At 70.8% G+C, this 112994-nt stretch carries 102 protein-coding genes (1 of these 102 cut by a window edge); 52 read left to right on the top strand and 50 right to left on the bottom strand.

Annotated elements, in window-relative coordinates:
- Positions 1-158: 158 nt before the first annotated feature.
- Both ACWGI2_RS13005 and hemW read left to right on the top strand, forming a co-directional pair.
- Positions 159-2081 carry a SpoIIE family protein phosphatase gene (locus ACWGI2_RS13005; protein ID WP_453695287.1) on the top strand — a complete coding sequence of 641 codons (1923 nt, stop codon included), beginning with the start codon at positions 159-161 and terminating at the stop codon, positions 2079-2081.
- Positions 2082-2160: 79 nt separating this feature from the next.
- Positions 2161-3393: a radical SAM family heme chaperone HemW gene (gene hemW / locus ACWGI2_RS13000; protein ID WP_453695285.1), complete on the top strand. Its 1233-nt coding sequence runs from the start codon at positions 2161-2163 to the stop codon at positions 3391-3393.
- A gap of 153 nt (positions 3394-3546) precedes the next feature.
- On the opposite strand, the gene ACWGI2_RS12995 is transcribed toward hemW, so the two are convergent.
- Together ACWGI2_RS12995 and ACWGI2_RS12990 are read right to left on the bottom strand one after the other, a co-directional pair.
- Entirely contained in the window at positions 3547-4368 is an 822-nt protein-coding gene (locus ACWGI2_RS12995) for a DUF3097 domain-containing protein (RefSeq protein ID WP_453695283.1), read from the bottom strand.
- Between the two features lie 34 nt (positions 4369-4402).
- Positions 4403-5146, bottom strand: a complete 744-nt coding sequence (locus tag ACWGI2_RS12990; protein WP_453695281.1) for an MBL fold metallo-hydrolase — start codon at positions 5144-5146, stop codon at positions 4403-4405.
- Between the two features lie 201 nt (positions 5147-5347).
- Here ACWGI2_RS12990 and hrcA point away from each other — a divergent pair, with 201 nt between their 5' ends.
- From hrcA to ACWGI2_RS12920, 14 genes are all read left to right on the top strand, one after another.
- A complete protein-coding gene (gene hrcA, locus ACWGI2_RS12985) occupies positions 5348-6364 on the top strand; it encodes a heat-inducible transcriptional repressor HrcA (RefSeq protein ID WP_160504974.1) in 1017 nt (338 codons plus the stop codon).
- Positions 6365-7504: a molecular chaperone DnaJ gene (dnaJ, locus tag ACWGI2_RS12980; RefSeq protein WP_453395497.1), complete on the top strand. Its 1140-nt coding sequence runs from the start codon at positions 6365-6367 to the stop codon at positions 7502-7504.
- A 164-nt stretch (positions 7505-7668) separates the two neighbouring features.
- A complete protein-coding gene (locus tag ACWGI2_RS12975; protein WP_453695280.1) occupies positions 7669-8766 on the top strand; it encodes a nitronate monooxygenase in 1098 nt (365 codons plus the stop codon).
- A complete protein-coding gene (locus tag ACWGI2_RS12970; protein ID WP_453695279.1) occupies positions 8763-9521 on the top strand; it encodes a 16S rRNA (uracil(1498)-N(3))-methyltransferase in 759 nt (252 codons plus the stop codon). Before ACWGI2_RS12975 ends, ACWGI2_RS12970 begins: the two co-directional genes overlap by 4 nt.
- A 79-nt stretch (positions 9522-9600) precedes the next feature.
- The gene (locus ACWGI2_RS12965; protein WP_453695277.1) at positions 9601-10230 is read left to right on the top strand and encodes a hypothetical protein; all 630 of its coding nucleotides are present in this window, start codon (positions 9601-9603) and stop codon (positions 10228-10230) included.
- A 45-nt stretch (positions 10231-10275) separates the two neighbouring features.
- Positions 10276-13500 (top strand): S41 family peptidase, encoded by a 3225-nt coding sequence (locus ACWGI2_RS12960; RefSeq protein WP_453695276.1) that lies wholly within the window; start codon positions 10276-10278, stop codon positions 13498-13500.
- A gap of 186 nt (positions 13501-13686) precedes the next feature.
- The gene (locus ACWGI2_RS12955) at positions 13687-14040 is read left to right on the top strand and encodes a histidine triad nucleotide-binding protein (RefSeq protein WP_453395492.1); all 354 of its coding nucleotides are present in this window, start codon (positions 13687-13689) and stop codon (positions 14038-14040) included.
- Between the two features lie 30 nt (positions 14041-14070).
- Positions 14071-14979, top strand: coding sequence for a ribonuclease Z (locus ACWGI2_RS12950; RefSeq protein WP_453695274.1), 909 nt, complete (start codon positions 14071-14073; stop codon positions 14977-14979).
- A 13-nt stretch (positions 14980-14992) separates the two neighbouring features.
- Positions 14993-15994, top strand: coding sequence for an adenosine deaminase (locus tag ACWGI2_RS12945; RefSeq protein WP_453695273.1), 1002 nt, complete (start codon positions 14993-14995; stop codon positions 15992-15994).
- Positions 15995-16052: 58 nt separating this feature from the next.
- Complete coding sequence (locus ACWGI2_RS12940; protein ID WP_453695271.1) at positions 16053-17156, top strand: carbohydrate kinase family protein; 1104 nt, start codon at positions 16053-16055, stop codon at positions 17154-17156.
- 149 nt (positions 17157-17305) lie between these two features.
- The gene (locus ACWGI2_RS12935) at positions 17306-18340 is read left to right on the top strand and encodes a PhoH family protein (RefSeq protein WP_453395488.1); all 1035 of its coding nucleotides are present in this window, start codon (positions 17306-17308) and stop codon (positions 18338-18340) included.
- A 13-nt stretch (positions 18341-18353) separates the two neighbouring features.
- Complete coding sequence (gene ybeY, locus ACWGI2_RS12930) at positions 18354-18851, top strand: rRNA maturation RNase YbeY (protein ID WP_453395487.1); 498 nt, start codon at positions 18354-18356, stop codon at positions 18849-18851.
- A gap of 4 nt (positions 18852-18855) precedes the next feature.
- A complete protein-coding gene (locus tag ACWGI2_RS12925) occupies positions 18856-20157 on the top strand; it encodes a hemolysin family protein (protein WP_453395486.1) in 1302 nt (433 codons plus the stop codon).
- A complete protein-coding gene (locus ACWGI2_RS12920; RefSeq protein WP_453695270.1) occupies positions 20154-20510 on the top strand; it encodes an MmcQ/YjbR family DNA-binding protein in 357 nt (118 codons plus the stop codon). The genes ACWGI2_RS12925 and ACWGI2_RS12920 overlap by 4 nt, the downstream gene beginning before the upstream one ends.
- A gap of 11 nt (positions 20511-20521) precedes the next feature.
- Here ACWGI2_RS12920 and ACWGI2_RS12915 read toward each other — a convergent pair whose 3' ends face one another.
- Positions 20522-21949, bottom strand: coding sequence for an MFS transporter (locus ACWGI2_RS12915; protein ID WP_453695269.1), 1428 nt, complete (start codon positions 21947-21949; stop codon positions 20522-20524).
- A gap of 85 nt (positions 21950-22034) precedes the next feature.
- Between ACWGI2_RS12915 and ACWGI2_RS12910 the strand changes: the two genes are divergently transcribed.
- A complete protein-coding gene (locus ACWGI2_RS12910; protein WP_453695267.1) occupies positions 22035-22952 on the top strand; it encodes a helix-turn-helix transcriptional regulator in 918 nt (305 codons plus the stop codon).
- Positions 22953-22978: 26 nt separating this feature from the next.
- The gene (locus tag ACWGI2_RS12905) at positions 22979-23344 is read left to right on the top strand and encodes a cytidine deaminase (RefSeq protein ID WP_453395482.1); all 366 of its coding nucleotides are present in this window, start codon (positions 22979-22981) and stop codon (positions 23342-23344) included.
- Positions 23345-23492: 148 nt separating this feature from the next.
- On the opposite strand, the gene ACWGI2_RS12900 is transcribed toward ACWGI2_RS12905, so the two are convergent.
- Both ACWGI2_RS12900 and ACWGI2_RS12895 read right to left on the bottom strand, forming a co-directional pair.
- Entirely contained in the window at positions 23493-23831 is a 339-nt protein-coding gene (locus ACWGI2_RS12900) for a P-II family nitrogen regulator (RefSeq protein ID WP_344527404.1), read from the bottom strand.
- The gene (locus ACWGI2_RS12895) at positions 23828-25114 is read right to left on the bottom strand and encodes an ammonium transporter (protein ID WP_453695744.1); all 1287 of its coding nucleotides are present in this window, start codon (positions 25112-25114) and stop codon (positions 23828-23830) included. The genes ACWGI2_RS12900 and ACWGI2_RS12895 overlap by 4 nt, the downstream gene beginning before the upstream one ends.
- Positions 25115-25303: 189 nt before the next feature.
- Between ACWGI2_RS12895 and era the strand changes: the two genes are divergently transcribed.
- Positions 25304-26263, top strand: coding sequence for a GTPase Era (gene era, locus ACWGI2_RS12890; RefSeq protein ID WP_453395481.1), 960 nt, complete (start codon positions 25304-25306; stop codon positions 26261-26263).
- A 75-nt stretch (positions 26264-26338) separates the two neighbouring features.
- On the opposite strand, the gene ACWGI2_RS12885 is transcribed toward era, so the two are convergent.
- The 4 genes from ACWGI2_RS12885 to ACWGI2_RS12870 all read right to left on the bottom strand — a co-directional run bounded on the left by ACWGI2_RS12885 (position 26339) and on the right by ACWGI2_RS12870 (position 30388).
- Entirely contained in the window at positions 26339-27586 is a 1248-nt protein-coding gene (locus ACWGI2_RS12885; protein WP_453695265.1) for an MFS transporter, read from the bottom strand.
- Entirely contained in the window at positions 27583-28938 is a 1356-nt protein-coding gene (locus tag ACWGI2_RS12880) for a GH1 family beta-glucosidase (protein ID WP_453695263.1), read from the bottom strand. The genes ACWGI2_RS12885 and ACWGI2_RS12880 overlap by 4 nt, the downstream gene beginning before the upstream one ends.
- Positions 28939-29013: 75 nt before the next feature.
- The gene (locus ACWGI2_RS12875; RefSeq protein ID WP_160504955.1) at positions 29014-29280 is read right to left on the bottom strand and encodes a protealysin inhibitor emfourin; all 267 of its coding nucleotides are present in this window, start codon (positions 29278-29280) and stop codon (positions 29014-29016) included.
- 37 nt (positions 29281-29317) lie between these two features.
- Complete coding sequence (locus ACWGI2_RS12870; protein WP_453695262.1) at positions 29318-30388, bottom strand: M4 family metallopeptidase; 1071 nt, start codon at positions 30386-30388, stop codon at positions 29318-29320.
- 298 nt (positions 30389-30686) lie between these two features.
- Here ACWGI2_RS12870 and leuA point away from each other — a divergent pair, with 298 nt between their 5' ends.
- The 5 genes from leuA to ACWGI2_RS12845 all read left to right on the top strand — a co-directional run bounded on the left by leuA (position 30687) and on the right by ACWGI2_RS12845 (position 37557).
- Positions 30687-32414 (top strand): 2-isopropylmalate synthase, encoded by a 1728-nt coding sequence (gene leuA, locus ACWGI2_RS12865; RefSeq protein ID WP_453695260.1) that lies wholly within the window; start codon positions 30687-30689, stop codon positions 32412-32414.
- Between the two features lie 165 nt (positions 32415-32579).
- Complete coding sequence (locus tag ACWGI2_RS12860; RefSeq protein WP_453695259.1) at positions 32580-33314, top strand: TerB family tellurite resistance protein; 735 nt, start codon at positions 32580-32582, stop codon at positions 33312-33314.
- A 159-nt stretch (positions 33315-33473) separates the two neighbouring features.
- The gene (locus ACWGI2_RS12855) at positions 33474-35555 is read left to right on the top strand and encodes an MMPL family transporter (RefSeq protein ID WP_453695257.1); all 2082 of its coding nucleotides are present in this window, start codon (positions 33474-33476) and stop codon (positions 35553-35555) included.
- Between the two features lie 95 nt (positions 35556-35650).
- A complete protein-coding gene (locus ACWGI2_RS12850; protein ID WP_453695255.1) occupies positions 35651-36883 on the top strand; it encodes a sensor histidine kinase in 1233 nt (410 codons plus the stop codon).
- Positions 36880-37557: a response regulator gene (locus tag ACWGI2_RS12845; protein WP_453695254.1), complete on the top strand. Its 678-nt coding sequence runs from the start codon at positions 36880-36882 to the stop codon at positions 37555-37557. Before ACWGI2_RS12850 ends, ACWGI2_RS12845 begins: the two co-directional genes overlap by 4 nt.
- Before the next feature lie 225 nt (positions 37558-37782).
- On the opposite strand, the gene ACWGI2_RS12840 is transcribed toward ACWGI2_RS12845, so the two are convergent.
- From ACWGI2_RS12840 to ACWGI2_RS12820, 5 genes are read right to left on the bottom strand one after another with little or no spacing between them, the layout of a single operon-like run.
- Positions 37783-38718 (bottom strand): dihydrodipicolinate synthase family protein, encoded by a 936-nt coding sequence (locus ACWGI2_RS12840; RefSeq protein WP_453695253.1) that lies wholly within the window; start codon positions 38716-38718, stop codon positions 37783-37785.
- On the bottom strand, positions 38715-39794 hold the full coding sequence (locus ACWGI2_RS12835) for an oligopeptide/dipeptide ABC transporter ATP-binding protein (RefSeq protein ID WP_453695251.1): 1080 nt from the start codon (positions 39792-39794) through the stop codon (positions 38715-38717). Before ACWGI2_RS12835 ends, ACWGI2_RS12840 begins: the two co-directional genes overlap by 4 nt.
- Complete coding sequence (locus tag ACWGI2_RS12830; protein WP_453695250.1) at positions 39791-41782, bottom strand: dipeptide/oligopeptide/nickel ABC transporter permease/ATP-binding protein; 1992 nt, start codon at positions 41780-41782, stop codon at positions 39791-39793. The genes ACWGI2_RS12835 and ACWGI2_RS12830 overlap by 4 nt, the downstream gene beginning before the upstream one ends.
- Positions 41782-42741 carry an ABC transporter permease gene (locus tag ACWGI2_RS12825; protein ID WP_453395470.1) on the bottom strand — a complete coding sequence of 320 codons (960 nt, stop codon included), beginning with the start codon at positions 42739-42741 and terminating at the stop codon, positions 41782-41784. The genes ACWGI2_RS12830 and ACWGI2_RS12825 overlap by 1 nt, the downstream gene beginning before the upstream one ends.
- Positions 42742-42788: 47 nt before the next feature.
- Complete coding sequence (locus tag ACWGI2_RS12820; protein WP_453395469.1) at positions 42789-44456, bottom strand: ABC transporter substrate-binding protein; 1668 nt, start codon at positions 44454-44456, stop codon at positions 42789-42791.
- A 160-nt stretch (positions 44457-44616) separates the two neighbouring features.
- On the opposite strand from ACWGI2_RS12820, the gene ACWGI2_RS12815 reads away from it, so the two are divergent.
- From ACWGI2_RS12815 to ACWGI2_RS12805, 3 genes are all read left to right on the top strand, one after another.
- Positions 44617-45345 carry a FadR/GntR family transcriptional regulator gene (locus ACWGI2_RS12815; protein WP_453695742.1) on the top strand — a complete coding sequence of 243 codons (729 nt, stop codon included), beginning with the start codon at positions 44617-44619 and terminating at the stop codon, positions 45343-45345.
- A 35-nt stretch (positions 45346-45380) separates the two neighbouring features.
- Positions 45381-47264: a beta-galactosidase gene (locus tag ACWGI2_RS12810; protein ID WP_453695248.1), complete on the top strand. Its 1884-nt coding sequence runs from the start codon at positions 45381-45383 to the stop codon at positions 47262-47264.
- A 240-nt stretch (positions 47265-47504) separates the two neighbouring features.
- Entirely contained in the window at positions 47505-48104 is a 600-nt protein-coding gene (locus tag ACWGI2_RS12805; RefSeq protein WP_453695247.1) for a hypothetical protein, read from the top strand.
- Positions 48105-48113: 9 nt separating this feature from the next.
- Here ACWGI2_RS12805 and ACWGI2_RS12800 read toward each other — a convergent pair whose 3' ends face one another.
- Positions 48114-48716 carry a hypothetical protein gene (locus ACWGI2_RS12800; protein WP_453695246.1) on the bottom strand — a complete coding sequence of 201 codons (603 nt, stop codon included), beginning with the start codon at positions 48714-48716 and terminating at the stop codon, positions 48114-48116.
- Positions 48717-48798: 82 nt separating this feature from the next.
- Between ACWGI2_RS12800 and ACWGI2_RS12795 the strand changes: the two genes are divergently transcribed.
- Positions 48799-49293 carry a GNAT family N-acetyltransferase gene (locus ACWGI2_RS12795; protein ID WP_453695245.1) on the top strand — a complete coding sequence of 165 codons (495 nt, stop codon included), beginning with the start codon at positions 48799-48801 and terminating at the stop codon, positions 49291-49293.
- Between the two features lie 32 nt (positions 49294-49325).
- Positions 49326-50804, top strand: coding sequence for a membrane-associated oxidoreductase (locus tag ACWGI2_RS12790; protein ID WP_453695244.1), 1479 nt, complete (start codon positions 49326-49328; stop codon positions 50802-50804).
- A gap of 90 nt (positions 50805-50894) precedes the next feature.
- On the opposite strand, the gene ACWGI2_RS12785 is transcribed toward ACWGI2_RS12790, so the two are convergent.
- On the bottom strand, positions 50895-51179 hold the full coding sequence (locus tag ACWGI2_RS12785) for a DUF397 domain-containing protein (RefSeq protein WP_453695242.1): 285 nt from the start codon (positions 51177-51179) through the stop codon (positions 50895-50897).
- Positions 51161-51994: a helix-turn-helix domain-containing protein gene (locus ACWGI2_RS12780; RefSeq protein ID WP_453695241.1), complete on the bottom strand. Its 834-nt coding sequence runs from the start codon at positions 51992-51994 to the stop codon at positions 51161-51163. The genes ACWGI2_RS12785 and ACWGI2_RS12780 overlap by 19 nt, the downstream gene beginning before the upstream one ends.
- Before the next feature lie 118 nt (positions 51995-52112).
- Here ACWGI2_RS12780 and ACWGI2_RS12775 point away from each other — a divergent pair, with 118 nt between their 5' ends.
- Genes ACWGI2_RS12775 through ACWGI2_RS12765 form a run of 3 tightly spaced genes read left to right on the top strand, consistent with a single transcriptional unit; the run spans position 52113 to position 53221 of the window.
- On the top strand, positions 52113-52334 hold the full coding sequence (locus ACWGI2_RS12775; RefSeq protein ID WP_453695240.1) for a hypothetical protein: 222 nt from the start codon (positions 52113-52115) through the stop codon (positions 52332-52334).
- On the top strand, positions 52331-52552 hold the full coding sequence (locus tag ACWGI2_RS12770; RefSeq protein ID WP_365817154.1) for a hypothetical protein: 222 nt from the start codon (positions 52331-52333) through the stop codon (positions 52550-52552). The genes ACWGI2_RS12775 and ACWGI2_RS12770 overlap by 4 nt, the downstream gene beginning before the upstream one ends.
- Before the next feature lie 45 nt (positions 52553-52597).
- Entirely contained in the window at positions 52598-53221 is a 624-nt protein-coding gene (locus ACWGI2_RS12765; protein ID WP_453695238.1) for a DUF1266 domain-containing protein, read from the top strand.
- Positions 53222-53224: 3 nt separating this feature from the next.
- Here the strand turns inward: ACWGI2_RS12765 and ACWGI2_RS12760 are convergent, their stop codons facing one another.
- Positions 53225-53902, bottom strand: coding sequence for an AIM24 family protein (locus ACWGI2_RS12760; RefSeq protein ID WP_453695237.1), 678 nt, complete (start codon positions 53900-53902; stop codon positions 53225-53227).
- 109 nt (positions 53903-54011) lie between these two features.
- On the opposite strand from ACWGI2_RS12760, the gene recO reads away from it, so the two are divergent.
- Positions 54012-54764 (top strand): DNA repair protein RecO, encoded by a 753-nt coding sequence (recO, locus tag ACWGI2_RS12755; RefSeq protein WP_160504937.1) that lies wholly within the window; start codon positions 54012-54014, stop codon positions 54762-54764.
- Positions 54765-54796: 32 nt separating this feature from the next.
- On the top strand, positions 54797-55618 hold the full coding sequence (locus ACWGI2_RS12750; RefSeq protein ID WP_453395458.1) for an isoprenyl transferase: 822 nt from the start codon (positions 54797-54799) through the stop codon (positions 55616-55618).
- Between the two features lie 76 nt (positions 55619-55694).
- Here the strand turns inward: ACWGI2_RS12750 and ACWGI2_RS12745 are convergent, their stop codons facing one another.
- From ACWGI2_RS12745 to ACWGI2_RS12730, 4 genes are all read right to left on the bottom strand, one after another.
- A complete protein-coding gene (locus ACWGI2_RS12745) occupies positions 55695-56108 on the bottom strand; it encodes a Fur family transcriptional regulator (RefSeq protein WP_453395457.1) in 414 nt (137 codons plus the stop codon).
- An 80-nt stretch (positions 56109-56188) separates the two neighbouring features.
- Positions 56189-57082: a metal ABC transporter permease gene (locus tag ACWGI2_RS12740; RefSeq protein WP_453395900.1), complete on the bottom strand. Its 894-nt coding sequence runs from the start codon at positions 57080-57082 to the stop codon at positions 56189-56191.
- 5 nt (positions 57083-57087) lie between these two features.
- Entirely contained in the window at positions 57088-57897 is an 810-nt protein-coding gene (locus ACWGI2_RS12735) for a metal ABC transporter ATP-binding protein (protein WP_453695235.1), read from the bottom strand.
- Between the two features lie 35 nt (positions 57898-57932).
- Positions 57933-58925: a metal ABC transporter substrate-binding protein gene (locus ACWGI2_RS12730; protein WP_453695233.1), complete on the bottom strand. Its 993-nt coding sequence runs from the start codon at positions 58923-58925 to the stop codon at positions 57933-57935.
- A gap of 144 nt (positions 58926-59069) precedes the next feature.
- Between ACWGI2_RS12730 and ACWGI2_RS12725 the strand changes: the two genes are divergently transcribed.
- A complete protein-coding gene (locus ACWGI2_RS12725; protein ID WP_453395454.1) occupies positions 59070-60449 on the top strand; it encodes a glycine--tRNA ligase in 1380 nt (459 codons plus the stop codon).
- A gap of 96 nt (positions 60450-60545) precedes the next feature.
- On the top strand, positions 60546-60752 hold the full coding sequence (locus ACWGI2_RS12720; protein ID WP_453695232.1) for a hypothetical protein: 207 nt from the start codon (positions 60546-60548) through the stop codon (positions 60750-60752).
- A gap of 10 nt (positions 60753-60762) precedes the next feature.
- Here the strand turns inward: ACWGI2_RS12720 and ACWGI2_RS12715 are convergent, their stop codons facing one another.
- The 6 genes from ACWGI2_RS12715 to ACWGI2_RS12690 form a co-directional block, all read right to left on the bottom strand.
- Positions 60763-61497 (bottom strand): alpha/beta fold hydrolase, encoded by a 735-nt coding sequence (locus ACWGI2_RS12715; RefSeq protein WP_453695230.1) that lies wholly within the window; start codon positions 61495-61497, stop codon positions 60763-60765.
- Between the two features lie 32 nt (positions 61498-61529).
- Entirely contained in the window at positions 61530-62111 is a 582-nt protein-coding gene (locus tag ACWGI2_RS12710) for a TetR family transcriptional regulator (protein WP_453695228.1), read from the bottom strand.
- A 24-nt stretch (positions 62112-62135) separates the two neighbouring features.
- Positions 62136-63152: an aldo/keto reductase gene (locus tag ACWGI2_RS12705; protein ID WP_453695227.1), complete on the bottom strand. Its 1017-nt coding sequence runs from the start codon at positions 63150-63152 to the stop codon at positions 62136-62138.
- Between the two features lie 85 nt (positions 63153-63237).
- The gene (locus ACWGI2_RS12700; RefSeq protein WP_453695225.1) at positions 63238-63666 is read right to left on the bottom strand and encodes a protein-tyrosine phosphatase family protein; all 429 of its coding nucleotides are present in this window, start codon (positions 63664-63666) and stop codon (positions 63238-63240) included.
- A 93-nt stretch (positions 63667-63759) separates the two neighbouring features.
- Complete coding sequence (locus tag ACWGI2_RS12695; protein WP_453695223.1) at positions 63760-65253, bottom strand: MFS transporter; 1494 nt, start codon at positions 65251-65253, stop codon at positions 63760-63762.
- A gap of 79 nt (positions 65254-65332) precedes the next feature.
- Entirely contained in the window at positions 65333-66790 is a 1458-nt protein-coding gene (locus ACWGI2_RS12690) for an MFS transporter (protein ID WP_453695222.1), read from the bottom strand.
- A 112-nt stretch (positions 66791-66902) separates the two neighbouring features.
- On the opposite strand from ACWGI2_RS12690, the gene ACWGI2_RS12685 reads away from it, so the two are divergent.
- Together ACWGI2_RS12685 and dusB are read left to right on the top strand one after the other, a co-directional pair.
- Complete coding sequence (locus ACWGI2_RS12685) at positions 66903-67862, top strand: helix-turn-helix transcriptional regulator (protein ID WP_453695220.1); 960 nt, start codon at positions 66903-66905, stop codon at positions 67860-67862.
- A gap of 47 nt (positions 67863-67909) precedes the next feature.
- Entirely contained in the window at positions 67910-69040 is a 1131-nt protein-coding gene (gene dusB / locus ACWGI2_RS12680) for a tRNA dihydrouridine synthase DusB (protein ID WP_453395445.1), read from the top strand.
- Positions 69041-69069: 29 nt separating this feature from the next.
- On the opposite strand, the gene ACWGI2_RS12675 is transcribed toward dusB, so the two are convergent.
- A complete protein-coding gene (locus ACWGI2_RS12675; protein WP_453695218.1) occupies positions 69070-71040 on the bottom strand; it encodes an amylo-alpha-1,6-glucosidase in 1971 nt (656 codons plus the stop codon).
- Entirely contained in the window at positions 71033-72475 is a 1443-nt protein-coding gene (locus ACWGI2_RS12670; RefSeq protein WP_453695741.1) for an MGH1-like glycoside hydrolase domain-containing protein, read from the bottom strand. Before ACWGI2_RS12670 ends, ACWGI2_RS12675 begins: the two co-directional genes overlap by 8 nt.
- Positions 72476-72612: 137 nt before the next feature.
- Between ACWGI2_RS12670 and ACWGI2_RS12665 the strand changes: the two genes are divergently transcribed.
- Together ACWGI2_RS12665 and ppdK are read left to right on the top strand one after the other, a co-directional pair.
- Positions 72613-73920 carry an ROK family protein gene (locus ACWGI2_RS12665; protein ID WP_453695216.1) on the top strand — a complete coding sequence of 436 codons (1308 nt, stop codon included), beginning with the start codon at positions 72613-72615 and terminating at the stop codon, positions 73918-73920.
- A 426-nt stretch (positions 73921-74346) separates the two neighbouring features.
- Positions 74347-77109, top strand: coding sequence for a pyruvate, phosphate dikinase (gene ppdK / locus ACWGI2_RS12660; protein ID WP_453695214.1), 2763 nt, complete (start codon positions 74347-74349; stop codon positions 77107-77109).
- Positions 77110-77246: 137 nt separating this feature from the next.
- On the opposite strand, the gene ACWGI2_RS12655 is transcribed toward ppdK, so the two are convergent.
- From ACWGI2_RS12655 to ACWGI2_RS12610, 10 genes are all read right to left on the bottom strand, one after another.
- Positions 77247-77801, bottom strand: coding sequence for a hypothetical protein (locus tag ACWGI2_RS12655; RefSeq protein WP_453695212.1), 555 nt, complete (start codon positions 77799-77801; stop codon positions 77247-77249).
- A 27-nt stretch (positions 77802-77828) separates the two neighbouring features.
- Positions 77829-78389, bottom strand: a complete 561-nt coding sequence (locus ACWGI2_RS12650; protein WP_453695211.1) for a hypothetical protein — start codon at positions 78387-78389, stop codon at positions 77829-77831.
- 49 nt (positions 78390-78438) lie between these two features.
- Positions 78439-79032 (bottom strand): hypothetical protein, encoded by a 594-nt coding sequence (locus tag ACWGI2_RS12645; RefSeq protein ID WP_453695209.1) that lies wholly within the window; start codon positions 79030-79032, stop codon positions 78439-78441.
- A 10-nt stretch (positions 79033-79042) separates the two neighbouring features.
- Positions 79043-80896 carry an APC family permease gene (locus ACWGI2_RS12640; RefSeq protein WP_453695207.1) on the bottom strand — a complete coding sequence of 618 codons (1854 nt, stop codon included), beginning with the start codon at positions 80894-80896 and terminating at the stop codon, positions 79043-79045.
- A 177-nt stretch (positions 80897-81073) separates the two neighbouring features.
- Positions 81074-82015, bottom strand: a complete 942-nt coding sequence (locus ACWGI2_RS12635) for an oxidoreductase (protein ID WP_453695205.1) — start codon at positions 82013-82015, stop codon at positions 81074-81076.
- Between the two features lie 188 nt (positions 82016-82203).
- Positions 82204-82980: an SDR family NAD(P)-dependent oxidoreductase gene (locus ACWGI2_RS12630; protein WP_453695203.1), complete on the bottom strand. Its 777-nt coding sequence runs from the start codon at positions 82978-82980 to the stop codon at positions 82204-82206.
- Between the two features lie 95 nt (positions 82981-83075).
- Positions 83076-83660, bottom strand: coding sequence for a TetR/AcrR family transcriptional regulator (locus tag ACWGI2_RS12625; RefSeq protein ID WP_453695201.1), 585 nt, complete (start codon positions 83658-83660; stop codon positions 83076-83078).
- 54 nt (positions 83661-83714) lie between these two features.
- Positions 83715-84038, bottom strand: a complete 324-nt coding sequence (nirD, locus tag ACWGI2_RS12620) for a nitrite reductase small subunit NirD (protein ID WP_453395434.1) — start codon at positions 84036-84038, stop codon at positions 83715-83717.
- Positions 84038-86644 carry a nitrite reductase large subunit NirB gene (nirB, locus tag ACWGI2_RS12615; RefSeq protein WP_453695199.1) on the bottom strand — a complete coding sequence of 869 codons (2607 nt, stop codon included), beginning with the start codon at positions 86642-86644 and terminating at the stop codon, positions 84038-84040. Before nirB ends, nirD begins: the two co-directional genes overlap by 1 nt.
- 1 nt (position 86645) lies before the next feature.
- The gene (locus ACWGI2_RS12610; RefSeq protein ID WP_453395432.1) at positions 86646-87899 is read right to left on the bottom strand and encodes an NAD(P)/FAD-dependent oxidoreductase; all 1254 of its coding nucleotides are present in this window, start codon (positions 87897-87899) and stop codon (positions 86646-86648) included.
- Positions 87900-88238: 339 nt separating this feature from the next.
- On the opposite strand from ACWGI2_RS12610, the gene ACWGI2_RS12605 reads away from it, so the two are divergent.
- From ACWGI2_RS12605 to ACWGI2_RS12595, 3 genes are all read left to right on the top strand, one after another.
- Positions 88239-89681: a ferredoxin reductase family protein gene (locus ACWGI2_RS12605; protein WP_453395431.1), complete on the top strand. Its 1443-nt coding sequence runs from the start codon at positions 88239-88241 to the stop codon at positions 89679-89681.
- Between the two features lie 34 nt (positions 89682-89715).
- On the top strand, positions 89716-89907 hold the full coding sequence (locus tag ACWGI2_RS12600) for a hypothetical protein (protein ID WP_453395430.1): 192 nt from the start codon (positions 89716-89718) through the stop codon (positions 89905-89907).
- Positions 89908-90002: 95 nt separating this feature from the next.
- A complete protein-coding gene (locus ACWGI2_RS12595) occupies positions 90003-90785 on the top strand; it encodes a sulfite exporter TauE/SafE family protein (protein ID WP_160504909.1) in 783 nt (260 codons plus the stop codon).
- Positions 90786-90794: 9 nt separating this feature from the next.
- Here ACWGI2_RS12595 and ACWGI2_RS12590 read toward each other — a convergent pair whose 3' ends face one another.
- The 3 genes from ACWGI2_RS12590 to ACWGI2_RS12580 all read right to left on the bottom strand — a co-directional run bounded on the left by ACWGI2_RS12590 (position 90795) and on the right by ACWGI2_RS12580 (position 93247).
- The gene (locus ACWGI2_RS12590; RefSeq protein ID WP_453395898.1) at positions 90795-91412 is read right to left on the bottom strand and encodes a class F sortase; all 618 of its coding nucleotides are present in this window, start codon (positions 91410-91412) and stop codon (positions 90795-90797) included.
- A gap of 183 nt (positions 91413-91595) precedes the next feature.
- Positions 91596-92153 (bottom strand): hypothetical protein, encoded by a 558-nt coding sequence (locus ACWGI2_RS12585; protein WP_453395429.1) that lies wholly within the window; start codon positions 92151-92153, stop codon positions 91596-91598.
- Positions 92154-92461: 308 nt separating this feature from the next.
- Complete coding sequence (locus ACWGI2_RS12580) at positions 92462-93247, bottom strand: aminotransferase class IV family protein (RefSeq protein WP_453395428.1); 786 nt, start codon at positions 93245-93247, stop codon at positions 92462-92464.
- A 120-nt stretch (positions 93248-93367) separates the two neighbouring features.
- On the opposite strand from ACWGI2_RS12580, the gene ACWGI2_RS12575 reads away from it, so the two are divergent.
- Positions 93368-93994: an NADPH-dependent FMN reductase gene (locus tag ACWGI2_RS12575; protein ID WP_453695197.1), complete on the top strand. Its 627-nt coding sequence runs from the start codon at positions 93368-93370 to the stop codon at positions 93992-93994.
- Between the two features lie 37 nt (positions 93995-94031).
- Here ACWGI2_RS12575 and ACWGI2_RS12570 read toward each other — a convergent pair whose 3' ends face one another.
- Complete coding sequence (locus tag ACWGI2_RS12570; protein ID WP_453695195.1) at positions 94032-95357, bottom strand: ATP-binding protein; 1326 nt, start codon at positions 95355-95357, stop codon at positions 94032-94034.
- 5 nt (positions 95358-95362) lie between these two features.
- On the bottom strand, positions 95363-96109 hold the full coding sequence (locus ACWGI2_RS12565) for a hypothetical protein (RefSeq protein ID WP_453695193.1): 747 nt from the start codon (positions 96107-96109) through the stop codon (positions 95363-95365).
- 190 nt (positions 96110-96299) lie between these two features.
- Here ACWGI2_RS12565 and cutA point away from each other — a divergent pair, with 190 nt between their 5' ends.
- The 3 genes from cutA to ACWGI2_RS12550 all read left to right on the top strand — a co-directional run bounded on the left by cutA (position 96300) and on the right by ACWGI2_RS12550 (position 97631).
- A complete protein-coding gene (gene cutA, locus ACWGI2_RS12560; RefSeq protein WP_453395424.1) occupies positions 96300-96665 on the top strand; it encodes a divalent-cation tolerance protein CutA in 366 nt (121 codons plus the stop codon).
- A complete protein-coding gene (locus tag ACWGI2_RS12555) occupies positions 96662-97099 on the top strand; it encodes a gamma-glutamylcyclotransferase family protein (RefSeq protein ID WP_453395423.1) in 438 nt (145 codons plus the stop codon). The genes cutA and ACWGI2_RS12555 overlap by 4 nt, the downstream gene beginning before the upstream one ends.
- 235 nt (positions 97100-97334) lie before the next feature.
- Positions 97335-97631, top strand: a complete 297-nt coding sequence (locus tag ACWGI2_RS12550; RefSeq protein WP_453395422.1) for a DUF6355 family natural product biosynthesis protein — start codon at positions 97335-97337, stop codon at positions 97629-97631.
- A 77-nt stretch (positions 97632-97708) separates the two neighbouring features.
- On the opposite strand, the gene ACWGI2_RS12545 is transcribed toward ACWGI2_RS12550, so the two are convergent.
- Positions 97709-100081: a molybdopterin-dependent oxidoreductase gene (locus ACWGI2_RS12545; RefSeq protein WP_453695191.1), complete on the bottom strand. Its 2373-nt coding sequence runs from the start codon at positions 100079-100081 to the stop codon at positions 97709-97711.
- Positions 100082-100290: 209 nt separating this feature from the next.
- Entirely contained in the window at positions 100291-100986 is a 696-nt protein-coding gene (locus ACWGI2_RS12540) for a SanA/YdcF family protein (protein WP_453695189.1), read from the bottom strand.
- Positions 100987-101149: 163 nt separating this feature from the next.
- Here ACWGI2_RS12540 and ACWGI2_RS12535 point away from each other — a divergent pair, with 163 nt between their 5' ends.
- The 5 genes from ACWGI2_RS12535 (at position 101150) to ACWGI2_RS12515 (ending at position 108289) form a co-directional block, all read left to right on the top strand.
- On the top strand, positions 101150-102055 hold the full coding sequence (locus ACWGI2_RS12535; RefSeq protein ID WP_453695187.1) for a sirohydrochlorin chelatase: 906 nt from the start codon (positions 101150-101152) through the stop codon (positions 102053-102055).
- Between the two features lie 68 nt (positions 102056-102123).
- Positions 102124-103446: a deoxyguanosinetriphosphate triphosphohydrolase gene (locus ACWGI2_RS12530; protein WP_453695185.1), complete on the top strand. Its 1323-nt coding sequence runs from the start codon at positions 102124-102126 to the stop codon at positions 103444-103446.
- Between the two features lie 144 nt (positions 103447-103590).
- A complete protein-coding gene (locus ACWGI2_RS12525; RefSeq protein WP_453695183.1) occupies positions 103591-104853 on the top strand; it encodes an NAD(P)/FAD-dependent oxidoreductase in 1263 nt (420 codons plus the stop codon).
- Positions 104854-104897: 44 nt separating this feature from the next.
- Entirely contained in the window at positions 104898-106805 is a 1908-nt protein-coding gene (dnaG, locus tag ACWGI2_RS12520) for a DNA primase (RefSeq protein ID WP_453695181.1), read from the top strand.
- A gap of 152 nt (positions 106806-106957) precedes the next feature.
- Entirely contained in the window at positions 106958-108289 is a 1332-nt protein-coding gene (locus tag ACWGI2_RS12515; RefSeq protein WP_453395415.1) for a sigma-70 family RNA polymerase sigma factor, read from the top strand.
- Between the two features lie 7 nt (positions 108290-108296).
- Here the strand turns inward: ACWGI2_RS12515 and ACWGI2_RS12510 are convergent, their stop codons facing one another.
- The 3 genes from ACWGI2_RS12510 to ACWGI2_RS12500 all read right to left on the bottom strand — a co-directional run.
- Complete coding sequence (locus tag ACWGI2_RS12510; protein WP_453695179.1) at positions 108297-110219, bottom strand: ABC transporter ATP-binding protein; 1923 nt, start codon at positions 110217-110219, stop codon at positions 108297-108299.
- Positions 110219-111952 (bottom strand): ABC transporter ATP-binding protein, encoded by a 1734-nt coding sequence (locus tag ACWGI2_RS12505; protein WP_453695177.1) that lies wholly within the window; start codon positions 111950-111952, stop codon positions 110219-110221. Before ACWGI2_RS12505 ends, ACWGI2_RS12510 begins: the two co-directional genes overlap by 1 nt.
- A 178-nt stretch (positions 111953-112130) precedes the next feature.
- Positions 112131-112994, bottom strand: partial view of a xylulokinase gene (locus ACWGI2_RS12500; RefSeq protein ID WP_453695175.1) — the 3' portion only. Its footprint extends 573 nt past the window's final position; the window shows 864 of its 1437 coding nt (coding positions 574-1437); its start codon lies off the right edge, out of view — the gene reads right to left on this strand; it ends in the stop codon at positions 112131-112133.

Here is a 112994-nt window from a genome sequence, read left to right as displayed (position 1 = left end):
TTCGGTGCCGGAATCCGACCGTAACCGAGCGCGGGCATAGCACTGTTCTCACTCATAGCGGCCCACTTCAGTAACTCGGTGCTTATGGGCGTGGCCAGTCTGTCACTCTGTCCGTGTCGCCTGAGGCGTATTCGACCGAACTGCTCAGGAGCCGAAACGTGGGGTCCATTCCGATGCAACGGGAGACCACTTTCCGTGCGTCCGCCCAGCCGGGGCACCAGCCCGGCCCGCCGGCGGTGGTGTGCACGTCCCTGCCCGGAAACCCGCTGGCGCCCGCCGCCGCACGCAAGTTCGTACGCGCGGCGCTCGCCGACTGGATAGAGCTCTCGGTGCCCGCGGCCGCGGGTGTCACCGAACGTCTCGCGGACGACGCGGTGCTGCTCGTCAGTGAACTCGTCACGAACGCCGTCGTGCACGCGGGCACGACGGTCGAGCTCCTGTGCCGGCTCGACGAGGCAGGCCTGGGGGAGAGCTCCGACAGCCTGGTCATCGAGGTCTCCGACCACCACCCCGCCCGCGCCGTCCGCAGCGAACCCACGCCCCAACCGCCCGGCACACCCGAGTACGGCCGAGGACTCCAGCTCGTCGCAACTCTGTCCGACTCCTGGGGCATCACCTACCGCACCGGCACCAAGGCCGTCTGGGCCCGCCTCCCGGTCGGCGGCGTCCAGGCCGTCCACGAGATCGAGTCGTACGCGAGTGAGCAGGCCGTGCAGCGAGGACTGCGCACCTCCGAGATCCTCGCGCCGCTGCCCAAGCGGATCACGCACGACACGGAGTGGGTCAACCGCGGCGCGCTCACCTTCCTCGCCGAGGCGTCCGACCTGCTCGCAGGACAGTTCGACGAGGACCTGGTGGCCGCACTCGCCGGGCAGCTGCTCGTGCCGCGGCTCGCGGACTGGTGCGCCGTATGGCTCGACGACGAGTCGGAGGTCGCGCCGCGCGGCGCCGTGAGCGGGGGCGCGGGCTCCCGGCTCGCCCGCGTCTGGCACACCAGCGAACAGCGGATAGAAGAACTGCGCCGCAGCCTGGAGAAGGACCCGCCCCGGCTCCCCGAATCAGTGGGCTCCGGCCCCGTCCCCGTGCCGTGGCCCACCGAGGCGCAGGCGGAAGAGGCGAGCGGCACGGCCCTGGCGTACCGCCTCACGGCGGGCGGCCGCGCCCTTGGCACGCTCATCATCGGGCGGGCCGGGATGATGCGCTTCGCCGACGAAGTCACCGGCCTCATCGAGGACTTCAGCCGCCGCGTCGCGCTGGCCATCAGCGCGGCGCGCCGCTATCAGCGCCAGGCCACCATCAGCCAGGTCCTCCAGCGCGGCCTCCTTCCGAGCTCCGTCGCGGACATCCCCGGCGTGCACAGCGGAGTCGTGTACGAGCCGCGGGACAAGGGCGGCCCCGGCGGCGACTTCTACGACGTGTTCCAGGCGGGCAAGGGCCGCTGGTGCTTCGCGCTCGGCGACGTACAGGGCAAGGGCGTCGAGGCGGCCGTCGTGATCGGCCTCGCCCGGCCGTGGCTCCGGCTGCTCGCCCGCGAGGGCTACGAGGTCGCGGAAGTGCTCGACCGCCTCAACCAGCTCCTCCTCGACGACGCGACGGAGGCGGCGGACGCGGCCGCGGCGGTGGTCGCGGTGGCGGGCGGCCAGGGCGTGCCGCCCGAGGGCGCCACCTCCCGCTTCCTCTCCCTCCTCTACGGCGAGCTGGTGCCCATGGACGACGGCGGCGTCCGCTGCACGGTGGCGAGCGCGGGCCACCCGCTGCCGCTCCTCCTCTCCCCGGACGGGACGGTCCGCGCGGCGGCCACGCCCCAGCTGCTGCTCGGGGTCGTCGACGACGCGACGTATGAGAGCGAGACCTTCGAGCTGCGGACGGGGGACACGCTGCTCTGCGTCACGGACGGCGTGACGGAGCGCCGCACGGGACAACTGATGTTCGACGACGGCGACGGCCTCGCTACGGCGCTCGCGAGCTGCGCGGGGATGGACGCGGCTCTGGTGGCGGAACGGATCAAGAGGCTGGTGCACGAGTTCTCGGAGAGGCCGCCGGACGACGATCTGGCGGTGCTGGTGTTGCAGGCGCAGTAGGCGGGCCCGGGGGCGGGAGTGCATCGCGGGGACTCCGGCGCGGCGTCCGCTTCCTCCGCGGTGCGGGACAATCGAAGGTATGCCTTCCGCACTGCCCGATGGTGAGCCCATGCCCGAGGACGGGGCCCTGCCCGCGTCCGCCCTCGCGGGTGCGGGGACGCGTCCGCTCGGCTTCTACCTCCACGTCCCGTACTGCGCCACGCGCTGCGGCTACTGCGACTTCAACACCTACACCGCCACCGAGCTGCGCGGCTCCGGCGGCGTGCTCGCCTCACGCGACAACTACGCGGACACCTTGATCGACGAGGTACGGCTCGCGCGCAAGACCCTGGGCGACGACCCGCGCCCGGTCCAGACCGTCTTCGTCGGCGGCGGTACGCCGACGCTGCTCGCCGCGGCCGATCTGGTCCGCATGCTGGGGGCCGTACGGGAGGAGTTCGGGCTCGCGGACGACGCGGAGATCACGACGGAGGCGAACCCCGATTCCGTCGACCCGGCGTACTTGAGCGAGCTGCGGGCCGGGGGCTTCAACCGCGTCTCCTTCGGGATGCAGAGCGCCAAGCAGCACGTACTGAAGGTGCTCGACCGCACGCACACCCCCGGGCGGCCCGAGGCGTGCGTGGCGGAGGCGCGGGCGGCGGGCTTCGAGCACGTCAACCTCGACCTCATCTACGGCACGCCGGGGGAGACGGACGACGACTGGCGGGCCACGCTGGACGCGGCGATCGGCGCCGGACCCGACCACGTCAGCGCCTACGCCCTGATCGTCGAGGAGGGTACGCAGCTGGCGCGGCGGATCCGGCGCGGTGAGGTGCCGATGACGGACGACGACGTGCACGCGGACCGGTATCTGATCGCGGACGAGGTGCTGGGGGGTTCCGGGTTCTCCTGGTACGAGGTGTCGAACTGGGCCACGTCCGAGGCGGGGCGGTGCCTGCACAACGAGCTGTACTGGCGTGGGGCCGACTGGTGGGGGGCCGGGCCGGGGGCCCACAGCCACGTGGGGGGTGTGCGGTGGTGGAACGTCAAGCATCCCGGGGCGTATGCGGGGGCGCTGGGGGCTGGGCGCTCGCCTGGGGCTGGGCGGGAGATTCTTGCGGCTGAGGATCGGCGGGTGGAGCGGATTCTGCTGGAGCTGCGGCTCCTTGAGGGGTGTCCGTTGTCTCTTCTCCGCCCTGCGGGGCTTGCGGCTGCGGGGCGGGCCCTTGCCGATGGGCTGCTGGAGGCGGGGCCCTATGGGGAAGGCCGGGCGGTGTTGACGCTGCGGGGGCGGTTGTTGGCGGATGCGGTGGTGCGGGACCTGGTGGACTGAGGTTCGATCGAACCCTGCGGGGCTTTCCCCAATCCCGCCCCTTCCCGAAACTGGGGCTCCGCCCCAGACCCCGGTCCTCAAACGCCGGACGGGCTGGAGATACCTGACCGGCGGCCTAGTACGGGATCAGGGCCCGCGGCCAGTTACGGCGGGCTAGGAATCAGCCGCCGTGACGAAGTCGATCAGTTCCTCCACGCGGCCCAGCAGCGCCGGTTCAAGATCCCGGTAGCTGCGGACCGAACCCAGGATCCGCTGCCAGGCCGCGCCAGTGTTCGGCGGCCAGCCCAACGCGTCGCAGACGCCCGTCTTCCAGTCCTGGCCCCGCGGTACGCGGGGCCACGCAGCGATTCCCACCGAGGACGGTTTTACCGCCTCCCACACGTCGATATAGGGGTGCCCCACCACCAGCGCCGACGGAGAACTCACCGCCGCCGCGATCCGCGACTCCTTGGAGCCCGGCACCAAGTGGTCCACCAGGACGCCCAGCCGCGCGTCAGGGCCGGGGGCGAACTCCTCGACGATCGCCGGGAGGTCGTCGATGCCCTCCAGGTACTCGACGACCACGCCCTCGATCCGCAGGTCGTCACCCCACACCCGCTCGACGAGCTCCGCGTCGTGCCGCCCCTCGACGTAGATCCGCCCGGCACGGGCGACCCGGGCCCGCGCCCCCGGCACGGCCACCGAGCCCGAGGCGGTACGTACGGGTGAGGAAGGGGAAGCAGCAAGCGGGCGGACCAGTGTCACCGTCCGGCCCTCCAGGGCGAAGCCGCCCGGCGTCATCGGGAAGACGCGGTGCTTGCCGAAGCGGTCCTCCAGGGTCACCGTCGGACCCTCCGCCGTCTTCTCGCAGCGGATCACCGCCCCGCAGAAGCCGGTGCTCAGCTCCTCCACCACGAGGTCCGCATCCGCGGCGACCTCCGGCACGGGCTTCGGCTTCTTCCACGGCGGAGTGAGGTCTGCGGAGTACTGGCGCATTCGCACGACGATAAGAGAAGTGGCGTACGACCGGCTACGACACGCCGAAGCGGCCCGCCAGTGTGGCGCGTTGCGCACGGACAAAAGCCGCATCGACCACCGCACCGTGCCCCGGCACGTACAGCGCGTCCTCGCCGCCCAGGGAGAGGAGCCGGTCGAGCGCCGCCGGCCACCGCTTCGGGACCGCGTCCGTCCCCGCCTGCGGTTCGCCCGACTCCTCGACCAGGTCTCCGCAGAAGACGATCTCCGGAGAGCTGTCCGTGCCGGGGACCAGGACCGCCAGGTCGTGGCCCGAGTGCCCCGGGCCGACGTTCGCGAGCAGCACCTGTACCCCGCCGCCCAGATCGAGCGTCCACTCCCCGCACACCAGGTGGTGCGGGTGGACGAGCAGATCGGCGGCCTCCGCCGCCGCGTCCGGGGTGACCCCGTGCCGCACGGCCGAGTCGCGCAGCTCGTCGCGGCCCCTCGCGAGGAGCGTGTCGAGGCCGACCGCGCCGTACACCTGCACGCCCGCGAACGCCGCGGCGCCAAGCACATGATCGAAGTGCGGGTGCGTCAGGGCGAGGTGCGTGACCCGGCGGCCCCCACCGAGGATGTCGCGCGCCTGGGTGCGCAGCTCTGCCCCCTCGCGCAGGGTCGCCCCCGCTTCGATCATCAGCGCCGATTCGCCGCCGACGACAAGGCCCGCCGTACAGTCCCAGACCGGGAGGCGCCGCCGTCCCACATGCGGCGCGAGCCGCTCCCAGCCCGCCTCGTCCCAAGCCAGTGCCACGTCCATGAGTCGACGCTAGCCCCGCGCGGGCGGCTTGGCAGCCGCCGCCTCGCCTGCCGGACCGACATAGGGGGTCCGGCCCTTGCCGGGGTCGTACCTCGCGGCCGTACACTGGGCGCGGTGCAGGCTGGCACTCGCCCGCGGGGAGTGCCAGGCGCAGCCGCAGGACAGACAGGTTTCAGGGCAAAACGGTGGAGGTGTGCGCGGATGCTGAATGAACGCAGGCTCGAGGTGCTGCGCGCCATCGTCCACGACTACGTCGGCACCGAGGAGCCCGTCGGCTCCAAGGCGCTCACCGAGCGGCACAGCCTCGGGGTCTCCCCGGCCACGGTCCGCAACGACATGGCGGCGCTGGAGGAGGAAGGGTTCATCGCCCAGCCTCACACGAGCGCGGGCCGCATCCCGACGGACAAGGGCTACCGCCTCTTCGTCGACAAGCTCGCGGGCGTCAAGCCGATGGCGGCGCCGGAGCGCAGGGCCATCCAGAACTTCCTCGACGGGGCCGTCGACCTCGACGACGTCGTGGCGCGCACGGTGCGGCTGCTCGCGCAGCTGACCCGGCAGGTCGCGGTCGTGCAGTATCCGTCCCTCACGCGCTCGACGGTGCGGCACGTGGAGCTGCTCTCGCTGGCTCCCGCCCGCCTGATGCTCGTGCTGATCACGGACACGGGCCGGGTCGAGCAGCGCATGATCGACTGTCCGGCGCCGTTCGGCGAGACCTCGCTCGCGGATCTGCGGGCGCGGCTCAACAGCCGGGTCGCGGGCCGCCGCTTCGCGGACGTGCCGCAGCTGGTGCAGGACATGACGGAGTCCTTCGACGCGGAGGACCGTGGCACGGTGGCGACGGTGCTCTCCACCCTCCTCGAAACCCTCGTCGAGGAGACCGAGGAGCGGCTGATGATCGGCGGAACGGCCAATCTCACCCGCTTCGGACATGACTTTCCCCTCACCATCAGGCCCGTCCTGGAGGCTCTTGAGGAGCAGGTCGTCCTGCTCAAGTTGCTTGGCGAAGCCACGGATTCGGGCATGACCGTACGGATCGGTCACGAGAACGCCCATGAGGGGCTCAGCTCCACGTCCGTGGTCTCCGTCGGCTACGGTTCGGGCAGCGAGGCAGTAGCCAAACTCGGCGTGGTCGGCCCGACCCGCATGGACTATCCGGGAACGATGGGAGCAGTACGCGCAGTGGCACGTTACGTCGGACAGATCCTGGCGGAGTCGTAAGTGGCCACGGACTACTACGCCGTACTAGGCGTGCGCCGCGACGCTTCCCAGGACGAGATCAAGAAGGCCTTCCGGAGGCTTGCGCGAGAGCTTCACCCGGACGTGAATCCGGATCCGAAGACTCAGGAGCGCTTCAAGGAGATCAACGCCGCGTACGAGGTGTTGTCGGACCCGCAGAAGAAGCAGGTCTACGACCTCGGCGGTGACCCGCTGTCCCAGCAGGGCGGGGGCGGCGGCGCGGGCGGTTTCGGGGCCGGTGGCTTCGGCAACTTCTCGGACATCATGGACGCGTTCTTCGGGACGGCGTCGCAGCGTGGCCCCCGGTCGCGCACGCGCCGTGGCCAGGACGCCATGATCCGGCTCGAGATCGACCTGGACGAGGCGGCCTTCGGGACCACCAAGGACATACAGGTCGACACGGCGGTCGTCTGTACGACCTGTAGCGGTGAAGGTGCCGCGCCGGGGACATCCGCTCAAACGTGTGACATGTGCCGCGGTCGCGGCGAGGTGTCGCAGGTCACGCGGTCCTTCCTCGGCCAGGTCATGACGTCCAGGCCGTGCCCGCAGTGCCAGGGCTTCGGCACGGTCGTGCCCACTCCGTGCCCCGAGTGCGCCGGCGACGGCCGCATCCGGTCGCGGCGGACGCTCACCGTGAAGATCCCGGCCGGTGTCGACAACGGCACGCGGATCCAGCTCGCGGGCGAGGGCGAGGTCGGCCCCGGCGGCGGCCCCGCCGGTGACCTGTACGTGGAGATCCACGAGCTGCCGCACGCCGTGTTCCAGCGGCGCGGCGACGACCTGCACTGCACGGTCACCATTCCGATGACGGCCGCGGCTCTGGGCACGAAGGTGCCCCTGGAGACGCTGGACGGTCTGGAAGAGGTCGACATCCGGCCCGGCACGCAGTCCGGCCAGTCGGTCCCGCTGCACGGCAGGGGCATCACGCACCTGCGGGGCGGCGGACGCGGAGACCTCATCGTGCACGTCGAGGTCCTCACGCCGAGCAAGCTGGACGCGGAGCAGGAGCGGGTCCTGCGGGAGCTCGCGCAGCTGCGGGGCGAGGAGCGGCCCACGGGGCAGTTCCAGCCGGGGCAGCAGGGGTTGTTCTCCCGCCTCAAGGACGCGTTCAACGGGCGGTAGCGCCTATAGCGGTGCTTATTCGGCGCCCCCGGTAGCGGTTCACCCCGTGCCGGGGGCGCTTTGCCGTTTGCCTCCGCGGGCAGTCGTGGGTTGCTCGCGCAGTTCCCCGCGCCCCTTACGGGGCGCGATTCGGTTGCCCACAAAAGGCATGGCACGATGCGTTCATGTCCTCCGCACTGACCGATCTCTGCCGCCTTCCGATCGTGCAGGCCCCCATGGCGGGCGGCGCTTCGTGCCCCCAGCTCGCCGCGGCCGTGTCCGAGGCAGGGGGGCTCGGATATCTCGCCGCCGGGTACAAAACCGCCGACGGGATGTACCAGGAGATCAAACAGCTGCGGGGGCTCACGAGCCGCCCGTTCGGCGTGAATCTGTTCATGCCGCAGCCCGAGTACGCCGACGCCGCCGCCGTCGACGTCTACCGCAACCAGCTCGCCGGTGAGGCCGCCTGGTACGAGACGCAGCTCGGCGATCCGGACAGCGGCCGCGACGACGGCTACGACGCCAAGCTCGCGATCCTCATCGAGGACCCGGTGCCGCTGGTGTCGTTCACCTTCGGCTGCCCCACCCGCGACGTCTTCGACGCCTTCGCGCGCGTCGGCACGATCACCGTCGCCACCGTCACCTCGCCCGAAGAGGCGCAGACCGCCCAGTGGTCCGGCGCCGACGCCGTGTGCGTGCAGGGCATCGAGGCGGGCGGCCACCAGGGCACGCACCGCGACAACCCCGAGACGGACGGCGCCGGGATCGGCCTTCTCTCGCTCATCGCGCAGGTGCGCGACACCGTGCAGATCCCCGTCGTCGCGGCCGGCGGTCTGATGCGCGGCTCGCAGATCGCAGCGGTGCTCGCGGCGGGCGCGGACGCCGCGCAGCTCGGCACGGCCTTCCTGGTCTGCCCCGAGTCGGGCGCGAACGTCCTGCACAAGCAGGCCATGACCAACCCGCTGTTCACCCGCACCGAACTGACCCGCGCCTTCTCGGGACGCCCCGCGCGGGGCCTGGTCAACCGCTTCATGCGCGAGCACGGTCCTTACGCCCCCGCCGCCTACCCCCAGATCCACCACCTCACCAGCGGCCTGCGCAAGGCCGCCGCCAAGGCCGGTGACGCGCAGGGCATGGCGCTGTGGGCGGGGCAGGGCCACCGCATGGCGCGGGAGCTTCCCGCGGGGCAGCTCGTGGAGGTCCTCGCGGCCGAACTGGCCGAGTCGAAGGCCGCGTTGGCGGCCGGGGGGCAGCAGGGGGACCAGCCGGGGGGCCAGGCGTGACCGCGCCCGTCTTCGTCGTCCCGACCTTCGAGCCCATCGAGAAGGCCGCCGCGGGCGGCGACGGACGCTACGTACTCGACGGTCCCGAAGGGCGCCATGCCGTCTCCGTGAAGCGGCTGCACGCCGGTGAGGATGTCGTCCTGACCGACGGGGCCGGGCGCTGGGCCGAGTGCGTGGTCCTGGACACCGAGGGCAAGGACCGGCTGATCCTGCGGATGGACCCCGTACAGGAAGAGGCACTCCAGGAGCCCCGGATCACCGTCGTACAGGCGCTGCCCAAGGGGGATCGTGGTGAACTCGCCGTCGAGACCATGACGGAGACCGGCGTCGACGCGATCGTGCCCTGGTCCGCGTCGCGCTGCATCACGCAGTGGAAGGGCGAGCGCGGCCTCAAGGCGCTCGGCAAGTGGCGTGCCACGGCGCGCGAGGCGGGCAAGCAGTCGCGCCGGGTGCGCTTCCCCGAGGTCGCGGAGGCCGCGTCGACCAAGCAGGTGGCGGCACTGCTCGCCACGGCAGACCTCGCGGCGGTCCTGCACGAGGAGGGCAGCGAGCCGCTGGCCACGGCGGACCTTCCGGCGGCCGGGCACATCGTCCTCGTGGTCGGCCCCGAGGGCGGCGTATCGCCGGACGAACTGGCGGCCTTCGCGGACGCGGGCGCGAAGCCGTACCGCCTGGGGCGCAGCGTGCTGCGTACGTCGACCGCGGGGACGGCGGCGGCCGCACTGCTCCTGGGACGCACGGGCCGCTGGTCCTGAACCCCCGCCGGGCCGCTGCTTCCGGAGTGGACGCAAAGGGGACTATCGTCAGGCGGCTCGCGGTGGCACTCTGCCGCCCATGGGGGCATTGAGGCGCTTACGTGATCGTGCGGCGGACGTACGCGGACGGCGCCGGCGGGTGCTGTACGCCGTCGGGTTCGCGGGGGCGGCGGTGATCGGGGTCGCCGCGTGCGACCCGGTCGACGGAGGCATGAACACCGCGGCCGTCGCGATCACCACCGACGAGATGGCGACCAAGGAGCTGGAGCGGCAGCACCTCGACGTGCTGTGGATCAGCTGCAACGCACGCTTCAAGAACAAGGTGACCCCGAGCAGCGACGCCCCCGATCCCGACGCCCGCGCCACCGTCGACTGCCAGGGGCAGGCGAGGGAGGGGAAGGGGAACGACGACACCAGCGACATCACTGTCAAGGGCACGGTGACGTCCGTCGTCGACGGACACTGCGTACGCGGAGACCTCACCGCCAAGGTCGACGGCAAGGAGTGGTTCCGGGTGGACGTGCTCGGCGACTGCTCCGGCGGCGACGACGGGAACGGCAACGGCGGAGGGAACGGTGGAGACGACGGCGGCGGTGACGACGGCGACAAGCCGACCCACCCGCCCACGGCGACCGTCACCGTGACCGCCACGCCCGACCCGCCGCCGCAGCAGCCCGATCCGACGTGCTCATGCTTCAGGGGCAAGTGATCCAAAACCCTGCCCGGCTCCGCCGAGGCTGCCTAGGCTGGCTGCGTGACACTGACTGGACACCCCGCGTATCTCCGGTTTCCGCATCTGCGCGGCGAGTTGGTCGCCTTCACCGCCGAGGACGACGTCTGGGTCGCGCCCCTCGACGGTGGCCGGGCATGGCGCGTCAGCGCCGACAACATGCCGGTGAACCACCCCCGCATCTCCCAGGACGGGACGACCGTCGCCTGGACGTCCACACGCGACGGCGCCCCCGAGGTGCACGTCGCCCCCGTTGACGGAGGCTCATCCAAACGCCTTACGTACTGGGGCAGTTCACGCACATCCGTGCGGGGCTGGACCCCTGACGGACAGGTCCTCGCGGTCAGCACGTCCGGCCAGGCCTCACTGCGCCGCAGCTGGGCGCGGGCCGTACCGCTGGACGGCGGGCCCGCGGACACGCTGCCGTACGGAGTCGTCGGGGACGTCGCGTACGGCCCAAGGGACGGCCAACTCCTGCTGCTCTCCGCGCCGATGGGGCGCGAGGCCGCCTGGTGGAAGCGGTACCGCGGCGGCACCGCGGGCAAGCTCTGGATCCGGCGCGGCGGTGCGGACGCCGAGGGCGGCTTCGTACGCGTCCATGAAGAGCTCGACGGGAACATCGAGTACCCGTTGTGGGTGGGGGATCGGATCGCCTTCCTCTCCGACCACGAAGGCGTCGGCGCCCTCTACTCCTCGCTGCCGGACGGCTCCGATCTGCGCAGGCACACCGGCATCGACAGCTTCTACGCCCGGCACGCCGCCACCGACGGCTCGCGCGTCGTGTACGCGTCGGCGGGTGAACTCTGGCTCCTCGACGACCTGGTGGATGCCGAGCCGCGCCGCCTCGACGTCCGCCTCGGCGGCCAGCGCACCGACCTCCAGCCGTTCCCCGTGAGCGCCGCGCGCTGGTTCGGCGCCGCCGCTCCCGACCACACGGGACGCGGCAGCGCCGTCTCCGTGCGCGGCGGCGTGCACTGGGTGACCCACCGCGAGGGGCCCGCCCGCGCGCTCGCCGCCGAGCACGGGGTGCGCGCACGGCTGCCGCGCACGTTCCGCGTCGACGGCGAGGAACACGTCGTCTGGGTGACGGACGCGGAGGGCGACGACGCGCTCCAGTTCGCGCCCGCCACGGGCCTCGCGCCCGGCGCCACGCCCCGCAGGATCGCCGCCGGGCAGCTGGGCCGGGTGCTCGGGCTCGCCATGGCACCCGACGGCAGCCGGGCCGCCGTCGCCTCGCACGACGGGCGGGTGCTCCTGGTCGAGCGGGAGAGCGGGGAGGTGCGCGAGGTCGACCGCGGGGAGGACGGGGACGCCACCGGGCTCGTCTTCTCGCCGGACTCGGCCTGGCTGGCGTGGTCGCATCCGGGGCCGCGGCCGCTGCGGCAGCTGAAGCTGGCGAACACGGCGGACCTCTCGGTGTCCGACGCGACCCCGCTGCGGTTCCGTGACTACGCGCCCGCGTTCACGCTGGACGGCAAGCATCTGGCGTTCCTTTCCGCGCGGGCCTTCGACCCCGTCTACGACGAGCACGTCTTCGACCTCGCCTTCGTCGGCGGCTCGCGGCCGTACTTGATCACGCTGGCCGCCACCACTCCCTCACCCTTCGGGCCGCAGCGGCACGGGCGGCCCTTCGAGGCGCCCGACAAGGACGAGACCCCGGACAGCGAGGGCTCGCCCGTCACCCGCATCGACCTCGACGGCCTGGCCGATCGCATCGTGCCGTTCCCGGTCGAGGCCGCTCGCTACTCGACCCTGCGGGCCGCCAAGGACGGCGTCCTGTGGCTGCGGCACCCCGTGCGGGGCGTCCTCGGCGCGTCCCGCGCCACGCCGACGGACCCCGACCCGCAGACCGAGCTCGAACGCTACGACCTCGTACAGCACCGCATCGAGGAACTGGCATCGGACGCCGACCACTTCGCCGTCAGCGGGGACGGCAAGCGGGTGCTGCTGTGGGCCGACGGGAAACTGAAGGTCGTGCCGAGCGACCGACGGGCCTCCGGCGACGAGAGCTCCGACTCGAACATCACCGTCGACCTCACGCGGGTGAGGCAGACCGTCGATCCCGCCGCCGAATGGCGCCAGATGTACGACGAGGCCGGGCGCCTCATGCGGGACAACTTCTGGCGGCCCGACCTGGGCGGGGTCGACTGGGACGGCGTACTCGACCGGTACCGTCCGGTGCTCGACCGCGTGGCCACGCACGACGACCTCGTCGACCTGCTGTGGGAGGTCGCCGGAGAACTCGGCACCTCGCACGCGTACGTCATGGGGGGCGGGGCCTGGGGGAGTTCGGCGGTGCGGCAGGGGCTGCTCGGCGCGGATGTCTCGCGGGGCGAGGACGGGGCGTGGCGGATCGACCGGATCCTCCCCTCCGAGACGTCGGACCCGGCCGCCCAGTCGCCGCTCGCCGCGCCGGGGGTGGCGGTGCGGGCGGGAGACGCGCTGCTCGCGGTGGCGGGCCGGCCGGTCGATCCGGTGGCGGGGCCGGGGCCCTTGCTGGTGGGTACGGCGGGGAAGCCGGTGGAGCTGACGGTGTCGCCAGCGGGCGGGGGCGATCCGCGGCACGCGGTGGTGATCCCGGTCGACGACGAGGAGCCGTTGCGGTACCACGCGTGGGTCGTCGACCGGCGCGCGTACGTCCACGAGCGGTCGGGCGGGCGGCTCGGCTACCTCCACGTGCCGGACATGCAGGCTCCCGGCTGGGCGCAGATCCACCGGGACCTGCGGGTGGAGGTGGCGCGGGACGGGCTCGTGGTGGACGTACGGGAGAACCGTGGCGGGCACACGTCCCAGCTGGTGGTGGAGAAGCTGGCCCGGAAGATCGTGGGCTGGGACCTGCCGCGGGGCACACGGCCGTTCAGCTACCCGGCGGACGCGCCGCGCGGTCCTGTCGTCGCCGTCGCCAACGAATTCTCCGGTTCCGACGGGGACATCGTGAACGCGGCGATCAAGGCGCTGGGGATCGGTCCCGTGGTGGGGACGCGGACGTGGGGTGGCGTGATCGGCATCGACAGCAGGTACCGCCTGGTCGACGGGACGCTGGTGACGCAGCCGAAGTACGCGTTCTGGCTGGAGGGATACGGCTGGGGCGTCGAGAACTACGGGGTGGACCCGGACGTGGAGGTGGTGACGACACCGGAGGACTACGCGGCAGGCAGGGACCCCCAGCTGGACGAGGCGATCCGCCTGGCGTTGGCGGCCCTGGAGACGACCCCGCCGAAGACGGCACCGGAGCTGCCGGGGGTGTGAGGCGTCCTCGCTGTCGTCCGGTGGCTGCGGGGCAATCGGGTGGGTGGGCGGGAAAGCTTGTTCGTTCAGGGGGAGGGCCGCGGGGCGGACCCGGGGCCACCCGGGGCTGAGGGAGGGGGCGAAGCGTGGGCGCAGCCCGGATAGCATGCGGGGGGCCAGTACAACCAGCTAGACCGGAGGCGCCCCATGGCGGGAGAACCGCAGGCTGACTGCCTGTTCTGCAAGATCGTCGCGGGCGAGGTGCCCGCGACCCTAGTGAAGGAGACGGACACGACCGTCGCCTTCCGGGACATCAACCCGCAGGCCCCCAGCCACGTCCTGGTCATCCCCAAGGCGCACTACCCGGACGCCGCAGCCCTCGCCGCCGCCGAACCCACCCTCGCCGCCGACGTCCTCCGCGAAGCCGGAGAGGTCGCCGCCGAGGAGAAGGCGGAGAGCTACCGCATCGTCTTCAACACCGGCACCGGCGCGGGACAGACCGTCTTCCACGCGCACGCCCATGTCCTCGGCGGACGCGGCCTGCAGTGGCCTCCGGGATAACGGGATAACGAGACAACGGGATAACTCGCCTTGTCCGCACGCGAATTGGTGGTCCTCGGCACCGCAAGCCAAGTCCCCACCCGGCACCGCAACCACAACGGCTACGTCCTGCTCTGGGACGGGCAGGGCATCCTCTTCGACCCCGGCGAGGGCACGCAGCGGCAGATGCTGCGTGCCGGGGTCGCCGCGCACGACCTGCACCGGATCTGCGTCACGCATTTTCACGGCGATCACTCGCTCGGCCTGCCCGGCGTCATCCAGCGGATCAACCTGGACCGGGTCCCGCACGACGTGACCGTGCACTTCCCGCGCTCCGGTCAGACCTTCTTCGACCGGCTGCGGTACGCCACCGCCTATCGCGAGACCGTCCCCCTCATCGAGCAACCCGTCGCAGGCGACGGCCAGTTGGCCGTCACCCCCTCGTTCGCGCTCGACGCGGTCAAGCTCTCGCACCCCGTCGAGTCCTTCGGCTACCGCGTCACCGAGCCCGACGGGAGGCGCATACTCCCGGAGCTGCTCGCCGCACGCGGCATCGCGGGACCCGATGTCGGCCGCCTCCAGCGGGAAGGCGCGCTGCACGGCGTCACGCTCGAAGAGGTGAGCTCGGTACGGCGAGGGCAGAAGTTCGCCTTCGTCATGGACACCCGGCTCTGCGACGGCGTCCACGCCCTCGCCGACGGCTGCGACATGCTCGTCATCGAGTCCACCTTCCTGGACGCGGACGAACAACTCGCCCTCGACCACGGCCACTTGACCGTGGGGCAGGCCGCCCGGGTCGCGGTGGACTCCGGCGTGCGGCATCTCGTACTGACCCACTTCAGCCAGCGCTACCCCGACCCCGGCGTATTCGAGCAGCAGGCCCGGGACGCGGGATTCGACGGTGAACTCACCGTCGCACAAGACCTGTTGCGTGTACCTCTGCCCAAACGAACCACCTGAGTGAGCCGCCGTCATGCCCCTTCCCAAAGCCGAACTCCACCTCCACATCGAGGGGACGCTCGAACCCGAGCTGGCCTTCTCCCTCGCCGCCCGCAACGGCGTCACCCTCCCGTACGCGGACACCGAAGAGCTCCGCAAGGCCTATCTCTTCGATGACCTGCAGTCCTTCCTCGACCTGTACTACGGGCTCATGGCCGTGCTGCGCACCGAGGAAGACTTCGAGGAGCTCGCCGACGCCTATCTGGCGAGGGCCGCCCGGCAGGGCGTGCGGCACGCCGAGATCTTCTTCGACCCGCAGGCCCACATGGCACGCGGCGTCGCCATCGGGACGGTGATCGAAGGGCTCGGACGCGCCCTCGACCGCAGCGCCGAGCGGCACGGCATCTCGACCCGGCTCATCATGTGCTTCCTGAGGGACCAGTCCGCCGAATCGGCCCTGGAGACCCTGGAGGCCGCGCGGCCCCATCTCCACCGGATCATCGGCGTCGGACTCGACTCCGCCGAGGTCGGCCACCCGCCCGCCAAGTTCCGCGAGGTGTATGAGGCGGCTGCCGCGCTCGGTCTGCGCCGGGTCGCGCACGCGGGCGAGGAGGGCCCGCCCGCGTACATCACGGAGGCCCTCGACGTCCTGGGCGTCGAGCGCATCGACCACGGGCTGCGGTGCATGGAGGACCTGCAGCTGGTGGAACGCCTGGTGCGCGACCGGGTGCCGCTCACCCTCTGCCCGCTGTCCAACGTCCGGCTGCGCGCCATCGACGTACTCGAAGAGCACCCCCTCGCGCGGATGATGGACGCCGGGCTGCTGTGCACGGTCAACTCCGACGACCCCGCGTACTTCGGCGGCTACGTCGACGACACGTTCCACGCCGTACGGGAAGCCCTGTCCCTCGACCAGGAGCGACTGCGGGAACTCGCGCGGAACTCGTTCGAGGCGTCCTTCCTCGACGGGAGCGCGGAGGAAGAGGCACTGCGGGCGCGGTACATCGCCGAGGTCGCGGATTATTCGTTCGACTGATCGCCGCCGGGACGGCCTTGAACAAGACCGTCCGGCGTCCGTCCGTTACGGTCCCTGCATGGTCGTACCTCTCAAACCCAGCATCGACCCGCTCAAGGCAGCCCGCAGAGCAGGCGATCCGCCCTGTGACGTCTTCCTCACCGGCACAGTCTTCCTCGACATCATCTTCACCGGCCTGGACTCCGCGCCCGTACGCGGCACCGAGTCCTGGGCGCGCGGGATGGGGTCGAGCCCCGGCGGCGTCGCCAACATGGCGACCGCCCTCGCCCGGCTCGGCCTGCGCACCTCGCTCGCGGCGGCCTTCGGGGACGACCACTACGGGGAGTACTGCTGGGACGCGCTCGAACAGGGCGAGGGCATCGACCTCACGACGTCACGCACCGTCCCCGGCTGGCACTCACCGGTGACCGTCTCCATGGCGTACGAGGGCGAGCGGACCATGGTCAGCCACGGCCACGAGCCGCCGCCCGACGCCGATTCCCCGGACGGCGGCGCCCCGACCTGCCCGCCACGCGCGCGTGCCGCCGTCGCCTCCCTGACGCCCGGCACGCGCGCGCCGTGGATCGCCGGGGCCGCGCGCTCGGGCACGCGGATCTTCGCCGACGTCGGCTGGGACGACACCGGGCGCTGGGACCTCGCGGGACTCCCGGACCTGGCGCACTGCGAGGCGTTCCTGCCGAACGCGGAGGAAGCCATGCGGTACACCCGCACGGACTGCCCCCGGGCCGCCGCGCGGGCACTGACCGAGCACGTGCCGCTCGCCGTGGTGACGCTGGGTGCCGAAGGGGCGTACGCGGTGGACGGCAGGACCGGCGAGACCGCCGAGGTCCCGGCCATCGCCGTCGAGGCGCTCGACCCCACGGGCGCCGGTGACGTCTTCGTGGCGGGCTTCGTGACCGGCACCCTCGCCGGGTGGCCCCTCGCCGACCGGCTCGCCTTCGCGGGGCTCACGGCGGCGCTCTCCGTGCAGGAGTTCGGGGGCTCGCTCTCGGCGCCCGGCTGGGCGGAGGTCGCCACGTGGTGGCGGACCGTGCGGGAGGTCGACGACCAGGACCCGGTGGCGCTGCGCAGGTACGGGTTCCTGGAGGGCCTCCTTCCGGAGGCCACACGCCCGTGGCCGCTGCGGCGGGCGGTGCCGACGATCGGGTTCCGGTCCGCGTAGCCGGAGCAGTCGCCGGTCCTGTCGCGCGCGACAGGAGTGGAAAAGCCCTACGGCGGTGACAGTGGTGCGTCGTACCCTTGGGAGTGCAAGGCTGTCGAGCGGCCACCAAGCCCCGCATGAGGAGGATGAGCAGGCCTAAGTGCCGGCCCATGACTCAGACACCCACAGCTCGTACCCCTGCCCAGGGCCAGTCGCGAGCACACTTCACCGTTCCGGCGAACCACCCGATGGTGACGGTGCTCGGCTCCGGAGACGCCCTGTTGCGCGTGATCGAGAAGGCCTTCCCGGCGGCCGACATCCATGTCCGGGGCAATGAGATCAGCGCTGTCGGTGACGCCCATGAAGTCACCCTCATCCAGCGCCTGTTCGACGAGATGATGCTGGTGCTCCGCACCGGTCAGCCGATGACGGAGGACGCAGTGGAACGCTCGATCGCCATGCTCAGGGCGGACGAGGCAGGAGAGGGCGACGGCACGGAGACCCCGGCCGAGGTCCTCACGCAGAACATCCTCTCGTCCCGCGGCCGCACGATCCGCCCCAAGACGCTCAACCAGAAGCGGTACGTCGACGCGATCGACAAGAACACCATCGTCTTCGGCATCGGCCCCGCGGGCACCGGCAAGACGTACCTCGCCATGGCCAAGGCCGTCCAGGCCCTCCAGGCCAAGCAGGTCAACCGCATCATCCTGACCCGCCCCGCCGTCGAGGCCGGTGAACGCCTCGGCTTCCTGCCGGGCACGCTCTACGAAAAGATCGACCCGTACCTGCGCCCGCTGTACGACGCCCTGCACGACATGCTCGACCCGGACTCGATTCCTCGGCTGATGGCGGCGGGGACTATTGAGGTGGCGCCGCTGGCATACATGAGGGGTCGCACCCTGAATGACGCCTTCATCATCCTGGACGAGGCGCAGAACACCAGCGTCGAGCAGATGAAGATGTTCCTCACCCGCCTCGGCTTCGAGTCGAAGATCGTGATCACGGGCGACGTCACCCAGGTCGACCTGCCGAACGGCACCAAGTCCGGTCTGCGGCAGGTCCAGGACATCCTGGAGGGCATCGACGACGTGCACTTCTCGCGGCTCACGTCCCACGATGTCGTACGGCACAAGCTCGTCGGCCGTATCGTCGACGCGTACGAGAAGTACGACGACAGCCAGCAGAACAAGAAACACGGGAAGTAGCGGAAGCCGCACCATGTCGATCGACGTCAACAACGAATCCGGAACCGAGGTCGACGAGCAGGCGATCCTCGACATCGCCCGCTACGCCCTCGCGCGGATGCGCATCCACCCGCTCTCCGAGCTCTCGGTGATCGTCGTGGACGAGGACGCCATGGAGCAGCTCCACATCCAGTGGATGGACCTGCCGGGGCCGACGGACGTCATGTCCTTCCCCATGGACGAGCTGCGCCCGCCGGCCAAGGACGAGGAGGAGCCCCCGCAGGGCCTCCTCGGCGACATCGTGCTCTGCCCCGAGGTCGCCATCAAGCAGGGCAAGGAAGCGCCCACGGAGCACTCCATGGACGAGGAGCTCCAGCTGCTCACCGTCCATGGGGTGCTTCACCTGCTCGGGTACGACCACGAGGAGCCGGACGAGAAGGCCGAGATGTTCGGTCTTCAGGCGGCCATCGTCGACGGCTGGCGCGGCGAGAACGGCCTGACCGGGCCGTCTCCGGCGCCCACCGTCTCGTAGGGCCATGAGCTTCCAGCTGATCGCGGGCGCCGTCGCCCTGGTCGTCGTCGCCTGGCTCGCGGCCTGCGCCGAGGCGGGCATCGCCCGCACCTCCAGCTTCCGCGCCGAGGAGGCGGTCCGCTCCGGGCGGCGCGGCAGCGCCAAGCTCGCGCAGGTCGCCGCCGACCCCACCCGCTATCTGAACGTGGCGCTGCTCGTGCGCGTCGCGTGCGAGATGGCGGCGGCGTCCCTGGTGACGTACGCCTGCCTGAACGAATTCCCCGAGACCTGGGAGGCGCTCGCCGTCGCCATCGCGGTGATGGTCCTCGTCTCGTACGTGGCCGTGGGCGTCTCACCCCGCACCATCGGCCGCCAGCACCCGCTCAACACGGCGACCGCCGCCGCGTACGTCCTGCTGCCGCTGGCCCGCATCATGGGCCCCATCCCGCCGCTCCTGATCCTCATCGGCAACGCCCTCACGCCCGGCAAGGGCTTTAGGCGCGGCCCGTTCGCCTCCGAGGCCGAGCTGCGCGCGATGGTCGACCTGGCCGAGAAGGAATCGCTCATCGAGGACGACGAGCGCCGCATGGTGCACTCCGTCTTCGAGCTCGGCGACACCCTCGTACGCGAAGTCATGGTGCCCCGGACGGACTTGGTCGCCATCGAGCGCTTCAAGACCATCCGGCAGGCCCTCACGCTCGCGCTGCGGTCCGGTTTCTCGCGCATCCCGGTGACGGGCGAGAGCGAGGACGACGTCGTCGGCATGGTCTATCTCAAGGACCTGGCCCGCAAGACGCACATCAACCGCGACAGCGAGTCGGACCTGGTGTCGACGGCGATGCGCCCGGCGACGTTCGTGCCCGACACGAAGAACGCGGGCGACCTGCTGCGCGAGATGCAGCAGGAGCGCAACCACGTCGCCGTCGTCATCGACGAGTACGGCGGCACGGCCGGGATCGTCACCATCGAGGACATCCTGGAAGAGATCGTCGGCGAGATCACCGACGAGTACGACCGTGAACTGCCGCCCGTCGAGGAGCTCGACGACGGCTGCTACCGCGTCACCGCGCGCCTCGACATCGGTGACCTCGGCGAGATCTTCGGGCTCGACGAGTTCGACGACGAGGACGTCGAGACGGTCGGCGGCCTGCTCGCCAAGGCCCTCGGCCGGGTGCCGATCGCCGGTGCGTCGGCGGTCGTGCCGCTGCCCGACGGGCGCGAGCTGCGGCTCACCGCGGAGTCCGCCGCAGGGCGGCGGAACAAGATCGTGACGGTGCTCGTGGAGCCGGTCGCGCCGGCGGGCGCGGAGAAGGAGACCCCGCAGTGACTCCGCAGGAACTGCGTACGTTCTGCCTGTCGTTCAACGACGTGGTCGAGGAGTTTCCGTTCGGGCCCGAGGCCTCGGTGTTCAAGGTCGCGGGCAAGATGTTCGCGCTGAGCTCGCTGGACGCGACGCCGCTGACCGTGAACCTCAAGTGCGAACCCGACCTGGCGGTCCAGCTGCGGGCCGCGCACCCGGAGATCGCGCCCGGCTGGCACATGAACAAGCGGCACTGGAACACCGTGACGGTGGACGCCGAACTCCCGGACGCGATGGTCCGGGAGCTGGTCGAGGACTCGTACGACCTGGTGGTGGCCGGGCTCCCGAAGGCCGTGCGGTTGCGTCTCGACCGGCCCTAGACCGACAGGGCCTAGGCGTTACGCCGGTTTCGCAGGCCCGTCGCCACCAGGGCCGCCGTCACCAGCAGGACGGCCGTGTCGATCAGGAGCACCGTTCGCGTGCCCGCCAGGAGATCCGTGTTCGTGGTCGCGAGGACTCCCAGGAGCGGGATGCCGATCGTGATGCCCACCTGCTGGGTGGACGTCACCAGGCCGGTGGCCAGGCCCTGCTCCTCGTCCGGAACACCCGAGGTGACGGTCACGCCGTACGAGATGATCGCGCCGAGGTGGAACATGCTCGCCAGCGAGACGCCCGCGGTGGCGAGCCAGACCGACCAGGCGCCCTCGTCGATGCCGAGCAGCGTCGCGATCAACAGGCCCTGGCCGAGCAGCGAGACGACGAGGGTACGGCGCGCTCCGAAGCGGCTGATGACCTTCGGCGCGTACATCCCGGCGACCACGGACAGCGCGCCCTGCACGCCGAAGACGAGCCCCGTCCGGAAGGCGGAGAGCCCCAGGACCTCCTGGAGGTACAGGGTGAGGGCGAAGATGACCGCCGACATCATCGAGAACGTGACCAGACCGCCCAGGTTGCCCCACGCCACCGTCCGCCGCCGCAGCATCGGCAGCGAGACGAGCGGGGACGCGGCGCGCGACTCGACGTAGCCGAAGGCCGCGAGCAGCAGCACACCGGCGGCCAGCGTGACGATGACGTCGCCGCCGCCGAAGCCGCGCTCGGCCGCCGTGGAGAGCGCGTAGATCAGGGCGAGCAGACCGCCGGTGACGGTGACAGCGCCGGGGATGTCGAGGCGGGGGCGGTCCGGGGTGCGGGACTCGGGCAGGAGGCGCGGCGCGAGCGGCAGCACGATCAGCGCGAAGAGGGTCAGCAGGCCCATCGTGGAGCGCCAGCCGAGCGTGTCGGTGAGTACGCCGCCGAGGACCATGCCGATGGTGAAGCCGAGCGAGAGCAGCGTGCCGGAGATGCCGAGCGCCCGGTCGCGCTGCGGCCCTTCGGGGAATGTGGTGGTGAGCAGGGACATGCCGGTCGGCACGATGGCGGCAGCGCCCACGCCCTGTAGCGCGCGCCCGGCGAGGAAGGACGCCGGGTCCCAGGCGAACGTCGCCAGGAGCGAGGCGAGGCCGAAGAGCGCCAGGCCGCCGACGAACAGCTTGCGGCGGCCGAACAGGTCCCCGGTGCGGCCGAAGAGCAGCAGGAAGCCACCGGAGGGAAGGGCGAACGCGGTCACCGCCCACTGGAGCGCGGACTGGCTCATGCCCAGGTCGGAGCCGAGCACGGGCAGCGCCACGTTCAGCACGGAGAAGTCGAGCGCGACCATGAACTGGGCGGCGCAGAGCACGAAGAGGACGAGCTTGTCGCGGGGAGAGAGCTTGGGGGCCGCGGGGGTGGGGCCGGGTGTGGGGGTCGTGGTGGACGGGGGAGTGGTGGTGTCGATCGCCATGGCCATGAGCTTCGGGCGTCCGGAATAGGCGTGGGGAGCGGGAACTTATGCTGGTGGTCGTAACACCAGGCAGGGGGAGCTGCGCATGACAGGGACGAGTGGGGCGGCGGCCGTGCGGCCCGGGGACGAGGCCAAGGCACGGCGACTCGGCGAGCTGCGCGAGTTCCTGATGAGCCGCCGGGCCCGGGTCAGCCCCGCGGAGGCGGGCCTTCCGGACGGTGGGGCGCGGCGGCGCACGCCGGGTCTTCGCCGCGAGGAGGTCGCCGTGCTCGCCGGGGTCGGCGCGTCCTGGTACCAGTGGCTGGAGCAGGGCCGCGACATCTCGGTGTCGCCGCAGGTCCTGGACTCCGTGGGGCGCGTCCTGAAGCTGTCGAGCGCGGAGCGGCGGCATCTGTATGTGCTCGCCGGGCTCAACCCGCCCGCGCCCGAGGTCGAGCAGGCCGACCGGGACATGTGCGAGGGGTTGCAGCGGCTGATCGATACGTGGATGCCGTACCCGGCGCACATCATGGACCGCTACTACAACTGCGTCCTCTACAACGACGCGGCCGGAATGGTCTTCGGGATGCGTCCCGAGATCACCCAGAACTGCATCGTGGACTTCTTCACGGACCCCATCTACCGCTCCCGGAGCGTGAGTTGGCGGGAGAACGCGGAGAACATCGTCGCGCAGTTCCGCGCGTCGTGCTCGGAGACCCCGAACGACGAGGGGTTCCAGGCGATCCTCGCCGAGCTGCGGGAGACAGCTGGCGAGGAGTTCACCGAGCTGTGGGAGCGGCGGGACGTGCGGCCTGCCGGGCAGGTCCACAAGGAGCTCACGCATCCGCTGGTGGGGGCGTTGCACGTCGAGTCGACGGCGTTGCGGGTGCCTGCGCGGCCCGACCTGACGATCGTGCTGCACACGCCGCTTCCGGTGGCGGAGACCGCGGCGAAACTGGAGTGGCTCGCGTCGCCGGAGGGGCGGCGGGGGGCGATGTACCCGGTGGCCCCGCTGGCGATGTAGCGCTCTGTGCTCCGTATGCTCGGCTCATGACCGAGAGTGCTGCGTCGCCTGACGCGCTTGACGCTGAGGACCGGAAGATCGTTACGCTGGCTCGTTCGGCGCGGGCGCGGAATGGGGTGGCCGAGGGGGCCGCTGTGCGGGACGAGACGGGGCGGACTTATGTCGCCGGGACCGTTTCCCTCGACTCCCTGAAGCTTTCCGCGCTGCGTACTGCCGTGGCGATGGCTGTCGCCTCCGGCGCGGAGTCCCTGGAGGCGGCGGCGGTTGTCTCCTCCGAGGAGGCGCTTTCGGCGGAGGATCTTTCCGCTGTGCGGGACCTTGGCGGGGCCGGGACGCCGGTTTTCCTTGCGGGGCCTGATGGGGTGGTTCGGGTGCGGGCCGAGGCGGGCTGAGGTCTGGCCTCCGGCGGTTTTTCCCCCATCCCGCCCCTTCCCGAAACTGGGGCTCCGCCCCAGACCCCGACAAGATGGCCTCAAACGCCGGCCGGGCTGGATTTCCAGCCCGTCCGGCGTTTGAGGACGAACTCGGCGGAGCCGGTGATCAAACCGCGTCCGGACCCCGCTCACCCGTCCGTACCCGCACCACCGTCTCCACCGGTACCGCCCACACCTTCCCGTCACCGATCTTCCCCGTGGCCGCCGCGCGGACGATCGCGTCGATGACCGGGTCGAGGTCGGGGTCCTCGACGACGACCTCGATGCGGACCTTCGGGACCAGGTCCACCTGGTACTCCGCGCCCCGGTACACCTCCGTGTGCCCCCGCTGGCGTCCGTACCCGCTCGCCTCCGTGACCGTGAGGCCCTGGACGCCCAGTTCCTGGAGCGCGGTCTTCACCTCGTCCAGGCGGAACGGCTTGATGACCGCGGTAACGAGCTTCATGCGACGGTGCTCCCCTTCATCGGGCTGACCAGGACGCCGTGATCGTAGGCGGTCTCCGCGTGGTGCGTCTGGTCGAGGCCCGTCAGCTCGTCGTCGGCGGACGCGCGGAAGCCCATCGCCTTGTCGATCGCCTTGCCGATGCCGTACGTCACCAAGAACGTGTACGCCGCGACGGCGAGCACCGCCACCGTCTGCTTGCCCAACTGGGCGAGCCCGCCCCCGTAGAAGAGCCCCTCCGCGCCGTCCGTCATCGTGGCCGTCGCGAACAGGCCGATCAGGAGCGTGCCGATCACGCCGCCGACCAGGTGGACGCCCACGACGTCCAGCGAGTCGTCGTAGTCGAAGCGGAACTTCCACGCCACGGCGTACGAGCAGACGACGCCCGCCGCGAGACCGATCACCGCGGCCCCCAGGATGCCGACCACCCCGCACGACGGCGTGATCGCCACCAGGCCCGCCACCGCGCCCGACGCGGCGCCGAAGGTGGTGGGGTGGCCGTCGCGCTTCTGCTCCACGAAGAGCCAGCCGAGCAGGCCGGTGCACCCGGCGAGGAGCGTGTTCAGGAGGGAGGCCGCCGCGAGGCCGTTCGCGCCGAGGGCCGAGCCGCCGTTGAAGCCGAGCCAGCCGAACCAGAGCAGGCCCGCGCCCATCAGGACCATCGGCAGGTTGTGCGGACGCATCGCGTCCTTCTTGAAGCCGAGCCGCGGGCCGAGTACCAGGCACAGGGCGAGGCCCGATGCGCCCGAAGCGATCTCCACGACCAGGCCGCCCGCGAAGTCCAGTGCGCCGAGGGACGAGGAGATCCAGCCGTCCGGGCCCCAGACCCAGTGCGCCACGGGAACGTATACGAGCAGCGCCCAGAGGGGCACGAAGACCAGCCAGGCCGCGAACTTCGCGCGGTCCGCGATCGCGCCGCTGATCAGCGCCGTGGTGAGGATCGCGAAAGTGAGCTGGAAGGTGGTGAAGAGGAGGGTCGGGACCGTGCCCGTGAGGGTCTGCGGGCCGATGCCCGCCATCCCGAAGTGGTCGACGCCGCCGATCAGGCCCGCGAACGCGTCGTCGCCGAACGCGAGCGAGTAGCCGGCGAGCAGCCACACCACCGTGACCAGGGCGATCGACACGAAGGACATCAAGAGCATGTTGAGGACGCTCTTCGTGCGGACCATGCCCCCGTAGAAGAGGGCGAGGCCCGGTGTCATCAGCAGGACGAGGGCGGTGGCCGCGAGCAGCCAGGCTGTGTCGCCGGTGTCGGGTCCCTCGGCCGCGGCCAAGGTGGTGGTCAGGGACTGCACGGGGAATCTCTCCTCCGGGTGGGGGCAGAGGGAGAGCGTCACCGTCGCGCGTTTCGGGACGGACACCCGGGCGTTTCCGCCGTGTTTCGTGTTGCGCGGGGGTTTCCGCGAGCTCACCGATGCCGCATCCGGGCCTCATCGGCGCCTCTGCGTACTGCGGCCCTCCGGCGATCAGGGAGAATGGGCGCCATGAGCGTTCGTACCGAGTCATCCGAGCCGTCCGAGGCCACCCACCGCGCCGGCTTCGCCTGCTTCGTGGGCCGCCCCAATGCGGGCAAGTCCACCCTTACGAATGCTCTGGTCGGCCAGAAGGTGGCGATCACCGCGAACCAGCCGCAGACCACGCGGCACACGGTGCGCGGCATCGTGCACCGGCCCGACGCCCAGCTGATCCTGGTGGACACCCCCGGGCTCCACAAGCCGCGCACGCTCCTGGGCGAGCGGCTGAACGACGTCGTGCGTACGACGTGGGCCGAGGTCGACGTCATCGGGTTCTGTCTGCCCGCGAACGAGAAGCTCGGCCCCGGCGACCGGTTCATCGCCAAGGAACTGGCGACGATCAAGAAGACGCCGAAGATCGCGGTCGTGACGAAGACCGACCTCGTCGACAGCAAGACGCTCGCCGAGCAGCTCATCGCCATCGACCAGCTCGGCAAGGAGCTCGGCTTCGAGTGGGCGCAGATCGTGCCGGTGTCGGCGGTCGGCGACAAGCAGGTCAAGCTGCTCGCGGACCTGATCGTCCCGATGCTCCCCGAGAGCCCGCCGCTCTACCCCGAGGGCGACCTCACGGACGAGCCCGAGCAGGTCATGGTCGCCGAGCTGATCCGCGAGGCCGCGCTCGAGGGCGTACGGGACGAGCTGCCGCACTCCATCGCCGTGGTGGTGGAGGAGATGCTGCCGCGCAAGGACCGCCCCGCGGACAAGCCGATGCTCGACATCCACGCGAACGTATACATCGAGCGCCCCAGCCAGAAGGGCATCATCATCGGCCCGAAGGGCAAGCGCCTCAAGGAGGTCGGGATCAAGTCCCGCCAGCAGATCGAGGCCCTGCTCGGTACGCCCGTCTTCCTGGACCTGCACGTCAAGGTCGCCAAGGACTGGCAGCGCGACCCCAAGCAGTTGCGCAAGCTTGGCTTTTGAGCGGGGTGCACGTGGCTCGGCAGATCACCGGCTCCGCCGAGTTCGTCCTCAATCGCCGGACGGGCTCAACCCGTCTCACTCGACGCCCTTGATCCGGTACACAAGCAGCGCCCCCGCAAGCCCGATCACCGCCGCCACCAGATACAGCACCCGGTAGCCGCCCAAGTGCGTCACGATCGGGGCCGCCAGGGCGGGGGCGGCCACCTGCGGGAGTGAGTTGGCGATGTTGATGACGCCCATGTCCTTGCCGCGGTCCATGGCCTTCGGCAGTACGTCCGTCATCAGCGCGAAGTCCACCGACGTGAAGACGCCGAAGCCCACCCCGAGCACGGCCGCCGCGACGATCGCCCCCGGCCAGGTCTGCCAGCCGGACAGCAGGGCCGTCGCCACCGCCATCAGGACGCCGGACCAGAGCACGAACGGCTTGCGGCGGCCCACGCCGTCCGACCAGACGCCGCCGACGACCACCGTCGCGAGCAGCGTCAGGCCGTTCACCGCCGTGAGGATCAGGACGCCCTCGTCCGGGTCGGCGTAGTCCAGGCGGTCCCGCAGGTAGTAGAGGAGATAGAGCAGGACCAGGGCGTTGCTCAGGTTCATCAGGAAGCGGGTCAGCCAGGCCCAGCCCAGGTCCGGGTAGCGGCGCGGGCTCAGCCAGAAGGCGCGGGCGAACGACCGCCACGCGAACGGCGGCCTGTCCCGTGGCGCGAGGCGCAGGTCCCGGTGGCGCAGGACGTACGGCAGAACCCCCGCCACCGTGAACACCGCGCACGCCGCGTACCCCGCGCCCACACCCCCGGCCACCGTCGCCAGGCCCGTCCCCACCACCACGCCCAGGAGCTGCGCCGCCCCGAGCCAGCCGCCCACCGCGCCCCGCTGGAGCCGCGGCACCCGGTCCGGCACGGCCGCCGTGACCGCTGCGAACGCGGCGTTCAGGGTGAGCTGGACCAGGCACCAGCCCGCCGCCATCCACCACACGGACCCGGCGGCCGAAAGCAGCAGGAGCGCCGCCGCGCCGCCCGCCGTGCCCGCCACGATCCACGGCGTGCGCCGCCCGAAGCGCGACACGGTGCGGTCCGAAAGCGCGCCGAAGAGCGGGTTCGACGCGAGGGACACCACGGCCCCCGCGCCCGCCACCCACGCAAGGACCGTCTCCTTCGACGTACCGGCCGGCGCGAGGTCCTCCGCCTGGAGGGCGAGCAGGATCTGGAGCGGGCCGTACCAGCCCACCCAGATCGCCCCGTTGGCGAGCGAGAGCGCGGTCGTCCAGCTCCGCCCGACCCGCTCGGTCGGCTCCCGCAGCGCCTCAACCTGGCCTGCCGTCATGCCCGTTGCGCCCGCAGCGCCTCACGCAGCCACGCGTACGACGCCTTCGGAGTGCGCTCCAAAGTGGAGTAGTCGACGTGCACGAGACCGAAGCGCTGCCGGTAGCCCTCCGCCCACTCGAAGTTGTCCATCAGCGACCAGACGAAGTAGCCGCGTACGTCCACGCCCTCCTCCAACACCCGGTGCAGCGCCCGGAGATGGCCGTCGAGGTAGTCGATCCGCCGCTGGTCGTCGATTCCCTCGTACGAGCAGCCGTTCTCGGTGATCACCAGCGGCGGCAGCCGGTCGCCGTACCGGTCGCGGAAGCCGGTGAGGAGTTCGGTGAGCGACTCCGGGACCACCGGCCAGCCGAAGTCCGTCACCGGGTGGCCCTCCAATTCGCGTGGTGAGAAAGGGAGTTCCGGCGGGAGCGTCAGGCCCGAGAACTCCGTGGAGTCCGGGAGCGGGGCGCCCACCTTCGTCGGCTGGTAGAAGTTGATCCCGTACCAGTCGACCGGCTCCGCGATGACCTTCAGGTCCGCCTCGATGTCGCCGCCCGGCATCAACTCCCCGATGCCGTCCGGGTATAGGCCAAGGATCAGCGGGTCCGCGAAGAGGCGGTTGAGGAGTACGTCGTAGAAGTCCGCCGCCTCCGTGTCCTCGGCCGAGGGTGACGCGGGCCAGGTGGGGCCGTGCGAGTTGGCGATGCCGATGTCCGTGACGCCCGCCGCGCGCAGCGCCCGTACGGCGAGGCCATGGGCGAGGAGCTGGTGGTGCGCCACCGGCAGCGCGTCGAACATGAGCTGCTCGCCGGGCGCGTGCTGGCCGAGCGCGTGGCCGAGCAGGGTGTGTTCGGCGGGTTCGTTGAGGGTGATCCACTTCTTGGCCCGGTCGCCGATGCGGGCGGCCACCACGCCCGCGTACTCGGCGAAGCGCTCGGCCGTGTCCCGCCGCAGCCAGCCGCCCTCATCGGCGAGCGCGAGGGGCGTGTCCCAGTGGAAGAGCGTCGGGACGGGGCTCACGCCCGCCGAGCACAGCTCGTCGACAAGACGGTCGTAGAAGTCCAGGCCCTTGGCGCTCACCTCGCCCGCCCCGCTCGGCAGCACGCGCGGCCACGACACCGAGAAGCGGTAGGCGCCCACGCCCAACTCCCGGATGAGCGCGACGTCTTCGCGGTAGCGGTGGTAGTGGTCGCAGGCGACGGCGGCCGTCGTGCCGTCCTTCACCCTGCCCGGCACGGCGGTGAACGCGTCCCAGACCGAGGGGCCGCGTTCACCGACGGCGCCCTCGATCTGGTGAGCCGATGTGGACACCCCCCACAGGAAGTCGCGGGGGAACTGAGGTAGTGGTTCGCGCGCATCGCTCGCTGCCATGGGCGCGATCTTCCGTACGGCCGCGTACGGAAGTCAATGGGCGTACCTCAGAAAACGTGAACACCGCTCAGGTTTTTACGAGCCCTCCTTGAGGACACGCGTGATCAGCCTCCGCTGCGAATCCGTCAGGCGTGGATCCGAGCAGTACACCGTGTGGCCGTCCACGGTGAGCTGGTAGCTGAAGCCGTCCGGCACCCCTATGGGCGGCGTGCTCCGGCCCTCGGCCATGGCCTCTTGGGCCAGGGCCTGCCACTCGGGGGCATCGGGCAGACCCGAGGTGTCGACCTCGGCGTGCCGCTCGATGCCCGCGAATCCTCCCGTGCGCTTCACCTGGATACGCATGGAACCTGTCTACTCCATGGGGAGGCCGGTTGGTAGGTCAGGTGGTCGGCACGCCGACCTGGGACCACGCCTTCACGACGGCACCGTGCTCCTCGCCCTCCCCGTACTTGTCGCGCGCCGCGGCCACCGTCAGCTTTGCGAAGTCCACGAAGGACGCGTCCTGCGCGAGCTCGCCGCCGGTCAGGACGGCGTACCAGATCTGTCCGGCCCGCTCCCACGCGTTGCCGCCGAGCGCCTCGGCGAGCAGGTAGAAGGCGTGGTTGGGGATGCCGGAGTTGATGTGCACGCCGCCGTTGTCGCGGCCCGTGCGGACGTAGTGGTCCATGTCGGCGGGCTGCGGGTCCTTGCCGAGCACGTCGTCGTCGTAGGCCGTGCCGGGGGCCTTCATGGAGCGCAGCGCCTTGCCCGTGACGCGCGGGGCGAGCAGCCCGGCGCCGATCAGCCAGTCGGCCTCGGAGGCGGTCTGGCCGAGCGTGTACTGCTTGATCAGCGAGCCGAAGACGTCCGCGAACGACTCGTTCAGGGCGCCCGGCTGGCCGAAGTACGTGAGGTTCGCCGTGTACTGGACGACGCCGTGCGTCAGCTCGTGGCCGATGACGTCCACGGGGATGGTGAAGTCGAGGAAGATCTCGCCGTCACCGTCGCCGAACACCATCTGTTCGCCGTTCCAGAATGCGTTCCCGTACTTCTCGCCGTAGTGGACCGTCGCGTTCATCGGCAGGCCGCTGCCGTCGATGGAGTTGCGCTGGTACGACTTCAGGAACAGCTCGAAGGTCGCGCCGAGGCCCGCGTACGCGCGGTTGACGGTCGCGTCCTTGCCGGGCTTCTCGCCCTCGCCGCGGACCTTGCGGCCCGGCAGCTCGGTCTTGTGCTTCGCGTCGTAGATCGTGCGGTGCGGTTTGCTCTCCGCCGCTTCCTTGGGCAGCGAGACGGCCGGGGCGCCGATGACCGTGGTCAGGCGGCGGTGGGTGCGCTCGATGGAGTCCCGCTCCAGGGTGCGGCGGGCGGGCCCTGCGAGCGCGGCGTCGTCACTCTGGGCCAGAGTGTCGAGCACGTGGGGCGGAATGATGGTGCAGAAGACAGGCTCGAAGCCTGGGTTGGCGGTCATGGCGTGCAATGTGGCACTGGGTCATGCCGCTGTCACTACCTGCAACCATGATTAGTGAAATAGAGGTATTGATCACCTCTTACCCGTTACCTGATGGCGATCCCGCATACTGATACGCACCCGCGCACACAGCGCGGCTCGGCTAGGCTGCGGAGCATCATGCGTTACGGGCTGCTTCTCCTTAGCTGCCGCGGCGAGGGCCTGTAGTCGAGGCCGACCCCCTCCCCGCGGAGTTCGGTGTTGCTCGCGAAGCGACCGTCGGCCGTCCTTAAGGACACTCCCGAGGAGCCCCCGCATCATGGCGATCAAGCCCAATCTGCAGCGCGCGACTTCCATGCCGGTCCACAAGTACGGCCAGTACGACCAGGTCGACATCCCCGACCGTACGTGGCCGGACAACCGCATCACGGTCGCTCCCCGCTGGCTCTCCACGGACCTGCGTGACGGCAACCAAGCACTTATCGACCCGATGTCCCCCGCGCGCAAGCGCGAGATGTTCGACCTGCTGGTCCGCATGGGCTACAAGGAGATCGAGGTCGGCTTCCCCTCCTCGGGCCAGACCGACTTCGACTTCGTACGGTCGATCATCGAGGACGGCGCGATCCCGGACGACGTCACGATCTCCGTCCTGACGCAGGCCCGCGAAGAGCTGATCTCCCGCACCGTCGAGTCGCTGGTCGGCGCCAAGCGCGCCACCGTGCACCTCTACAACGCGACCGCGCCCGTCTGGCGCGAGGTCGTCTTCCGCGGCTCGAAGGACGCGGTCAAGCAGATCGCCGTCGACGGCACCCGCCTGGTCATGGAGTACGCCGAGAAGCTGCTGGGCCCCGAGACGATCTTCGGCTACCAGTACAGCCCCGAGATCTTCACGGACACCGAGCTGGACTTCGCCCTGGAGGTCTGCGAGGCCGTCTGCGACGTGTGGCAGCCCGAAGAGGGCCGCGAGATCATCCTCAACCTGCCCGCCACGGTGGAGCGTTCGACGCCCTCCACCCACGCGGACCGCTTCGAGTGGATGTCCCGCAACCTCACCCGGCGCGAGCACGTCTGCCTGTCCGTCCACCCGCACAACGACCGCGGCACCGCCGTCGCCGCCGCCGAACTGGCCATCATGGCCGGCGCCGACCGCATCGAGGGCTGCCTGTTCGGGCAGGGCGAGCGCACCGGCAACGTCGACCTGGTCACGCTGGGCATGAACCTCTTCTCGCAGGGCGTGGACCCGCAGATCGACTTCTCCGACATCGACGAGATCCGCCGCACCGCCGAGTACTGCAACCAGATGGAGATCCACCCCCGCCACCCGTACGCGGGCGACCTCGTCTACACCGCCTTCTCCGGCTCCCACCAGGACGCCATCAAGAAGGGCTTCGAGGCGATGGGCGTCCGGGCCGAGCAGCAGGGCAAGACGGTCGACGACATCGAGTGGGCCGTCCCGTACCTGCCCATCGACCCCAAGGACGTCGGCCGTTCGTACGAGGCCGTCATCCGCGTCAACTCGCAGTCCGGCAAGGGCGGCATCGCCTACGTCCTGCAGAACGACCACAAGCTGGACCTGCCGCGCCGCATGCAGGTCGAGTTCTCCAAGATCATCCAGACGAAGACCGACACCGAGGGCGGCGAGGTCACGCCGGACGCGATCTGGGGCATCTTCCAGGACGAGTACCTGCCCAACCCCGCCAACCCGTGGGGCCGCATCCAGGTCAAGAACGGCCAGACCACCACCGACAAGGACGGCACCGACACCCTCACCGTCGAGGCGACGGTCGACGGCGCCGACACCGTCCTGACCGGCACCGGCAACGGCCCGATCTCGGCCTTCTTCAACGCGCTGCAGGGCATCGGCATCGACGTACGCCTCCTGGACTACCAGGAGCACACGATGAGCGAAGGAGCCTCCGCGCAGGCCGCCTCGTACATCGAGTGCGCCATCGGCGACAAGGTCCTGTGGGGCATCGGCATCGACGCGAACACGACACGTGCCTCGCTGAAGGCCGCGGTCTCCGCCGTGAACCGCGCGGCGCGCTGACACATCAGCTGACACACCACCCCATCGGCTCCCGAGGTTTTCCTCGGGAGCCGATCAGGGTGCGGTACCGGCCATCTCTCGTACAAGGTGCTGACGTCACATCAACAATGTGGCTAACATCACGCCCAACGCGGCAATGTTGCCGGGGCGTTACGGAGGTGCGTGGTGCTGCCAGATCGGGGACGGAACGGCCGGGAATCCCGCATCATCGCCACGCCCGTTTCGCGTGGACGGGTCCTGCGCAGGCGCCTGATCGGCGTGCACACGGCCTGGACCACCGTCGGGGACGGCGAGTTCTTCTGCCCCGGCTGCGGCGGCGACCGCAACTACTGTCGCCGCACCGGCCGTCGCCGCTTTGTCCTGCTCGGCCTCCCCGTCCTGCCACGCGGCACCGCGGGCCCCATCGTCGAGTGCGCCGCCTGCGGTGACCACTTCGGTACGGACGTTCTCGGCCATCCCACGACCACACGGCTCTCGGCCATGGTGCGCGACGCCGTGCACACCGTCGTCCTCGCGATTCTCGCCGCCGGCGGCACCTCGGCGCGCTCCACGCTCGACGCGGCCGTCGGCGCGCTGCGCGGCGCCGGGTTCGACGACTGCCGCGAGGACCAGCTCGTCGCGCTCGTCGAGGCGCTCGCCGCGGACACCGGCCGCGCGACCGTCCCGGACTGCGGGCCCGGCCTGGCCATAGAACTCCACGAGGCCCTCGGCCCGCTGGCCCCACACCTCGCCCCCGCCGGACGCGAGGCGCTGCTGCTCCAGGGCGCGCGGATCGCCCTCGCCGACGGCCCGTACACCCCCGCCGAGCGCGAAGTGCTCACCACCACGGGCGGCGCCCTGACCATCGGCGCGGACGAAGTGACGCGGCTGATGGTGGCGGCACGCACGACGCACTTCTGACCCCCCGGAGCGCCTCGCTCCGTACTCCCGCGGGAGTAGCGCAGCGCCTTCGCCTCCCTGCGCCGTACGCCCCAACTCGCCCTCACGCCCGACGGATCGCACGACACCCTCCGGAAAGGTTGGCACCGAACCTGCCAACCTGCCGGAAGGAGGCCCGTCATGCGGGCCGAACAGACCACCGCACGACGGCGACGAGCCGTGCCCTGGGCGTTCCTCGGACTGTGGATCGCCGTCATCGCGCTCGCCGGGCCCTTCGCGTCGAAGCTGTCCGACGCCCAGCAGGACCGCGTCGTCGACTACCTCCCCGCCAGCGCCGACTCCACCGAAGTGGCCAAGATCCAGGACCAGTTGCCCGGCGGCGAGGCCACCGAGCTGGTGCTCGTCTACCACCGTGACGGCGGCCTCACCGCCGCCGACCGCGAGACCGCGGCCGCCCAGATCGCCGAGATCGGCCAGGCCCACAAGCTGACGTCCGACCCGCGCGCCGTACCGTCCAAGGACGGCACCACACTGATGTACCCCGTGGCGAGCACCGAGCCCGGACAGGATGAGAAAGCAAGGGACGCGCTCGTCGACGACGTACGCGAAGTCGCCCACGGTCAAGGCGGGTTGAGCGTCGACGTGGGCGGCTCCGGGGCGCTCGTCACCGACGCGGGCAAGGTCTACGACTCGCTCGGCGGGCCACTGCTCTACACCACCGCCGGTGTCGTCGCGCTGCTCCTGATCCTCATCTACCGCAGCCCGTTCCTGTGGCTCGTACCGCTCGCCGTCGCGGGCGTCGCGGACTACCTCGCGATGGGCATCGCGTACGGACTGCACGAAGGCCTAGGGACGTCCGTCACCGGCCAGAGCAGCGGCGTGATGACCATCCTCGTGTTCGGCGCGGGAACCGACTACGCACTGCTCATCGTCGCCCGCTACCGCGAGGAACTGCGCAGGATCGAACGGCCCTACGACGCGATGACCGCCGCCCTCAAGGGGTGCGGGCCCGCCGTGCTCGCCTCCTCGGGGACCGTCGCGGCGGGCCTCCTGTGCCTCCTCGCCGCCGACCTCAACAGCAGCCGCGGCATGGGCCCGCTGGGCACGGTCGGAGTGCTGTGCGCACTCGCCGCGATGCTGACGCTGCTCCCCGCGATCCTCGTCCTCCTGGGGCGGCGCGTGTTCTGGCCGCTCGTGCCCGCCTTCGGCAGCGAGCCCAAGCAGCGGCGCAACCTCTTCTCCATGATGGGGAGTTCGGCCGGCCGCAGGCCCCTCACCGTCCTCGCGGGCGGCGCCGTACTGCTCGGCGCGCTCGCCCTGGGGGCGCTGAACCTGCCGGGCGCGCTGAAGCAGGAGGACTCCTTCACCAAGACGCCCGACTCCGTCACCGCCATGGAGACCCTCGCCAAGGCCTACCCCGAACGCGGCACCCAGCCCATCACCGTGATGGCGCCCGCGGACCGCGCCACCGAGGCCCTCGGAGACATCAAGGACACGAAGGGCGTGGACAGCGCCGAGAAGGGACGCACCGCGAAGGGCTGGACCGAGATCTCCGTGATCGCGACGTCCGCGCCCGAGTCGGCGGGGGAGACCGCCACGATCAAGGCACTGCGGGCCGACCTGGAAGGCTCGTACGTAGGCGGATCCAGCGCCCAGCAACTCGACCTGAAGGACACGAACGACCGTGACCGCCTGATCATCGTGCCGCTGGTCCTCGCCGCGGTCCTGCTGATCCTGGTGGCCTTGCTGCGGTCCATCGTCGCGCCGCTGCTGCTGCTCGTCGCCGTGGTCGCGGTGTGGGGAGCGACCCTGGGCATCGCGGGCCTGGTCTTCGAGCCGCTCTTCGGCTTCGAGGGCACCGACCCCGGGCTCGGCCTGCTGTCCTTCGTCTTCCTCGTCGCACTGGGCGTCGACTACGGCATCTTCCTGATGCACCGCATGCGCGAGGAGGCCATCGCCGGGGCCGAACCGGGTGACGCCGCGCTCACCGCGCTGCGGACCACGGGCGGCGTCATCGCGTCGGCGGGCCTGGTCCTCGCGGCGACGTTCGCGGTGCTCACCAACATGCCGCTGGTGCAACTGGTCGAGCTCGGCTTCGTGATCGCGGTGGGTGTTCTGCTGGACACGTTCCTGGTGCGGACGTATCTCGTCACGAGCGCGAGTGTGGCCCTCGGACGGAAGATGTGGTGGCCGGGGAACCTCTCGCGGCCCACGCCCGCCGCCGGGCCGGTGCCGGAACCCCAACGGGTGCCCGCACCCTGACCGTTGACCGCTTCGGGACGCCCCTTGCCTGCCGGAGGGGCGTCCTCGTACGGGAGGATGCAGCTGTGGGGGACATACCGGGGGTTCAGGAGAGCTTGTCGGCGCGACGTCGTGTCCTGGCGTTCACGGGGGCCGTGCCCGGCACCCGCCGTGCGCTGCGTGACGACGCGGTGTTCGCGGCGGCGCTCGCGTTGCTCGCCGCCGTGCTCGCGGCACTCGTCGCGGACGGGCGGCGGCCGGATCTGCTCGGGTGGGCGCTGCTGCTGGGCGCGCATGTGCCGCTGGCGTGGCGGCGGAGCCGGCCGCTGTCCACTCTGCTGGCCGTGGGGGCCTGCGTCTTTCCGTACCACGCCATCGACTACACGCATGTGGCCGCCGTCCCGGTCGGGCTGATCGCCCTCTACACCGTCGCGGCGACCGGCCGCCCGCGTCGCGCGCTGCTCACGGGCCTCCTCGTCGTCGGGGTGACGCTGGGCGTCAAGGCGGGCATCTCGGCGCACCAGGTGGCCGAGGTGCTCAGGATCTCCGGCTGGCTCGTCGCCGTGCTGCTGCTCGGCGTGTACGTCCGCATCCACCGCCAGTACGTCACCTCCGTACTGGAGCGAGCCGAGCGGGCGGAGCGTACGCGCGAGGAGGAGGCGCGGCGGCGGGTCGCCGAGGAGAGACTGCGGGTCGCCCGTGACCTGCACGATCTGCTCGCGCACAGCATCACCCTGGTCGGCGTCCAGACGTCCGTCGCCGCGCACGTCCTCGCCGCCGATCCCGAGCGCCTCGACCGGGCGGCGGTGGCCAGGGCACTCGACGACATCGCCGACACCTGCCGGTCGGCCCGGGGCGAACTCCGGGCCACCCTTGAGGTGTTGAGGGCGGGCACCTCCGAGGAGACGCGGGGCCCGCTGCCGGGCCTCGACGGCCTCGCCGACCTGGCGGAGGCGGCGCGGACGTCCGGGGCGGCGGTCGACCTGGCGGTACGGGAGGTCGAGGCGCCGCCCGCCGTGGGCGCGGCGGCCTACCGGATCGTGCAGGAGGCGCTGACCAACGCGGTCCGGCACGGCGGCGGTGGCCCCGGGCTCACTATCCGGGTGGGGATACGGGAGGCGGGTGCGGCGCTGCGGGTGACGGTGGTGGACGACGGGGCGGCCGCCGGTGACGGGGTAGTCGCCCAAGGCCCTTCGGACACCCCTGGGTTCGGCCTCGTGGGGATGCGGGAGCGGGCCCGGAGTGTGGGCGGCACGCTGGAGGCGGGGCCTCGGGAGGGTGGGGGATTCGAGGTGTCGGCCGTGCTGCCAATGGTTCCTGTCGGCCTGGGCCTGGGAGGGCTTCGATGACGATTCGTGTGCTGCTTGCCGATGACCAGACGCTGGTACGGGCCGCGTTCGCGATGCTCGTCGAGTCCGCGCCGGACATGGAGGTGGTGGGGCAGGCGGGGACGGGGCGAGCCGCGGTCGAGCTCGCCCGCTCGGAGCGGGCGGATCTCATCGTGATGGACATCCGGATGCCGGACCTGGACGGGATCGAGGCGACGCGGCTTCTCGCGGAGGACGAGGATCTGGCCGGGGTGAAGGTGCTGATGCTGACGACTTATGACACGGACGAGCATGTCGTGGACGCGCTTCGGGCCGGGGCGTCGGGGTTCTTGGTGAAGGACACGAAGCCGGGGGAGTTGCTGGAGGCGATCCGTACGGTGGCCGCGGGGGAGTCCCTGCTTTCGCCGGGCCCGACTTCGCGGCTGATCGCGCGGGTGTTGCGGGCGCCGGTTGAGGTTGCTCTGCCGGATGCGTTGTCCGGTCGGTTGAGCGAGCGGGAGCGGCAGGTTCTCGCGCTGGTTGCGCGGGGGCTGAATAACGGCGAGATCGGTGAACAGTTGGGGCTGAGCCCGCTTACCGCGAAGACTCATGTCAGCCGGATCATGGGGAAGTTGGGGGTGCGGGATCGGGCTCAGCTGGTGATTGTGGCGTATGAGTCGGGGTTGGTGCGGCCGGGGGTGGAGGGGGCGGCGTAGGGGCGGTCCCTGCGGGGCTTTCCCCAATCCCGCCCCTTCCCGAAACCAAGGGGCTCCGCCCCCTGGACCCCCGAAAAGATGGCCTCAAACGCCGGCCGGGCTGATGGTTTCAGCCCGTCCGGCGTTTGAGGACGAACTCGGCGGAGCCGGTGATTGACGGCGCCCAAGGCCCCCGCGCCGAGCGGGTTTTCGGGAAGGGGCGGGGTTGGGGACCGGAAAAGACCGCTACAACAACCCCGCCCCCGCCAAAAACTTCCCCACCCGCTCAACCTCCCCGGAAGACAGCGGAACCTGCGGCTCCGCAGTAGCGGGGCAGGCAATCACCCCCCGCAGATACAGCGCCGCCTTGAACGCCCCCAGCGCGGACGAGCTACCCCCCATCCGCCCCGCATCCCCGACCCGCACCATCCCGAACAGCCCACACAACCGCTCCTGCTCCACCCGAGCCCGCACCCAGTCCCCCTCCCGGCAGTAGCGGTACAGCCGGGCATACCCCCCGGGGTCCACATTCCCCAGCCCCGGAACCACCCCATCCGCCCCCATCGCAAGCGCCGAGTCCACCGTCGTCTCCGACCCCGTCAGGACGCTGAAGCGTGGAGCGTCCCCGCGCCCCCGCGCCCCAAGGACCACCTCCCGGAAGTTCCCCTCATCCCCGCTGGAGTCCTTCAACCCGGCAAGGACCCCCTCCGCCGCCAGCTCCAGAACCAGCTCCGCGCCCAGTTTGGAGTGGACCGAGGCAGGGAGGTCGTACGCGAACACCGGCACCGGCGACTCCGCCGCCACCAGCCGGAAGTGGCGGGCCACCTCCGCCGGGTGCGTGCGCGTGTAGAAGGGTGCCGTCACCACCACACCGTCCGCCCCGGCCGCCGTCACCGCGCGGACGTGGTCGAGGACCCGTGGCGTCGCCATGTCGATCGCCCCCGCCAGGACCGGGAGTTGGCCCCCGATGTGCCCTGCAACCGTCTCGATCACCAACCTCCGCTGGCCATCCGTCAGGTACGCCGCCTCCGACGACGAGCCGAGGACGAACAGACCGTCCACCCCGCCCGACACCAAATGGTCGACCAGCCTCACCAGCGACGCCGTGTCCACCTCGCGGTCCGGTGTCAGGGGCGTGCAGACGGGCGGAATGACACCGGTCAGCGGGGTGGGCATGGTCATGGGCTCTCCCTGGGGCTCGCGTCCGTGGCGGCGGACTGGATCACTAGCTCGTGCGTGGACTGGCCGTCCCGCACAGGGTGGTGGCAGCGGTAGCGGTGTCCGGGTCCCTCCCCGGACCCTTCCCCGGGCCCCTCCCCTGACCCCTCCGTCGACACGGAGAGCGCGAAGTCCGGCATCGTGGCGGCGCAGACCTCGTCCGCCTTCCAGCACCTCGTACGGAACGGGCATCCGCTCGGCGGTCGCGTGGCCGAAGGCACCGGGCCTACGAGCGGGATCGGGTCGATGGGGTCGAGGAGGCCTGGCGTCGCGGAGAACAACGCGCGCGTATAGGGGTGGCGTGCTCTGTCCAGGATCTCCTCCGCCGGTGACTCCTCCACGATTCTGCCCAGATACATGGTGATGACGCGGTCGCTCATCCGCCGCACCGTCTGGATGTCGTGCGACACGAAGACCAGGGCCAGGCCGAGCCGCTCCTTGAGGTCCAGGAGGAGGTTGAGGATCTGGGCGCGTACGGAGACGTCGAGCGCGCTCGTCGGCTCGTCAGCCACCACCAGTTCCGGTTCCAGCGCCAACGCGCGGGCGATCGCGACGCGTTGGCGCTGCCCGCCCGACAGCTGTCCCGGCAGTCCGTCCGCCAGGGCCTTGGGCAGGCCTACCAGAGACATCAACTCACGTACGCGTTCCTCGCGTTGGGCGGGCTTCCCCATCCTGTGGACGTCCAGCGGGTCCCGCAAGATCTGCCGTACCGTCAGCCTGCGGTTCAGTGCCGTCGACGGGTCCTGGAAGATCATGGCGGTGTTCCGGCCGATCGTGGCCCGGCGCTCGGCGGGCTTCATCGTCCACAGGTCGCTTCCACGGAAGGACACCGTGCCCGCCGTGGGCCGCTGCACCCCTACGAGGACCTTCGCGAGCGTCGACTTGCCGCACCCCGACTCGCCCACGACGCCTACCGTCTCGCCGGGTGCGATGGTCAGGTCGGCGCCGGTCAGGGCGTACACACGGTCACGCGAGAACAGCCCGCCCGAGCGGGCCCTGTGCACGACGTGCGCGTCGGACAGCGAGATGAGAGCGGTCACTTGAGGGCCTCGCTTCCCCTGGGGTGCGGCACCGGGGGCGGCTGTTGCGCCGGGTGGTGGCAGGCGATGGAGTGCCGTGCCCCGCCGACGAGTTCGGGCGCCGTCGTGCGGCACACCTCGCTCGCGAGGGGGCAGCGGTCCGCGAACCGGCAGCCCGCGGGGAAGTCGGCGGGCGACGGGACGACGCCCTTGATCTGCGTCAGGCGTTCCGCCGCCGATTCGAGCGAGAGCACCGAGCCGAGCAGGCCGCGCGTGTAGTGGTGCGACGGTGCCTCGACGAGGTCCGCCGTCACGCCCGTCTCGACGATCTGGCCCCCGTACATCACCACCACCCGGTCGGTGACGTCCGCGACCAGGGCCAGGTCGTGCGATACGAGGATCAGCGCGAAGCCCAGCTCTTCGCGCAGGCGTAGCAGGAGCTGGATGACCTGGGCCTGGACGGTGACGTCCAGAGCCGTCGTCGGCTCGTCGGCGACGATCAGTTTCGGGTCGCGGGAGAGCGCCATCGCGATCAGGACGCGCTGGCGCTGGCCGCCGGAGAGTTCGTGCGGGTAGCTGCGCAGGGTGCGGTCCGGGTCCAGGCCGACCAGTTCGAGGAGTTCGACCGCCGTGCGGCGCCCTCCTCTTCGTACGACCTGTTTGAGCTGGGAGCGGACCGTCATCGCGGGGTTGAGGGACGACAGGGCGTCCTGGTAGATCATCGCCATGTCGTGGCCGAGCAGCCGCCTGCGGGCGCGCATCGGCATGCCGGTCAACTGCTCGCCGTTGAAGGTGACTTGGCCTCCGATGCGGGCGCCTTTCGGCTCAAGGCCCATCACGGTCAGCGCGGTCAGGGACTTGCCGCAGCCCGACTCGCCGACCAGGCCGAGGACTTCGCCCGGCCGCACGTGGAAGCTGATGCCGTCGACGATGTCGACGCCGCCGTGGCGGGCGTCGAAGCCGATCGTGAGGTCGGAGACGGTGAGGATCGGGGTCCCCTCAGGTAGCGGCCGTGCGCGTGAGCGCAGGCGTTCGGCCGCCTCCGTCAGGCCCGGCAGTTCGAGGACCTTGCCGCTGCCCGGCTCGGGAGCTTCGAGGCGGTCCTCCTTGCGGGCCGCGCCCGGCACGTCGCGGGTCGCTGGCGCCGCCCACGCGTCCGACACGCCCTCGGAGAGGATGTTCAGGGCAAGGACCGTGATCAGCATCAGGAGGCCGGGGAAGACCGTCGCCCACCAGCCGCCGAGCAGCACCATGTTCTTGCCGTCGGCGATGACGCTGCCCCAGGACGGGTCCGGGGGCCGCACGCCCGCGCCGATGAACGACAGCGAGGCCTCGAAGACGATGGCCTCGGCGACCTGCACCGTGCAGAACACCAGGATCGGCGCCGCGCAGTTGATGGCCACGTGCTTGATGAGGATGTGCGGGGTGCGGGCGCCGACGATGCGTTCGGCGACGACATAGTCCTCGCCGTACTGATCCATCACGTTCGCCCGTACGACCCTTGCGATGGGTGGCGTGAACAGGAACGCGATGGCGCAGATCAGGACGAGGATGCCGCCGCCGAAGACCGCCACGAGGACGGCTGCGAGCGCGATCCCCGGGAACGCCATGACGACGTCCAGGCACCGCATCAGCGTCTCGTCGACCGCCTTGCGCGATGTCGCCGCGATCGCCCCGAGCACCGCGCCGACGATCAGGGCGAGCAGCGTCGCCCCGAGCCCGATCGCCAGGGACCAGCGCGCCCCGTACATCAGCCGGCTGAGGATGTCCCGGCCGAGGCTGTCCTGCCCCATCCAGTGGCCGCCCGAGGGGTGTCCCGTGCCGTCGACCTGCGGCTGCTGGTCGAGCGGGTCGTGCGGGGCGATCAGCGGTGCGAAGAGCGCGACGAGGACGACGACGCCGACGACGGCCACCGCGATCCGGGAGAGGACCGGCAGCCTGCGCAGGGAGCGGATGCGGATGCCGGGCCGCGAGAGCCGCTCGGCCAGAGCCTTGCGCGACATGATCATCAGGCGGTCCCCCTCAGGCGCGGATTGACCAGCAGATGGAGGATGTCGAGGACCAGGTTCACGACCACGAATCCGACGGCCGTCGTGATGACGACGCCCTGCACGACGGCCGGGTCGCCGTTCTTCACGGCGTCGATCATCAGCTTCCCCATGCCGGGCAGCGAGAAGATCGTCTCGATGACGACCGCGCCACCGAGCAGATAGCCGACGCGCAGGCCGAGCACGGTCAGCGGGTTGATGAGGGCGTTGCGCAGGACGTTGCGGCCGACCACCACGACCGGTGGCAGGCCGCTGCCGATCGCCGTCCGTACGTAGTCCTTGTCGAGCTCCTCGACCACGGCCGTACGGATGATGCGGGTGAGTCCGGCGGCCACGGGGAGCGAGAGCGCGAAGGCGGGGAGCGTCATCGTCTTGAGCCAACCGCTCAGTGAATCACCGGGGTTGACGTATCCGCCGGTCGGGAACCAGCCCGCCTCCACCGCCAGGTACTGGATCATCAGCAGCGCGAGCCAGAAGCCGGGCGCCGCAACGCCGGTCAGCGAGATGACGCGGATCAGCTGGTCGGGCAGCCGGTCGCGGTAGATCGCGGCGGTCACGCCGAGCAGCAGCGAGATGACGACCGCGATGCCGAGGCCCATGAAGGTCAGCTGCACGGTGAGCGGAAGCGCGGTGGTGACCTGGTCCACCACCGGTGAGCGGGTGAGCACGCTGATGCCCATGTCGCCCTGGATCAGATCACCGACGAACGCCACATAGCGCACCGGCAGCGGATCGAGCAGCCCGTTCTCCTCGCGGAAGTCGTGCAGTTGCTGCTCGGTGGGGTTGGCGCCCTGGAAGAACGCCGACGCCGGATCGACGTCCGAGAACCGCATGACGAGGAAGACGAAGAGGACGATGCCGAGCAGCAGCGGGACGAGGAGGGCGAGGCGGCGGGCCAGGATTCTGACGATCGCGGTCACGGCGTACGACTCCCAACGGTCTTACGGGCCGACAGCGGGGCCGGTGGCTAGCCGGCCCACTTGGCCTGGAGGAGATTGATGCCCGGATAGGGCTGGGCCTTGATGCCGGTGAGCTTCTTCGGGTCCCAGGCGGTCATCAGCTCGTTGTGGACGACCGGGTAGATCACCGCCTGCTCGGCGACGATGTCGATGTAGTCCTGGACCATGGCCTTCTTCTTGGTCGCGTCGGGTTCGCGCGTCGCCTGGTCCATGTCCTTGAAGAGCTTCTTGGCGGTGGAGTTCTTCGCCCAACGCGCGTAGCCCATCCACAGGTTCTCGGGCCCGTAGTTGTAGTGCATGATCAGGTCGGGGTCGATGCCGAACTGGTTGGGGTTCGATGCGGCCGCCACGATCTGGTAGTCCTTCTTCTGGTCCATCTTGGTGAAGACGGCCGTGGTCTCCTGCGGGTCCAGGGTCGTCTTGACGCCGATCGCGTCCCACGAGGCCTTGATGGTCGGCAGACAGTCGACGATCCAACTCACGTTCACCGCCATGAGGTTGACCGACAGGTCCTTGACCCCGGCCTCCTTCAGGAGCTTCTTCGCCTTCTCGGGGTCGTACGCGTAGACCGTCTTCGCCGGGCGGTAGGCGGGGTTGGACTCGTTCAGGAACGAAGTCGACGCCTTGCCATGGCCCTTGAGCGCGACCTGGATCATCTTCTCGGTGTCGATGGCGTAGTGCAGGGCCTGGCGCACGCGTACGTCGTCGAAGGGCTTGTGCGCGGTGTTGAACATCAGGAACAGGTTGTTCATCCCCGCCCCGCCCTCGACGGTGAGCCCGCCCTTCTTGAGCTGCTCGATGTTGGCGTACGGGATGTTGTCCGCGATCTCCGAGTCCGCGCTGCCGCCGGAGATCTTCGCGACGCGGGGTGCCGCGTCCACGATGGTCAGCCAGTTCATCTTCTTGAAGGCGGCCTTGCGCGGGCCGTTGTAGTCCTCGAAGGCCTCGAAGGTGGTGTTGGACTTCGGGGCGTGCGACGCCTGCTTGTACGGGCCTGAGCCCACCGCCTTGCCCTTGGTCGCGTCGTCCCAGGCGCCCGGCTTGGAGAAGACGTGCTTCGGCATGATCTTGGCGAGGGAGAGACGGGCGATGCCGTCCGGGAACGGGAACTTCAGGACGAGCTCGACGGAGGTCGCGTCGACCTTCTTGACCTCCTTCAGCCAGCTCTCGAAGAAGCCCTTGGCCAGGGTCTGCGTCTTCGGGTCCAGGATGCGGTCGAAGACGAACACCACGTCGTCGGCGGTCACGGGCTTCCCGTCGTGCCACTTGGCGCCGGGCCGCAACGTGAACTTCCAGGTGGTCGCCTTGTCGTCGGTGGGGACCTCCGTGGCGAGCGCGGCGTACGGCTCGCGGGTGATCGGATCGGTGCCCAGGAGACCCTCGTAGATGTGTTCGTTGCCGGCCATCGCGAAGGCGGACGCGGTCTGCGTCGGATCCCAACTGCCGTCGTTTCCATAGCCGATGACGGCGGTGAGGGTGGAGTCCCCGCCCTTGCCGCCGCCACCTCCGGCGTCGTTCGTGGACTCGGGCCCCGACGAGCAGGCGGAGAGCGTGGTGGTGATGGCGGCGGCCGCGCCCAGCGCACCGGTGTACTTGAGGAAGGACCGACGGTCCGGTGCGGGTCCGGTGTCTCCGGTGCCGCCGGTGGAGCCGATGCGGGTCTTGTGGTCGCTCACTGTGTCTCCCTTGAGAGATCCCACGTCCTACGTCATGGTGGCGTGGCGACCATAAGAGCGCCACGAGGGCCGGTCAAGAGATCGCGCACGGATCCGAATCCGGGCCGTGCGGAACGATGTTGGTCCGGAGGTGGGACGTGGGATGTCATCCGTGCCTACGATGTGCCGCATGCCTCAGGAGCCAGTCCGCGAACGGCGCGTGGGCAGCCAAGTCCAGCGCGCGGTCATGCAGTTGATCCTCGACAGAGGGCTACGGCCGGGCGCGCTGCTGCCCACCGAGGCCGAGCTGATGGAAGAGCTGGGGGTCAGCAGGAACTCGGTGCGCGAGGCACTCAAGGCACTCCAGGCCCTGGACATCGTGGAGATAAGACACGGCTACGGGACGTATGTGGGGCAGGCGTCGCTGATGCCGCTGGCCGATGGCCTCACGTTCCGTACGTTGGTGCAGCTGGCGGACGACACCCATGCGCTGGCGGAGATCCTCCAGGTGCGGGAAGTGCTCGAAGAGGGCCTGGTGCGGCGGGTCGCGGTGCTGCTCACGGACGAGGAGTTGTGCCAACTGGAGGCGCTGGTACGCAAGATGGAGGAATCGGCGGACGGCGGCGCGGCCTTCCCGGACCTCGACCGCGAGTTCCACGAGACGCTCTACCGCTCGCTGGGCAACGAGCTGGTGCCGCAGCTGCTCGGCGCGTTCTGGAACGTCTTCAACCGGGTGGCAGGGGTGCGGGGTTGGGCCCGAGATCCGGCGCCGGACGTGACGGTGAGCAGGCACCGGGACATCGTGACGGCCCTGCGGGCACGGGACGTGGAGCGGGCGCAGCGGGCGATGGCGGATCACTTCCGGGGGATCGAGGCGCGGTCGGGCCAGGAGTCGAGGGGCGTGGGATGAGGGGCGCGGGGCGCGGGGTGAGCGAGGGACAAGGGATGAGGCTGAGTCACTTCTATGACCGGGTTACGTCGCTGGGGTACGGGGGTGACTACAACCCCGAGCAGTGGGGCCCGGAAGTCCACGCCGAAGACGCCGAGTTGATGCGCGAGGCGGGCGTGAACCTCGTGACGCTTGGGATCTTCTCGTGGGCGAAGACGGAGCCCGCCCCGGGAGCGTACGACTTCACCTGGCTGGACGGCCACATGGACCGACTGGCGGAGGCGGGCGTAGCGGTCAGCCTCGCGACGATGACGGCGTCCCCGCCACCGTGGCTGACGCGCCTGCACCCGCAGACCCTCCCGGTCCTGGAGGACGGCACCCGGCTGCACCCCGGCTCCCGCCAGCACTGGTGCCCGTCGAGCCCGGTCCACCGCCGCTACTCGGTACGCCTCGCGGAACGCCTGGCCACGCGCTACGGAACACACCCCGCCCTCGCCCTGTGGCACATCGGCAACGAATACGGCTGCCACATCTCACGCCACTGCCACTGCGAGGTGTCGACGGCGGCGTTCCGCAGGTGGCTGCGGGAGCGCTACGGCACGGTGGCGGCCCTGAACGACGCATGGTCGACGGACTTCTGGTCGCAGCGCTACGGCACCTTCGAGGAGATCCACACCCCGCGCAAGGCCCCCTCGTTCCGTAACCCGGCCCAGCAGCTCGACTACTGGCGCTTCTCGTCGGACGAGCTCCTCGCGTGCTACCTGGCGGAGAAGGACGTCCTGACCCGCATCACCCCGCACATCCCCGTGACGACGAACTTCGTCCCGGTGGCGAAGACGCTGGACCTGTTCGCGTGGGCCCCGCACCTGGACGTGGTGGCGTACGACTCGTACCCGGACCCGCACGATCCGGAGTCACTCCACCGGACGGCGTTCTCGTACGACGTCATGCGCGGCTTGAAGGGGGGACAGCCGTGGCTGCTCCTCGAACAGGCGCCGGGTGCGGTGAACTGGCGGGAGCTCAACGGAAGAAAACCGCCGGGCCGGATGCGCCTTGACAGCTGGCAGGCGGTGGCGCACGGCGCGGACTCGGTGCTGTTCTTCCAGTGGCGGCAGTCGCGTGGGGGAGCGGAGAAGTTCCACTCGGCGATGGTGCCGCACGGGGGCCGTGAGACGCGGATCTTTAGGGAGGTACGGGAGCTGGGCGCGGAGCTCGCACGCCACCCCGACCTGCTGGGCTCCCGCCCCGAGCGGGCGGACGCGGCGCTGCTCCTGGACTGGCCCAGCTGGTGGGCCCTGGAACTGGACGCGCACCCCAGCGCGGACGTGACGCTCCTGGAGGCGGCCCTGGCCCACCACAAGCCGCTGTACGACGCGTCGGTGGCTTGTGACGTGGTCCCGGCGGACGGGGATTTCACCGAGTACCGCTTGCTCCTGATCCCCAACCTTTACTCGGTGACGAAGGAGACCGCGGAACGAATCCGCGCGTACGTCCACGGGGGCGGCACGTTGCTCATGTCCTACTTCTCCGGAATCACGGACGAACACGACCGCGTCCACCTCGGCGGCTACCCGGCCCCCTTCCGCGAACTGCTCGGCCTCCGCGTGGAGGAGTTCGATCCCCGCCCCGACGGCACGTGGTCGGAGGAGATCCAGCTGGAAGGAGCGGAGGCGGTGATCTCGTCCCCCGACGGCCGCCCGGCGGTGACCCGCCACGCGTACGGCGAGGGAGTGGCCTGGTACTTGACCACGCGCCCCGCCCCCAAGGAGATGCGGGAACTCCTCGACCGGGTGCGGACGGAATGCGGCGTGAACCCGGTCCTCCCGGACCTCCCGGAAGGGGTACAGGCGCGGACGCGGGTGACGGCGGCGGGGGAGCGGGTGCACGTGGTGCTGGATGAGCGGGACCTGAGCGTGGAGGTACGACGGGGGCGCTGCTGAGCGCCGCGGCGGCGGGTCCGGGCCGGGGGCGACTGCGGAAATTTCCCGGGGCTGGCAGAGAAGAATCCTGCTCACCCCACCTCCGCGTGGGATTTTCCTGCAACCCGCCGTCCCGCGACCCGCCGCCGCGACGGCCGCCGCGGGACGTTAGCGGGACGTTAGTCGGACGGCGCTGGATCATCAGCGGCGGCGGAGAGTCTTGTTCTGTCGAACCGCACCACCGGACAGAACGGGAAGAACATGTCGCACGCCACCCTCCTCCACGCCCGCAAGGCCGCAGCCGCCATGGTGATCACCGTCGCCGCGTTCGGCCTCACCGCCTGCCAGGGCGGCGGAAACGACAGCTCGTCATCCTCAGCCCCCGCTTCCGCTTCCGCGACCAAGTCCGACAATTCCGGCAAGACCGGTGGGGACTCCGCCGGCGGCAGCAAGACGACGGGCACGGCGGACGAGTCCGGGAAGCGCTGTACCGACCAGATGAACTACGCGGGCGACCCGAGGTCGAACGCCGAGATCAACTCCATCGGTACGGACACCGGCACCTGCCCCACGCCGATCAAGGAAGACAAGCCCTCGGGCACGCCCAACAAGTCCGGTACGAGCTGCACGGACCAGCTCGACTACGCGGGTGACTCGCGGTCGAACGCGGAGATCAACAGCATCGGCGCGGACACCGGCACCTGCCCCACCCCGGAGAAGGGCAACAAGCCCTCGGGCACGCCCAACAAGCCCGGCGTCAGCTGCACCGACCAGATCAACTACGCGGGCGACTCCAGGTCGAACGCCGAGATCAACTCCATCGGCGCGGACACCGGCTACTGCCCGCCGGTCAAGAAGTAGCGAGACCGGCTACGCGTCGAGGTTCTCGCGGAGCGCGTCGACGACGTGCTCGGGTGAGAACTCAAGGAGCCAGTCCATGAACAGCACGCCGTACTCGTCCCGCGCCCGACAGACGATGGCGTCGCCATCCTCGGGCGCGGTCAGGCCGAACCTCTCCTCCAGCCAGACGAGATATTCCGCGTGCCCCACGCTGTGCTCCTCGTCCTCGTCCCACTCCCAGTCGGGCAGATACCACTCGTGGTCGATCGCCAGCAGGCGGAACAGCTCCCGCAGGCCGGACGCGACGACGTCGAGGTCACCCTCGTCCCCGAAGAGGACGACGGGCAGCGTCGCGAGATCGGCACGGTCGTCGCAGCGCCACAGCGCGTAGAACGAACCGGAGCCGGTGGCCTGGGCGAAGGGCACGAGACGGTCCAGGCGGGCCCGCAACTCCGGAGAGTCGGTCACGCCCAGCCACTCGACGAGACCGGCGTCGCGCCGCCCGTACTCATACATCTCGAACCCGTCGGCGAATCCCGCCTTCCCGGGCCCGTCGTGGAACTCCTTGAGCAGGTTCAGCTCGGGTATGGGTGAGTAGGCGGTGCCCATGGTGTCGTTCACGGCGTCGTCCACGACATCTCCTCGGCGAGGGGCGGTTCGGGTATCGGACGCTACCGCCCACCACTGACAGCGAGGGCCCGGATAGGTTTCAGCCATGCCCGAACTCCAGCGCCTGCGCGCCGATCACGCTCCTGCCCTGCTCGCCTTCGAGCGCGAGAATCGGACGTACTTCGCGAAGTACGTGCCCGACCGTGGCGACGCCTACTTCGCCGAGTTCGATGCGCGGCACGAGGCCCTGCTCGCCGAACAGGCCGCCGGGGACTGCCACTTCCACGTACTGGTGGATGCTGAGGGTGCGGTCGTCGGACGTGTCAATCTCGTCGACGTGGCGGACGGCGAGGCCGAACTCGGCTATCGCATCGCCGAGCGGGCTGCCGGACGCGGGCTCGCCACCGGTGCCGTACGGCAGGTCTGCGGGGTCGCCGGCGCGGAGTACGGGCTTGCTGCCCTGCGGGCGGCGACGGATGCGGAGAACGCGGCCTCGCGGGCGGTGCTCGTGCGTGCCGGGTTCGTGGTCGTGGGCGAGGTGGACATCGACGGGCACGGGCGCACCGAGGTGCGCTATCGCCGTGCCACGGCCGCTGGTTGACACATGATCCGTCCCACGCAAGAGTCGCGCCGGTGGAGATCACGGATCTGAGCGAGGCCGAGCGACAGGTGTGGGACGCCTTCCCGTTGGGGCGGCTCGTCGACTTCCGGCAACGCACGAGGGAGCCCGCCGATCTCGGCGCCGACTGGGGCCCCGGGCGGACCGTGCGGGCCGAGGTGCTCCGGGCCCTGCTCATCGACGGGCCACGCCAAGAGGGCGAGACCCCCGTCCTGCGGCTCAACGGAGCCCGCATCACCGGCAAGCTCGACCTCCAGTACGCGGAGGTCGCGGGGGCCATCCACCTCTGGGCCTGTTACTTCGACGAAGAACTGGACATCTACGGAGCGCAGTTACGGCAGCTGAACCTCGGCTGGTCCGTGTTCCCCGGCCTGTACGGGGTCGGGCTGCGGGTCGATGGCTCGCTGCGGATGACCGGGGTCCGCGTCCGCGGAAACGTCCGGCTCGGCGGCGCACGCATCTCCGGGGCCCTTTTCCTCGACAGGGCGCAGCTGGGCGAGGAAGGGGCGGCCGCCGACCCCGATCAGCCCATCCTGACCCTCAGCCGCGTCACCATCGACGACGACCTCACCGCCGACAAGGGCTTCACCGCCCACGGGATGGTCCGCCTCGTGGGAGCGGTCGTCGCCGGGACCATCACGTTGGACGACGCGGTGCTCAACAACCCGGGTGGTACCGCCCTGAACGCGTCGAACCTGAGCTGCGGTACGGATCTGCACGCGGAGCGCCTCGTCGCGCACGGCCGGATCAATTTGCGGGGTGCCCGCATACCGGGGCAGGTCAATTTTGAGTACGCACGGCTCTCGAATCCGGGGCGGACGTGCTTGCGGGCCAGCGGGTTGATCGCGGGCACTCTCTGGCTGCGCGGCGCGACCCGATTGGAGGGCACGGTCACGTTGCGCGGCTTGCAGCTCGACCTGCTGCACATCTCTCCGGAGATCTGGCCCGACGAGGTGCGACTCGACGGCCTGACGTACGCCAGGCTCGGCCCGCACGTGCCTGCCGAGCAGTGGCTCCCGGTTCTGGAGCGGGACACCGACGGATACGTTCCGTACGCCTACGAGCAACTCGCCGCTGCGTACCGTCACATCGGCGATGACGCCGCCGCCCGCACCGTCCAGCTCGCCAAGCAACGCCGCCACCGCACCACCCTGCCCTGGTACGCCAAGGCCTGGGGCTACCTCCAGGACATCACCGTCGGCTACGGCTTCCGGCCCACGCGGGCCGCGGTCTGGCTGCTCTCGCTGCTGCTGATCGGCTCCGTCACGTACGCGGTGCGGGAGCCGGCGGCGCTGAAGCCGAAGGAGGCCGCGGAGTTCAACCCCGTCTTCTACACGCTGGACCTGCTGCTCCCGATCATCGACTTCGGCCAGGAGCACGCGTATGCCTCGCGGGGCGCGTACCAGTGGTTCGGGTACGCCTTGGTCATCCTGGGCTGGACCCTCGCCACGACGATCGCGGCGGGCATCACGCGGTCGATCAGCCGCCAGTGAGGTGGCGCGGCGCTTCGGCTGGGCGGTGTGTATGTTCCCTGCGGGCCGGTGGGGGCTGGTCGCGCAGTTCCCCGCGCCCCTTCGGGACGCTCACCTCAGGCGGTCTCCCACGTTCCTCACGAACGCCGCCCACGCTTCGGCGCGGATGAGTAGGGCGGGGCCCTGGGGGTTCTTGCTGTCCCGTACCGGGACGATGCCGGGGACTCCGTCGGCCACCTCGACGCAGTTGTCACTTTCGTCGCCGCTGCTGTAGCTGCTCTTGCGCCAGCGGGCGGCGCCGATGAAGTCGTACGCCACCTCGACGCAGTTGCCGCCCTCGCCGTTGCTGTAACTGCTCTTGCGCCAGCGTGCGTTGCTCAGGTCGTACTCGTGCATCGTCTGTAGTCCTCCGCCGCCGACTCGACCAGGGCGAGGGACGCCTCCGGCGACAGTGCGGCACCCCTGAGCAGATCGTATGCGCGCTGTGCTCTCACCACCACTGCCGGTTCGTCGACGAGGGTTCCCGAAAACGACGTCTCTGTATAGGCAGTTGGCGGCGCGTCCTCGAAGTCCATGAGCCTCAGGTCCCCGACCATCGCGGCGTGCGCTCCCGCCTCGTACGGCAGCACCATCACCAACACCTGCCGCTCCCGCATCAGCGACGCCACGTGGTCCAGCTGCTGCGCCATGGCATCCGGGCCGCCTACCGGGATGTACAGCGCGTTCTCGTGCAGCACCACCCAATACTCAGGCCTTGTGGCGTCCTTGAGGATGCCCGCCCGCTCCAGCCGGGCGCCGACGATCTCGTCCACGTACTCGTCCGTGACGAACGGGTTAGCCGCCAGTGTCACCGCCCGCGCGTACGCGGCGGTCTGCAACAGGCCCGGAACCAGCGTGGGTGCGAACTCACAGATCCGCGTGGCGAGCGTCTCAAGCTCAACGACTGCTGTGAAGTAATCCGCATACCGCTTGTCGTCGATCAGCTTGCGGCACATCCGCTCGAAAATACCGTCGGATTGCAGTACCTCATCGATTCGCTGCGCAACATCCAACTGCGGTTTACGAATAGCCTGTTCGAATTGGCCGATGTACGCGCCGGACACAAAAACCTGAAGCCCCAGCGCCGACTGCGTAAGTCCCGCATCCTCCCGCCGCCGCTTCAGCTCCGCCCCGAAGAACTCCCACGCCGCCTGCCGCGAACCATTGGCCATGGCCAACCACCCTCCGCTGCCCCGCAGTTGTAGGAGACAGACTCCTGTCGAGTCTAGGTGGATTCCGTCACCGTAGGGATGCGAAGAGTGAGATCCGACGGCAAAGGGGAGCCACCCGATGGGTGAGAACAAGGCGCACGCGCCGGTATGCGTCGCAGAGGCGGAGGAGACCATGAAAGAATTGCGCACCGCACTCGCGAAGGCGGGAATTACGTTGCCTTCATTGCGGATCGACCCCACATCTTTGGCCCGAGAGGCGCCCTGCCCGCTCATTGAATTGGGCGGATGCCGCGTCGAGACGGCCGCCCGGCTGGCCGCCGCGCTGGGGGTGGCGCCATGAACCTCTACCTCCCCGTCGGCGCGTACGCCGTGGACACCCGCACCGGACAGGTGGGCCGGGTCATGGGCCACGAAGGGCCCTACGTCCAGCTCCGCCCCTTCGGCGGCGGGCGGGAGTGGGACTGCGCGCCGGACGCGCTGCGGACCGCCACCACGTCGGAGCGGCTACGGGCCGCGACTGCCTATGCGAACGCACGGAGCCGGGGCGAAGTCCCGTGACGTAGGTGAAGCCCCATGGCATCCCGTGGCATAGGGTGCGGCGCCATGGCCATATGGAAGTGGGGCAAGCCCAAGGTCGAGTCCAAGTACCCGACACAGCTCACCATGCACCAGCTCTGGATGGTGTCGCTGAGCGCGCCGGTCAGCCGGGACAAGGACGCCTCCCGGACGACTCTGTACCCGTTCACCCGCGTCGACGACGGCAAGGCGCAGAAGTGGCTGGCCGAGCAGTGGGAGATCACCGCGCCCGAGCAGCTGCTCGGGCGCCTGAGCGGGCTCGCGAGCACCGGCTATCGCGCCATGGCCCGGCAGCGCATCGGCGTCGCACCGCTGGCATGGGACATCGCGCTCTACGTGGACATCTCACGGCGCGGCTTCGCCTGCGGGATGCTGAGCGAGGCTGACACCTGGGCCCGGCTGAAGAATGTGGTGCCGACGGTGGCGGGGACGTACGCGTCGTGGAACGAGTACGCCGACCACTATCTCCTCGGCAGGAGGGTGTGGCGGGACAGCCTCCAGGGGACGCAGGACGCGGACTTCCCCGCGCCCCAGGCCGCCTCCGACGCCCACCTCCGGAGCCTCCTGGACCCCGCGAACCGGACGAGCCCGTGGAACCTCGCCCCTTGGGAGGCAATCAGCCGCCCCGACCAGGCGCGCCGCGGCGGCTAGGCCCTAGTGCTGGGTCGGCTTCGACGGCGTCAGCTCGCTCGGACGCACGATGACGTACCCCTCACCGCGCAGCATCAGCTGCACCGCCTCGCCGGAACCGCCCCTGATCATGGAGCCGATGGACTGCGAGCGGTGCAGCGAGGTGTCCAGGTTCGCGGTCCAGCCGACGACCGCGTCCGTGTCGACGTACACCGGCTGCTGCGGCGACACCGGGATCACCAGGGGGTTGCCGTCGCAGACCAGGCCGAGCTGCCCGGAACCCGTGAAGACGCTGTTGAAGAGGCCGCCGCCCGTGACGCCCGCGCCCTTCACCGTCTTGATCTCGTACGAGAGCGTCGAGTCGAAGCACAGGACGTTGCGGCCGTTGACGGTGAGGACGTCGCCCGGCTCGATGTCGACGATGAAGCAGTTCTGCGCCTCGTGCGCGAACCACGCCTCGCCCTGGCCGCGCACCGCCATCAGCGGGAGACCCTCACCGGTCACCGCCCGCTTGAGCATGCCGCCCACGCCCTGGCCCTTGCGCTCGAACTGAAGGTCGCCGCGGTAGGCGATCATCGCGCCCTGCCGTGCGTGCATCTCGCCGTTGACCGCGTACTTGATGGACTTGGCGTTCTGGAGGGTCATCCCGGGGACGACGGACTGTTGCGCCATGTGCTCCGTGGAGAACAGCTCACTCTTCATGCGGGCATTTTGTCAGGTGTGAGTCAAATGGCCAGAGGTTGAGGCGAAGTGGAACGGGGTTGGAGCGACCCAGGCCACGGCTGTCGGCCCCGTACGCGAGAATGGGCCCATGAGTCTGTTCCGTGATGACGGCATCGTGCTGCGCACCCAGAAGCTGGGTGAGGCGGACCGCATCATCACGCTGCTCACCCGCAGCCACGGCCGGGTCCGCGCCGTCGCCCGCGGCGTGCGGCGGACCAAGTCCAAGTTCGGCGCCAGGCTCGAACCCTTCTCCCACGTCGACGTCCAGTTCTTCGCGCGCGGCAGCGAACTCATCGGGCGCGGCCTGCCGTTGTGCACGCAGAGTGAGACCATTGCTCCGTACGGTGGCGGAATCGTCACCGACTACGCGCGCTACACCGCGGGCACGGCCATGCTGGAGACGGCGGAACGCTTCACCGATCATGAGGGTGAGCCCGCCGTGCAGCAGTATCTGCTGCTCGTGGGCGGCCTTCGCACCCTCGCCAACGGCGAGCACGAGCCGCACCTCATCCTCGACGCGTTCCTCCTCCGCTCCCTCGCCGTGAACGGGTACGCACCCAGCTTCAGTTCCTGCGCCAAGTGCGGAATGCCCGGACCGAACCGGTTCTTCTCCGTCGCCGCCGGCGGCTCCGTCTGCGTCGACTGCCGGGTGCCCGGCAGCGTCGTACCCTCGATGGAAGCCCTCGGCCTGCTCGGCGCGCTGCTCACCGGAGACTGGGAGACGGCGGACGCGTGCGAGGCACGGCATGTCAGGGAGGGCAGCGGGCTTGTTTCCGCCTATCTGCACTGGCACTTGGAGCGCGGGCTCCGCTCATTGCGGTACGTAGAGAAGACCAAGTAACAGAGATACAGCTAGGTAGGAGAGAGCCCCCCATGGCACGACGCGGAATCCTCGGACGGTCCCGCCGTGAGTACAAGGCCCCCGAGCCGCACCCCTCGGGCGCCACACCGCCGAAGATCCCCGGCGAGCTGGTGCCCAAGCACGTGGCGATCGTCATGGACGGCAACGGACGCTGGGCGAAGGATCGCGGCCTGCCGCGCACCGAGGGGCACAAGGTCGGCGCCGAGCGCGTACTCGACGTACTGCAGGGCGGCATCGAGATGGGCGTCGGGGCGATCTCGCTCTACGCCTTCTCCACCGAGAACTGGAAGCGTTCTCCGGACGAGGTGAAGTTCCTGATGAACTTCAACCGCGACTTCATCCGCAAGACCCGCGACCAGCTGGACGAACTCGGCATCCGGGTGCGCTGGGTGGGCCGCATGCCCAAGCTGTGGAAGTCGGTCGCCAGGGAGCTGGAGATCTCCCAGGAGCAGACCAAGGGCAACGACAAGCTCACCCTGTACTTCTGCATGAACTACGGCGGCCGGGCCGAGATCGCGGACGCCGCACAGGCGCTCGCCGAGGACGTGAAGGCGGGGCGGCTCGACCCCTCCAAGGTCAGCGAGAAGACCTTCGCGAAGTACCTGTACTACCCGGACATGCCGGACGTCGACCTCTTCCTGCGCCCGAGCGGCGAACAGCGCACCTCCAACTACCTTCTCTGGCAGAGCGCTTACGCCGAGATGGTCTTCCAGGACGTGCTGTGGCCGGACTTCGACCGCCGTGACCTGTGGCGCGCCTGCCTCGAATACGCCTCGCGCGACCGCCGCTTCGGCGGGGCGATCCCGAACGAGCAGCAGATCGCCAACAGTTAGCCCGGAGCGAGCCGTACGTATGTGAGGGGCCCCACCGTCAGCGCGACGGTGGGGCCCCTCACATACGTACGCGTGGCTACTTGCTCGCGCACTCCGCGCACGTGCCGAAGATCTCGACCGTGTGCGCCACGTTCACGTACCCGTGCTCCGAGGCGATCGCCTCGGCCCACTTCTCCACCGCCGGGCCCTCGACCTCGACCGCCTTGCCGCACACCCGGCAGACCAGGTGATGGTGGTGGTCGCCGGTGGAGCAGCGGCGGTAGACCGACTCGCCCTCGTCGGTGCGCAGCACGTCGACCTCGCCCGCGTCGGCGAGGGACTGGAGCGTCCTGTAGACCGTCGTCAGGCCTACTGAATCGCCTTTGTGCTTCAGCATGTCGTGCAGGTCCTGCGCACTGCGGAACTCGTCCACCTCGCCCAGGGCCGCCGCCACCGCGGCGCGCTGCCGCGTGGATCGGCCTCGTACCGGGGGTCCCGCAGCCGTTGTCACAGGTGCCTCCTCAACTGAAAAACTCGCACGATCGCCCGCACATCTGTCATATCCCGTCGGGCCATTGTGCCAGCTCGCTCTCAGACGGTGACCTCGTCGCCCGACCGCCGGGCCTCGGGGACGTCCGCCGTGCATGTGGCGTCGGCGGCGGCCACGGCCCGTGCGCGCCGCCGCGCCAGGGGCGTTGCGAGGGCGGTGAGGACGACGAAGACGCCGATCGCCATCAGGACGATGGTCGCCCCGGGCGGCACGTCCTCGTAGTACGACGTGACCGTGCCGGACAGCGTCACGGCGGTGCCGATGACCACCGACAGGATGAACGTCACCTTGAACGAGCGGGTGATCTGCTGGGCTGCCGCGACCGGCACCACCATGAGCGCGCTCACCAGGAGCAGACCGACGACGCGCATCGCGACGGTGACCGTGACGGCGGCGGTGACCGCGATCAGCAGGTTCAGCGCGCGGACGGGCAGCCCCGTGACCCGCGCGAACTCCTCGTCCTGGCTCACCGCGAACAACTGCTTGCGCAGGCCGACCGTGACGAGCACCACAAAGGCCGCCAGCAGGCAGATCGCCGTGACGTCGGAGTCCGAGACTGTCGAGAGCGAGCCGAAGAGATACGAGGAGAGATTCGCGTTCGAGCCGGTGTCCGAGAGGTTGATCAGCAGGACACCGCCCGCCATACCGCCGTAGAAGAGCATCGCCAGCGCGATGTCACCGCGCGTCTTGCCGTACGCCCTGATCAGCTCCATCGTCACCGCGCCGACGACGGCGATCAGCGTCGCCATCCACACGGGGCTCGAATTGAGCAGGAAGCCGAGACCGACACCCGTCATGGCGATGTGCCCGATGCCGTCGCCCATCAGGGCCTGGCGGCGCTGGACGAGGTAGATGCCGATGGCGGGGGCCGTGATGCCGACGAGGACGGCGGCGATCAGCGCCCGCTGCATGAATTCGGTCTGGAAGATTTCCATCATCATCAGGTCAGCAGTCCCGTCCGGATCGGCTCGTGCTCGTCGGCCGAGTGCGGATGTACGTGGTCGTGGCCGGGCAGGGCGTGCTGGCCGACCGCCTTCGGGGGCGGGCCGTCGTGGGTCACGCAGCCGTCGCGCAGGACCACCGCGCGGTCGATCAGCGGCTCAAGTGCGCCGAGCTCGTGCAGGACGAGCAGGACCGTCGTACCCGCCGCGACCTGCTCGCGCAGCGTCTGCGCGAGGATCTCTTGGCTCGCCAGGTCGACGCCCGCCATCGGCTCGTCCATGATCAGCAGCTCGGGCTCGGACGCGAGCGCGCGGGCGATGAGCACACGCTGGTGCTGGCCGCCGGAGAGGGCGCTCACGGAGTCCTTGGCGCGGTCGGCGAGGCCGACGAGCCCGATGGCCCGGTCGACCGCCGCGCGGTCCGCCTTCGTCGCCCAGCCCAGCGTCGACAGCTTCGTACGCGAGAGCCGGCCGGCCGACACGACCTCGCGGATCGTCGCGGGGACACCGCTCGCCGCCGTCGTGCGCTGCGGTACGTAGCCGATGCGGGCCCACTGCCTGAAGCGCTTCAAGGGGGTGCCGAAGAGGCTGATGTCGCCGCCGGTGAGGGGGACTTGGCCGATCACGGAACGGACGGCGGTGGATTTGCCGGAGCCGTTCGCGCCGAGCAGGGCGACGACCTCACCGCGCCCGACGGTGAGGTCGATGCCGCGCAGCACCGGGCGCGCGCCGAGGGTGGCCGTGGCCGCCCGCACGGATATGACGGGCGGGGTGGGCTCCGCTCCGGCCGTGGTTTCCGTGGCTCCCATGGCGTGCGCCTCCGATACTGCCGCTGCCTGTCGTGTCACTTCGCGCCGAGGGCCTTCTGCAGCGCGGCGAGGTTGGACTCCATGACCCCGATGTAGTCATCGCCCTTGGACTTGCCCGTAATTCCCTCGAGGGGGTCCAGGACGTCCGTCTTGAGGTCCGCGTCGGAGGCGAGCGTCTCTGCGGTCTTGTCGCTGGCGAGGGTCTCGAAGAACACCGTGGACACGTCGTCCTTCTTCGCGATGTCCTGGAGCTCCTTGATGCGGGCGGGGCTCGGGTCCGACTCGGGGTCGATTCCGGCGATGCCCTCCTGGTCAAGGCCGTAGCGCTCGGCGAGGTAGCCGAAGGCTGAGTGCGTGGTGATGAAGGTCTTGGTCTTCGTGTTCTTCAGGCCGCCCTCGAACTTCGTGTTCAGCGCGTCCAACTTCTTGACCAGGGCCTTCGTGTTCTTCTTGTACGCCGCCGCGTGGTCGGGGTCGGCCTTCTCCATCGCCTTGCCGACGCCCTCGGCGACCTCGGCGTACTTCACCGGGTCGAGCCAGATGTGCGGGTCGGCACCGGCTTCGCCTGCGCCTTCCTCGTCGTGGCCGTGCTCTTCTTCCTCGGAGTGCTCTTCGCCCTCGTGGCCGTGGTCGTGGCCGACGCCGGTGCCGTGCTCTTCGAGCTTGGTGAGCTTCGCGGCATCCACGGTGTTCTTCACGCCGGACTGGCCGATGGCGTCGTCGACGGCGGGCTGGATGCCCTTGAGGTACAGGATGAAGTCCGATTCGCCCAGCTCGGCGGTCTGCCGCGGGCTGAGCTCCAGGTCGTGCGGCTCGACACCCGGCTTGGTCAGGGTGTCCACGGAGACGTGCTCGCCGCCGATCTCCTGGGCGAGGTACTGCATGGGGTAGAACGACGCGGTCACGTTCAGCTTGCCGTCGCCGTTCTTGTCCGCGGCGCTGGAGGACGAGCAGGCGGACAGAGCCGTGAGCCCGAGAACCGTGGCGGATGCGACGGCGACGGTGGGTATGAGGCGACGTACGTTCATGACACTCATTTTCAACAAATCTGGAAACGATTGTCAACTAAGGGTCTCCGCGGGCGCAGACCCGGAACCGATTTGATTAGGGGGGTAAGGCCGCCGGTAACCTGAAGCATTCGCTTCGCCCACCGTCGTAATGAAGAGAGCACCGTGGCCGCCGACAAGATCGACAGCATCGTCAGCCTGAGCAAGCGCCGTGGCTTTGTTTACCCGTGCAGTGAGATCTACGGCGGCCAGCGTGCCGCCTGGGATTACGGGCCGCTCGGCGTCGAGCTCAAGGAGAACCTCAAGCGCCAGTGGTGGCGTTACATGGTCACTTCGCGCGAGGACGTCGTCGGTATCGACTCGTCGGTGATCCTGGCCACGGAGGTCTGGCAGGCCTCGGGTCACGTCGCGACGTTCTCCGACCCGTTGACCGAGTGCCTCTCCTGCCACAAGCGGCACCGCGCCGACCACCTGGAAGAGGCGTACGAGGCCAAGCACGGCCGCCCGCCCGAGTCCCTGGCCGACGTCAACTGCCCGCACTGTGGCACCAAGGGCCAGTTCACCGAGCCCAAGCAGTTCTCCGGCATGCTCTCCACGCACCTCGGCCCCACGCAGGACAGCGGCTCCGTCGCCTACCTGCGCCCCGAGACCGCGCAGGGCATCTTCACCAACTTCGCCCAGGTCCAGCAGACTTCGCGCAAGAAGCCGCCGTTCGGCATCGCGCAGATGGGCAAGTCCTTCCGCAACGAGATCACGCCCGGCAACTTCATCTTCCGGACCCGCGAGTTCGAGCAGATGGAGATGGAGTTCTTCGTCAAGCCGGGCGAGGACGAGAAGTGGCAGGAGTACTGGATGGAGCAGCGCTGGAACTGGTACACCGGCCTGGGCCTGCGCGAGGAGAACATGCGGTGGTTCGAGCACCCGAAGGAGAAGCTCTCCCACTACTCCAAGCGCACCGCTGACATCGAGTACCGCTTCCAGTTCGGCGGCAGCGAGTGGGGCGAGCTCGAGGGCGTCGCCAACCGCACGGACTACGACCTCTCCGCGCACTCGAAGGCCTCGGGCCAGGACCTGTCCTACTTCGACCAGGAGGCCGGCGAGCGCTGGACGCCGTACGTCATCGAGCCCGCGGCGGGCGTAGGCCGCACGATGCTGGCGTTCCTCCTTGACTCGTACATCGAGGACGAGGCGCCGAACGCGAAGGGCAAGCTGGAGAAGCGGACGGTCATGCGCTTCGACCACCGCATCGCGCCGGTGAAGGTCGCGGTTCTGCCTCTCTCGCGCAACCCGGAGCTGTCGCCGAAGGCGAAGGGCCTCGCCACGGCCCTCCGCCAGAACTGGAACATCGACTTCGACGACGCGGGCGCCATCGGCCGCCGCTACCGCCGCCAGGACGAGATCGGCACGCCGTACTGCGTGACGGTCGACTTCGACACCCTGGACGACAACGCGGTGACGGTGCGCGAGCGTGACTCGATGAAGCAGGAGCGGGTCTCCCTCGACCAGATCGAGGGCTACCTCGCCTCGCGCCTGGTGGGCTGCTGACGCCTGGCCCCCGGTGGGGCACTCGCTGAGTGAAGCTTGAAAGAAGGCCCCGGTTCCGCACACGGAACCGGGGCCTTCTGCTGCACACTGTTCGCCATGCCTTCGATGACCACGAGCAAGGTCAGCAGATGGGACCAGCACGGGCGCGAGCATGTGGTGCACGTGCAAAAGGCGGGCGTCCAGCGCCAGTTGAGCTGCGACACGTGCGGCTGGGGGAAACGGGTGCAGTTCCTGCCGTGGCTGAAGGCGGAGGAACACCTCGCGGAGGCGCACCAGGCGACGGTGGATCCTTCGGGGCCTTAGGCCTTAGGCCTTAGCTACGGTTGGGGGCCTGCTGCCGGGCAAAGCGGCGCACGGCATCGGTGAAGGCGCCTGGGTCGTCGAAGTTCGCGAGGTGCCCCGCCCGCGGGATCAACTCGACGCGGGCGTGCGGATGCGCGCGGGCGAAATCCCTCTCGCCGGACCGGAAGACGGTGTCCTTCTCGCCGTTCAGGATGAGTACGGGGGACGCCACGTGACGCATCGAGCCCGCGTCGAAACGGCCCAGAACCTCGCCCCAGGCGGCCGGAAGCGTGTGGAACGCGTAGCCGGCGCGGATGGTCGCCGCCACTACCTCGGGTGGATAGAGCCGGCGAAGCAACCGGTCGTTCCACCGGGCCAGCCGGTCCGCCGGCAGGCGAGGGACGAGACCGGCGACCCACCGATACGGCGTTGCCCACCGGCCGCGGGTCGTGGCGCTGGCCCCGGCGAGGACCAGACCCCGCACCTGTTCGGGGAAGCGCCGCGCGAACTCCAGCGAGGCGTACCCGCCGAGTGAGTGCCCGACGACCAGAGCGGGCCCATGACCGAGCGAGTCCACCGCGGAAGAGATGATCTCCGTCGCCGCGGTCAGGCTCCAGGGCTGAGCGGAACGGGCGCCGTGCCCCGGCAGATCAACAGCGGCAACCCGGAAGTCCCCCTGGAGCGCGGCGAGCTGAGGACTCCACTGCCCCGCGCTGAACCGCGTCCCGTGCACGAAGACGATGGGTGGTGTGTCCGGTGCCGTCATAAGTGCCCCCCCGAGCGGAATTGAAATGCGGGCTAGCGGCGCAGGCCGCGTACGACCAGGTCGACCACCGCCGTGAAGGCGGCCTCGATGCCTGGCTTTGACCATTCGCCCGCGTACGCCGGGTCGTGGAAGCGGTTGGTGGCGTCGAAGACTGCGCGGGACGTGGAGGCGGGGTCCGTCGTCGTGAACGTGCCCTGGGTGGCGCCCTCTTGGATGATCGTGGCCAGTTGGTCCGTGAGGTCGGCGATGTGGCGGTCCACCACTCCGCTGTTCTCGCCCGTCAACACCGTGTACGTGGCGAACAGTTCGGGGTCGTCGCCCGCCTTGTGCTGCTTGGCCTCGAAGAGGCCCGTGAGCCAGTCGCGGAGCTTCGCCTCGGGGGGCTCGGTGCCGGTGACGATTCCGGACAGGGCCTCCGACGTACGGTCCAGCCACCGCTTCGTGACCGCCTCGCGCAGCTCCGCCTTCGTACGGAAGTGGCGGTAGACCGTGCCATGGCTGACCCCGAGGGCGCGGGCCACGTCCACGACCGTGGCCTTCGCCGCGCCATGGCGGCGCAACATGTCCTCCGTGGCTTCGAGGATGCGCTCAGGGGTCAGGGTGCCGGTTGCCATGACAGTGACCGTACCCGGGGGAGATCAGTGCTCGCTGTCGAGGTGCGCCATCTGTGCCTCCGGATAACGCGCACCGGACGCGGCACCCGCGGGAACCGCCTGCTCGATCGCGGCGAGGTCGGTCTCGTCCAGCGTCACGTCGAGCGCGCCGAGCGCCTCGGCGAGACGGTCACGGCGGCGGGCGCCGACGAGCGGAACGATCGCCGCGTCATGCCGCGGGCCCTGCGCGAGGACCCAGGCGATGGCCGTCTGCGCGACGCTCACGCCCTTCTGCTCGGCGACCTTGCGGAGGGCGTCGACGAGGTCGAGGTTCCGGTCGAGGTTCTCGCCCTGGAAGCGGGGACTCATCGCCCGGAAGTCGTTCGCGGCCAGCTTGCGGTCGCGTGTGAAGTGCCCGGAGATCAGACCGCGGGAGAGCACTCCGTACGCCGTGATGCCGATGCCGAGCTGGCTGACCGTGGGCAGGATCTGCTGCTCGATGCCGCGTGAGATGAGCGAGTACTCGATCTGTACGTCGGAGATGGGGGCGGTGGCGGCGGCGCGACGGATGGTGTCGGCGCCGACCTCCGAGAGCCCGATGTGCCGGACGTGCCCCTTCTCGACCAGCTCGGCGATCGCGCCGACGGTCTCCTCGACGGGGACGTCGGGGTCGATGCGGGCGATGCGGTAGACGTCGATGTAGTCGACGCCGAGCCGCTGGAGGGAGTACGCGGCGAAGTTCTTGACGGCCGCGGGCCGCCCGTCGTACCCGGACCAGCCGCCGTCAGGGTCGCGGAGGGCACCGAACTTGACGCTGGTGAGGGCCTGTTCGCGGCGGGCGGCGGGGGCGGAGCGGAGGGCTTCGCCGATCAGCATCTCGTTGTGACCCATGGCGTAGAAATCGCCGGTGTCGATGAGGGTGACGCCGGCTTCGAGGGCGGCGTGGATGGTCGCGATGGACTCGGCGCGGTCGGCGTCGCCGTAGAGGGCGGACATGCCCATGGCGCCTAGGCCGATGGCGGAGGTGTGGGGGCCGGTGGTTCCGAGGGTGAGAGTACGCATGCATTCACCATGCCATGACAGATGACAGATTTCAATATCTGTCATCTGTCATTTGTCACTCGGGTGTGGCGTAAGTCCAGGGTGATCAGCCGAACCGCCTCACGAACCTCCGCTGCCACGGCGTCTCCACCGCCCGCGCCGCATAGTGCTCCCGCACATAGGCCACGGCGTCGCCGCCCGGCACCCCGTCCAGTACCGCGATGCACGCCAGCGCCGTCCCCGTACGCCCCTGGCCGCCGCCGCACGCGACCTCGACCCGCTCCGTACCGGACCGCTCCAGCGCCTCGCGCAGGGCGGCGGTCGTTGCCGGGCGGTCTGTGGGGAGGCGGAAGTCGGGCCATCGCAGCCAGCGGGACTCCCACTCGACGGCGGGCGGCTCCTTGCCCAGGAGGTACAGCGCGAAGTCAGGCGTCGGACCGTCCGGAAGGGCGTGGCGCAGGCCCCGGCCGCGGATCAGTCGGCCAGAGGGGAGTCGCAGGACGCCTGGTGCAGTCGATTCCCAAGTCGCAGTCACGGCGCGAGCGTAGCCCCAGCGTGTGGGCCGGGCGCTGGCTTCAGATGGGCCGGGGCGTGGGAAATTTTTGTATGTGCGCGGCCAGCAGGCGGCTCAGGGGCGCGCCTCGCGCCGGCCCGGGTGGGCTGGGCGGACTGGGTCCGTAAGTCGTTCCTGCGGTGCGGTCGCCTCCAGGCGTTCCGCCGTTCGGCGGGCCGTTTCCCTCGCCCAGTTGCCGCTGGTCAGTGCGCCCAGGAGCAGGACCGCCAGGCCGCAGCCCGCGATGATCCACCAGGCGGGGCGGCTCGCCTCGGTGAAGGTGGACGCGTACGACGAAGACCCCACCCCCGAGGCCAGTACCGCGCCGATGACCGCGACGCCGAGCGTCTGGCCGATCTGGCGGCTCGTGGAGGCGACGGCGGCCGCGACGCCCGCCTGGGAGCGGGGCATCCCGGAGACGGCGGTGTTCGTGATGGGGGCGTTCACGAAGCCGAAGCCGAGGCCGAAGAGGACGTAGCCGAGGAAGAGCGTCGCGTTCGTGGTCTCCGCGTCGAAGGCGGCGAAGAGGACCCCGGACGTCGTCATTGCGACCCCCGCGACGAGGAGGGGCAGGCGCGCGCCCCGGCTGCCGACCAGGCGGCCCGACAGCGGGGCGCAGACCAGCGTCATCGCGGCCATCGGCAGCATCCAGACGCCCGCGTGCAGGGCGTTCAGGCCGCGTACGTTCTGGAGGTAGAGCGTGGAGAGGAAGAGGAAACCGCCCAGCGCGGCGAAGGCGCAGACCGCGATCACCGTCGCCCCGCTGAACGGTGCCGAGCCGAAGAAGCGCAGGTCGATGAGGGGGTCGGCGCGGCGCGGCTCGTAGGCGAGAAGCCCGAGGAGTGCCAGGAGCGACGCGGCCGCGAACGTGATGATCAGCGGTGAGGTCCAGCCCGCCGCCGGCGCCTCGATGATCGCGTACGTCAGGGCGCCGAGCAGCACCATGACCAGGAGCTGGCCCACGGGGTCGGGGCGGCGCGGCTTGGGGGCGCGGGACTCGGGGACGTACCGGATGGTGAGGAGCAGGGCCGCGAGGCCGACCGGCAGGTTGATCCAGAAGATGGAGCGCCAGCCGATGGAGTCCACGAGCAGGCCGCCCACGAGCGGGCCCGCCGCCATGGAGATGCCGACCACCCCGCCCCATACCCCGATGGCGCGGGCCCGCTCGCGCGGCTCGGTGAAGGTGTTGGTGATGATCGACATCGCGACCGGGTTGAGCATGGAGCCGCCCACGGCCTGGGCCATGCGGAAGGCCACGAGGGATTCCAGGTTGGGCGCGAGGGAGCAGGCCACCGAGGCGAGCGTGAAGATCACCAGGCCCACTTTGAAGATCTTCCGGCGCCCCAGCCGGTCCGCCGTCGAGCCCGCGAGCATGAGGAGCGTGGCGAGTACGAGGGTGTAGGCGTCGATCGTCCACTGCATGCCCGAGATGCTGGTGCCGAACTCCCGCGCCATCGTGGGCAGAGCGACGTTCAGGACGGTGTTGTCGAGGCTGACGATGAGCAGGCTCATGCAGCAGATCGCGAGCACGAGCACGCGTCGGCGGTGCGTGAGCTCTTGCTGGGGCATGAGTTCGACGGTAACCCGGTCGGCTGTGCGTCGCTCCTGTGGACGGAGGCGCACGCCCCCCTCGGCCCCCCGGGATGCCTCAGCCCACCCTCCGCGGCAGCCGCAGGCTCAGCACCGCCAGGCCGACGAGACCGGCCAGCTGCGCTCCGAGGACGATCGCGAACGCGTCCCGCATGCCCAGGCCCGGCACCAGGGCCAGGAAGAGCGAGCCGAGGGTGGCGACGCCGAGGGCCAGGCAGGACTGCTGGACCGTCGCCGCGAGGCCGCTGCCCGCGCCCGCCTTCGCGGTCGGCACCGCGGCGAGCACGATGCGGTAGTAGAGCGCCAGCTGCACGCCCTGACCGAGGCCGCACAGGACGAGACCGGGGGCGAGGACGAGCGGACTCAGTGAGGCGTACGGCGTCCACAGCACCGTCAGGGCGAGGATGGCGAGCCCGGTGCCGTGCACCAGCGCGCACAGCGTCATCGCGCGGCTGCCGAGCCGCGTCACCAGGCGCGGGGCGAGCATCGACGCCGCGAACTGCGCGACCCCCATGGGGATCAGGGTCAGCCCGGACTTCAAGGGGCTGAAGCCGAGCCACTGCTGGAGCGTCACCGCGCTGACGAACATCCAGCCGGCGAAGCCGGTGAAGATGGGCAGGCCGATGGTGAGCCCCATCCGTACGCCGGGTTCGCGCAGCAGCGAAGGGGGCAGCAGCGGGCTGCCGCCGGTGCGTTCGCCGCGCAGCTCGACGCGGGCGAACGCCCAGGCAAGGAACGGCGAGGCGACCAGGGAAAGCACCGACCACAGGGGCCAGCCCGCGGCCCTCCCCTCGGTCAGGGGCAGCAGCAGCGCGATCAGGGACGCGGCGAGCAGGAGCGTGCCCCCGATGTCGCTACGAGTGGGCTGCTCGGCCCGGCTGTCCGGCACCGAGCGCACGGCGCAGAGCAGGGCGGCGACGGCGACGGGCGCGTTCACCAGGAACACCGCGCGCCATCCGGTGCCCGCGAGGTCGGCGGAGACCAGGACGCCGCCGAGGACCTGGCCGAGGACGATGGAGATGCCGCCCACCGAGCCGTAGAGGGCGACCGCCTTCGAGCGCCGCTCGCCCCGCGTCGTCGCGTGGATGGTGGCGAGGACCTGCGGCAGCATCAGCGCGGATGCCGCGCCCTGGGCGACGCGCGCCCCCACCAGCCACCAGGCGCCGGGCGCGAGCCCGCAGGCCAGCGAGGTCACGCCGAAGGCGGCGACACCCCAGAGGAAGAGCCTGCGGCGCCCGTACGTGTCGCCGAGCCGCCCGCCGAGCACGAGCAGCACGGCGTACGCGACGGCGTAGCCCGCGACGACCATCTCCAGGGTGGCGGGGGAGGCGTGCAGGTCGTGTTCGATGCTGGGCAGGGCGACGTTGACGATGAAGAAGTCGATCATCGGGAGCGCGGCGCCGAGCAGGATGGTGACGAGGCCGAGCGGGGTCAGGGCGGGGGAGGAGTCCGCTGTGGGCCGGGCGCCCTGGGTGGTGGGCTTGAGGACGTGGGCGGTGGAGTTCGTGAGGTTCACGAGTACGACGGTCGTCGCATCGCCAGCCTGGTACCAGAGTCTCTTTATCCTGGTACCTGTACTACCTGGAAACAGGGTCGCCGGGCAGCCGCCGGAAAGGCAAGCTGATCCCATGGACACCGCACCATCCGGCCCCGTGGACACCGCACCGTCCGACCCTGTGGACACCGCGACGCCCACGCAGCCCGACCGTATCCGCCGCAGTGAGCTCGCCGACTTCCTGCGCAGCCGCCGCGAGCGCATCACGCCCGAGCAGGCGGGCCTGCCCCGCGGCCCGCGCCGCCGTACGCCGGGCCTGCGCCGCGAGGAGGTCGCGCATCTCTCCACGGTGGGCGTCACCTGGTACACGTGGCTGGAGCAGGGCCGCGCCATCCACGTATCGGCGCAGGTCCTCGACGCGCTGTGCCGCGCCCTGATGCTGGACGCCGGTGAGCGGGCCCATCTCTTCCAGCTGGCGGGCACCGCCGACCCCTCCCCGGCCGCCGAGACCGCGTCGGTCCCGCAGGGCCTGCTGCGGATCGTCACCCAGCTTGAGCCGTTCCCGGCGTGCGTGCAGAACGCCCGCTACGACGTCCTCGCCTACAACGCGACGTACGCGAACCTCCTCACCGACCTCGACGTGCTGCCGCCCGAGGACCGCAACTGCATGTGGCTGACCTTCACGCATCCCGCCTGGCAGGCCGCCATGGAGGACCGGGAGGAGACGATGCGCCGGATGGTGGCGAGGTTCCGGGCGCGGATGGCCGGGCATCTCGCGGACCCGGCGTGGAAGACGCTGCTCCGGAGGATGCGCAAGGCCTCGCCGGAGTTCTGCGAGCTGTGGGAGCGGCACGAGGTGATGCAGGCGGTGGACCAGTCCAAACGGTTCAACAACTCGCTCGTCGGCCCGCTGCACTTCACGTACCACGGGCTGTGGCTCGGCCCGGCCGAGGGCCCGCGCCTGGGGACGTACGTCCCGGCGGACGCGCGCTCGCAGGCGGCCACGGAGGAGCTGTACCGCCTGGTGAAGGCCGGGAGCGTGGGCACCCGCGTGGGCACTCGCGGGGGCACTCGCGCGGATGGGGGACAATAGGAGGTCTGCCCCCTCTCAGCCCGCTCGTCCCGGAGGAATCCCGCGCCATGGAGCCCCAGCTTCAGATCGGCCCGCACGCCGTGCGGCCGCCCGTCGTGCTCGCCCCCATGGCGGGCATCACGAACGCGCCGTTCCGGACGCTGTGCCGGGAGTTCAGCGGGGGCAAGGGTCTCTTCGTCAGCGAGATGATCACGACGCGCGCTCTGGTCGAGCGCAACGAGAAGACCATGCAGCTGATCCACTTCGACGAGACCGAGAAGCCCCGGTCCATCCAGCTGTACGGCGTCGACCCGGCCACGGTCGGCAAGGCGGTCCGCATGATCGCCGAGGAGAACCTCGCCGACCACATCGACCTGAACTTCGGCTGCCCCGTCCCCAAGGTCACCCGCAAGGGCGGCGGCTCCGCGCTCCCGTACAAGAGGCCCCTGCTGCGCGCGATCCTCCGTGAGGCCGTCAGCGGCGCCGGGGATCTGCCCGTCACGATGAAGATGCGCAAGGGCATCAACGACGAGCACATCACCTTTCTCGACGCGGGCCGCATCGCCGTCGAGGAGGGCGTCACGGCGATCGCCCTGCACGGCCGCACCGCCGCCCAGCACTACGGCGGCACCGCCGACTGGGACGCCATCGCCCGCCTCAAGGAGCACGTCCCCGAGATCCCGGTCCTCGGCAACGGCGACATCTGGTCCGCCGCCGACGCGGTGCGGATGATGAAGGAGACCGGCTGCGACGGAGTCGTCGTGGGCCGCGGCTGCCTCGGCCGCCCCTGGCTCTTCGGCGACCTGGTGGCCGCCTTCGAGGGCACGGGCGCGCCCAAGGCGCCGGACCTGCGCGAGGTCGCTGCCGTCATGCTGCGGCACGCGACCCTCCTCGGCGAGTGGATCGGCGACGAGGCGCGCGGTGTCATCGACTTCCGCAAGCACGTGGCCTGGTACCTGAAGGGTTTCGCGGTCGGCTCGGAGATGCGCAAGCGCCTCGCGATCACCTCGTCCCTCGCCGAACTGGAGGACGGGCTCGGCGAGTTGGACCTCGACCAGGCGTGGCCGGCGGGTGCGGACGGCCCGCGAGGCCGTACGTCGGGCAACAACCGCGTGGTCCTGCCGGACGGCTGGCTGAAGGACCCCTACGACTGCGCGGGCATCAGCGAGGACGCGGAGCTGGACACGTCCGGCGGCTGAGCCTCACCGCGGCACAGGCCTCGGCTCAGCTACCCGCCCACCGCACTCAGCAGCGCGAACGGCGCTGCCGCCGACCGTGACTCCCGTACGCACGCGTGCGGGTACGGAACCGGGCCCGGATACGACTCCCGCCCGTACCCCGCAAGCACCTCCGGCAGCCGGTCACCGCCTCGCGTCGCCGCCGCCACCAGGCCCCGTGCCACCGCCCGCGCCTCGTCGTGCAGCCCGTACCGCGCGAGGCCCAGCGCGATGAGCGCGTTGTCGTGCGGCCATACCGAACCCCGGTGGTAGGAGAGCGGGTGGTACGCGGGCTGGTCGGCGGCCAGGGTGCGGACTCCCCAGCCCGAGAAGAAGTCCGGTTCCAGGAGGCGGCGGCCCACCGCCTCTCCGTACTCCTTGTCGAGGAGGCCGGACCACAGGAGGTGGCCGGCGTCCGACGCGAGCGCGTCGACCTGGTGTCCTTCGCCGTCCAGGGCGAGCGCGGGGAAGCCCTGCTTCGGCATCCAGAAGTCCCGCTGGAAGCGGTCCCGCAGGTCGGCCGCCGCTTGTGCGAGGAGGTCCGCGTAGACCGTGTCGCCCCAGACCGTGCGCGCCAGCCACGCCGTGCGGCCCAGCGCGTCGTACGCGTAGCCCTGTGCGCCCGCCGCCATCACGGGGCCCGTGGCGCGGCTGCCGTCGGCGGAGCAGATCGCGCCGGGGGAGTCCTTCCAGTTCTGGTTGGCGAGGCCGCCCTCGTCCGCGCGGTAGACGAGATAGCCGCGCGCGGTGAGGCCGCCGTGGTCGAGGATCCAGCCGACGGCGGCCCGCGCGTGCGGCTCAAGGCGGCGGGCCAGAGTCGTGTCGCCCGTCCGCTCCGTGTACGCGCCCAACAGGACGAGGAAGAGCGGGGTCGCGTCCACGGAGCCGTAGTAGCGGCCGTACGGCACCTGTCCGAAGTGGGCCAGCTCCCCGTGCCGTACCTCGTGCACGATCTTCCCGGTCTGGGCGACCGCCCCCTCCGTGGCCTCCGTCGCCTGGGTGGCGGCCAGCGCGGGGAGTGTCGCCGCGGCCAGGCGCGGCAGGTAGGGGAGGGCGAAGAGCGAGGTCAGGAGGGCGTCGCGGCCCAGGAGCGTCAGGAACCAGGGGACGCCCGCCGCCGGGACGCTCAGCGCCTCTCCGTCAGGGCCCGACGCGGACACCTGGAGTACGGCGAGGTCCGCGAGGCCCCGCCGGCACGCCGCCGCCAGCTCCGGCCAGCCGCCGGGGATCTCGACGTCCGACGCGAACTCGCCCTCCAGGGCGACGAGTTGGGCTGCGGCCTGTGCTGGGCTCACCGGTGGCTGTGACTGCGGCTGCGGTGCTCCGTGCGGGTGCGCCGCGACACTCAGTGCCACCTCCGCCGTGCCGTGCGCGTCGAGGTCGATGGCCCAGACGAGCCGCCGCGCGCCGGTCCCCGTCTCCTCGACGGCATCCGGCGCGGGGTCCGCGGTCACGGTCGTACGGGAGCACCACTCGCGGCGCCGGTAGGCGAACTCGATGCCCTGGATCTCCTCGCCCTCACCGCCGCCGATGACCTTGCGCGACCTGACGGCGCCCGTCTTGGCGTACGTACGGTGGTCGGAGCGCAGCTCGAACTGGTCGGTGAAGTCGACGTCCACGGTCAGCGCGAGACGCACGGTCGTCGGCACCGAGCGATTGCACGTGACGCGAAGCGACTCCACGAACGCGCCGTCCGTCACCGCCTGTTCGCGGAAGAGCGTGCAGGACGCGGGCTCCTGCCTGCCGCCGCGCGGGACGAGGACGCACCGCGCCACACCCGCGTCCGCGTCGGCGTCCGACACCGGCGCGAGGATCTCCGGGACGGCCCCGTCCACCGTCAGCTGCCAGCGGCTCAAATGCCGGGCGTCGCGCACGAACAGACCGTCCGGGGCCGTGCCACCCCGCACCCCGCTGATGTCGCCCCCCGCGCCCAGCGCCGCGAACGTACCGCCCCGCACCAGTGGTTGACGCCGATCAGTCATCCCTGAACCCCTCCCTCGTCGCCGCGGCGGCAGGCACGTCAGCGGGCCTCCCGTGCGGCTCCTCGTCACGCCCGGCGGGATCGTCGAGCAGCAGATCCAGGGCGAGCGCGGCGCTCCAGCCGAAGCCGCGCGCACCGCAGCCCCGCCCCGTGTACGGGTCCACGTACTCCGCGAACCCGGACTCCCCGGCCACATCGAGCAGCGCGCGGCGCAGGCCGTCCGCCCGCGCGTGTTCGCCGTGCAGCCGAAGTCCCCGCTCCAGCAGCCAGTTGGTGTTGAACCACGCGGGCCCGCGCCAGTACCGCCGGGGGTCGAAGGCGCTTCCCGTGAGGTCGTAGCTCGGCACGAGCCGCGCGGGGCCGCCGAGGCCGAAGTGCGGTCCGCACGCGGTCCGTACGAGCGCGGCGGCGACGCGGCGCGGCAGCGCGGGCAGGATCAGCGGGACCAGACCGCCGACACCGCGCTCCGGCACCAGCCCACCGGAGCGCAGGTCATGGCAGAAGAACAGGCCCTCCGACGGGTCCCACAGGCGTGCCACGAGGGTGCTCGTCAGGGCTGCCGCGCGGGCTTCCCGTTCCCCGGAGGCGTCGCGCAGGCCCAACTCGGCCTCGATACGGGCCAGTGCGTACTCGGAGGCGATCAGAAGCGCGTTGAACGAGGGGTCCTCGACGGCGAACTCGCCCGCTCCGTCCGTGTATCGGCGATCGCGGTAGTCCGCGGCGAGGCGCACATATCTGCCGTAGTCGAGGTCGGTCGGCCGGTCCTCCGCGGCGCCGTGATTCAGGTCCGCACGCCGGTACGCGGCCGGGTCGGCCGGGGTCACACGGCTCAACGGGGCGTCCCAGCAAGGGCTGTTGTCCATGCCCTGCTCCCAGGGGTGGATCACGGCGGCGAGGCCCGCGCCGCCCGCGTCCCTGCGGTGCAGCAGATAGCGGTGCCAGGCGGCGAGCCGGGGGTAGGCGCGGGCCAGGAAGGAACGGGCGCGGGAGAGGCCCGGGTCCGAGCGGTGGACCAGCCAGGCGGCGAGCGCGTGCACCGGCGGCTGCACGATGCCGGAGGTCTGCACGGCACCGGGTGCCCCGGCGGTGCGGCCCGCCGTGGTGGAGCGCCAGAAGTCGGGGCTGGGAAAGTAGGCGTCCAGGGGGACGGAAGGGTTGAACACGATGTGCGGGACGCGGCCGTCGCCCCACTGGGCGGAGAGCAGCGTCTCCAGCTCCAACTGCGCCCGTAAAGGGGAGAGATGACGCAGGCCGATCGCGATGAACGCGGAGTCCCAGGACCACTGGTGGGGATAGAGCTGCCGGGAAGGGACCGTCGACGTACCCGTCCAGTTGGCCCACAGGACCTCGGCGGCGCGTTCACGCAGCGCCCGTGCGGGCCAAGGGGCACGGCGGGCGGTCAGCTGGGCTGTGCGGCCCCCGTTTGTGCGGTCCACGTTCGTGCGGTCCACGCGGTTCTCCCCGAGGGCCTCGACGCCCTGTCAGTTTGGCGTTGTCCATCCTAGAGTTACGTCTACTTAACGCGCAAAACTCAATATGTAACGGGGAGTTGATGAACACAAGGGGAGAGCGGATGCCGGACAGATCAGGGCGCGAAGGACAGGCGGAAGGACAGGCGGCGGGGGGACGCGTGGGCGGGCAGCATGCCGGCGCCGGGGACCTGCTCCACCTGGTGCGCAGCGGACGCGCCACCACGCGCGGCGCACTGCAGGAGGCCACCGGGCTCTCCCGCGCCACGGTCGGCCAGCGCCTGGACCGGCTCTTCCGTGCGGGCTGGCTGCGAGAGGGCGTGGGCGGTCCCTCCGGCAGGGGCGACAAGGCGGGCTCGCCGCTCGGCGGGCGCCCGGCCGTCCGCCTGGAGTTCGACGACGCCCACGCGGTCGTCCTCGCCGCCGACCTGGAGACCCGGCACGCCCGCACCGCCCTGCTCGGCCTCACCGGCGAGATCGTCGCCGAGCACGCGGGGCCCCTGGCGATCGAGGACGGCCCCGAGACGGTCCTCGGCGAGCTGGGCGTCCGCTTCGCCGAGCTGCTGCGCAAGGCCGACCGCGCCCCGGCCTCGGTCTGCGGCATCGGCCTCGCTGTCCCGGGGCCCGTGGACAGCGAGACGGGCCGCGTCGTCCAGCCGCCGATCATGCCGGGCTGGGACGGCTACGACATACGGGGCCGCCTGCGCCGCGCCTTCACCGAGCAGACGAGCGGCCCCGCAGGCACCCCCGTACCCGCACCCGGCCCCGCCGACGTCCCCGTACTCGTCGACAACGACGCGAACCTCATGGCGTACGGCGAACAGCGCGCCTCCTACCCCGAGTGCTCGGCCTTCGCCCTGGTCAAGGTCTCCACCGGCATCGGCGCGGGCGTCGTCGTGGACGGCGCGGTCTACCGGGGCATCGACGGGGGCGCCGGGGACATCGGCCACATCCGGGTGCCTGAGGGTGCCGACGCCCTGTGCAAGTGCGGTTCCTACGGCTGCCTGGCCGCCGTGGCCAGCGGTCGCGCGGTGGCCCGCCGCCTGACGGAGGCGGGCGTTCCGGCGGCCTCGGGGGCGGATGTGCGGGCGCTTCTGGAGGCGGGGAACCCGGTGGCGGTCGGTTTCGCGCGCGAGGCGGGGCGGCACGTAGGCGAGGTTCTCGCCACCGTCGTCACGCTCCTGAACCCCGGAGTTCTCATGATCGCCGGAGATCTGGCCGGAACACCGTTCCTGACGGGTGTGCGTGAGCTGCTGTACCAGCGGGCCCTGCCCCGCTCCACCGCTCATCTGGAGGTCGTCACCTCCCGCCTCGGTGAGCGCGCGGCCCTCATCGGTGCGGGAACGCTGGTGGTGGAGCACCTGTACGCCCCGAGGCGGGCGGAGGAGCGGCTGGCCGCGCTCGGCGTGTGAGGCGTATGACGGGCGTGTGACCGTCTCGTTCTCCGTCTCGATTCGCGTCCGGATGCTGACATCTGGCCGCTTCAAACGGCGTGATTCTCGCCACCCCTGATAGGGGTTGCGCTCAGATGAGCGGATCGAGGGCGACTGCACTTCTCCAAGGGGTGGCACTCAGTGCCACTGCTCGATCATTCATGAGGTGAACTCACATCTGAGTATAGGCCGCTCATTCGAGCGAATCACCGGGTCTACGGGTGTTGTGCCTTCAAGAGTTGAACACGTGCTCGCACATCGAGCTACCGCCGAGTCACTTTCGATCTACTGGCGGACGGGTGGTTACAGCCGTATGACGCACAAGTGGACGTACCCATGCGCCTTCGATCTGGGTATGTTCCTCGCCGTCAGGGCAGCCACCGAGTCCTCGAGGAGTCGAGACCCGTGTCGGAAAACAAAGATCCCCACGTAGCGCAGAGCGATGCGAGCGACAGCGATGCGAGCGATGCGGCCGTGAAGTTCGTCTACGACTTCACCGAGGGCAACAGGGACCTCAAGGACCTTCTCGGCGGGAAGGGCGCGAACCTCGCCGAGATGACCAACCTCGGGCTGCCCGTCCCTCCGGGCTTCACGATCACCACAGAGGCCTGCAAGACCTACCTCGCCAGCGGCGAGGAGCCGGTCGAGCTGCGCGACGAGGTGAGTGCGCACCTCGACGCCCTCGAGAAGAAGATGGGCAAGAAGCTCGGTCAGGCCAATGACCCGCTGCTCGTCTCCGTCCGCTCGGGCGCCAAGTTCTCGATGCCCGGAATGATGGACACCGTCCTGAACATCGGGCTCTCCGACAAGTCGGTGACGGGCCTCGCCAAGCAGTCCGGCGACGACCGCTTCGCGTGGGACTCCTACCGCCGCCTCATCCAGATGTTCGGCAAGACCGTCATGGACGTCGACGGCGAGCTGTTCGAGGACGCGCTTGAGGCAGCCAAGGCCGCCAAGAAGGTCACGGTCGACACCGACCTGGAGGCCGCGGACCTAAAGAAGCTGGTCACGAAGTTCAAGAAGATCGTCAAGACCGAGGCCGGGCGCGACTTCCCGCAGGACCCGCGCGAGCAGATGGACCTCGCGATCCGCTCGGTCTTCGAGTCCTGGAACACCGACCGCGCCAAGCTCTACCGCCGCCAGGAGCGCATCCCCGGCGACCTGGGCACCGCGGTCAACATCTGTTCCATGGTCTTCGGCAACCTCGGCCCGGACTCCGGCACGGGCGTCGCGTTCACCCGCGACCCGGCCAGTGGCCACCAGGGCGTGTACGGCGACTACCTGCAGAACGCGCAAGGCGAGGACGTGGTGGCGGGCATCCGCAACACCGTCCCGCTCGCCGAGCTCGAGCAGATCGACAAGAAGTCGTACGACCAGCTCATGCAGATCATGGAAACCCTCGAAACGCACTACAAGGACCTGTGCGACATCGAGTTCACCATCGAGCGCGGCCAGCTGTGGATGCTCCAGACCCGCGTCGGCAAGCGCACCGCCGGTGCCGCCTTCCGTATCGCGACGCAGCTCGTCGACCAGGGCCTGATCGACGAGGCCGAGGCGCTCCAGCGCGTCAACGGCGCGCAGCTCGCCCAGCTGATGTTCCCCCGCTTCGACGACACCGCGAAGGTCGAGCAGCTCGGCCGGGGCATCGCCGCGTCACCCGGTGCCGCGGTCGGCAAGGCGGTCTTCGACTCGTACACGGCCATCAAGTGGTCGCGTTCGGGCGAGAAGGTCATCCTCATCCGCCGTGAGACCAACCCCGACGACCTCGACGGCATGATCGCGGCCGAGGGCATCCTCACCTCCCGCGGCGGCAAGACCTCGCACGCCGCCGTCGTCGCCCGCGGCATGGGCAAGACCTGCGTCTGCGGCGCCGAGGAGATCGAGGTCGACACCAAGCGCCGGCGCCTCACCGCGCCCGGCGGTGTGGTGATCGAGGAGGGCGACGTCGTCTCCATCGACGGCTCCACCGGCAAGGTCTACGCCGGTGAGGTGCCCGTGGTCCCCTCCCCGGTCGTCGAGTACTTCGAGGGCCGGATGCACGCCGGTGCCGACGATGCGGACGAGCTGGTCGGCGCCGTGCACCGGATCATGGCGTACGCGGACCGAGTACGCCGCCTGCGGGTCCGCGCCAACGCGGACAACGCGGAGGACGCCCTCCGTGCCCGCCGCTTCGGCGCCCAGGGCATCGGCCTGTGCCGCACCGAGCACATGTTCCTCGGTGAGCGCCGCGAGATGGTCGAGCGGCTGATCCTCGCCGACGCCGACGGCGAGCGCGAGGACGCCCTCAAGGAGCTCCTGCCGCTCCAGAAGCGCGACTTCGTGGAGCTCTTCGAGGCGATGGACGGCCTTCCGGTCACGGTCCGTCTCCTGGACCCGCCGCTGCACGAGTTCCTGCCGGACATCACCGAACTCTCCGTCCGCGTGGCCCTCGCCGAGTCCCGCAAGGACTCGAACGAGAACGACCTGCGCCTGCTCCAGGCGGTGCACCGCCTGCACGAGCAGAACCCGATGCTGGGCCTGCGCGGCGTACGCCTCGGCCTCGTGATCCCCGGCCTGTTCACCATGCAGGTACGGGCCATCGCCGAGGCCGCTGCCGAGCGCAAGAACGCCAAGGGCGACCCGCGCGCGGAGATCATGATTCCGCTCGTCGGTACGGTCCAGGAGCTGGAGATCGTCCGCGAGGAGGCCGAGCAGGTCATCGCGGAGGTCGAGGCGACGACCGGCGTCGAGCTGAAGCTGGCGCTCGGCACCATGATCGAGCTGCCGCGTGCCGCGCTCACGGCGGACCAGATCGCGGAGGCCGCCGAGTTCTTCTCCTTCGGCACGAACGACCTCACGCAGACGGTCTGGGGCTTCTCGCGCGACGACGTGGAGGCGAGCTTCTTCACGGCGTACCTGGAGAAGGGCATCTTCGGTGTCTCCCCGTTCGAGACCATCGACAAGGACGGCGTGGGCAAGCTGGTGAAGGACGCGGTCAAGGCAGGCCGCGCCACCCGCCCCGACCTCAAGCTCGGCGTCTGCGGCGAGCACGGCGGCGACCCGGAGTCCGTCCACTTCTTCCACGAGGTGGGCCTGGACTACGTCTCCTGCTCCCCGTTCCGGATCCCGGTGGCCCGCCTGGAGGCGGGACGCGCGGCTTCCGAGTCGGCGGGCAGCGACCACCGGTAGGTCTCTCCGGACCACCGGTTGAACTCCGGGACCGACGCCGTGTCCCCGACCCTCACCGATGCGGGTCGGTCCCGGTCCACCAAGAAGGGGCAGCACCCTGTGCGGGGGTGCTGCCCCTTCGGGTTGCCGCTACCGCCTCACTCCGTTCGCAGCTCGCGGCTTCCTGCCCGGTTCTTCGCGATGTTCCGTGTCTTCTTGGTGCGGGCCGACTCGGCGACCACGGCGAGTACCGCCGGGGACCTCGAATACTCGGCGAGGTGGCGCTGCATCCAGTCCGTGACCTCGGCCAACTCGGCCGGGGTCGGCACGTGGCCGTCCTTGACGGACAGGTGGAACAGCCAGTCGTGGATGCGGCGGCGGATGAACTCGCGGAATGCCTCCACCTCGAACCGGTCGATCTCCGGCAGCAGTTCGTCCGACCACTGCCGGAACTCGGCAGGGCCTCTCACCTTCCCCGCGATCTCGTCCACGAGGGCGACCACCGCCGTCTTGGCTCCCATCTCGTTGGGGTCGCGCAGGATCGTGGCCACGATCGCGCGGTCCCGGTCGCGGCTCTGCGAGGCAGCGGCCACCGAGACGACGCGTAGGTACGCGGACGTTCGGGCGTGGTCGTCCGCGACGACTTCGTCGACGTCCACGTCCTCGATGTCGGCCTCCGCCAGCAACTCGGCCACATCGGCATGCAATGTCATCGCTTCATCTCTTCCCGCAGGCAGTGATCACGAGGAGCTTCCGTGGTCGTCCAGAGCTTCTCGGGCGAGTTCCATGAACCGGCTCAACTCCGTGTGGAGCGCCATCGTGGTCTCGCGACTCCGCCAAAGTTCCGCTTCGTGCACGGTGACGGTTCCATCTTCCCCGTTGGTGTCCGCTGTCTCCGCCGCCGTGAGCAAGTCGGACGCGGCGCCGAAAGCGACCCGCGCCTGCACCAGGATCCGCTGGGCGCTGTCGGCGATCGGCGCGGGGCCCTCCACGGCCACGCGTGCGCACAGGTCGGCGAGTCTGGTGAGCTCCTGCGGAAAGCCGTCGAAGCCCCGCCCGTCGGGGCGCTCTTGGTCGTGGACCGTGTCGAGCTGCCTCCCCATTTTCTGGACCTGCGCGACCACTTCGGCGTACGCCCTGCTCCGAGGCTCGCGACGGTCACGCAAGTGCTCGAAGCGGATCTGGCGCCGGGACTGCCTCTCCTGCGTCGTGGCGGTCCACCACGACGTGAACACGGCCGCTCCGCCGGTCCCAAGGGCTCCCACCGCCGCGCCCAGCACCGCCGCAAGACCTGCGTCCATGGTCGCCAGTGTGGCCGAACTCCTCACACGGCGTCGGCCTTTCGAGGGCTCAGCTCTCCAGGAGGGACTTGAGCGTGGTCAAGCGCTCGCGCCAGAACACCTTGTACGCCGCCACTTCCGCCGCGTCCCGCAGCTTCTCGTGGCCGATGCCCACCACCGTCTTCTCCGGGGCCTTGACCGTGAGGGTCACGGAGATGCGGGTGGTGGTGCCCTCGGCGTCCTTGGTGTCCTTGAAGTCGGCGGTCACCGACTTGGCGGGGCGGTGCGTGCGCAGGGAGACCTCCGCGTCGGGGAGCCAGCGGCGGCGTACGGCGTCGTCCGCGAAGGCCTCGATGACCCGCGCGGCCGAGGCTTCGATCGTCTTGCTGCCGCTCGTCCGCCACTCGCCCGTGCTGCTCTGGCCGACCTGACGCAGGCCGCGCTCCTGTTCGTAGCCGACCGCCACGGACTGGGCGTACCAGCCGTCGACAGCGTGTTCCTCGCGGACGTGACGGGCGATCTCCGTGTGGGTACGGGACGTGGCGCCCCAGGCGTCGAGCACTTCGAACCACTGCGGCCAGTCCTTGCCCGTCGCCTCGCGCAGGGCGTCGTCCGACAGCTTCTCGGTGATCCTCTTGCCGGTATGGCCCGTACGCCCGCTCATGGCGCCGACGCTAGGACCGGCCACGCCCCGCCGCAAGGCGGAACCTCAGGCGGCAGATGACCGCGTCCGTGTCCCGGCGGACGGCGTGTGCGAGGACCGAGCCGCGCTGGTTCTGGAGCAGGCGCTGCCAGACGTGGGCCGGCTCCACCTCGGGGATCAGGACGGTGACGCGGGTGGTGGGGTGGTAGGTGTAGATCCGCTGTACGTACGCCGACACCGGACGCCCGACCGAACGCGTCAGGGAGTTCAGCTCCACCAGATCGACGCCCGGGTTCCACAGCTCCCAGTCGCGGCGCAGCGCCTCCGTGGCGCGCCGGTCCTCCGGGTCGGGGTGGGTGACCGTGACCGCGCGCACCTCGTCGCCGAGGGACACCGCGGCGTTCAGGGCCTCGCAGGTGAGGCGGGACAGGTTCGACACGGGGACGATGACCAGGGAGTGGTCGCGGTGCGGGGGCTCCGGGAAGCGGCCGAGGCCCAGGTCGTCGCCGATCTGGCGGTAGGCGCGGTGCACCGCCTCGAAGCAGAGCACGATCGCGGGAAGGGCGAGCACGATCAGCCAGGCGCCCTCGGTGAACTTGGTGGCCGTGACGACCACCGCCGAGATGCCGGTGAGCACCGCGCCGAAGCCGTTGAGCAGGGCCTTCGCCGGTTTGCCCGCCGCGCGCCAGTGGAGCACCATCCCGGTCTGGCAGAGCGTGAAGCCGACGAAGACTCCGATCGCGAAGAGCGGCACGAGCGTGTTGGTGTCGCCGCCGGAGAAGACGAGCAGCCCGGCCGATACGGCGGCAAGAGCGATGACGCCGTGCCGGTGGACCTGGCGGTCGGCCTTCAGGGCGAAGACGTGCGGGAGGTAGTTGTCCCGGGCGAGCAGGCTCATCAGGACGGGCAGACCGCCGAAGGACGTGTTGGCGGAGAGGGCGAGCAGGATCATCGTCGCGAACTGCACCACGTAGAAAGCCCAGTTGTGGCCGAGTGACGCGTCCGCGAGCTGCGCGAGGACCGTGACGCCCTCGACGGGCTGGAGCCCGAAGCGGGAGATCAGCACGGACAGGCCGATCAGCATCACGCCGAGCAGCGCGCCGAGCGTGACCTCCGCGTGCTGGGCGCGTCTGACGCGCGGGGCGCGGAAGGACGGCACGGCGTTGGCGATGGCCTCGACTCCCGTCAGGGCGGAGCAGCCCGAGGCGAACGCCTTCAGGAGGAGCAGCGCACCGACAGTGGTGGCGTTGTCGGCGAGGGCCGACGCGTGGCCTTCGGCGGCGGCCGTGCTGACCGGCTCCTCGCGGAACAGGCCGACCGCGATCATGGTCAGGATGGCGCCGACGAATATCGCGGTCGGGGCGATGAAGACGCGCGCCGAGTCGACGATGCCGCGCAGATTGACGGCCGTGACGACGGCGAGGACGGCCAGGCATATCCACACCCGGTCGCCGTACAGCTCGGGGAAGGCGGAGGTGAGCGCGGCGACGCCCGCGGTGACGGCGACGGCCACGTTCAGGACGTAGTCGAGGACCAGCGAGGCCGCGGCGACCAGGCCCGCGCGGCGGCCCAGGTGGGTCTTGGCGGCGGCGTAACTGCCGCCGCCGTCGGGGAAGGCGGCGATCACCTGGCGGTAGGAGGCGACGAGCACGGCGAGCAGCGCGGCGATCCCCAGGGTCACCGGCAGCGTGAAGCCGAGCCCGTGGCCGCCGGCCGCCGCGAGGACCAGGACGATGGCCTCGGGTCCGTAGGCGACCGATGCCATCGCGTCCAGGGAGAGCGCGGCGAGGCCCTGGACGGCGGTCAGCCGGTGCCGCTCGCCGGGACTCGCGGTGTCCCCGGGGGCGGGGGGCTTGACGGCCGGGGACTCGGAGACGGTGGTCATGGGCGGGCCCCTCCAGGCTGGTTCGATCGCTTGAGCGATGACCAGCGTGGGTGGGCCGCCGAACCCCCGCTTACCCCCTTGGCGGCTCCTTGGCGCGTACGGCGCGGATCTTCACGCCTCGTTGACGTGGGGCGTCAGCGGTGCCTCACTCTGCTGACGTGGGGCGTCAGCGGTGCCTCACCCCTTCAACGCCGGGTACCGCACCCCCGTCAGCCCCTCCGAAGCCGCCCACAGCCGTTCCCCGGCAGCGTCGCTGAGGGTCCACTTCGCCCGCCAGGACTTCCCCGGCGCCCCCTGCCACCCCAGAACCCGGGGCCCGGTGAACGAGTCGGGGCGGACTCCCGGCGCCGTGGCCGCGTACAGCGAGGGCAGCGCGCCCGCCGTCGCGGGCTGGGCCAGGGCGCGGTTGCCCAGCCACATCACGCGCTCGGCGATCTTGCGGCCCTCCATCCTGGGCCCGGCGGCCTGGAGGTTCGTCTCCGCGTAGCCGGGGTGCGCCGCGGCGGCCACGACGTCGGAGCCGACGGCAGCGAGGCGCCGCGCCAGCTCGTGGACGAAGAGAAGGTTCGCCGTCTTGGAGCGGCCGTAGGCGATCCAACGCCGGTAGTTCCGCTCGCTGTTGAGATCGCCGATGTCGATGTTCGACAGAGCGTGGAACGCGCTGGACACCGTGACGATCCTGGCCCCCGGCGTCCGAAGGAGCCGGGGCAGCAGCAGCCCGGTGAGCGCGAAGTGGCCCAGGTGGTTGACGCCGAACTGCGTCTCGAAGCCGTCCACCGTCTGCCGGTAGGGCAGCGCCATCACGCCCGCGTTGTTGACGAGGAGGTCGAGGCCGCCACCGTCCTCGCCGTCACGGTCGTACGACTCCGCGAACTCCCGCACTGAACTCAGGTCGCCGAGGTCGAGCCGCCTGAACTCCACGTCGGCGGAAGGGATTTCGGACAGCAGCTGCTCCAGTGCCCGCGTCCCCCGCTCCTCGCTGCGGCAGGCGAGCACCACGCGCGCGCCACGACGGGCGAGTTCGCGTGCGGTGACATATCCGATGCCGCTGTTGGCGCCGGTGACCACGGCGGTCCTGCCGCTCTGGTCGGGGATGTCGCTCGCGTTCCAGCCCGTCATGACACAGCTCCCTCTGCTTGGGCGCACGCCTGTTCCTACCCGAGGGTAGGCAGTGCGAGCCTAGGCCCTGTCGTCAAACTCCCGTCGTCCGCCCGGAGGGCGGGCCCCGCGGCGTCAGGTGCGTGTTCTGGGGGTCCCCCGGCCGGAGGCTGGGGGAGGGAGTTTGACGACAGGGCCTAGGGCAGGATTCAGGCCGCGGCACCCCCGTCGATCACCAGGTCCGCGCCGACCACCGACGCCGATTCGTCCGAGGAGAGGTAGAGCACGGCGGCCGCGACCTCCGCGGTCGTGGAGACGCGGCCGAGCGGCGTCGAGCTCTTCATCCGCTCCGCGCGCTCGGCCTCGCTCTCGCCCTGGAGCAGCGACATGCTGGTGTCGGACGAACCGGGGCTCACCGCGTTGATCCGTATCCCCTCCCCGATGTACTCGGCGGCGGCGCCCTTGGTCAGCGCGGAGACCGCCGCCTTGGTGGTGCCGTAGCCGATGGTGCCCGGAAAGCTGATGTGGGCGCCCAGCGTGGAGGAGATGTTGACGATCGCCCCGCCGCCCGGCTGCGTACGCATCTGCCTCACCTCGGCCTGGAGCGCGAGCAGTACGCCGGTGACGTTGATGTCGAGCATCGTCCGCCAGTCCTCCTCGGGCAGCTCCGCGACCGGCTGCCCGGCGCGCAGGACGCCCGCGTTGTTGACGGCCACGTCCAGGGAGCCGAACCGCTCGACGGTGGCCTCGACGAGCACCGCGAGGTCGGCGGAGCGCGACACGTCGGCGGTGACGGCGAACGCGGTGCCGCCCGCCTCCTCGATGAGACCCACGGTCTCCTTGAGCGGGCCTTCGGTGCGCCCGGCGACGACGACGTTCGCGCCCTCGTCGGCGAACGCGAGCGCCATGGCACGGCCGAGGCCGGAGCCGCCGCCGGTGACGAGGGCGGTGCGGCCTGCGAAGCGGGTGCGTGGTGCTGAAGTCATGACAGAGCTCTTTTCTTGAACGATCGGTTCAGTATGAGGGCATGAAAAAAGAGGCCAGGCGCGGATCCTGAAAGGAGGTCTGGAAAAGAGGGGGCTCAGTCGAGCAGGCTCAGCGCCTGCTCCGTCGCGTCCCGCAGTCGCGCCCCGTCCTTCGACGCCTTGCCGACCACCCGCAGCCCCTGCATCAGGGTCAGCAGCATGCGCGCGATGGCGAGCGGGTCGCGGTCCTCCGGGAGCTCGCCCTGCGCCTGCGCGCGGACGAGAGCGGAGTGCAGCAGCGTCTCGATGTGCTCCCAGCTGCGCTCGACGCAGCGGGCCGCCACCTCGTCGTGCGGGCCGAGCTCGGACGCCGTATTGGTGATGAAACAGCCGTTCAGGCGTCCCTCCTCGGAGGAGGCCTCGCCCCCGAAGCGACGTACCACCGTGCGGACCGCCGGCAGTGCGGGGCCCGGCTGGGAGAGCTCGGCGAGCAGGCGCGGGTTCTGGAGCGCGGCGTACCGCTCAAGCGCCTTCAGGTACAGCTCGTGCTTGTTGCCGAACGTCGCGTAGATGCTGGCGCGTCCGATGCCGAGCTCCTCGACGAGGTCGGCCATCGACGTCGCCTCGTAGCCGCGCCGCCAGAACAGCTCTAGGGCCGACTGGAGCGCGGCGTCCGGATCGAATTCCTTGGTCCTGGCCACGAGGAAAGACTAAGTCTTTCTGGAACGCATGGTCAAGTAAGGCGGTGGGGACTGCTAGGCCAGCCGGACCGTGTGCGTCTCCACCGCCACCGAATCGTCGTCGAGGCACTTGCCCGTCTCCAGGTCGAACCGCTGCTTCAGGAGCGGCGACGCGACGAACGGCCGGCCCGCCGCCGCGCCGAGCAGGCCGCGCGAGAGCACCGAGGCGCCCGTGAACGGGTCGCGGTTGTCGATCGCGTACGCGCGGCCCTCGCGGTCGATGAAGAGTGCGGCCTGGCGGCCGTCGGGGAGCAGGGCGGCGATGCCGCGGCCCGGCTGGAGGTGAGCGCGGTCGCAGACCTCGAACCAGTCGTCTTCCAGGCGGAGTTGAATGCTCATCAGGATGCGGCACCTTCCAGGTCGCGGGGGCGGGAGCCGATGGACAGCAGCGGCAGGTCGGGCTTGATCTGGTCCCGTTCCGGGACGAAGCTCACGGTCGGGTCCGGGACGTCGGGCGCGTTCACGAAGGACACGAACCGCGCGAGACGCTCGGGGTCGTTGATGGTCTCGGACCACTCGTCGCGGTAGTGCGCGACGTGGGCGGCCATCAGGGCCTCAAGTTCGTCGCAGAGACCGAGCGAGTCGTGGACGACCACGTCCCGTACGTGGCCGAGGCCGCCCTCGATCCGCTCCAGCCACGTCGAGGTGCGCTCCAGGCGGTCCGCCGTACGGATGTAGAACATCAAGAACCGGTCGATGAGGCGCACCAGTTCGGCGTCGGACAGGTCCTGCGCGAGCAGGTCCGCGTGGCGCGGTGTCGCTCCGCCGTTGCCGCCCACGTACAGGTTCCAGCCGCTCGACGTGGCGATCACGCCGAAGTCCTTGGACTGGGCCTCCGCGCACTCGCGGGCGCAGCCGGAGACGGCCGACTTCAGCTTGTGCGGCGAGCGCAGGCCCCGGTAGCGCAGCTCCAGGTCGATCGCCATCCGGACCGAGTCCTGCACGCCGTAGCGGCACCAGGTCTGCCCGACGCACGACTTCACCGTCCGCAGCGACTTGCCGTACGCGTGGCCCGACTCGAAGCCCGCGTCCACCAACCGCGACCAGATCAGCGGCAGTTGCTCGACACGCGCCCCGAACATGTCGATGCGCTGGCCGCCGGTGATCTTCGTGTAGAGCCCGAAGTCCCGCGCCACCTCGCCGATCACGATCAGCTTGTCCGGGGTGATCTCGCCGCCGGGGATGCGCGGCACGACCGAATAGGAGCCGTTCTTCTGGAGGTTGGCGAGGAAGTGGTCGTTCGTGTCCTGGAGGGACGCCTGCTCGCCTTCGAGTACGTAGCCGTCGGCGCCGATCGTCGGGGCCAGCGAGGCGATGATCGAGCCGACCGTCGGCTTGCAGGTCTCGCAGCCCTCTGTGCCGCGGGCGGACTCGCGGCCATGGGAGTCCAGGAGCCGCCGGTAGGAGGTGATGCCCAGGGTGTGGACGATCTCGTACAGCTCCTGGCGCGTCTGGGCGAAGCAGCCGCACAGGCCCTTGTCGACCTCGACGCCCGACGCCTCCAGCTCGTCGTTGACCAGCTGGCCGAGCACCTTCACACAACTGCCGCAGCCCGTACCGGCCTTGGTGCACTTCTTGACCTCGGGCACGGTGGTGCAGCTGTGCTCGGTGACGGCGCCGCGGATCGAGCCCTTGGTGACGTTGTGGCAGGAGCAGATGACCGCGGAGTCCGGCAGCGAGGACGGGCCGATCGGCACCGGGCCGCCCGCGCCCGCGGGGAGCACCAGTTGCTCCGGCGAGACCGGCGGCACGCTCCCGGTCATCGGCCGCAGCACGCCGTACGCCTCCGCGTCGCCGACCAGGACGCCGCCGAGCAGCTCGCCGCCCGTGCCGATGACCAGCTTCTTGTACGTGCCCGAGCGCGAGTCGGAGTACACGACGTCCAGGCAGTTGGGGGTCGCGCCGTGCGCGTCGCCGAAGGAGGCCACGTCCACGCCGAGAAGCTTCAGCTTGGTCGACAGATCGGCGCCGGTGAAGCTCGACTCCTCGGCGGCGATCGAGGCGGCGACGGTCTCGGCCATCTCGTAGCCGGGCGCCACCAGGCCGTAGACCCGGCCGTCCGAAGCCAGGGCGCACTCGCCGATCGCGTACACGGCCGGGTCGCTGGTGCGGCACTGCTCGTCGACGGTGATGCCGCCGCGCTCACCCACCGGCAGGCCGCAGTCGCGGGCGAGTTGGTCACGGGGCCGGACGCCTGCGGAGAACACGACGAGATCGGTGGCGAGTTCACTCCCGTCCGACAGCTTCATGCCGCTGACGGCGCCCTCCGAGCTGACGATCTCCTGGGTGCCGACGCCCGTGTGCACGGTCAGGCCCATGCCGGTGATGGTGCGCAGAAGAGCGGCGCCGCCGCCCTCGTCGACCTGCACCGGCATCAGACGCGGCGCGAACTCCACGACGTGCGTGTCGAGTCCGAGGCCGCGCAGGGCACCCGCCGCCTCAAGGCCGAGCAGCCCGCCGCCGACGACGGCACCCGTCTTGGCGTACGTCTTCGCGTACTCCTCGATGGCGAGCAGGTCCTCGATCGTGCGGTAGACGAAACAGCCGGTGGTGTCCTTGCCGGGCACCGGCGGGACGAAGGGGAAGGAGCCGGTCGCGAGGACGAGGGTGTCGTAGGCGAAGGTCTGCCCCGAGCGCGCGGTGACGGTCTTCGCGTCACGGTCCACGGCCTCGGCGGGATCGCCGACGTACAGCTCGATGCCGTGCTTCTCGATGAACTCCGGGTCGGTCAGGGAGAGTTCGTCGGGTGTGCGGCCGGCGAAATACGAGGTGAGCTGTACGCGGTCGTACGCGGGCCGCGGCTCCTCGCACAGGACGACCACGCGGTGTGTGTCGGTGAGGCCGCGGGCGGCGATGGCCTCCAGGAAGCGCTGTCCGACCATGCCGTGCCCGACCAGCACGATGGTGTTGTCGTGCGCGCTGTGGCGGGGGGTGTCCGTGGGCATCTCAGAGGCCTCCGTCGTGAGTGAGCAGGTGGAGCAGAGGGCTGCCGTCGTCGGGCAGCGGGTCGTCGGCCTCCCAGGCGCGGGCGAGCGCGCCGACGGCGGTCAGCTCGCCGAGCAGTACGCCGCCGACGAGCCGGTCTCCGCGCACGACGACCTTGCGGTACGTGCCACGAGTGGCGTCCGCGAGCTGGACGACGTCGTCGTCGGGCCGGTGCTCGGGGTCGCCGAAGGCCGCCAGGTCCAGGGGGGCGGAGCCGGGGTGTCCGTTGTGCAGGGTGAGGCGGGTGAGGGCGCGGGTGCCGGAGTAGGGGCGCGCGTCCTGCGGGGAGAGGAGGGCGTCCGCCAGGGCGTCGGCCTGTTCGAGCGCGGGGGCCGCGAGGCAGCGGGCCTCGCCGGAGTGCTCGGCGCAGTCGCCGATGGCGCGGATGTGCGGGTCGGAGGTGCGCAGCTGGTCGTCGACGACGATCCCGCGGCGTACGTCGAGGCCCGCGGCCTGCGCGAGGCCCGTGCGGGGGCGGACGCCGCAGGCGAGGACGGTGAGGTCGGTGCCGAGTACGTATCCGTCGGCAAGCTCTACGGACCGGACGGCGCCGTCGGACTGCCGCACGCCGCGCACCCGGCACTCGGTGTGCACTTCGACCCCGAGTTCGGTGAGGTGCCGGTGCACGAGTGCGCTCGCGGCGGGGTCGAGCTGGCGCTCCATGAGGCGGTCGCCCTGCTGGGTGAGGACGACCTGTGCGCCGCGGACGGCGAGCGCGCGGGCGGCCGATACGCCGAGCAGTCCGCCGCCGATGACGACGACGCGGGTGCCGGGCCGTACGGCCTCGGACAGGGCGAGGCAGTCGTCCATGGTCCTGAAGGCGTGCACGCCGCGCGGCAGATCGGCGGCGCCGGGCTCGAAGAGGCCGCGGAGGGGCGGGAGCACCGGGTTCGAGCCGGTCGCGAGGACGAGGGTGCCGTACGGGACGACGCTGCCGTCCGCGCAGTGCACGAGCCGGTCCGCGCGGTCGACGCGGACGGCGCGGGTGCGGAGGAACTCGCCGGGGGCGGGTGGCAGTCCGATGACCTCGGGGTCGAGTCGCCCGGAGAGGACGTCGGCGAGGAGTACGCGGTTGTACGGGGCGTGCGGTTCCTCTCCGATGAGAACGGCGCCGGCAGCGCCGCTTTCCCCGAGGCGCTGGGCGAGCCGGACGCCGGCGAGGCCGCTGCCGATCACCACCACGGGGGTCGCGGGGCTCGGGGTCGATGAGGTCATGTACGGCAGAGTGCGGGGGCGGTGTTACCCGGCGGCATCCTGACTGTTTCCCGGGGGGAACGCTGCCCTCAGCGGGCGCCGGGGCCGAATGTGAGGGGTGGGCCCGTGGCCGTCCCTTGCCGAACGGGCCCTCCCGCCCTCCCGCCCGTTCACCCCGCATCCGCCCCTGCACGAACAAGCTTTCCCGCCCGCCCACCCGATTGCCCGGCAGCCGACGAAACGGACCCACACCGCACCCGGCTTAACCCCCGTTGAGGCGATCCTCAAGTCCGCCTTAAGGATCAGTCGTAAGCCCCTGACCAGCTACTTCCACCCGCGCCCCGCGCCTAGTCTGCGGCCGTGACCACCGAGGTAGCCGATTCCCGACTCGCTGCGTACCCCGCGCTGTCCGCGTACTTGCGTCAGACGGAGGGGCCGCAGATTCCGCCCATGCCCGCGGAGCCCCCGCGGCCACGCGCCGCGACCCCCGTACCCCCCATCCGCGTCACCCCCGCCGCCCTGCGTAACGGGACTCTCGCCGGGGCCCTCGCCGTCACCGTGCTCTGGGCCGTGCAGGTCGAGCCATCGGCTCGGCTCGACGTGCTCTTCGCGACCGGCGCCCACCTCACCGGACTGCTCGCCGGGTACGGCGTCCTCGTCATGCTCTTCCTGATGGCCCGCGTGCCCGCGGTCGAGCACGGCGTCGGCGCCGACCGGCTCGCCCGGCTGCACGCCCTCGGCGGTCGCTACGTACTCACCCTCTGCCTCGCCCACGCCCTGCTCGCCCTCTGCGGATACGCCGCCCACGCCGAAACCGACCTCCTCAGCGCCACCCTCGACCTGCTCGGATACCCAGGCCTCGCCCTCGCCGCCGTCGGTACGTCCCTGCTCATGGCCGTCGGCGTCACATCGGCGCGCGCGATGCGGCGCCGCGTCCCGCACGAGACCTGGCGGGCCGTGCATCTGCTGACCTACCTCGGCGCGGCGCTCGGCTTCGTGCACCAGCTCGCGGGGCCCGACGTGGCGGGCGGCATCCTGACGGTCTGGGCGTGGTCGATGCTGCACGCCACGGTGGCGGTGCTCCTCGTCTGGTACCGCGTCGTCGTGCCCGTGCGGCAGGCGCTGAAGCACAGCCTGCGCGTCATCGACGTACGCGACGAAGGGCCCGGTGTCGTGTCGGTCGTGATGCAGGGCATCGGGCTCGACGAACTGCGCGCCGAACCCGGGCAGTTCTTCCGCTGGCGCTTCCTGCGGCGCAGGCTCTGGCGCACCGCGCTGCCGTTCTCGCTGTCCGCGCCCGTGCGCGACGACACCCTCCGGATCACCGTGAAGGCCATCGGCGACCACACGCGGCGGATGCGGCGCCTGAAGCCGGGGACGCGGGTGCTCGCCACGGGGCCCTTCGGGGCGCTGACCGCGCATCGGCGTACGAAGCGGAAGGTGCTGCTGCTCGCGGGCGGGGTCGGGATCACTCCGATGCGGGCGCTGTTCGAGACGCTGCCCGGCGGGCCCGGGGACATCACCCTGCTCTACCGGGCCGGCAGCGCGGAGCAGCTCGTACTGCGGGAGGAGCTGGAGGGGATCGCCCGGAGCAGGGGAGCGGGGCTGCACTATCTGCTCGGGCGGTCCGACGCCTCCTTCGACCCGCTCGCCCCCCAGGCCTTGCGCAACCTCATCCCCGACCTCGGCGAGCACGACGTCTATCTGTGCGGGCCGCCGGGGATGACCGCCTCCGCCACCGCCTCTCTCGTACGGGCCGGGGTGCCGGAAGAGCGCATCCACGCCGAGTGCTTCACCTTCTGACCCTTCGAACCTTCTGAGAGGGGCTGACGCCGACATGGGACGTCACCGCAAACCCGTGGGCCCGGCCAAGGGCCCCACCCTTCAGGCCCGCCGCAAGCTGGCGACGGGCCTCGCCGGAGCGAGCGCGCTGGTCGCCACCGTCCTCGCCCTCACGGTCGAACCGGCGGCACCGCCCGCTCCCGATCGCGCCCCTGCGGGGGTTCCTGCACCTCAGGCGGCTCCCTGAGGAGGAACCTGAGCAGGGAACCGAAACCTCTGAAGACCCTCAACTCTCCCTGAACTCATGGACGGCGTGATCACTCCCTCCATAAGGTCGCGATCATGCCCGACATATCGCTGACCACCGTCGTCGTCCTCTGCGTCGCCGCTCTCGCGGCCGGCTGGATCGACGCCGTGGTCGGCGGAGGCGGTCTCCTGCTGCTTCCCGCGCTGCTGCTCGGGCTGCCGGGATCGACCCCGGCCGCTCACGCCCTCGGGACGAACAAGGCCGTCGCCATCGTCGGGACGACCGGCGCCGCGGTGACGTACGTCAGGAAGACACCCGTCGACGTGCCGACTGCCGTACGGATCGGTCTCGCCGCGCTCGCCGGGTCCATGGGCGGCGCCTTCTTCGCCGCCGGTATGAGCACCGAGGTGCTCAAGCCCGTGATCATGGTGGTGCTCGTCGGCGTCGGGGCCTTCGTCATCTTCAGGCCCGCCTTCGGCACCGCGCCGTCCGCCCACCCCGCGTCGCCCAAGCGCATCCTCGCCGCCATCGGCCTCGCGGGCCTCGGCATCGGGTTCTACGACGGGCTCATCGGGCCCGGCACCGGCACCTTCCTGGTGCTCGCGCTGACCGCAGTGCTCCACCTCGACCTGGTGGCCGCGTCCGCCACCGCCAAGATCGTCAACTGCTGCACCAACGCGGGCGCCCTCGCGATGTTCGCCTGGCAGGGCGCGGTCCTGTGGCAACTTGCCGGACTGATGGCCGTCTTCAACCTCGCGGGCGGCATGCTCGGCGCGCACACCGCGCTCAAGAAGGGCAGCGGCTTCGTCCGGATCGTGCTGCTCACCACCGTGTTCGGGCTCGTGGCGAAGATGGCGTACGAGCAGTGGCTCGCCTAGGGAGCCGCGTCAGCGCACGCTCGTCAGGTGCGCGAACACCACCACGTTGCCCTGATAGCCCGTCTGCCTCGAATAGTCGCCGCCGCACGTGATCACCCGCAGCTCCGGCCGGTCCGCCGCCCCGTACACCTTCTCGTCCGGGAAGTCCTTCGCGTCGTAGACCTCGTTCGCGTCGACCGTGAACACCGCGACGCTGCCGTCCCTGCGCTCGACCTCGATGGTGCGGCCCCTGGTCAGACCGCCCAGATCGTAGAAGACGGACGGCCCATCGGCGTTGTCGACGTGTCCCGCCACGATGGCCGTGCCCTTCTCGCCGGGCGTCGTCCCCGACTCGTACCAGCCCGCGAGGTTCGTCTTCTTCGGCGGCGGTACGTCGAGACTGCCCTGCCGCGTGAGGCCGAGCCCCATGAGGGGCGCGTCGACCCGGATCGCGGGGATGCGGATCCGGTCGGGCGGGGACGGGGGGAGCGCATCGGCGGCCGGAGTGCGGCCGGGGCGCGGATGCGCCGAGGCGGCCTGCGCGGCGGACGGCTGGGGCGGCGGATGGGACGCGGTGCCGTTGTGCAGCAGCCATGCGCCGGAGCACAGGGCCAGGACGGTGACCGTGCCTATGGCGGAGTTGAGGATCTTCCTGCCGGAGGGCTTTCTGCCGGGGGGCTTCCCGCCGGGGTTCTTGCTGCGCGTCACTCGACTCGTCCCCCTCAGGGTTCGGGGAGGCCGGTCCCCGCATCCCCCTCCGGATCCACGAGGGACAGGCGGACCCGGAGAGGGAGGGGGCTGGCGGTACCGGTGGACAGCGGAGGGTGTCCGTCAGATCCTGTCGCCTCTCGCCCGGCGATGCAGGAGCCAGGTACCGCCCGCGGCGGCGACGGCAAGCGCCGCCACACCCGCCGCGGTCTGTACGGGGTCGGGGCCGAGAGCGCCGCCGACCCCCGTCTTCACATGCCCCTTCGGGGTCACCTGCTGCTCACGGGCGGCGGCGGTGGAGGTGATCGTCACGACGAGGTCGCCCGCCACCTGCTTGCCGTCGGCGCCGGAACCGGAGCACTGCGCGACGATCTCGTAGGTGCCGGGCTGGGCCGACGGCGGGACCTTGAACTGGCCGGCCGCGCTCCCCTCGTACTCCTTGTCCGTGCCCGGCGCGAGCGTGAAGGTGCCCGCGCCGACCGCGCTGGCGTCACCCGACGCGGACCCGTCGCTGCCGCAGACGGTGGTGCTCACGGTGACCGTGGAGCCGGGCATGACCGTGGACGGGTGGATGTCCAGACCGCCACCGGCGGCGAGGGCCGCGGCAGTGGCGGGGGGTGCCAGCAGCGCCGCCGATGCGACGGCGAGCGCGGCAGTGGTCAGCAGACGGGCTTTGCGCATCGTGCTTGCTCCTCCGAGGGACCATCAGAGGGCACGGCCCGCGGCACCCCCAAGTGCCGCTGCGTCGGTCGAACCCCGCTCTACCGAGGTAAGTGGCACTCGGCGGCGCACGCCTCCTGAAGGTCTGTCAGAAACTCTGTGGGGGAGCGGCTTCTGACACTTCGACGGGAACATTCCAGCAGGTCACTCGGCGTGTCGCGGAGAAGTCTCCGAAGGGGGTGCGGTGCGCCTGTGAATGGGTGACCCGAGGCGGCCCCGAGGCCCGCCGGACATGCCCGAGCCGGGCCCGAGCCGGGCCTGGGTCCGCCTCAGAGGACGTCCCAGGGAACGTCGGCGTAGAGCCCGGCCAGCGTCCCCATCAGCTTCTCGTCGACCGCGAACTCCGTGCCGTCGATCCGCCGCACCGGCGCGATGCCCCGCGCGTTGGTGACGAAGGCGGCCGTGTACGAGGAGAGGTCCGCGAGCGTGACCGGGGCCCGGCGCGTGGGAAGCCCGGCGGCCGGGAGTCGCGGTTCGAGCAGCTGCATGGTGATGCCGGCCAGGCAGGGTGCGTCGGGCCAGACGATCTCCGTGCCGTCGTAGAAGGCGATGTTCGTGATGGCGCCCTCGCTGATCGTCCCGTCGGGCGCGGTGAGCAGCGCGTCGTCGAAGCCCGCCTGCCGGGCGAGCTCTCCGTGGCGAGCCTGCCCGAAGCCGCCCAGGTGCTTGATGTGCGGGAAGGGCCGCTGGTAGGGGACGGACCGCAGGGCTTGCGCGCCCTCGGGCATTCCGCCCGGCGCCCGGACGGTGACGGTCACGGACGGCTCGCCGTCGGGTGCGTGGACGTGGACGCGTACGGACGCGTCGGCGATGTCGTCACGGAGGACGTGCCGGACGAGCTCGCGGACGTACTCGCCGTCGAGCTCCCGGCCGAAGAGCTCACGGGTGGCCGCGTCGAGCCGCCCCAGATGCAGCCCGAGCCCACGCGTCGCGCCGCCCCTGACCTGCATCGCGGTGAAGTGCCCCACGCCACCGAGAGCGGCCCACAACAGCCGGTCGGCGGTGACGGCCCGCCCGTCGATCTCAAGCCGCTGGAGAGGCGAGGGAGTTGTCATGGGATTCACGGTACGACGTGGGGGAGAGGGACGGGTGTGTGGGACGGGGACGGCCCCCGCTCCGAACTCTCCGCAGGAGGCGCTTGACCTCAACCTTGGTTGAGCAACGAGGCTCTGCTCATGACCCAGAACACGACTGCCGCTGATTCCACGTCCACCGCCACCCCGGCCGCGCCCCTTCGCGTCGCCGTCATCATCGGGAGCAATCGCGAGGGCCGCTTCGGGCCGGTCGTCGCCGACTGGCTGCTGGACCGGATCCGTGGGCGCGCGGACTTCGAGGTGGACGTCATCGACCTGGCCGAAACCCACCTGCCGACCGCGCTCTCGTACAACCCGTCGCCCGAGACACTCGCCGAGCTCGGCAAGGTCACCCCGAAGCTGGCCGACGCCGATGCCTTCGTCGTCCTCACCCCCGAGTACAACCACTCCTACCCCGCGTCCCTCAAGAACCTCATCGACTGGCACGGCCCCGAATGGCAGGCCAAGCCCCTCGCCTTCGTCTCCTACGGAGGGCTCTCCGGCGGCCTGCGCGCGGTCGAGCATCTGCGCCCGGTCTTCGCCGAGCTGCACACCATGACGATCCGCGACACCGTCTCCTTCCACAACGCGGGCGCCCTCTTCGCCGACGACGGCACCCACAAGGACCCGACGGCCGCGAATGCCGCCGCCAAGTCGATGCTCGACCAGCTCCACTGGTGGGCATGGGCGCTGCGGAGCGCGAAGGCGTCCCGCCCGTACGGCAGTTGAGGCGAACCCCGGCGACGGCGACGGTGACAGGTGACGGCTACGCCTCCGGCAGGTGCACCGCCGCCACCGCGCCGCCGCCCTCCGCGTTGCGCAGCTCCACCCGCGCGCCGATCGCCTGCGCCTGGCCGAACGCGATCGTCAGGCCGAGGCCCGTGCCCTGACCGCGCTCACGGGCGCCGGTCTGGAAGCGCCGCGGGCCGTCCTTCAGAAGGTGCTCGGGGAAACCGGGCCCGTGGTCGCTGACCGTGACCACGGGCCCGGCCACCCGCACGTCGACCGGATCGGCCCCGTGTCTGCGGGCGTTGGCGACGAGGTTGGCGATGATCCGCTCCAGGCGGCGCGCGTCGGTGCGTACGAGTGTGTCGTCGCCCGTCTCACCCGTCTCACCCGTGTCGCTCGTCTCGCCCGTGTCGTCGGAGTTGCTCGTCTCCGCGAAACGCACCGGGCACCCCGACCGCTGCACGATCCCCTCGGTCAGCCTCCTCAGTGGATGCGTGGCCAGGTCGGGGCGCTCCATCTCCGCGTCGAGCCGCGCCACTTCGAGCAGATCCTCGGTGAGGGTGCGCAGGGCGAGGACCCGGTCCCGCACGAGTTCCGTGGGGCGGCTCTGCGGCAGGAGCTCGGCCGCGGTGTGCAGACCGGTCAGCGGGGTGCGCAGTTCGTGGGCGACGTCCGCGGTGAAACGCTGCTCGGCTTCCAGGCGTTGCTGCAGGGACGCCGCCATCGTGTCGACCGCGGTGGCCAGTTCGGCCACCTCGTCCTTGCCGGGCCGGCTGCCCGGCGGCCGCGGATGGTCGATACGGGCGTCCAGATCGCCCTCGCTGATGCGGCGCGCGGTGGCCGCCGCGGTCCGCAGCTCGCGGCTGAGACGGCTCGCGAGCGCGGCGCCGCCGAGCGCCGCGAGGATGACGACGACGGCGCCCGACGCCAGCAGCTGCTGGTCGAACTCCGCCATTTCAGCGGCCTGTTCGGTCAGCGGCTCGCGGACGGACAGCACATGGTCGCCGACCGGCCGCGCCGCCCACACGACCGGGTCGTCGGCGCTCATGTCGAGGTACGTGGTCCGCTGTCCGTCCAGGGCGGCGGCCCGCAGCGACGCGGGCAGGTAGGGCGCGTCGATGGCGGCGTCCGTAGCGGCGTCGCCGTCGGTGTCGACCTGCCCCGTCAGCTCGTACAGCTGACGCACCCGCACCAACTGCGCGGTCGCCCCCGACCTGGCGGTCTTGGAGACCTGTTCGAGGCGCGCCTGGTGGATGAGGACCCCGATGGCCACGGCGACGACCGCGCAGCCGAGTGCGAGCAGCGCGGCGATCTTCCAGCGCAGACCGAGGGCGTTGAGGGCGGCACGGGTGCGGTGGGCCATGCCTTTCATCTCTGTCCGTCCGTACTGCGCGAGGGCTTCTCGCTGCCCGTGGGCGTAGGCGTGGGCGTGGCTTTCGGTGACGGCGCGGAGCCGTCGGCGCCGCCCTGCGTCTTCTTGTAGTTCTTGGTGTCGCTCACCGTGGACATCCGCACCCCGTCCCAGTGGAACCGCACCGCCTGCTCGCCGCCGTCCGCGCACGGGCTGCGTACCAGCAGGTCCGAGCCGAGCGTCTCGACGCTCACGCGCTTGCCGGCGGTGAGCAGGATCGGGTACACGCGGCCGTCGTGCTCCGTGTAGACGGCCAGGACGCTGCGCCCGCTCTCCGTGTCGGCGGCCACGAGCAGCTCGGGCCGCCCGTTGCCGGTCAGGTCCGTCAGGAGCGGCGGCCGCAGCCCGGCCTTCCCGGGGCGGTCGATCTCGCCGCGGTCGGCGAGCGGCTTCATCCGCGGATCGGCCCGCAGGACCTTGCGGAAGTCCTCCGTGCCGAGCCCGCCGCCGCCCAGCTTCGGCAGCCCCTCCAGGGGTTCCGGCGGTGGCTGATGGGTGGCGGCGTCGGCGCCGGGCGCCTCGGACGACGTACTGGTCCAGGCGGGCCAGAGCGGCTCGGGGCGCGGCTGCACGGACACGGACGGCGCGGCCTCACCGGCGCCGAGCCCGTCCACGCTGCCGCATCCGGCCAGCGCGACGGCCGCCGTGACGGCGAGAAGGGCGGCGCGGCGCAGGAGGCGGCGGTGGGGGCGGGAAAGGTTCATGGCCCTACCGACGGTAAGGAGCGTGCATCACGGAAAACGGGACGTTGTGTAACAGACAGGGGTAAGCGGGGTGGGAATGCGGAGGTGAGGACCTTCGGCCTGGCCGGTGGCCCCTGCCGTGCCTGCTTGCCGGGTCTCCTTGCCATGCCTCCCTGCCCGGCGCGGCGGCCGGTGCGGCGAGAATCGGCGCATGATGTCGACGTACGCAACCGGATCAGGCCCGGGCCAGGCGGCGGTGCCCGCCGTGCTCGCCGTGCTCACCACGACCGACACCGCCAAGAAGGCGGAAGAGCTCGCGAGCGGCGCGGTGGCGGCGCGGGCCGCCGCCTGCGCGCAGATCGCCGGGCCCGTCGTCTCCGTGTACCGATGGGAGGGCGCCGTCGAGACCGCGCAGGAGTGGCAGGTGCTGTTCAAGACGACCGCCGCGCGGTACGAGGAGCTGGAGGCCTGGCTGACCGAGGCCCACGACTACGACACCCCCGAGATCATCGCGACGCCGGTCGTGCGGGGGAGCGCGGCGTATCTGGAATGGGTGGAGCGGGAGACGACCCCATGAGGCGGGAGAAGGACCGGCTGCCGTTCTTCGTGTACGGGACGCTGCGGCCGGGGGAGTCGAACCACGACGTCCACCTACGCGGCAGAGTCGGTGACGGGTCGCCCGCCCGGCTCTCGGGGGCGGTCCTCTATGAAGGGCCCGGCTATCCGTACCTGGTGGAGGAGCCCGAAGGCGGCCCGGTGCGCGGCGAGTTGATCACCGCGCTCCCGTCCGCGTACGACCGGCTCCTCGCCGATCTCGACGTACTGGAGGACTACGCGCCGGGCGACCCCCGCAATCTGTACGAGCGCGTCGTGCGCGAGGTGACCCTCCTGGACGGGACGGCGGCGCGCGCGTGGGTGTACGTGGCGGCGCCGCGGGTGGCGGCGAGGCTGCGCGCTTCGGGGGTGTTGATCGGGGGAGGGGACTGGGCGTCGTTCCGGGCGCATAGGTGAAGGCGTGGGTGTGAGGGGTGCGGCGCGGGCGTCGAGTCCCGGTCCATGGCGCGGATTTCGCAGCTCAAACGCCTACGTACGCGCTGAGCACTCGAACCGGTGGACTCAATCACCCGTGCGAGCGACGCACCCGAACCGCTTGATCGCGGAGGGTTGCCACTGTGCCACTCTCCGTGTGCACCAGTTGGTGCGTGAGTCGGTGCGTGAGCACCACGTCCTCAGCAGGAGTTGCCCCATGAGCCTTCGCCGTTCGCTTCCGGCCCTCGTCGGCGCCGTAGCCCTCACCCTCGGCCTCCCCGTGGCGGCAGCCGCGTCCGCGCACACCCCGACCGCCGTCATGAACCCCTGCGGGTTCTACGAGACCGGCAGCGACGCCTTCTACAACCACTGCACCGGCGACGGCTCGAACGTCGTCATCCACGTGCGGGTGGCCCTCGCCCCCGACTACGAGCGCTGTGTGGGCCCGGGCAAGCACTGGCTCGGTTCGGCGAGCAAGATCCAGGGCGCGCATTACGTCGGGCGTACCTGCTGATTCCCGTCGCGCTGACTTTCGTACGCGCATGACTGCGGGCCGGGGGTGGCACCCCCGGCCCGCAGTCGCGTCAGCCGCTACGAAGCCCGCTCCAACCGCACCGCGCACACCTTGAATTCCGGCATCCGCGACACGGGGTCAAGTGCCGGATTGGTGAGGGAGTTGGCCCGGCCCTCGCCCGGCCAGTGGAAGGGCATGAAGACGGTGTCGGAGCGGATCGCGCTCGTGATGCGCGCCGGGGCGACGGCCCGCCCCCTCCGCGAGACGACGGTCACCGGCTCGCCCTCCCCGACCTCAAGGCGCGCCGCGAGCCGTGGGTGCAGCTCCACGAAGGGGCCGGGAGCGGCGGAGTTGAGCTCGTCGACGCGGCGTGTCTGGGCCCCCGACTGGTACTGCGCGAGGACCCGCCCGGTGGTCAGGAGCACGGGATACTCCGCGTCCGGCTCCTCGGCGGCCCCCCGATGCGCCACCGGCACGAACCGAGCCCGCCCGTCCTCGGTGGCGAACCGGTCGAGAAAGAGGCGCGGGGTGCCGGGGTGCGGGGTGCCGGGGTGCTCGCCAGCGGCATCGGTCCCGCCATCACCCGCGGCCCGTTCCCGGCCGTCTGCGTCGTCACCCGCGGCCCGTTCCCGGCCGTCTGCGTCGTCACCCGCGGCCCGTTCCCGGCCGTCTGCGTCGTCACCCGCACCCCGTTCCCGGCCGTCTGCGTCGTCACCCGCGGCCCGTTCCCGGCCGTCTGCGTAGTCCTCCGCACCCCGTTCCCGGCCGTCTGCGTAGTCCTCCGCACCCCGCTCCCGGCCCTCTCCGCCGTCATCCGCACCCCCTTCCCCGCCCTCTTGCGTGGGGCAGGGCCAGAAAACTCCCTCCCCGTTCCCCTCCTTCAGGCGCGCGTACGAGATCCCCGAGTAGTCCGCCGCCCCGCCCGAGCTCGCCCTGCGCAGCTCATCGAAGACCTCCTCCGGGTCCGTCGGGAAGCCCTTCTCGTGGCCGAGGTGGGCGGCGAGGCCGTGGAGTACGTCCAGGTCGCTCCGTACGCCGGGAGGCGCACTCACCGCCCGGCGGCGCAGCAGTACCCGCCCCTCCAGGTTCGTCACCGTGCCCGTCTCCTCGGCCCACTGCGTCACCGGCAGGACGACATCGGCCAGTTGGGCCGTCTCGGAGAGCACGACGTCCGCCACCGCGAGGAAGTCGAGCGACCGCAGCCGTTCCTCCACGTGCGCGGCGCGCGGCGCCGAGACGACCGGGTTGGAGCCCATCAGGAGCAGCGCCTTGATGTCCCCGCCGAGCGCGTCGAGCAGCTCGTACGCGGAGCGCCCGGGGCCCGGCAGCGAGTCCGGGTCGACGCCCCACACCCCCGCCACATGCGCCCGCGCCGCGGGGTCCGTCAGCTTGCGGTAGCCGGGCAACTGGTCGGCCTTCTGGCCGTGTTCCCGTCCGCCCTGCCCGTTGCCCTGCCCGGTCAGGCAGCCGTACCCGGCGAGGGGGCGGCCCGCGTTGCCCGTCGCGAGGCAGAGGTTGATCCACGCGCCGACCGTGTCCGTCCCCTTGGACTGCTGCTCGGGCCCGCGCGCGGTGAGCACCATCCCGGCGTCGGCGTCGCAGAACATCCGCACCGCGTCCCGGAGTTGGGGCACCGGAACGCCGCTGATCCGCTCCACGTGCTCCGGCCAGTGCGCCATCGCCGCCGCCCGCGCCTCCTCCCAGCCGCTGGTCCGCTCCTCGATGAACGCCTCGTCCGTCCGCCCCTCGGCCACCACCAGGTGCAGCAGGCCGAGAGCGAGGGCGAGGTCGGTGCCGGGGCGCGGCGCCAGATGCAGGTCGGCCTGCTCGGCGGTGCGGGTCCTGCGCGGATCGATGACGATCAGCTTTCCGCCGTTCTCCTTCAGCTCCGTCAGATACCGCAGCGCGGGCGGCATCGTCTCGGCGAGGTTCGAGCCGACGAGGATCACACAGCCGGTGCGCGGGATGTCCTCCAGGGGGAACGGCAGACCGCGGTCGAGCCCGAAGGCCCGCTGCCCCGCCGCTGCCGCCGACGACATGCAGAACCGGCCGTTGTAGTCGATCTGCGACGTGCCGAGCGCCACCCGCGCGAACTTCCCCAGGGCGTACGCCTTCTCGTTGGTCAGACCCCCGCCGCCGAACACCCCGCACGCGTCCGCGCCATGCTCCCCGCGCGTGCGGGAAAGCCCTTCGGCGACGCGGGCGACCGCCTCCTCCCAGGTGGCCGGTTCGAGCCGGCCCGTGGCGTGGGATCGGATGAGTGGCTCGGTCAGGCGCACCCGGGAGGAGAGCACAGCGGGCGCCGTGCGGCCCTTGCCGCACAGCGCGCCCTTGTTCACGGGGAACTCGGGACGCTCCACGACCTCCACCCCGCCGGGGCCGGTGGCCAGGCCCATCCCGCATTGCAGCGCGCAGTACGGACAGTGGGTCGGTGTCGCCTTGGTGTGCATACGGTCCAGCGTCCGCCGGACGTGTTACGCGCCCCGACGCGATCGCGTTACACACGCGGTAAGCCGACCTCAGCAAGCCCCAAACCCCGCTGTGAGCCCCTTAAGGGGCGCGGGGAACTGCGCGAGGAAGTACCACGACCGGCACCCGGCGGACGAGCGGGACCAGGCAGACGCAACCCCGCACCCCGCTCAAGGCCCAGGGGCCAGGCTCAGCGAGGCGCAGCCAGGGCCCGGTCCACGCCGGTCTCGCGGGGGCCCAGGAACCGCGGATCCGGTCGAAACGCCGAGTCCAACGCCGCCTTGCCCGCCGCGAACAGCTCCCTCGCGCCGCCGTAGTACCAGGTCGCGTCGTGCTTGGCGTCGACCCCGACGCCGTACGACGAGACGCCCGCCGCGCGGCAGAGCGCGACGGCCCTGCGTATGTGGAAGCCCTGGCTGATCAGCACCGCCCGGTCGACGCCGAACACCTTCTTGGCGCGCACGCAGGAGTCCCAGGTGTCGAAGCCCGCGTAATCGCTGACGATCCGCCGTCCCGGCACACCGCGCTCGGTCAGATACGCGCGCATGGCGTCCGGCTCGTCGTAATCCACGCGGCTGTTGTCCCCGGTGACGAGGACGACCTCTATCCGCCCCGCCTCGTACAACTCGGCCGCCGCGTCCAGGCGGTGCGCGAGATACGGCGACGGCTCGCCCTCCCAGAGCCCGGCTCCGAAGACGACCGCGACCCGCGTGCGCGGCACGTCGGCCGTCGTGTGCAGCCGCCCTTCCGTCGTCACGAACAGCCACGTCGCGGGCAGCAGTGCCACCACGCACACGGCCATGAAGGCCTGCACGGCCCGCCGCTGCCCCCGCCGCGTGTGCGGCAGCCGCATCCACCCCGGACGCATCCACCCCGGACGCTCCATGCCGTTCCCCCGTGCGCCGATGCCGGATCCCCCCGATCCGATCACTGTCCACAACGGTAAGCGACCGCACTGACAACGCGACGGCACCGTCGGTGAGCCAGGCTGAAAGGACCCGTCACCGGCGCGCAACGCGACCGCAATACGCCGCGGCCATCCTCGGTCCATGACGCCGTCGAACCCGCTTCGCGATGAGTCCGGCAGCACCCCTCTCGAAAGTACGGCGCACATCATGGACCGAATCACCCGCCAGCTCGGCAGCCAGCTCGCCCTCGTGTCGCGCGACGGCAGGCGTCGCACGGCACCGGCGCCCGCACCAGTGCCCGCCCTCGTCGTGGTCGCCCACGGCAGCCGTGAGCCCCGCGCTCTCGCCACCGTCACGGCGCTCATCGAACGGGTCCGTAAGCTGAGGCCCGGGCTCACCGTGCGCCTGGGCCACATCGAGCTGAACGAGCCGCTGCTCACCGACACCCTCGCCGCGGCGACCGGCTCCGCGGTCCTCGTGCCGCTGCTGCTGAGCCGCGGCTACCACGTCAAGCACGACATCCCCGAGGCCGCCGCGGGCGCGCCCCACCTCGACACGCGGGTCGCCGCCCCCCTCGGCCCGCATCCCCTGCTCGTCGACGCGCTGCACGACCGGCTGGTCGAAGCGGGCTGGCCTGCCGGACTCGGCCAAGCCGGCCGGCGCACCGCCGGGGTGGTCCTCGCCGCCGCGGGCTCCCGAGACCCGGACTCCGCCACGGACACCCGCCGCACGGCGGACCTCCTCGCCCAGCGGCTCGGCGTACCGGTGGTTCCCGCGTACGCCTCGCCGACCGCGGCCTCCGCGCTCAGCGTGCCCGGAGCGGTACGTGCCCTCGCCGCCCGTGGCCGCCACCGCACCGCCGTGGCCTCGTACTTCACGGCGCCGGGCCGCTTCGCCACGCAGTGCGCCGACGCCGCCCCCTGGATCGCCGCCGCCCCGCTCGGCGCCCACCCGGCGATGGCCCGCCTCCTCCTGCACCGCTACGACCAGGCCCGCGCTGCCGCCCCCGCCACGCAGGTTCCGGCCCGTCAGCTGACCTCCGCCTGACCGTCGCCTGTCGGCCACGGAGGAGCCCTGAAGCCCCCTTTGTCACTGCTTGCGTTTACTGTCGGTGCATGGAAGGCACTGCACCGAACGCGTACGACGACGAGGCGGCCGAGGCTGCCTATGACAAGGGCGCCGTCGAGCGATGGGCCACCGAGCCGGACAAGAGGCCGGGGCGCACCGCCTTCCAGCGGGACCGCGCGCGCGTCCTGCACTCCTCCGCACTGCGCCGCCTCGCCGGCAAGACTCAGGTGGTCACCCCCGGCACGCGCAGCAACGAGGCGTGGGACGCCAGCGCCCGCACCCGCCTGACGCACTCCCTGGAGTGCGCCCAGGTCGGCCGCGAGCTCGGCGCCGCCCTCGGCTGCGACCCCGACCTGGTGGAGACGGCCTGCCTCTCCCACGACATGGGCCACCCGCCCTTCGGACACAACGGCGAGCAGGCGCTGAACGAAGTCGCGGAGAGCTGCGGCGGTTTCGAGGGCAACGCCCAGTCACTGCGCCTGCTCACCCGCATCGAACCGAAGCGCTTCGTAAGAAGTGAGCAGACGGACGAACTGGTCAGCGTGGGGCTCAATCTGACCCGCGCCGCCCTGGACGCCGCCACCAAGTACCCCTGGCCGCGCGGCGCTCACCCCACCGACCCCGATTCCCCCAAGTTCGGGGTCTACGAAGACGACCGGCCGGTCTTCGACTGGGTCCGCAAGGAGGCCCCGAGCCGCCGCATCTGCTTCGAGGCCCAGGTCATGGACTGGTCGGACGACGTGGCGTACTCGGTGCACGACATCGAGGACGGCCTGCACGCCGGGCACCTCGACCCGAACCTGCTGCACGCCGAGCCCGAGCGCCAGGACATCTTCGCCGTCGCCATCGGCCGCTACGTACCGGCGGACACTGACCCCGAAGAGCTCTCCGAAGCCCTCGACCGCCTCCTGGACCAGGAGTGGTGGCCGCATGGATACGACGGCTCGGCGATCGCCCAGGGCCGCCTGAAGGACGCCACGAGCCAGCTCATCGGCCACTTCTGCCTCGCCGCCGAGACCGCCACCCGCCTGCGGTACGGCAAGGGCCCCCTCACCCGGTACGCCGCCGAACTCGTCGTCCCGCGCGAGGCACGCCACGAGTGCGCGGTCCTCAAGGCCGTCGCCGACCGCTACGTGATGCAGCGCCCCGCCCAGGAGCGGCTGCGCGCGGATCAGCGGATCGTCGTCGCCGAGCTGGCCGAGGCGCTCACCGCGCGCGCCCCCGAAGGGCTCGACCCGCAGTTCCGCGCGCTCTACGACACCGCGCACGACGACCGCGCGGCACTGCGCGTCGTCGTCGACCAGATCGCGTCCCTCACGGACGCCGCCGCGCGTTCCCTGCACGCGCGGCTCACGGCGAGACAGCACTGACATGTATAGCCCTGACATATGCGGAATGACCCGATCGACCACGGGGCGTGACGAAAACTGGCCGGATCGGGTCCCAACCCCTTCCCCCATCACGCTCCGTGCGGGACGCTCCCCCCTGACGGCAAGGCTTTGAGGAGGCATCAAGTGGTCGACGCGGATCAGACGTTCGTCATTGTCGGAGGAGGTCTCGCGGGCGCGAAAGCGGCCGAGACACTCCGGTCCGAGGGCTTCACCGGCCGGGTGATCCTCATCGGCGACGAACGCGACCACCCGTACGAGCGCCCACCCCTGTCGAAGGGATATCTCCTGGGCAAGGAGGAGCGCGACAGCGTCTTCGTCCACGAACCCGCCTGGTACGCACAGTCGGACGTGGAGCTGCACCTCGGCCAGACCGTCGTCTCCATCGACCGCACGGCCAAGGCCGTCCACCTCGGTGACCGCGCCGTCATCCACTACGACAAACTCCTCCTGGCCACGGGCGCGGAGCCGCGCCGTCTCGACGTCCCCGGCACCGGCCTGGTGGGCGTGCACCACCTGCGCCGCCTCGCGCACGCCGACCGGCTGCGGCAGGTTCTCGCCAGTCTCGGCCGTGACAACGGCCACCTGGTGATCGCCGGAGCGGGCTGGATCGGCCTCGAGGTCGCCGCCGCCGCGCGGACGTACGGCGCGGAGGTCACCGTCGTCGAGCCCCAGCCCACCCCGCTGCACGCGGTCCTCGGCCCCGAGCTCGGCCAGATGTTCACCGACCTGCACGCCGAGCACGGCGTGCGCTTCCACTTCGGCGCCACGCTCACCGAGATCGCGGGGGAGGACGGCCTGGTCCTCGCCGCCCGCACGGACGACGGCGAGGAGCACCCCGCGCACGACGTGCTCGCCGCGATCGGCGCCGCGCCGCGCACCGCGCTCGCCGAGTCCGCGGGGCTCGAAATCGCCGACCGCGCGCACGGCGGCGGCGTCGTGGTCGACGCCTCCCTGCGGACCTCGGACCCGGACATCTTCGCGGCGGGCGACGTGGCCGCCGTCCAGCACCCGCTCTTCGACACGAGGCTGCGCGTGGAGCACTGGGCGAACGCCCTGAACGGCGGCCCGGCCGCGGCCCGCGCGATGCTCGGCAAGGACGTGGCGTACGACCGGGTGCCCTACTTCTTCTCGGACCAGTACGACGTGGGCCTGGAGTACTCGGGATGGGCGCCCCCGGGGACGTACGACCAGGTCGTGGTCCGAGGCGACGCGGGGAAGCGGGAGTTCGTCGCCTTCTGGCTGAGCGAGGGGCGGATCCTCGCCGGGATGAACGTAAATGTGTGGGACGTCACGGACACCATCCAGAAGCTGATCCGCATGGGCGCGCGGCCGCCCGCCGAGTCCCTCTCCGACCCGTCCGTCCCTCTGGAGTCGCTGCTCGGGTGACGGGGCAGGGCGGGAGTGTCGGAGCAGGGCCGTAGTATTCCAACGTGGCAGGCAGGATCAATGACGAGGACGTGAAGGCGGTTCGGGACGCGGTCCCGATCGACGCCGTGGTCTCCGACTACCTCCAGCTGCGGAACGCGGGCGGAGGCAACCTCAAGGGCCTGTGCCCCTTCCACGACGAGAAGTCACCGTCCTTCCAGGTCAGCCCCAGCAAGGGTCTCTTCCACTGCTTCGGCTGCCAGGAAGGCGGCGACACGATCGCCTTCGTGATGAAGATCGACCACCTCACCTTCTCGGAGACGGTCGAGCGCCTCGCCGCCCAGGCGGGCATCACCCTGCGGTACGAGGAGGGTGGGTACAACCCCTCCAGCCAGCGCGGCGAGCGCATCCGGCTCGTCGAGGCCCACAAGATCGCCGCGCAGTTCTACGTCGACCAGCTGGAGAGCCCCGAGGCCGAGATCGGCCGCAAGTTCCTGGCCGAGCGCGGCTTCGACCAGGCCGCCGCCGCGCACTTCGGCGTCGGTTACAGCCCCGCGGGCTGGGACCACCTCACCCGGTTCCTGCGCGGCAAGGGCTTCACCGACAAGGAGCTCATCCTCTCCGGCATCTCCCAGGAGGGCCGCCGCGGCCCCATCGACCGCTTCCGCGGCCGCCTGATGTGGCCGATCCGCGACATCAGCGGCGAGGTCGTCGGCTTCGGCGCGCGCAAGCTGCGCGACGACGACAACGGCCCCAAGTACCTCAACACCCCTGAGACGCCGATCTACAAGAAGGGCCAGGTGCTCTACGGCGTCGACCTCGCCAAGAAGGAGATCGCCAAGACCTCCCGCGCGGTCGTCGTCGAGGGGTACACCGACGTCATGGCCTGCCACCTCGCCGGTGTCACCACGGCCATCGCGACCTGCGGCACCGCGTTCGGCGGCGACCACATCAAGATCCTGCGCCGCCTCCTGATGGACAACGGCTCCGCGCGCGTGATCTTCACCTTCGACGGCGACGCGGCGGGCCAGAAGGCCGCCCTGCGCGCCTTCGAGGACGACCAGAAGTTCGCCGCCGAGACGTACATCGCCATCGCGCCCGAGGGCATGGACCCCTGCGAGCTGCGCCTGGCCAAAGGGGACGGAGCGGTCGCCGACCTCGTCGAACCCCGCACGCCGCTCTTCGAGTTCGCGCTGCGCCAGATCGTCGGCCGGTACGACCTGGAGACCCCCGCGGGCCGCGCCGCCGCCCTGGACGAGGCGGCGCCCGTCGTCGCCCGCATCAAGAACAGCGGCGCGCAGCACGAAGTGGCCGTCCAGCTCGCCGGGATGCTCGGCATCCTGGACACCCAGTTCGTGGTCAAGCGCGTGGCCCAGCTGGCGCGTTGGGCCCGCGACCGGGGCGGCAGGGGCCCGGCCCCGCAACAGCAGCGCACGCACCAGCACCAGCAGTACGCGGCCACGGCGCCGTCCGCGCCCTCCGGCCCCGCGCTCACCCTGCGCAGCCCCGCCCACCGCACCGAGCGCGAGCTGCTCAAACTGGCCCTGCAACGCCCGGAGCTGGTCTCCCCGGCCTTCGACGCGTACGGCGTGGACGAGTTCACCGCGCCGCCGTACGCGGCGGTGCGCCAGTGCGTCGAGGAGGCGGGCGGCGCCGAGGCGGGCATCGCCGAGCCGCAGGCCTACCTCGCCCGCGTCCTGGACGCGGCGCCGGACGACACGGTCCGCGCCATGGTCACGGAGCTTGCCGTCGAGGCGATCCTGCGCAAGACGGTGGACGAGATCTATGCGGGCCAGCAGCTGGTCGAGGTCCGGCTGCGCGCCGTCGACCGCCGCGTCCGCGACGTCCAGGGCAGCCTGGCCCGCCTGAGCGCACAGGGCGACTCCGCGCAACTGAGGGCTGTCCAGAACGAGTTGTGGGTCCTCCAGCAGTACGGCAGGGCACTGCGCGAACGCGGCGCCGACGCACTCTGAGCCCGCCCCCGGCCCTCGTCCGGGGCCGGACCCGGGGTTCACATGGCGGCCGATGGTTACCCGGCGGGTAACCACACGGTCACGCACCGGACTCAAAAAGTCACCGCACGCCCCTCGTGGCGGCCGTGTGTCGTACCCCACACTGGGTTGCGGTGCCTGAGTCCTCGGAGCGCGGCCGGCCCGCAGACAGCGGATGCGGATCCGGTACACCCGCGATTCCACACATCGTGTTCGGGACGGACAGCGGCGAGGCCGTCGAAGCCGATCCCGCTGTACCGCTGCCGCACGCCTCAGCAGCGATCATCATGGAGGTCGCCCCCGTGCAGACCCAGACCCTCAGTCAGACCGAGACCGCCCTCGCAGCGGCAGCGGAAGCAGAGGCTGCGGCGGATACGGACGTCATCGCGGCCGTGCCGTCGCAGAGCCGCGCCGCACGGCACCCGGAGGCGGGTCCCGAAGGTCCAGGGGCGGAAGCGGCCCCCGAGCCCCCGGACGCCCCGGAGGCGCTCGAACCGGACAGCGGTGAGCTGCCCCTGCCGCCGCCCGCCTCCCGCGGCCGCGCCGACACCGGCGGCCCCTCATCCGACCTGTTCCGGCAGTATCTGCGCGAGATCGGCCGGATCCCCCTGCTCACGGCGGCCGAGGAAGTGGAGCTCGCCCGCGGGGTCGAGGCCGGTCTGTTCGCCGAGGAGAAGCTGCGCCTCGCCACCGACCTGGACTCACAACTCGCCCTCGACCTCGACAAGTTGGTCGTCATGGGCCGGATGGCCAAGCGCCGCCTGATCGAGGCCAACCTCCGCCTCGTCGTCTCCGTCGCCAAGCGGTACGTAGGCCGCGGACTGACCATGCTCGACCTCGTCCAGGAGGGAAACCTGGGCCTGATCAGGGCAGTCGAGAAGTTCGACTACGCACGCGGCTACAAATTCTCCACGTACGCGACCTGGTGGATCCGCCAGGCGATGTCGCGGGCCCTCGCCGACCAGGCCCGCACCATCCGCGTCCCCGTACACGTCGTGGAGCTCATCAACCGCGTCGTCCGCGTCCAGCGCCGCATGCTCCAGGAGCGGGGGTACGAACCCACCCCCGAGGAGGTCGGCGCGCACCTCGACCTGCCGCACGAGCGGGTCAGCGAAGTCCTGCGCCTGGCCCAGGAACCGGTGTCGCTGCACGCGCCCGTGGGCGAGGAGGACGACGTCGCGCTCGGCGACCTCATCGAGGACGGCGACGCGACGAGCCCCGTCGAGTCGGCGGCCTTCCTGCTCCTGCGCGAGCACCTGGAGGCGGTCCTCTCCACGCTCGGCGAGCGCGAACGCAAGGTCGTCCAGCTGCGCTACGGCCTCGCGGACGGCAGGCCCCGCACCCTGGAGGAGATAGGACGGATCTTCGGCGTGACACGCGAACGCATCCGCCAGATCGAGTCCAAGACCCTCAACAAGCTGCGGGACCACGCCTTCGCGGACCAGCTCAGGGGCTACCTCGACTGAACCGGGGTCAGTCGACCTCGGCCACCGCCTGTGCGAACTGCGCGGCGTACAACCGGGCATACGCCCCGTCCGCCGCCAGCAACGCGTCATGCGTGCCCTGCTCCACGATCGCCCCGTCCTCCATCACCAGGATGGTGTCCGCGTCGCGGATCGTGGACAGCCGGTGCGCGATGACGAACGAGGTCCGCCCGTGGGCGAGCCGCGCCATCGCCTTCTGGATGAGCACCTCCGTACGGGTGTCGACCGAGCTCGTCGCCTCGTCGAGGACGAGGATCACCGGGTCGGACAGGAACGCACGCGCGATCGTGATCAGCTGCTTCTCGCCCGCGCTCACCCCCGTGCCCTCGTCGTCGATCACCGTGTCGTAGCCGTCGGGCAGCGTGCGGCAGAAGCGGTCCGCGTGAGCGGCCCGCGCCGCCTCCTCGATCTCCTCGCGGGTGACGTCCTTGGCCGCCCCGTACGCGATGTTCTCCGCGATCGTGCCGCCGAACAGCCAGGTGTCCTGGAGCACCATGCCGATGCCGGACCGCAGTTCGTCGCGCGACATCTTCGCGATGTCGACGCCGTCGAGCGTGATGCGCCCGCCGGTGACCTCGTAGAACCGCATCAGCAGATTGACCAGCGTGGTCTTGCCCGCGCCTGTCGGTCCGACGATGGCCACCGTGTGGCCCGGCTCGACCTTCAGGGACAGGTCCTCGATGAGCGGCTTGTCCTTCTCGTAGCGGAAGGACACCTCCTCCATCTCGACCCGGCCGCGCAGCTGGTCGGGACGCGCGCCCGGCACCGGGTCGGTCTCCTGCTCCTCCGCGTCGAGCAGCTCGAAGACCCGCTCGGCGGACGCGACACCGGACTGCACCAGGTTCGCCATCGAGGCGACCTGCGTCAGCGGCATCGAGAACTGCCGCGAGTACTGGATGAAGGCCTGCACGTCACCGATCGAAAGCGCGCCGGACGCGACCCTGAGGCCGCCCACCACGGCCACGAGCACGTAGTTGAGGTTCGACATGAAGAACATCAGCGGCTGCATGGCCCCGCTGTTGAACTGCGCCTTGAACCCGGCCTCGTACAGCGCGTCGTTCTGCTCGGCGAACGCCTTCGCCGACTCCTCCTGGCGCCCGAAGACCTTCACCAGGTTGTGCCCGGTGTACATCTCCTCGATGTGCGCGTTGAGCTTGCCGGTGGACTTCCACTGCTGCACGAACTGCGGCTGCGACCGCTTGCCGACCTTCGTCGCCACGAAGAACGACAGCGGCACGGTGACAAGCGCCACCAGGGCGAGCAGCGGCGAGACGTAGAACATCATGATCAGTACGCCGACGATGGTGAGCAGCGAGTTCACCAGCTGGCCCATGGTCTGCTGGAGGGTCTGCCCGATGTTGTCGAGGTCGTTCGTCGCCCGGCTGAGCACCTCACCGCGCTGCCGCTTGTCGAAGTACGACAACGGAAGCCGCGACAGCTTCTCCTGTACGTCGCCGCGCATCCGGAAGACGGTCTTGTTGATGGCGTGGTTGGAAAGACGCGTCGCCACCGCCATCAGCAGACCCGCGATCAGGAACACGCCGAGCGCGAGCAGCAGCACCTCGCCGACGGCCCCGAAGTCGATGCCCTCGCCCGGCGTGAAGTCGACGCCGGTCAGCATGTCCGCCATGCCGCCGTCGCCCTTGTCGCGCAGGCCCTCGATGGCCTGCTCCTTGGTGACGCCGGCCGGCATGTCACGCCCGACGATGCCCGCGAAGAGCAGGTCGGTCGCCTTGCCGAGGATCTTCGGGCCGAGCACGGTGAGCGCCACGCTGAGCACTCCGGCGGCGAGCATCCCGTACATCGTCGCGCGCTCGGGCCTGAACTGCGCGAGGAGCCGCTTGCCGGACCCCTTGAAGTCCATCGACCGGGAGTCCGGCCCCATCATCTGTTGTCCGCCCGGACCGGCCATTACGCGGCCTCCGCTTCCGTCAGCTGGGAGAGCACGATCTCCCGGTAGGTCTCATTGCTCTCCATCAGCTCGTGATGGCGTCCCGTCCCCACGACTCGCCCCTCGTCGAGGACGATGATGCGGTCGGCGTCCCTGATCGTCGAGACGCGCTGGGCGACGATCACGACGGTCGCCTCCGCGGTCTCGCGGCCGAGCGCGGCGCGCAGGGCGGCGTCGGTCGCGTAGTCGAGGGCCGAGAAGGAGTCGTCGAAGAGGTAGATCTCGGGGCGCTGTACGAGCGTCCGCGCGATCGCGAGGCGCTGGCGCTGACCGCCGGAGACGTTCGTGCCGCCCTGCGAGATGGGCGCGTTCAGGCCCTCCTCCAGGCTCTCGACGAAGCCCTTCGCCTGGGCGACCTCAAGGGCGTGCCAGAGCTCCTCGTCCGTCGCGTCCGGGTTCCCGTAGCGGAGGTTGGTGGCGACCGTGCCGGCGAAGAGGTACGGCTTCTGCGGCACCAGGCCCACGGTCCGCGCGAGCAGCCCGGGTTCGATGGTGTGCACGGGCACGTCGTCCACCAGGACCTCGCCCTCGGTGGTGTCGATGAGCCGCGGCACGAGGCTGAGCAGCGTCGACTTGCCGCTGCCGGTCGAGCCGATCACGGCGGTCGTCTCGCCGGGCCGCGCGACCAGGTCGACGGCCTTCAGGACGGGCTCCTCGGCGCCGGGGTAGCGGAAGCCCGCGTCGCGGATCTCCAGGTGGCCGTGGCGCCTCAACTCCCGTACGGGGGAGGCCGGGGGCACCACGCTGCTCTCGGTGTCCAGGACCTCCTCGATGCGCTCGGCGCAGACCTCGGCGCGCGGCACCATCATGAACATGAAGGTGGCCATCATCACGGACATCACGATCTGCATCAGATACGCGAGGAACGCGGTGAGCGCCCCGATCTGCATGCCGCCGCTGTCGATGCGGTGCGCGCCGAACCACACCACGGCGATCGAGGAGATGTTCACGACGGTCATGACGATCGGGAACATCAGGGCGAGCAGCTTGCCTGTGCCGAGCGACACCTCGGTCAGCTCGGCGTTGGCCTTCCGGAAGCGGTCCTTCTCGTAGTCGTCGCGGACGAAGGCGCGGATGACGCGGTTGCCGGTGATCTGCTCGCGCAGCACGCGGTTCACGGTGTCCAGGCGCACCTGCATGGTGCGGAAGAGCGGACGCAGCCGCTTCACGATGAGGCTCACGCAGATCGCGAGGACGGGCACGACCGCGATCAGGACACCCGAGAGCGGTACGTCGAGGCCGAGGGCCATGACGATGCCGCCGACGCACATGATCGGCGCCGACACCATCAGCGTGAACGACATCAGGACCAGCATCTGCACCTGCTGGACGTCGTTCGTGGTCCTGGTGATCAGCGACGGCGCGCCGAACTGCCCCAACTCCCGGGCGGAGAACGACTGCACGCGGTCGAAGACGGCGGCACGGACGTCGCGGCCGAGCGCGGCCGCGGTGCGGGCGCCGTAGTAGACGGCCCCCACATTGCAGACCACCTGGGCGACGGTGACGGCGATCATGATGCCGCCGAACGACAGGATGTAGCCCGTGTCGCCCTTCACGACGCCCTTGTCGATGATGTCGGCGTTGAGCGTGGGCAGATAGAGAGAGGCGCAGGTCTGCAGGAACTGCAACAGCACTAGCAGGGCGATGGGCTTCTTGTACGGGCCCAGGTGGGCCCGCAGGAGTCGTATGAGCACGGGGTCTCTTCGAGAGGCGTGGGCGGGGGTTCTGGCGTGGGCGCCCCTATCCTCCGGTACTGCACCGGGGTGCGTACAACCGATTAAGTCATGACCCAGTAAAAAAATAGTCCGGGTCAAGAACTTGGCGATTTTCCTGCGGGTCCGTTGTGGCTGGTCGCGCAGTTCCCCGCGCCCCTTACGGGACGCTGTTGAATGCCCCCGGATGTGCCTGTTCCCGCACCGTTCGGTACTGCTGGCGTACCGCCTGGCCCACTGCGTGTTCCTCGCCCGGCTCGAAGATCTGCGCCGCCGCCCCCTGCCAGTACGGCAGTTGGCCGTTCAGTGCCCAGGCCGCCTGCCGCGCCGCGCCGATCGCCGCGTAGTCCGCGGGCTGCGGCACCACGACCTGCGTACCGAACAACATCGGCGCCGCCGCCTGCACCGCGGGCAGCTCGGCCGCCGCACCGAGCAGGAAGACCCGGCGCACCTCCACACCACGGCCACGCAGCACGTCGAGCGCGTCCCCGAGCCCGCACAGCATGCCCTCGAAGGCCGCCCGCGCCAGATGCTCGGGCCGCATCGACTCACGCCGCAGCCCGGTGAGGGTGCCCGCCGCGTGCGGCAGATTCGGAGTTTTCTCGCCCTCCAGATACGGCAGCAGTACGAGCCCGTGCGCACCCGGCGTCGACTTCATGGCCAGCTCCGAGAGTCCTTCGAGGTCGGCCACCCCGAGCATCTCCGCCGCGCCCCGCAGCACCCGCACGGCGTTCAGCGTGTGCACCACCGGCAGATGCATGCCGGTGGCGTCCGCGAGCGAGGTGATGATCCCGCTCGCGTCGACCAGGGCCTCGTGGTGCACGGCCATCACGGACCCCGAAGCCCCCAACGACACGACCGCGTCGCCCTGTTGGACCCCGAGCCCGAACGCCGCCGCCATCGTCTCGCCCGTACCCGCCGAGATCAGCAGCCCTTCGGGCGTCGTCCCCGCCGCCTCCGCGGGGCCGATCACCTCGGGCAGCATCGCCTGGTGGCCGAGCGCGAGCTCCACGAGATCGGGGCG

Source organism: Streptomyces sp. NPDC054866, assembly GCF_053610745.1.
The sequence above is the reverse complement of the archived record's forward strand: the minus strand, read 5'-3'. Positions and strand labels throughout refer to the sequence as shown.

What these genes read in the sequence shown, in the direction of transcription:
- hemW (WP_453695285.1), top strand. Translation starts at nt 2,161, where the DNA reads ATGCCTTCCGCACTGCCCGATGGTGAGCCCATGCCCGAGGACGGGGCC.
- ACWGI2_RS12995 (WP_453695283.1), bottom strand. Translation starts at nt 4,368, where the DNA reads ATGCGCCAGTACTCCGCAGACCTCACTCCGCCGTGGAAGAAGCCGAAG.
- ACWGI2_RS12990 (WP_453695281.1), bottom strand. Translation starts at nt 5,146, where the DNA reads ATGGACGTGGCACTGGCTTGGGACGAGGCGGGCTGGGAGCGGCTCGCG.
- hrcA (WP_160504974.1), top strand. Translation starts at nt 5,348, where the DNA reads ATGCTGAATGAACGCAGGCTCGAGGTGCTGCGCGCCATCGTCCACGAC.
- ACWGI2_RS12975 (WP_453695280.1), top strand. Translation starts at nt 7,669, where the DNA reads ATGTCCTCCGCACTGACCGATCTCTGCCGCCTTCCGATCGTGCAGGCC.
- ACWGI2_RS12965 (WP_453695277.1), top strand. Translation starts at nt 9,601, where the DNA reads ATGGGGGCATTGAGGCGCTTACGTGATCGTGCGGCGGACGTACGCGGA.
- ACWGI2_RS12955 (WP_453395492.1), top strand. Translation starts at nt 13,687, where the DNA reads ATGGCGGGAGAACCGCAGGCTGACTGCCTGTTCTGCAAGATCGTCGCG.
- ACWGI2_RS12945 (WP_453695273.1), top strand. Translation starts at nt 14,993, where the DNA reads ATGCCCCTTCCCAAAGCCGAACTCCACCTCCACATCGAGGGGACGCTC.
- ACWGI2_RS12940 (WP_453695271.1), top strand. Translation starts at nt 16,053, where the DNA reads ATGGTCGTACCTCTCAAACCCAGCATCGACCCGCTCAAGGCAGCCCGC.
- ACWGI2_RS12935 (WP_453395488.1), top strand. Translation starts at nt 17,306, where the DNA reads ATGACTCAGACACCCACAGCTCGTACCCCTGCCCAGGGCCAGTCGCGA.
- ybeY (WP_453395487.1), top strand. Translation starts at nt 18,354, where the DNA reads ATGTCGATCGACGTCAACAACGAATCCGGAACCGAGGTCGACGAGCAG.
- ACWGI2_RS12925 (WP_453395486.1), top strand. Translation starts at nt 18,856, where the DNA reads ATGAGCTTCCAGCTGATCGCGGGCGCCGTCGCCCTGGTCGTCGTCGCC.
- ACWGI2_RS12915 (WP_453695269.1), bottom strand. Translation starts at nt 21,949, where the DNA reads ATGGCGATCGACACCACCACTCCCCCGTCCACCACGACCCCCACACCC.
- ACWGI2_RS12910 (WP_453695267.1), top strand. Translation starts at nt 22,035, where the DNA reads ATGACAGGGACGAGTGGGGCGGCGGCCGTGCGGCCCGGGGACGAGGCC.
- ACWGI2_RS12905 (WP_453395482.1), top strand. Translation starts at nt 22,979, where the DNA reads ATGACCGAGAGTGCTGCGTCGCCTGACGCGCTTGACGCTGAGGACCGG.
- ACWGI2_RS12900 (WP_344527404.1), bottom strand. Translation starts at nt 23,831, where the DNA reads ATGAAGCTCGTTACCGCGGTCATCAAGCCGTTCCGCCTGGACGAGGTG.
- era (WP_453395481.1), top strand. Translation starts at nt 25,304, where the DNA reads ATGGGCGCCATGAGCGTTCGTACCGAGTCATCCGAGCCGTCCGAGGCC.
- ACWGI2_RS12885 (WP_453695265.1), bottom strand. Translation starts at nt 27,586, where the DNA reads ATGACGGCAGGCCAGGTTGAGGCGCTGCGGGAGCCGACCGAGCGGGTC.
- ACWGI2_RS12880 (WP_453695263.1), bottom strand. Translation starts at nt 28,938, where the DNA reads ATGGCAGCGAGCGATGCGCGCGAACCACTACCTCAGTTCCCCCGCGAC.
- ACWGI2_RS12875 (WP_160504955.1), bottom strand. Translation starts at nt 29,280, where the DNA reads ATGCGTATCCAGGTGAAGCGCACGGGAGGATTCGCGGGCATCGAGCGG.
- ACWGI2_RS12870 (WP_453695262.1), bottom strand. Translation starts at nt 30,388, where the DNA reads ATGACCGCCAACCCAGGCTTCGAGCCTGTCTTCTGCACCATCATTCCG.
- leuA (WP_453695260.1), top strand. Translation starts at nt 30,687, where the DNA reads ATGGCGATCAAGCCCAATCTGCAGCGCGCGACTTCCATGCCGGTCCAC.
- ACWGI2_RS12855 (WP_453695257.1), top strand. Translation starts at nt 33,474, where the DNA reads ATGCGGGCCGAACAGACCACCGCACGACGGCGACGAGCCGTGCCCTGG.
- ACWGI2_RS12845 (WP_453695254.1), top strand. Translation starts at nt 36,880, where the DNA reads ATGACGATTCGTGTGCTGCTTGCCGATGACCAGACGCTGGTACGGGCC.
- ACWGI2_RS12840 (WP_453695253.1), bottom strand. Translation starts at nt 38,718, where the DNA reads ATGACCATGCCCACCCCGCTGACCGGTGTCATTCCGCCCGTCTGCACG.
- ACWGI2_RS12830 (WP_453695250.1), bottom strand. Translation starts at nt 41,782, where the DNA reads ATGATCATGTCGCGCAAGGCTCTGGCCGAGCGGCTCTCGCGGCCCGGC.
- ACWGI2_RS12815 (WP_453695742.1), top strand. Translation starts at nt 44,617, where the DNA reads ATGTGCCGCATGCCTCAGGAGCCAGTCCGCGAACGGCGCGTGGGCAGC.
- ACWGI2_RS12810 (WP_453695248.1), top strand. Translation starts at nt 45,381, where the DNA reads ATGAGGCTGAGTCACTTCTATGACCGGGTTACGTCGCTGGGGTACGGG.
- ACWGI2_RS12805 (WP_453695247.1), top strand. Translation starts at nt 47,505, where the DNA reads ATGTCGCACGCCACCCTCCTCCACGCCCGCAAGGCCGCAGCCGCCATG.
- ACWGI2_RS12795 (WP_453695245.1), top strand. Translation starts at nt 48,799, where the DNA reads ATGCCCGAACTCCAGCGCCTGCGCGCCGATCACGCTCCTGCCCTGCTC.
- ACWGI2_RS12785 (WP_453695242.1), bottom strand. Translation starts at nt 51,179, where the DNA reads ATGCACGAGTACGACCTGAGCAACGCACGCTGGCGCAAGAGCAGTTAC.
- ACWGI2_RS12780 (WP_453695241.1), bottom strand. Translation starts at nt 51,994, where the DNA reads ATGGCCAATGGTTCGCGGCAGGCGGCGTGGGAGTTCTTCGGGGCGGAG.
- ACWGI2_RS12775 (WP_453695240.1), top strand. Translation starts at nt 52,113, where the DNA reads ATGGGTGAGAACAAGGCGCACGCGCCGGTATGCGTCGCAGAGGCGGAG.
- ACWGI2_RS12770 (WP_365817154.1), top strand. Translation starts at nt 52,331, where the DNA reads ATGAACCTCTACCTCCCCGTCGGCGCGTACGCCGTGGACACCCGCACC.
- ACWGI2_RS12765 (WP_453695238.1), top strand. Translation starts at nt 52,598, where the DNA reads ATGGCCATATGGAAGTGGGGCAAGCCCAAGGTCGAGTCCAAGTACCCG.
- ACWGI2_RS12760 (WP_453695237.1), bottom strand. Translation starts at nt 53,902, where the DNA reads ATGAAGAGTGAGCTGTTCTCCACGGAGCACATGGCGCAACAGTCCGTC.
- recO (WP_160504937.1), top strand. Translation starts at nt 54,012, where the DNA reads ATGAGTCTGTTCCGTGATGACGGCATCGTGCTGCGCACCCAGAAGCTG.
- ACWGI2_RS12750 (WP_453395458.1), top strand. Translation starts at nt 54,797, where the DNA reads ATGGCACGACGCGGAATCCTCGGACGGTCCCGCCGTGAGTACAAGGCC.
- ACWGI2_RS12740 (WP_453395900.1), bottom strand. Translation starts at nt 57,082, where the DNA reads ATGGAAATCTTCCAGACCGAATTCATGCAGCGGGCGCTGATCGCCGCC.
- ACWGI2_RS12735 (WP_453695235.1), bottom strand. Translation starts at nt 57,897, where the DNA reads ATGGGAGCCACGGAAACCACGGCCGGAGCGGAGCCCACCCCGCCCGTC.
- ACWGI2_RS12730 (WP_453695233.1), bottom strand. Translation starts at nt 58,925, where the DNA reads ATGAACGTACGTCGCCTCATACCCACCGTCGCCGTCGCATCCGCCACG.
- ACWGI2_RS12720 (WP_453695232.1), top strand. Translation starts at nt 60,546, where the DNA reads ATGCCTTCGATGACCACGAGCAAGGTCAGCAGATGGGACCAGCACGGG.
- ACWGI2_RS12715 (WP_453695230.1), bottom strand. Translation starts at nt 61,497, where the DNA reads ATGACGGCACCGGACACACCACCCATCGTCTTCGTGCACGGGACGCGG.
- ACWGI2_RS12710 (WP_453695228.1), bottom strand. Translation starts at nt 62,111, where the DNA reads ATGGCAACCGGCACCCTGACCCCTGAGCGCATCCTCGAAGCCACGGAG.
- ACWGI2_RS12705 (WP_453695227.1), bottom strand. Translation starts at nt 63,152, where the DNA reads ATGCGTACTCTCACCCTCGGAACCACCGGCCCCCACACCTCCGCCATC.
- ACWGI2_RS12695 (WP_453695223.1), bottom strand. Translation starts at nt 65,253, where the DNA reads ATGCCCCAGCAAGAGCTCACGCACCGCCGACGCGTGCTCGTGCTCGCG.
- ACWGI2_RS12685 (WP_453695220.1), top strand. Translation starts at nt 66,903, where the DNA reads ATGGACACCGCACCATCCGGCCCCGTGGACACCGCACCGTCCGACCCT.
- dusB (WP_453395445.1), top strand. Translation starts at nt 67,910, where the DNA reads ATGGAGCCCCAGCTTCAGATCGGCCCGCACGCCGTGCGGCCGCCCGTC.
- ACWGI2_RS12675 (WP_453695218.1), bottom strand. Translation starts at nt 71,040, where the DNA reads ATGACTGATCGGCGTCAACCACTGGTGCGGGGCGGTACGTTCGCGGCG.
- ACWGI2_RS12665 (WP_453695216.1), top strand. Translation starts at nt 72,613, where the DNA reads ATGCCGGACAGATCAGGGCGCGAAGGACAGGCGGAAGGACAGGCGGCG.
- ACWGI2_RS12655 (WP_453695212.1), bottom strand. Translation starts at nt 77,801, where the DNA reads ATGACATTGCATGCCGATGTGGCCGAGTTGCTGGCGGAGGCCGACATC.
- ACWGI2_RS12650 (WP_453695211.1), bottom strand. Translation starts at nt 78,389, where the DNA reads ATGGACGCAGGTCTTGCGGCGGTGCTGGGCGCGGCGGTGGGAGCCCTT.
- ACWGI2_RS12645 (WP_453695209.1), bottom strand. Translation starts at nt 79,032, where the DNA reads ATGAGCGGGCGTACGGGCCATACCGGCAAGAGGATCACCGAGAAGCTG.
- ACWGI2_RS12640 (WP_453695207.1), bottom strand. Translation starts at nt 80,896, where the DNA reads ATGACCACCGTCTCCGAGTCCCCGGCCGTCAAGCCCCCCGCCCCCGGG.
- ACWGI2_RS12635 (WP_453695205.1), bottom strand. Translation starts at nt 82,015, where the DNA reads ATGACGGGCTGGAACGCGAGCGACATCCCCGACCAGAGCGGCAGGACC.
- ACWGI2_RS12630 (WP_453695203.1), bottom strand. Translation starts at nt 82,980, where the DNA reads ATGACTTCAGCACCACGCACCCGCTTCGCAGGCCGCACCGCCCTCGTC.
- nirD (WP_453395434.1), bottom strand. Translation starts at nt 84,038, where the DNA reads ATGAGCATTCAACTCCGCCTGGAAGACGACTGGTTCGAGGTCTGCGAC.
- nirB (WP_453695199.1), bottom strand. Translation starts at nt 86,644, where the DNA reads ATGCCCACGGACACCCCCCGCCACAGCGCGCACGACAACACCATCGTG.
- ACWGI2_RS12610 (WP_453395432.1), bottom strand. Translation starts at nt 87,899, where the DNA reads ATGACCTCATCGACCCCGAGCCCCGCGACCCCCGTGGTGGTGATCGGC.
- ACWGI2_RS12600 (WP_453395430.1), top strand. Translation starts at nt 89,716, where the DNA reads ATGGGACGTCACCGCAAACCCGTGGGCCCGGCCAAGGGCCCCACCCTT.
- ACWGI2_RS12595 (WP_160504909.1), top strand. Translation starts at nt 90,003, where the DNA reads ATGCCCGACATATCGCTGACCACCGTCGTCGTCCTCTGCGTCGCCGCT.
- ACWGI2_RS12585 (WP_453395429.1), bottom strand. Translation starts at nt 92,153, where the DNA reads ATGCGCAAAGCCCGTCTGCTGACCACTGCCGCGCTCGCCGTCGCATCG.
- ACWGI2_RS12580 (WP_453395428.1), bottom strand. Translation starts at nt 93,247, where the DNA reads ATGACAACTCCCTCGCCTCTCCAGCGGCTTGAGATCGACGGGCGGGCC.
- ACWGI2_RS12575 (WP_453695197.1), top strand. Translation starts at nt 93,368, where the DNA reads ATGACCCAGAACACGACTGCCGCTGATTCCACGTCCACCGCCACCCCG.
- ACWGI2_RS12570 (WP_453695195.1), bottom strand. Translation starts at nt 95,357, where the DNA reads ATGGCCCACCGCACCCGTGCCGCCCTCAACGCCCTCGGTCTGCGCTGG.
- ACWGI2_RS12565 (WP_453695193.1), bottom strand. Translation starts at nt 96,109, where the DNA reads ATGAACCTTTCCCGCCCCCACCGCCGCCTCCTGCGCCGCGCCGCCCTT.
- cutA (WP_453395424.1), top strand. Translation starts at nt 96,300, where the DNA reads ATGATGTCGACGTACGCAACCGGATCAGGCCCGGGCCAGGCGGCGGTG.
- ACWGI2_RS12555 (WP_453395423.1), top strand. Translation starts at nt 96,662, where the DNA reads ATGAGGCGGGAGAAGGACCGGCTGCCGTTCTTCGTGTACGGGACGCTG.
- ACWGI2_RS12550 (WP_453395422.1), top strand. Translation starts at nt 97,335, where the DNA reads ATGAGCCTTCGCCGTTCGCTTCCGGCCCTCGTCGGCGCCGTAGCCCTC.
- ACWGI2_RS12545 (WP_453695191.1), bottom strand. Translation starts at nt 100,081, where the DNA reads ATGCACACCAAGGCGACACCGACCCACTGTCCGTACTGCGCGCTGCAA.
- ACWGI2_RS12540 (WP_453695189.1), bottom strand. Translation starts at nt 100,986, where the DNA reads ATGGAGCGTCCGGGGTGGATGCGTCCGGGGTGGATGCGGCTGCCGCAC.
- ACWGI2_RS12535 (WP_453695187.1), top strand. Translation starts at nt 101,150, where the DNA reads ATGACGCCGTCGAACCCGCTTCGCGATGAGTCCGGCAGCACCCCTCTC.
- ACWGI2_RS12530 (WP_453695185.1), top strand. Translation starts at nt 102,124, where the DNA reads ATGGAAGGCACTGCACCGAACGCGTACGACGACGAGGCGGCCGAGGCT.
- ACWGI2_RS12510 (WP_453695179.1), bottom strand. Translation starts at nt 110,219, where the DNA reads ATGGCCGGTCCGGGCGGACAACAGATGATGGGGCCGGACTCCCGGTCG.